Origin of the sequence: Acidimangrovimonas sediminis (genome assembly GCF_002871005.1) — a bacterium.
Classification (GTDB): Bacteria; Pseudomonadota; Alphaproteobacteria; order Rhodobacterales; family Rhodobacteraceae; genus Acidimangrovimonas; species Acidimangrovimonas sediminis.
In genome coordinates this window covers 1-113,090 of the sequence record NZ_PHSN01000012.1, presented here as the reverse complement: position 1 = coordinate 113,090, position 113,090 = coordinate 1, and the positions used below count along the sequence as shown (strand labels likewise).

The following is a 113,090-nucleotide window of genomic DNA, read 5'->3' as shown; positions in this document are numbered from 1 at the left end:
TGGCGAAGAAGGCGAGATAGCAGATCTGCACTGTGTCGGTTCCTGGTCGGTTGAAAAGGTCGGGGCCGGTCACGGAATGGCCGTCAGTTGAAGAGGTTGGGCAGGAACAGCGCGATCTGGGGGAAGGCCACGATCAGCACGATCAAGAGCAGGGTGCAGGCGATGAAGGGCAGCGCCGAGAAGGCCACCGTCTTCAGCGTCGTCCCCTGCGGCGCAACCCCCAGCATGACGAAGAGGAGCAGGCCGAAGGGTGGCGTGGTGAACCCCACCTCGTAGGACAGGAGCAGGATCAGCCCGAACCAGACCGGATCGAAATGCATCGTGTGCGCGATCGGGATGAAGAGCGGCAGGGTGATCAGCATCATCGACACCTGGTCCATGAAGGCGCCGAGGATCAGCACCGTGACCACCATCAGGAACAGGAACAGGTACGGCCCGGGGTTCATCGACAAGAGGTAATTGATGAAGCCGTTCGACGCGCCCGAGAAGGCGAAGACCTGGCTGAAGGTGGTCGAGGCCGAGATGATCAGGAAGGTCATTCCAGTCACCTTCATCGCGTCGTCGAGCGAGTCCCAGACCAGGCGGAAGCTGAAGCGGCGGTAGGCAAACAGCAGAAGCACCACCCCGAGGCACCCCAGCGCCGCCGATTCCGTGGGCGTCGCGATCCCGAGGATGATGGTGCCGACGACGAGGAAGATGATCACCCCCATCGGCACGACGTTGACCGAGACGGCCCTGATCTTGGCCAGAAGCGGCACCGGCGCCATGTCGTATTGCGGCGCGGCCTCGGGGTCGATCAGCGTCTGGACGAAGATCAGCCCGGCGAACATGCACGCCAGCAGAAGGCCCGGCAGCGCCCCCGCGATCAGCAGCGCACCCACGTCGATCTGCGCGAGGGAGCCCAGAAGCACCCCCAGCGACGAGGGCGGGATGATGACGGCAAGGCTGCCCGCGCCGAGGATCGGCCCGAAGGCCATCTTCGGCTTGTAGCCGCGGTTCAGCATCTCGGGCACCATGAGCGAGCCCATCATCCCGGTGTTGGCAAGGCTCGATCCCGACAGCGCGGAGAACACCGCCCCCGCCGCCAGCACGACGTAGGACAGCCGCGCGCGCAGGCTGCCGATGCAGAGGTCGAGCGCGTGCATCACCCCGTCGCCCAGCCCCGAGCGGAAGAACAGGCTGCCCATGATCAGGAACAGCGGCAGTGGCGCCAGGGCGAAGGTGCCCACCGCCGCGCTGAAGTTGGAAATCATCTGCGACACGCCGACCGAGCCGCCGAAGAACAGGAAAAGCGCGATGATGTTGGTGACGAAGAAGGCGAAGGCCACCGGCAGGCCGACCCCCATGAAGAAGAGGATCAGCCCGACCATCAGCGAGAAGGGATAGAGCCAGTCCATCACAGCCCCTCCCGTTCCAGCACGCCAAGGTCGTAGAGGCTGGCCTGCCCCACGAGGAAGCGCAGCCATTCCAGCGTCGACAGCAGGAACCCCAGGCACACCGGCGCGTAGATCGCCCAGTTCGGCATGTCGAAGGTCTTGGTCTCGTAGGATCCGGTCTGCCAGGCCTCCCACGTCATCCCGGCCGAGACCCAGGTGACGTAGACGCACAGGCCCACGCAGACGAGGTAGACGACGCGTTCCAGCACCCGGCGGCCGCCCTCGGGCAGGGCCTTGCGCAGGAATTCCACGAAGACGTGGCCCTTGATGTGCACGAGCCAGGGCATGGGCAGGAAGGCGGCGTAAAGGAGGCCGTATTCGATCGCCGAGATGCCCCAGCCGATCGGGCGCAGGTTGAGGTTGCGCAGGGCCACGTCGGCGACCACCTCGATCACGATTGCGGCGAGGATCAGCTTGGTGATCGCGGCAAGGCACCAGCTGGCCCAGCCGACGGCGCCGAAGAACTTTTCCATTGGGGTCTTCTCTCAAGCGGGGGAAGGGCCGGCGCGGGTGGGCGCCGGCCCCGGGGGTGTTACTGCGTGAAGAACTTCTTGAGCTGCGGGATGTAGGTCGGGTCGCGCTTCTCCATCCGCTCCCAGCTGGCGGCGGCGGCCTTGTCGAGGAATTCGGCCTTGCCCTTGCCGGTCAGCGTCACGACCGTCTGGCCCGCGGCGATCATCGCGTCGCCTTCCTTCTTGGTCTCGGCGATGGTGTCGGCCCGGCTTTCCTTCTCGAACCCGATCGACACGTCGGTGAGGATCTTCTGCGCCTCGGGGCTCAGGCTGTTCCACTTCTTGAGGTTCATCGAGATCAGCACGTCGGTCTGGAAGAACGACGGGTCGACCCGGTACTTGACGAACTTGTCCCAGCCGTAGTTGTGAAAGCCCTGGATCGGGTAGGCGGTGGCATTGACCACGCCGCGCTCCAGCGAGGTGTAGACCTCGCTCTGCGACTGCACGATCACCGTGGTGCCGAGGTTGGTGAAGAAGGTGCGGTAGAGCGGCGAGGCGCGGATCTTCAGCTTGGTCCAGTCGATGCCGCCGTCGGCGGTCATCACCGGCTTGTCGACGGTGAAGATGTTGAACCCGGCACCCGAGTCGATATGCGCCAGAAGATGCGCGTTGCCCTTCTTGGCATAGATCTTCTGCATCAGGTCCCAGCCGCCGTTGGCGCGCACCGCTTCGGGCGACTTGGTCGAGGCGGCGAAGGCCTCGCCCTCGGGCACGAGGTTGAGGTAGAGGCCGGCAGGCGTCTCGATCATGTCGATCAGGCCGCTTTTCTGCGCATCGCCCTGCTGGCCGCTGGGGATCACCTCGGGCCCGCCGCGCACGTTGATGTGGACGATCCCCTTGCCCTTCTCGTTCACCTCCTTGACGAACTTCATGAAGCTGACGGCGAAGGAGTTCTGCGCAGGGACGAAGGTGACGGCGTTGATCGTCTGCTCGGCGGCCAGCGCCGGCCCGCCGAGGGCGACGAGGCCGCTCAGCGCGGCGGCGAGAAGGGGAAGGGTCTTCATGTCGGATGGTCTCCTTTGGAAAGACGGGGTGTGCGTGGCGATCGGGGGTGTCAGATCGGCTTGTCTGCGCTGGTGGCCCATGCGGCCATCAGCGTGTTCGAGGGGCGGGTGACATCCATGAACTTCTCGGCCTGTTCGTGGCCCGAGACGGGCAGGCCCGCGGGATCGAGCAGGCCGACCTGCACCAGCACCGAGGCCTGATCCCAGTAGATGTGTTCGCTCAGCAGCTTGTTGCCGCGGAAGGCGACGATGCCGACCAGCGGGATCTCGACGTAGCGGCCGGTGGGGGCGACGCCGGGCAGCATCCAGTCGATCTCGCAGGTGTGGGTGAAGCAGAACAGCATCTCGTCCACCACACGGTCGGCGCCGATGGTGCGCGACATCGGGATCAGGCGGGTGTCCTCCGGGTTGCTGTTGACGAAATGGTAGCCGTAGAAGCGGCGCATCTCGGCATTGCCGGTGCCGCCGGTCATGGTGGGGACGTGGTTCACATGCGGCTCGGGCACCATCGTGTCCATCGTGGCGCCGACGTCGCGGGTGGCGAACTCGTGGTAGGTGTGCAGGTCCCACAGCTCCTCGATGTCGAAGACCGGACCCATGACACCCTTCAGCGTGGCCAGCGTGCGTGTCCAGGCCATGGTGTCGGCCGGCAGGTCATAGGCCGCATCCCCCGGGATCGCGAAACCCGCGGCCTGCCCCTCGTAGCCATAGGCGCGCAGCATCGGCGCGGTCTTCGCCGCGGCAAGCACTGTCTCCGCGCCATCGCCGGCAAGATGCAGAAGGACGGGCGCCTTCAGCCCCGCCGCCTCGGCCAGGTAGTCCTCCACCCCCGCGGGGGCGTAGCCGACCGCGACATCCGCCCCGGTCCGGGCCGCGGCGAGATAGGCCAGCAGTCCGCCCTCGGCATGGCCCACGACGCCCACCTTGCCGGCCACGCCGTCGAGCCCCCGCAGATGCCCGATCGCCACCGCCACCTCGGTCAGCACCAGCGCCGGGTCGCCCTGGGTCAGCGTGGGCAGCAGCGTGACATAACCCTCCTCGGCCAGCAGGTCGGCGATCTGCCGCATCGCCGCGTCGGGCGTGGTGCCGCCCAGCAGCACGACCCCGGGGGCCGACCCCTGCGCGGGCCGGGCAAGGTAGGCCCCGATCGTGCCGCCGGCGGCGGGAATGGTGATGGTCTCGCTCATTTTCCTCTCCTCTCAGCGTGCGGGTCAGCGTGCGGGCGCGCCCCGCTCCAGCCAGCCCGGGTCGGGCACCGGCAGCGGGATCGCGTCCAGCAGGATGCGGGTGTAATCGGTCTGCGGCGCCTCGAAGAGCGCGGCGCAGGGTCCCTGTTCGACGATCCGCCCGGCGCGCATGACACAGACCCGGTCGCAGAGCGCGCGGATCACCGAGAGGTCGTGGCTGATGAAGGCGAGCGCGAGGCCCATCTCCGCCGCCAGCCGTTTCAGAAGCGCCAGAACCTGCGCCTGGGTCGAGACGTCGAGGCCCGAGACCACCTCGTCCGCCAGCACGAAATCGGGGCGGGTGACGATGGCACGGGCGATGCCCACGCGCTGGCGCTGGCCGCCCGAAAGCTCGTGCGGGAACCGGTCGATCAGCGCGGGGTCAAGGCCGACGGCCCGCGCCGCCTCCTCCAGCGCCGCGCGGCGGGCGGGGCCGCGCAGCCCCGGCGCGCCGAGGTCGAGCGCGGCAGACAGGCTGGCCGCCACCCGCCTGCGCGGATTGAGCGAGGATTGCGGATCCTGAAAGATCATCTGCATCCGCGGGCGCAGGATGCGCAGGTCCGCCTGGGACCGGTGGGTGATGTCGTTGCCGTCGAACAGAACCGCCCCGCCGGTCGGTTCATGCAGGCGCAGAAGCGTGCGCCCGAGCGATGTCTTGCCCGAACCGCTCTCGCCCACGATGCCCAGGATCTCCCCCCGGCGGAGGGTGAGGGAGACCGGGTGCAGGATGCGCACCCTCGGCCGGGGCCCGAACCCGCGCGGCGCGTTCATGTCGGGCAGCTCCAGCTCCAGCGCGCGGGCCTCGACGAGGGGGGTGGTCTCAGCCATCGCCCGTCCTCCTGCCGGCACCGAAGCGGGCAACCTCGGCCCGAAGCGCGTCGATCACCTCCGGCGGCACAGGGGCGAGGCCGGCGTCGGGCCGGTCGTGGCGTGGGCTCGCGGCCAGAAGGGCGCGGGTATAGGCATGGGCGGGGTTCGCCAGCACCTCGGCCGCCGCCCCCTGTTCCACCACCATGCCGGAATAGAGAACGGTCATCCGGTCGCAGATCTGCGCCACCACGCCCAGGTCGTGGGTCACGAAGATCACCCCCGTGCCGTGGCGCCGCTGCATCTGGCGGATCAGCCGCAGCACCTCCTTCTGCACGGTCACGTCGAGGGCGGTCGTCGGCTCGTCCGCGATGATCAGGCGCGGACCCATGGCGAAGGCGGCCGCGATCAGGACCCGCTGGCGCATCCCGCCCGAAAGCTCATGCGGATAGCGGCGCAGCACCGCCTCCGGGTCGGGGATCTGCACGTCCTCCAGCGCCAGCACGGCGCGGGCCCGAAGCTCCCCCCCTCTGAGCCCGCGGCGCAGGCGCAGGCCGTCGGTCAGCTGCGCCCCGATCCGCCGCGCGGGGTTCAGCGCGGTCATCGGATCCTGCGGGATCAACGCGATCTCGCTGCCCATCAGCCGGTCGAGCCGGGCGCGCGGCAGGGTCAGCAGGTCCTGCCCGTCGAAGCGGATCGCACCCCCGGTTACCGCGATCGCCTGCGGCAGGATGCCCAGGATCGCCTTGCCGATGGTGGATTTTCCCGCGCCGCTTTCGCCGACCAGCCCGTGCACCTCTCCCGGCGCGACGCCCAACGACACCCCGCGCAGGAGCGGCGCGCGCGGCGGTGCCTTCAGGGCGGCGCTCAGCCCGTCGATTTCCAGAAGCGCGCTCATCGTCCGGCCCTCATCGCCGCGCCATCGGGTCGAGGACGCGCCGCAGGCCGTCGCCGAACTGGTTGAACGACAGCACGGTCAGGACCAGCGCGATCAGCGGAAAGACCATGACCCACCAGGCCTCGTAGATGATCTGGCGGCCATCGGCGATCATCCCGCCCCATGTGGGCAGGCCCGAGGCGACCGAGAGGCCGACGAAGGACAGGACCGCCTCGACGATCACGGCAATGCCCATCTCCAGGCTCATCAGCACCAGCACCACGGGCAGGACATTGGGCAGCACCTCGCGCCACAGGATGCGCCCGCGCGCCATGCCGAGGGTGACGGCGGCGTCGACATATTCCATCCGGCGCTGCTGCATCGCCTCGGCCCGGACGACCCGGGCGAAGCGGGTCCAGTCGATAACGACGATGGCGAGGATGACCGAGGTCAGGCCGCTGCCGATCACCGCGACCAGCAGGATCGAGAGGAGGACAGGCGGAAACGCCATCCAGATGTCGACGAGGCGCGAGACGATCGTGTCGGCCCAGCCGCCAAAGAACCCCGCGACCAGCCCCAGCACGGTGCCGATCACCCCGGCGCAGACAGCGGAGACCACCGCCACGAACAGCGCCACGCGTGCGCCCCAGATCAGCCGCGACAGCACGTCCCGGCCAAGGCTGTCGGTGCCCAGCCAATAACCCGGTTCGGCATCCGGGCTCCACCCCGGGGGGATCTCGTTCAGCATGAGGTCCTGCGCGGTCGGGTCGTGCGGGGCAAGCCAGGGCGCGGCCAGCGCGGCGATCAGCAGGAGCAGGAGGAAACCGCCCGCCAGAAGGACCCGCGGCTCGGCCAGCAGGCGCCGGGCGCGGCCCGCGCGGCGCGGCGGGGGGGAGGCGTGGTCAAGGGTCGCGCTTCTGTCAGCCATGGCGCAGCCTCGGGTTCAACAGGACGAAACAGGCCTCGACGCAGAGGTTGATCACGATGAACAGCGCGCCGAAGGTCAGGATCAGCCCCTGGATCAGCGGCAGGTCGCGGTTGATGATGGCGTCGATGGCAAGGTTGCCGATGCCGGGATAGCCGAAGATGCGTTCCACGATCACCGTGCCGCCGAACATGAAGGTGAACTGCACCCCGGTCAGCGCCAGCGTCGGCACCATGGCGTTGCGCAGCACCTCGCCCGTCACCACCTGCAGGCGCGAGCGTCCGCGGATCCGGGCGAGCAGCGCGTAATCCTGCCGGGCCTCCGTCTCCAATGCGCCGCGCAGGCTGCGCAGGATGACCGACGCCAGCGGCAGCGCCAGCGCCATCGCCGGCATGATCATGTGCGCCAGCACGTCGCCGAGGATGTCGAACCTCAGCCGAAGCACGCTTTCCACCAGCACGAAGCCGGTGGCGAAGTGGATGGGCAGCGACGGGTCCACCCGGCCCGAGATCGGCAGGACCGGGAAGGCCACGCCGAACAGCAGAACGAACGCCAGCCCCCAGACGAAATCGGGGATCGCCAGCAGTAGGCCGTTGCCGGTTTCCAGCGCCGTGCCCGGCCAGCGCCGGCGCGGCAGGACCGAGGCGACCGCACCGCCGATGCCGAGGATCAGCGCCAGCACGAGGGCCAGCGCCGTCAGCTCGATCGTCGCTGGCAGGCGGGTGGCGATCAGGTGGGTCACGTCCTGCCGCATCGAGATGGAGGTGCCGAAATCGCCCACCGCCGCGTGCCGCAGCCAGATCGCGAACTGCACCGGAATGGACCGGTCCAGTCCGTAATTCGCCCTGAGTTGCGCGATATCGGCCTTGGTCGCGCCCGGCCCGATCATCATCGCGATCGGGTCGCCCGGCACCACGCGCAGCAGCGCAAACGTCACCACCGCGACGCCGAACAGCGTCAGCGCCGCGGCGAGAAGCCTTGTGAGAAGGTTGACGGCTGTCATCCTGTCATCCGTTCGCCGGTGCCCCCCACGGCCTCCGATCAGGCCTTGGCGATCAGCGTGGGCTCAAGCGCCTCGGACTTGTTCGGCGTCACCTTGAGGCCTTTGCGGAACACGATCGGCTGGGCGTATTGCAGGAGCGGCAGGACATAGCCCTCTTCGGCGATGTATTTGTCGACGGCCTTCCAGCCCGCGATCCGCTTGGCCTCGTCCTTTTCGCCCCAGAGCGGGGCGATCTTGGCGTCGAGGTCCTTGGTCTTCCAGGCCGAGTTCGACGAGGGCCCGAACATCGCGAAGCCGGTCGAGGTGGCCGGATCGCCGATGGCGTTGCCCCAGTTGTAGAAGGCGAACGGCGCCAGCTTGTGCGCCGCGCGCAGCTGGAAATGCTGGGCGATCTCGTAGACCTCGATCTCGGCCTCGATGCCCACCTTCTTCCACATCCCGGCGATGGCCTGGATCATCTCGTAATCCTTGGGCATGTAGCCGCGGGTGGTCTGGATCTTCACCTTCACCGGCTTCTCGGGCGAGAACCCGCTCTTCGCCAGAAGCTTCTTCGCCATCTCGGGATCGTAGGGCACCTTGATCGACGGATCATAGGCGGCGTAGCCCGGCGCCTCGAGCGTGTCGATCGGAACGCCATAGCCGCGCAGAAGGCGCTTGATGATCGCCTTCTTGTCCACCGCGTGGGTCGCGGCAAGGCGGACGTTCTTGTCCAGCAGCGGCTCGACATTGGTGATGAAGATCATGCCGATGTCCGATACCGGCTCGCAGGTGCCCGAGAACTTGCCGCCCTTGGTCAGGCGGTCGTAATCCTCATACGGGATCTGCAACGTCACGTCCGACCCGCCACTCTGCACCTCGGCCACGCGGCTGGTGGCGTCGAGGACGAACTTGAACACCACCGTCTGGAAGGCCGGCTTCGGCCCCCAGTAATGCGGGTTCGCCTTCAGCCGGAGGAAGCCGTTCGACTGGAATTCGTCCACCATGTAGGGGCCGGTGCCGATCGGCTTCGCCTCGAACCCCTTGGGGCCCACCTTCTCGTAATAGGCCTTGGGCAGGACATAGCCGGTGAGGAAGGCCATCCATTCGAAAAGGGTGGGGTCGTAGCTTTTCAGATCGGCGTGGATCGTCTGGCCGTCGGTGGTGAAATTCTCCATCGTCGCCCAGACCGACTGGATCGGATTGCCGGTCTTGGGATCGGCGGCGCGTTGCAGCGACCAGACCACGTCTTCCGGGGTCAGGTCGGATCCGTCGTGCCACTTCACGCCTTCGCGCACCGTCATGTGGATCTTGGTCTTGTCCGCGTTCCAGCCCCAGTCGGTCAGCAGGCCCGGCTCGAACGACAGGTCGGGTTTCTGGCCGATGTACTGGTCGAAGACCGCACGGTAGATCGCCTGGATCGTCGGGTTCACCGCCGAGGGGCCGACGGTCGGATCCCAGGCGGGAAGGTTGACGTTGTAGGCGATGGTCACGATGTCGCTGTCGGCCGCGTGGGCGACCTGTCCGCGCAGCAGGCCCGCCAGCACGAGGCCCGCGCCGGTGAGTTGCAGAAAGTCCCGTCTCGTCGTGTTCGGCATGGTCGTTTCTCCGCTGTTGCGGCGGTCCGACCGGTCGCGTCACCGGTGCGGAGAACGCCTTTTCTGACCGGTGTCCTCTGCGTGACATCCGGTGGAACGGCGTCCAGATTCTGCGCCGTATTGGTTTAAGGTTAAAATAACTTCCGAGCGCATGGCAAAACATTTCTGTGCCCGGCGCAAAAGAACTGCCGGATTTCGGGGCTGCCGTAAAAGCAGGCACGGGGACCGGGCGAGTGCCTTGGAAAGCACCGCCCATGGGTCAGGGGAGCAGGTTGCTCAGGCCCCGCGCAAGGGCGGCCCGCCGGGAACACGCCGGGCATACGCGGGGCACAGGTCGGGCACAGGGGGGCCCGGCGCGGCAACGCATCTTGGAGGCGGGGAGGGACGAGGCGACCGATGGTCGGCCGCGTCAGCCCGGCACTGCAGCCAGGCAGGCGGGTGGCCGATCAGGCGGGGGCGCCGGTCAGTTGCACCAGCGCATCAGCGCGAAGGCGATCGCCTTGGCGCAGGCGACGAGGTCGGCCACCGGCACCTGTTCGTTCGGCTGGTGCGCGAAGCCGGGGTCGCCCGGCCCGAAGTTGACCGTCGGCGTCCCCCCGAGGGTCGTCGGCAGGCCGATGTCGCTATGCGCGCCGAACCCGTCCAGCGCCGGGTTCAGCGCGGCGTCCGACACGGCGCCCTGGAACGCCGTGACGAAGGGATGATCCTGCGGCACCTCGGCGCAATCGGCATCGAGGATCCACTCCACCCGTGCGGGCACCTTGCGCAGGTAGGGGTCGGCCTCGCAGATCCTGGCGATGTGCTCCTCGATCTCGCGCTTGACCCGGCCGCCGAGGTTCACCTCGTCATGCTCCGATGGCAGGTACTGGGCGTCGAAGGTGATGACCCCGCGCCCGGCGATGGAGGCAGGATGCTCGCCCACGTTGATCTGCGTCACCATCACCTGGTTGGGCAGGGGCATCAGCGGGTGGTTCTTGCGCGGATCCCACTGCCAGCGGCGATTCAGGATGTCGATGCCGTCGAGCATCTGGCGCACCAGCTGTACCGCGTCGACCGGGCCGGTCGCATCCCAGGATTTCGGCACCAGCTCGGCATGGCCGCCGATCCCGTCAAGGATGATCCGCCCCCACAGGATGCCGTGGCAGAGCGGGGCGATGCGGTTGTCGGTGGGTTCGGTCATGATGCCGGCATCGGCGCGGAAGCCGCGGTCGACCATGGCCAGCGATCCCATACCGCCGATCTCTTCGTCGACCACGGTGGTGAAGACGATGTCGCCCTTCAGGCGGATGTCGAGCGCATGCAGCGCCTCGACCGCCAGCAGCATCGCGGCCACCCCGCCCTTCATGTCGACCGCGCCGCGGCCATGCACCCGGCCGTCGATCACCTCGGCCTTGAAGGGGTCGGTCTTCCAGTGCTCGGCGGGGCCGGGCGGCACGACGTCGATGTGACCGGTCAGCATCAGCGACTTGCCCCCGCCGGTGCCGCGCAGCACGCCGCCCAGGTTGGGCCGGCCGTCGAAGGTGCGGCCCTTGTGGGCGCCGGCGCGCCCCTCGTACTTGGCGTAGAGCGCGGGGCCGTCGGGCTCCCACAGGTCGGTTTCCATGCCCATCGCCTCCAGCCGGGCCTTGAGGTAGTGCTGGCAGTCGCGCTCACCCGGGCCGGCCTCGGTCGGGTCGGCCTTCACGATCGAGGGGAAGTCGATCATCTCGCACAGGGTTCGGGCCAGCGTGTCCGCGTGGTCGTCGAGCCATCCTGAAATGCGGTCGAAGTCGGTCATAGGTGTCATCCCTTGTGCAAGGCGTAGCGGTCGACGAAGAGGGCGGCGATCAGCAACAGGCCGATGGTGCCGACCTGCCAGACGGTATCGAGGCCGGCCTGCAGCATCACCGTCTTGAGCGTGACGATCAGCAGGGCGGCGGCCAGAACGCCGGGCATCGCGCCGCGCCCGCCGGCGATCGCAAGACCGCCCAGCATGGCGGCGGTCAGCGCCTCCAGCTCCAGGTTCAGGCCGATGTTGGGCCGTGCGCTGCCAAGCCAGGCGAGCGAGACGAAGGCGGCAAGGCCGCAGAGCGCGCCGGTCACGGAAAAGATCGCCATCCGCAGCCGGTCGACGGGAATGCCGGAGAGGTGCGCGGCGCGTTCGCTGGCGCCCATGGCATAGATCCAACGGCCCCAGGACGTCTGCCACAGCACCAGGATGCCCAGGGCGAAGGCGGGCACCACCAGTACCAGGAACGGCGCCGGGATCACGCCCCAGGTGCCGCGGCCCCAGCCGGTCAGCCAGGCGGGCACCCCCGGGATCGTGCCGCCGTTGGTCAGCGCCAGCGCCAGTCCGGAAAACAGGTAGAACGACCCCAGCGTCAGGATCAGCGGGGTGATCCGCAGCCGCGTCACCAGAAGCCCGTTGAAGGCCCCGAGCAGAAGGCCGCTTGCGGTGCAGACCAGCGGCAGCGTCCAGGCGGGCCATCCCGCCTGCAGCGCAAGCCCGCCGAGGATCGCCGAGAGCGAGACGTTGCCGCCCACTGACAGGTCGACGCCCGAGCCGCCGATCACCACCAGCCCCTGACCCAGCGAGACGAGGGCGAGGAGGGTCGTGAACTGAAGGACGGAGGTGACGGTATAGCCCGACAGGATCCACGGCTGGGTCAGCGCGACCCCTGCCAGCAACAGCACCCACAGGGCCGCCAGCATCAGGATGACAAGGTGACTGCGCAGGCCGTGCAGGCGCTCTGTGGAAAGGCCGACGCTCATGCCGCCCCCCTTTCTCGGACCAGGCCGCGCAGGCTTCCGCTGCCGACCTCGGCCGCCAGCACGCCCAGCAGCAGCGCCCCGGTGACGACGGTCTGCCAGAGCGAGGGCACCCCGATCAGCAGCAGGCCGTTCTGCAGGATGCGCAGCAGGGCGACGCCCAGGGCGGTGCCGATGATGCTGCACTTGCCGCCGGTGATCGCGCTGCCGCCCAGGATCACGGCCGCGATCGCCTCAAGGCCGATGTCGCTGCCCACGGCCATGGTGACGTTGCGGTAGGTGGCGACGTAGTAGACCGCGGCGATTCCGGTCAGCACGCCGCTGACGACATGGGTGATGAAGCGAAGCCGCAGCACCGGAAGGCCCTGAAGCCGCGCCTTGGCCTCGGAATTGCCGATGGCGAGGATATGCAGGCCGAAGCCGGTACGCCTCAGGGCGACCCAGACCGCGAGATAGACGATCGCGATCACCCAGACCGCGACGGGCAGGCCCCCCGGCGCCGCCGCCAGCATCCGGGTCAGCCCGTCGGGAATGCCCGACATCCACTGCCCCCCGAGCAGCAGGTAGATCGCCATCCGGATCACCCCCATCAGGCCCAGCGTGCCGACGATCGAGGGGATGCCGGCGCCGACCACCACCAGCGCGACGACCAGCCCCGCCGCTGCGCCCGAAAGGCAGCCTACGAGGATGGCCACGATCAGCGGCAGACCGGCGAGCAGCGCATAGCCCACGAAGAGGGCGCAGAACCCCATCGCCGCGCCGATCGAGATGTCGACCGCGCCCATCGCGATCAGCAAGGTCATCGCCAGCCCCACCAGCAGCAGCTCGTAGCTGTTGCGCAGGATCGTCATCAGGTTCGATGCGGTCAGGAAGAACGGGCTGGCCATGCTGAACACCGCGATGGCCACGATGCAGGCCAGCACCAGCGCCAGTTCGCGTCCGCTGTCGTCGAGCCAGGGCGGCAGCTGCCAGCCCGCGCGGCGTGTCGGGGTCTCGGTCATCTCGGGGTTCCCGGAATGGGGTGCGGCAGGGGACGCCCGGCCGCGAAGGGCCGTGGCCGGGCGCCGCGGGTCAGAAGTCGAACTTGTCGACGTTCTCCTTGGTGAAGACCGCGGGCTTGCCGAGCAGCAGGATCCCGGTCTTGGCATCATAGGCGACGGGGTTCGGGAAGGTCGGCACCTTGTTCTCGGCCTTGAAGGTCTTGCCCTCGGCCAGTTCTTTGCCGGCCCAGACCGTCAGGTAGCCAAGCTTGTAGGGATCCCAGAGCACGGTGAACCCGAAGGCGCCGCTCTTGATGTAGGACCGCGCGGTGTTGGGGCTGCAATAGCCGGTGCCGATGATCTGGCCGGTCTTGCCCGCCGTCTCGATTGCCTGGCCGACGCCCGGGCAGGTCGAGGAGGCGACCGAGATCACGGCCTTCAGGTCGGGATGGGCCGAGATCAGGTCGGAGGTCAGCTGCGCCGCGCGTTCCGACGTACCGCCGGCGTATTGCGGCTTGAGCAGGGTGACCTTGGGGTATTTCTCCTTCACCCGCTTCTGCATGAAGCCGATCCAGGCGTTCAGGTTGGCCGAGGTCGGATCGCCCGAGACGATGCCGATGGTGGCGCTGTCGCCCACCCGCTTCACCAGTTCGTCGATCAGCGTGTAGCCCAGCCCCTGGTCGGTCGCCTGGGCGACATAGACCGCGCGGCCGCTGTCGGCGGCGTCGCTGTCGGCGGTGAACAGGGTCGAGCCCGCGGCCTTGGCCGCCTTGACCAGCGGCGCGATCTGCGAGGCGTCGATCACGCTGACCGCGATCGCGTCGACCTTGCGCGCGATCAGGCTTTGTACGATCTGGATCTGGTCGACCGGGTTGGCGCTGACCGGCCCGGTGTAGGTGAACTTGACGCCAAGGTCCTTGCCCGCGGCCTTGCCGCCGGCCTCCATCGCGTTGAAATAGGGGATGCCGATCAGCTGCGGCACGAAGGCGACCGACGGTTCCTTCTGCGCCATCGCGGGCAGCGCGCCGAGGGCAAGCGCCGCCCCGGCCAGCATCGACACGAAAGTTCGTTTCTGCATGGGTCTTCCTCTGTTGGTCTAGCCGCGCCTGTTGTTGTGCTGTTCATCGATCGCCCGCGCAGCGGGGTGGGCGCCGGTGATGAGGGAAACGATCTCGTCCGGGTCGGTCTCGGCCCGGGTGCGCTCGGCGATCTTGTGGCCGCGACGGAACACGCACATCCGGTCGGCCACCTCGAACACGTCCGAGATGTTGTGGCTGATCAGGACTACGGCGCAGCCCTGCTCGGCCAGCCGCCGGGCCAGCGACAGGACCTTGCGGGTCTCGGCCACGGCCAGCGCGGCGGTGGGTTCGTCCATGATCACGACCCGCGCCTTGAGGTGCAGCGCCCGGGCGATGGCGACCGCCTGCCGCTGCCCGCCCGACAATCCGCCGACCAGCGCCCGGGTATCGTGGATATGCGCGTCGAGCGTGCGCAGAAGTCCGGCGACCCGGCTGCGCATCTCGGCCCGCCTGAGGAACGGCACGCCAAGGATCCGGCGGGTCAGCTCCTGCCCGAGAAAGACGTTCTCGGCCACGGTCAGGTTTTCCGACAGCGCCAGCTCCTGGTAGATCGTGGCGATCCCGGCGCGCGCGGCGTCCTTGGGCGAGGCGAACTGTACCGCCTCGCCGCCGATCCTGAGCGTGCCGGAGCTGGCCGGATGCGCCCCGGCCAGCACCTTGACGAAGGTGGTCTTGCCCGCCCCGTTGTCGCCGAGAAGGGCCAGAACCTCGCCCGCGCGGATATCCAGATCGACCCCGGCAAGCGCGGTCAGCGCGCCGAAGCGCCGGGTGATGCCGCGGGCCTCGACCAGCGGCGTGCCCGGGGGCGGAACGGCCGCCGACACCGCATCCTCGGGCAGAACCTGGGGGGCGGGCGGGGGCGTCATTTCGCGCTCAGCCAGCGCAGGCAGTTGAGCCAGAGCTGCTGGTAGCCCGGCCAGTCGATGAAGGTCTGCGGCACCCAGTGCGGCCCGACATCCGAGGCCCAGGCGATCGACCGCCCCTCGCCATAGGTTCCGCAGGCCAGCAGCGGGTGGCCGCCCTCCTCCTCGGGCAGGCGGGCGATCACCTCGGCGCCGGGCTTCGGCACGATCTCGTTGGCGCCCAGCAGAAGCGGCCATTCGCCGGAGAGACCTTCGCCCAGCGGGTGGCCCTCGGGGCCGGTCAGCTCCGCCGAGAAGCCGTTTGGCACCTCGATCCGGTCGTCATGGGGCAGGCAGGTCACCGGCAGCACCTGCTCGACCGGGGTGCGGGCCCAGCGGCCCTTGCCGTCGATGCCCTGGAAGGTGAGGTAGCCGCCGATCATCATCAGCCCGCCGCCCCCCAGCGTCCAGTCGCGGAGCAGCTTGAGGCGGTTGGGCCGCGGCTGGCTGCGCAGGAAGACATCGGGCGGCAGCAGAAGGGTGTTCGCCCCGATGTCCGAGATCACGATGATGTCCCAGGCCGTCAGCCCGTCGAGGGTATAGGGCAGCCTGGTCACCGCCTCGTGCGAGGGCATGTAGTCGACATGGAATTCCTCGCCCTCGACCGCGGTGACGAAGGGCTCGCCCCCAAGGTGATAGGCGGCGCTGTTGAACTGGTCGAAACCCTTGTAGTGGGTCTCGGCCGTCAGCCAGCTTTCCCCTAGGAGCAATACGTTCTTAACCATTTCGGACCTTCTTCCTGTGATGTCTGGCGTCTGGCCTGCCCGGCGGGCAGGTCAGCGTGGCGGGCTGCCGGCGCGCGGCGGTGGGCCGACCGAGGCGCGGGGAATGCAGGCCACCGGGATGCGCAGTGTGCGCGGCGCAATCGCGCCGTCGGATCCCGTCGTGGTGATTGCCTCCTCCAGCAGGGCGAAGGCCTCGGCGGCGATCCGGTCGATCGAATGGCGGATCGCGGTGACCGGCGGGTCGAGGAACCCGAGCGGCGCCGCGTCGTCGAAGGTCACCGCCGAGATTTCGCGCCCCAGCCGCAGCCCCGCGTCGCGCAGCACCTCGAGCGCGCCCATGAAGATCGTGTCGCTGCCGAAGAACACGCCTGTCACCTCGGGCATCGTGTCGAGCACTCGGCGCATGGCGCGGCGGCCGTGTTCGTGGGTGTAGTCGCCGGTCAGCTCTGCCGCCACGCGGGCGTCGGGCCCGGCGGCGCGGATGGCCTGCGCCAGCCCCGCGCCGCGTTCGATCGTGCTCATCAGACGGTCGGGGCCGCCGATATAGGCGATCGTCCGGTGGCCGGCATCGGTCAGCGCCTCGCCCGCGAGGCGCCCGCCCTGCACGTTGTCCGAAAAGACCTTGGGCACCCGGCTGTCGGGGATATCCTCGTCGACCAGCACCACCCGGCCGGCATTGGCATTGACGAGACGGGCCAGCGTGCCGTCCTCGTCGATGTGGTTGGTGGCAAACAGCAGCCCGTCGAACAGCCCCTGACCAAGGCGGTCGAAGGTGCGGATCTCGCCCTCGAGCGTGTTCATCGTCGACGACAGGACGACGGTGCGCGCCCCGGCCCGCGCCGCGACCTCCGCAGCGGCGGCAAGGTGGCTGAAGAACGGGTTGGCGATGTCCGGCAGGGCAAGGCCGATGGTGTCCGACCGGCCGCGCGACAGCGACCGTGCGATCGGGTTCGGGCGGTAGTTCAGCTCGGCGATGGCCGCGCGGATCCGCTGGGCGGTCTCGTCGGGCAGCGTGATCGACTGGTTGAGGAACCGCGACACCGTCGCAGGCGCCAGCCCCGCGCGCAGCGCGACGTCCTTGAGCCTTGCGGTTTTGCCGGGTGCTTTCGTCATACCCTATCCTCGAATTGGTAAAGCGGTTTAGTAAACCGGTTTCATAAAGCGATTACCGAAATTCGGCCAGAGATTCCCGGGTGCTGAAATTTCTGGCGGTGGAAACGGCGGCGGGGACATTGCGCATGCGCCCCGGGGCCGGGGAGGGGTCAGCCAAGCTCCTCCCGGCGGGGAATCGCACCGAAGATTCCGTCGCGCGTGACCGAGAGCGAGGCGGCCGCGAGCGCCAGGCGGACGGCGGGGATAAGTTCCTCGCCCCGGGCCAGCGCCGCGGCGAGGTAGCCCACTGCCGTGTCGCCCGCGCCGGAGGTGTCGCGAGCGGTGACCCTGGGCGCCGGCAGGCGGGTCTCGCCCCGCGCATCGGCGAGGATCGCGCCCTCGGCCCCAAGGGTGACGATTGCGGCGCGCCGGGCGATCGCGGCCAGCGCGCGGGCCGCGGGCAGGCCGCCCCTGCCGGTGATCGCCTCGGCCTCGGGGAGGTTGCTGACGACGATATCCGCCAGCGCCGCGGTGCGTTCCGCGGGCCAGTCGATCGGCGCGGTGTTGAACAGCACGAGCGTGCCCGCCGCGCGGGCATAGATGCAGGCGGCGCGGGTCGTTTCCTCGCCGAGATTGCCTTGGACCACAAGGATGTCGTCAGGCAGCAGGTCGCCTAGCAGTTCCGGCACCTCGTCCGGCCCGATCGCCCGAGCGCAATGCGCGGTCGAGGCGATCATGTTCTCGCCATCCTCGGCGACCCAGATGCAGGACAGGTCGGTGGGGTGGTCGGCGCGGCGCCAGCGGGTCTCGAGGCCCGGTTCGGCCTTCAGCGCAAGGGTGAGAATGCGCGCCTCGGCATCCGTTCCCACCGGCGCGATCAGCCGCACCTGCGCCCCGGCACGCGCGGCCGCGACGGCCTGGTTCAGGCCCTTGCCCCCGGGTCCGCGGGCGAGGGTGCGGGCAAGCACCGTCTCGCCCGCGAGGGGCAGGGTGGAAAGGTTCAGCGTCAGGTCGACGGTGGCATTTCCCAGCACGTGGATCATGGGGGTCTCGTCGCGCATGGTCGTGCCCTATCCCCGCATGCGCGCCACCACCTCCATGAAAGCCCGAACGCGCCCGGGGTCCACCAGATGCCACCATTGCCCGTTCTCCTTCAGGGAACTGGCGACGATCACCGCGTCGGCATGCTGGAGAATACCGGTCACGTTCTCGCCGGTGACGCCGCTGCCCACCAGGAGCGGCAGGGCGGAGTGGTCGGCGAAGTGTTTGAGTTCTGCCGGGTCTGCGGCATCGCCGGTGCGCTGGCCGGTGACGATCAGCGCGTCGGCATCGAAGAATTCGGCATCGCGGGCCATCTCGTGCAGGGGGCGGTCGGCGACAATGGCATGGGCGCCGTGCTTGACGTGCACGTCGGCAAAGACCTTGACGTCGCGCGCCCCGATCCAGGCGCGATAGCGCGTCGCGGCGCCGGCGCGGCCCTCCATGAACCCTTCGTTCGCGACATAGGCGTTGGCCCACTGGTTCACGCGGATGAAATCGGCACCGGAGGCCTTGGCCGCGGCAAGCGCGGTGATCGGGGCGTTGGCCAGCACGTTGATCCCTACCGGCCCGCCGACGGCGGCGCGCACCCGGTCAGTCATCACGGCCATCGCCGCGGCGGTCTCGTGACCGATCTCCTCGGGCTTGGCGAAGGGGATGTCGCCGTGGTTCTCGACGATGACGCCGTCGATGCCGTTGTCGCGGTAGCGCTGCGCCTCGGCGGTGGCGTGGTCGTAGATTTCACGCATCGGCGCACCATCGTAGCGGGCCGATCCGGGCAGAGCCATGGCGTGGATCACCCCGATCGCCACCTTGCGGCGGCCGAATAGCGCCTCGATCACGTTGGGCTTGGGGATGAAGACGGGTTGCGGGGTGGTGGCGGGGGCGTTCACGTGGGTATCCTCCTGAAACATCACGCGGGGGGCGGGGGCATCGGTGCGGGATCGGGCAGGGTGTCGGCCGGGACGAGCAGGTCGTCGACGCCCAGCTCGGCCGCCGTGGGGCGCAGTTCCTGAGAGCCGAGGCGGGTGGCGACGCGGTCGGCGCTGGCCACGGCGAAGGGCAGGGCCTCCTCGATCGCGGCGCCATGCAGCCACAGGCCCAGCAACGTGCCGACGATTGCGTCATTGGCGCCGGTCTCGTCGATCGCGCTGTCGCGGCGGGCGGGGCATCGCGCGGTTTCGCCCGACGGGCCAAGGCAGGCGGCGCCGTCCCGCCCGAGCGAGACGACGACCCGGGCCGCCGGTGCCTCCTGGCGGGAGAGGGCCTCGGAAAGCCAGCTCATGGCTGCATCGGGGCGCGCACCGTCCAGCGTTTCGCGCTGTACCACGACAAGGTCGAAAAGTGTCAGAAGCTCATCGACATGGGCGCGGAACCAGGCCGAATCCATCCCGGTGGTGTGAGTCGAGGTCAGGAACCCAGCGCGCCGCGCGGCGTGGACCTGCGCCAGCCGGGCAGCGACCTGGAAGCCCTCGAAATGCAGGCACCAGCGGCGCGGCCCGGGGGCATGGCTGGCGATGAATTCGCCCAGGTCGATCTCGGCCACCTGCACCGGTTCGGCCACGATTGTGCGCTGGCCGCCCGGTTCCACCATCACCATGGCGCGGGCAAGCCGCCCGTCGGCCGCGCCGGACGAGGCGATGACCTCGACCCGGCGCGCGGCAAGCTCGGCCCGGGCCCAGTCGCTGTCGACATCGTTGCCGATCGCGGTGAGGAGCGAGGTCGCGACGGGCCACCCGCCCCCAAGCCCGGCGGCAAGGGCCGCGACGTTCGCGGCCGGCCCGCCGATCGCCTTGGAAATCTCCTGCGCGACCTGGCGCCCCTGCGGGTCTGGCAGCCGGTCGAGCCGCACCATGAAATCGACGCTGACATGCCCCACCACGGTCAGCAGCGGCATCCCTGGAGCGATTTTCGAGACGTCAAAGGCGCCGCGGCGCCGCGAGGTCAGCGACCGGCCGATATCGGCGGGGCGGTAATCGAGCGCGCTGATCGCCTCGGCGATGCGACGGCGCAGGTCGTCGGACAGCCGGACCTGCCCGTTCAGGTAGTTCGACACCGACCCCTTCGCGACGCCGGCCAGCCGGGCGACGTCGGCGATGGTGGCGCGCCGGGCGACGGGGCGGCCGAGGGCGGGGCGGAGCGCCGGGCCCGGTGTCGGACGCCGGGTCATGCCAGCGCCTCCCGCCGGGCGGTGTGCAACAGGTCGAGGCGGCGCCGGAAGGCCGGGCTCATCCGTGCGGTGCTCTCCTCCGCTGCCTGGGGCGGCAGCTCCGCCGAGCGCCAGCAGGCGGCGCGACGGCCGGCGTCGCGATAGCTGTCGGGCCCCGGCGCCTCGGTGCGGCAGCGCGCTTCGGCGAAGGGGCAGCGCGAGGCGAAGGCGCAGCCCGGGGGCAGGTCGAACGGGCTTGGCGGCGCGCCGGCGATCTCGGTCCGGGGGGCGGCGCCCGGACCCGCGAAGAGGCGTGGCGCCGCGGCCAGAAGCATCCGGGTGTAGGGGTGGCGCGGGTCGGCGAAGATCGTCTCCGCCGGGCCTTCCTCGACCAGCCGACCAGCATAAAGCACGCCGATCCGCGCCGCCATGTGCCGCACAACGCCAAGGTCGTGCGAGATGAAGAGGTAGGAGACGCCCAGGTCGCGCTGCAGATCCTCCAGCAGGTTCAGGATCTGTGCCTGGATCGAGACATCAAGGGCCGAGACCGCCTCGTCACAAACGATCAGCTCAGGCTCGACCGCCAGCGCGCGGGCGATGGCGATGCGCTGGCGCGGCCCGCCCGAGAATTCGTGCGGGTAGCGGTGCCGGTGCGCGGGTGACAGGCCCACCGTCGCCAGCAGTTCCTCGACCCGCTGGTCGACTTCTGCACCCCGGCGCAGGCGGTGCAGGCGGATGGGTTCGGCCAGCGCCGTGCCGATCCGCACCCGCGGGTCGAGCGAGCTGAAAGGGTCCTGAAAGATGATCTGCATGCGTCGGCGCAAGCGCTTCAGTTCGCGGCCGGAGAGGGCGCGCAGATCGATGCCGCCGAAGCGGATGGTTCCCGCATCGGCCTCGACCAGCCGCAGCGAGAGGCGGCCAATGGTGGATTTGCCCGACCCGCTTTCCCCCACAAGGCCATAGGTCTCCCCCCGTCCGACCTTAAGCGAGACACCGCCTACCACGTGGGCCACGGCGGCCCCGCCAGCGGTGTAGGACTTGGTCAGGCCGGATAGTTCCAGGATCGGTGGGGTCATCCGAGGGTCTCCTCCAGCGGGGCGCGCCAGCAGGCGACGCGGTGGCCGTCGCCCGCGGATCCGGCAGGCGCGGCGAGCGGTGGAACCTCTGCCATGCAGCGCGTCACGGCAAAGGGGCAGCGCGGGGCGAAGCGGCAGCCGGCGGGCATGTTCCCAGGCGCCGGGACTTGCCCGCCGATCGGGGCCAGCCGCCCACCACCGCTCACGTCCTCGGCCACGAGTCGTGGCATCGAAGCAAAGAGCGACAGTGTATAGGGGTGTTGCGGATCCTCGAAGATCTGCGCGCGGCGGCCTTCCTCGACGATCCGCCCGGCGTAGATCACCGCGACCCGGTCGGCGATTTCCGAGACCACCGCCAGGTCATGGGTGATGAACATCACGGCCGTATCCAGCTCGGCCCGCAATTCGTCGATCAGCCGCAGGATCTGGCTTTGAATCGTGACGTCGAGCGCGGTCGTGGGTTCGTCGGCGATCAGAAGGGCGGGCCGGCAGACCAGCGCCATCGCGATCATCACCCGCTGCCGCAGTCCGCCGGACAGCTGGTGCGGATATTGCGCATAGCGTTGTTCGGGCGCCGGCACGTGCACCTGTCGAAGCATCTCCAGCGCACGGGTCCGGGCTTCACCGGCGTCAAGCCCGTGGTGACGGATGAGCGGCTCGGCGATCTGACGGCCGATCGTCATCACCGGGTTGAGCGAGGTCATCGGCTCCTGGAACACCATCGCCATGCGGTTGCCGCGCAGACGCTCCAGCTGTCGTTCGCCCAGACCGGCAAGGTCGACATCGCCCGCCTTGTCGCCAAGCATCATCCGCGTGGCTGAGATCTGCGCTGCGGGGGGCAGCAGCCCCATCGCGGCCAGCGCCGTCACGCTCTTGCCCGAGCCGGATTCGCCGACGACGCACAGCAGCTCTCCCCGTCCGATGTCCAGGTCGATCCCGTCGAGCACGGGCGCCGCCTGCCCGAACCGCACCGTCAGGTCGCGGATCGAGAGTACCGGGGCCGATGTGTCGGCGTCTTGGGCGGGTGGGGTCTCGGACAACCGGGGTTCCTGTGCGGCGACGGGTGTGGAGGCTTGACGAATCGACTCTTATATTTGCTATTGAACCGGTTCAATCAAATGTTGAACCGGTTCAATATTAAATTTGCCGTCAGAAAGACCCCGACGACGGCCCGACGGAGGGCGCGTGAAAAGGTATCTCCTCTACCGGATTGCCAGTCTCGTCCCGATCCTCTTCGGGGTGTCGGTCGTGGTCTTCCTGCTCGTGCGGCTGATCCCCGGCGATCCTGTGGTGGCGCTCTTGGGGATGGAAGGCAGCCAGAGCGCGATCGACGCGCTGCGCGCGCATTTCGCGCTCAACGCCCCCTTGCCGATGCAATATCTTGTCTGGCTGCGTCACCTGCTCACCGGCGACTTCGGTCAGTCGATCCAGAGTGGCCAGGCGGTACTTCCGATGCTGCTGGGGGCGCTGGTGCCGACGCTGTGGCTCTCGCTGGCGGCGACCGCGGTGTCGCTGATCATCGCGATCCCGGCGGGCGTGGTGGCCGCGACGCGACGCGATGGGCCGGCGGACTTCGGGGCTTCACTACTGGCCCTGTTCGGGCTGTCGATGCCCAGCTTCTGGATCGGCGTCCTGCTGATCCTGGGCTTCACGATCTACCTGCCGCTGCTGCCGGCCTCGGGATACGTCGCGCCCTCGACGGATTTCAGCGGCTTCCTTGCCCACATCATCCTGCCGGCGATCACGCTGGGTACGGCGCTGGCGGCCTCGGTGATGCGGATGACGCGATCTGCGATGCTGGACGTGCTCGGTGCTGATTTCGTCCGGACCGCGCGGGCCAAGGGCCTGCCCCGGCGGCAGGTGATCTGGCGCCACGCCTTCGGCAACGCGCAGATCCCGATCATCACCCTGCTGGGAATTCAGTTCGGCCAGCTTCTGGGCGGAGTGGTGATCACCGAGACGGTGTTTTCCTGGCCCGGAATCGGCAAGCTGACGGTCGATGCGATCTTTGCCCGCGACTACCCGGTGGTGCAGGGCGCGGTGCTGCTGACGGCGGCGCTCTTCGTGCTGGTGAACCTCCTGACCGACATGGTCTATGCGCTGGTCGATCCGCGCCTGAGGCGGTCATGAGCACCGTGGCGGTCAACCCGCCGGGCAGGCTTCGCCGCCTTGGACGCAGGCCCCGCGCGCTGGTCGGGTTCGTACTGGTCGCGATCGCCGTGTTCGCGGCAATCTTTGCGCCCTGGCTCACCCCCTACACGCCGGTACAGCCGGACTTCGGCGCGATGCTCTCGGGGCCCACGCTGGCGCATCCGTTCGGCACCGACGACCTTGGCCGCGACGTTCTGACCCGGGTGCTTTACGGCGCGCGGGTGTCGCTGCTGATCGGGACGGTCAGCGTTGCCGTCTCGTTGATCGGGGGCGCGCTTCTGGGCAGCGTGGCAGGTTATGCCGGCGGCTGGGTGGACGGGGCGATCATGCGGGCGATGGACATCGTCTTCGCCTTCCCGAGCATCCTTCTGGCACTTGGGATCACGGCGGTCCTCGGGCCAAGCCTCGGCAACGCGATCCTGGCGATCGCGGTGGTCAACCTGCCGGTCTTCGCGCGGATCGCCCGGGCACAGACGCTCGTCGTCATCAGCCTCGACTTTGTCGAGGCGAAGCGCGCTCTCGGCTTCGGGGCGGTGCATATCCTGACCCGCACCGTGCTGCCCAACATCGCGACGCCGCTGGTGGTGCAGGGCTCGCTCTTGTTCGCCGCGGCGATCATCACCGAATCCTACCTGTCGTTCCTGGGCCTAGGGGCGCAGCCGCCGACTGCGACCTGGGGCACGATGCTGCACGACGCGATCGGCTTCCTTTCGCTCGCGCCCAGCCTCGCCTGGTTCCCGGGAATGGCGATCTTCCTCACGGTCATGGGTTTCAACCTGCTTGGCGATGCCATGCGCGATGCCCTCGACCCAAGAAGCGACTGAAACACAAACAACAGGGTAGACAATGAAAAGACGTTCATTCCTTGCCGCGGGTGCGGCACTCGGGGGGCTTTCCGGCCTCGGGCTGCGGGCCAGCTATGCCGCCGCGACCGACACGCTCGACATCGCGGTGATCTCGGACCCGGTGACGCTGGATCCGGCGCTGATGGCCTCGTTCTTCGAGGTTGCCGTGCAATACAACATCTTCGAGCCGCTGGTGCATGTCACCCCCAAGCTCGAGGCCCAGCCCGGCCTTGCGCAGTTCAAGAGCGTGGACGAGACGACCTATGTCATGACACTGCGCGACGGGCTGACCTTCCATGACGGGACGCCGGTCGATGCCAAGGCGGTGAAGGCCAACTTCACCCGCTACATGGACCCCAAGACCGGATCTCCGCGCGCAAGCGAGCTGGGCCCGGTCAAGAGCGTCGACATCACCGGTGAGAAGGAGGTGACGATCAAGCTCTCGGCCCCTTATGCGCCGTTCCTTCAGGTCCTGTCGAACCGGGCGGGCATGATGGTGTCGCCGGCGGCGGTGGAGAAGCTGGGCGCGGATTTCGCTACCCAGGCGGTCGGTGCGGGGCCCTACAAAGTGGTCAGCTGGACCAAGAACTCGGAGCTGGTCCTCGAGGCGTTCGACGGATACTGGCGCGGGGCGCCGGCGTTCAAGCGCGTCGTCTTCCACCCGATCCCGGACGAGACGGTGCGCCTCAACAACCTGCGGTCGGGCACGGTGCAGCTGATCGACGGTGTCGCGCCGCAGCTGGCCAAGCAGGTGCAGGGCGACAGCAAGTTGACGCTGAAGAAGATGGCGGGCCTCGGCTTCAACGCGTTTTCCTTCAACACCACCGCTGCACCCTTCGACAAGCCCGAGGTGCGACGCGCCTTCTCGATGGCGATCGACCCCGAGACCATCGTGAAAGCGGCCTATTTCGGAAGCGCCTCGCCTGCCTTCGGGCCGATCCCGCCGTCGATCGGTTGGGCTTTCGACGCCGCACTGAAGGCGCCGCGCAACGACCCCGCGGGGGCCAAGGCGGCGCTGAAAAAGGCGGGCATCACCACGCCGGTGCCGGTCGAGATCACGGTGACCAACTCCCCCATATACGTCCGTATCGCGCAGATCCTGCAGGCGCAGGCGAATGCGGCGGGGTTCCAGGTGAAGATCAACCAGATCGACGCGACCAGCCTGATCACCGTGCTGCGCAAGCGCACGTTCGATCTGTGCATGTCGCCGTGGTCGGGCCGCTCCGACCCGGATGGCAACATGTACAACTACTTCACCACGGACGGGCCGAACAACTTTGCCGGCTGGAAGAACGACACCGTCGACGGCCTGCTGAAGAAGGCCCGGACCGAGACCGACCAATCTGCGCGTGCCAAGCTATACGACCAGGCGCAGAAGGAGATCGTCGACGGGGCGCCGATGCTCTTCGTGGCCTTCCCGGAGACGCTTCAGGCCTCCGAGGCTTCGGTCGACTGGATGCAATATCCGGACGGCGCGCTGCGGCTGCAATTCGCGAAACCTGCCTGATCACGGGCGCCGACGGGCCGCGCATCGCGCCTCGCCGGCGCCCTCTCCATTCCGCGTGAAGCGAGAATACGGCGTGGAGGCGCCACCTCGATGCCTTCGCCATCGCTGGCGGCAGGCTGAGGCGGCGCCTTGTTTCCGGGATGCGACCCCATCGCCCTGGGGATGAGCTGCACGAATGGATGTTCGCGACCCCGGTGGACCCCCTTGATGCCACAGGCGCGGCGCCGGCGAATTGACGGCGCGCAACGGGTCGGCCGGAGCCTGTTGCCCTTGCAGCCGATGCCACCCGCGCAAGCCATGTTGACAGCGGTCAATGCCGGGGGGCCGCGGGCCGCGCGACCCTTGCGCGATGGCTGGGTGGGCGCGGTCGTCCCGGCCCTGTACCTTGCCTGGCGAAGGAGACTGGCGAAGGAGACAGGAATGGACCCGCCGTCCTGCCTTTACAGGGGGGCCGAGCAGCCCGAGTACCGGGGGTTCCGGCTTGCGCCCGGAGTCGGCCGTACCGAGCTGGACGGGACGCCCTTCTACCGGCTGCGGCTGTTTCGCCCCGCCGGCGGTGCGCGGGGGGCGCCGGTGCTGATCGTGCCGCCGCTGTCGGGGCATTTCCCGGTGCTTCTGCGCGACATGGTGCTGGGGTTCCTGGAGGAGGCGCCGGTCGCCGTGATCGACTGGGCCAACGTCCGGCACGTTCCGCTCGCGGCGGGAACCTTCGGCCTTGGCGACAACATCGCCGCGATCCGGCGCGCGATCGTGGCGCTTGGTCCGGGGGTCTCGGTCGTGGCGCTGTGCCAGGCCGGTGTGCCGGCGCTTGCGGCGGTGGCCGATCTTGCCGCCGCCGGGGGTCGAGACGAAGCCGCCCCCGCCGCGCTGAGCCTGGTCGCCGCCCCGATCGACCCGCTGGCGAACCCGACGGCGGTGGTCGACCTGATCCGGGCACACAGCCGCTACTGGTACGATATCGTGCCGACCGCGACGGTCCCGCCCGGCCCGGCGGGACAGGGCCGCTGGGTCTATCCCGCCACCACCCAGCTTGCGGCGCTGCACGCCTACCTCGGCCGTCAGCTCGAGGCGGATACGGAACTCGCGCGCAAGCTTGCGCGCGACGACGGGGCCGACCCGGCGCGTTTTCCCTTCCTCGACCTCTACACCTCGATCATGGATGTCGACGCCCGCCATTTCGCCGAGAACATCGACGCCGTCTTCCTGCGCCGCCTGTTGCCGCGCGGGGCACTGACGTTCGAGGGCCGGACGATCGACCCCGGCGTGATCCGCCGCACGGTCCTGACGACGGTAGAGGGCGGCGCCGACGACATCGCGGCGCCGGGCCAGACCGTGGCGGCGCAGGCGCTCTGCCCTGCCTTGCCCGCGGGTGCGCGGCACGGCCTGGTGGTGCCGGAGGCCGGGCACTTCTCGCTCTTCCATGGCGAGGTCTGGCGGCGCGAGGTACTGCCGTTTCTGCGGTCGACCGGCATCGGTGCGCCGGGGCCGGCCCCCGCCCCCTGAACCGGCCCCCGCCCCGCTTGCAGATCCGTCCACGGGCCATCCGGGCGCGCGCATTCCTAGGCCGGGCCAGGATCGGGGGTGGCGAGGGCCAGGTGATGCTCGATCCGCCAGAGGTGATAGGTGACGCGGTGAAGCCAGCGCACGGCATCGAGCCGCTGGCCAAGCTCATCCGCCGGGATCCGGCCCTCGGTGGCGTCGGTCACGATGCGGCTGCGATAGCTTTCGCGGTATTTCCTCAGCAGCCGCCTGACCCGGTTGAAGCGGCGCTCCTGCATTGCCGGGTCGTGCGCGGCCCCGGCCTCCGCCGACAGCGCGGCCAGCAGCCCGGCGAACCGGCGCAGATGCCTGTCGGCGGACAGGGTGGCGATGCGGTCTTGCTGCAGCAGGCGGAAGTGCAGCCGCCGGCTGTGGTCGATCCCGTGCAGGACGGAGGCGAGGCGGGCGCTTTCGGCCGCCCCGGCGCCGGGGCGGGGGATCTCCTCGACGAAACTGTCGAGCTCCGAGAGGGCGGCGCGGATGGTGCGCAGGGCGTCCCGGTCCTCGCGCGGGGCGTCGGGGCGGTGCAGGCGCCGGGACAACAGGCCGGACTGCGCCTCGGCGATCGCCGCGAGGGTGGCGATCGCGGCATCTGTGGCCGCGCGGGGATCGCCCAGCATCTCGCGGCCCAGCCGGCGGGTCAGCGTCAGCCCGCGTTCCGGCACGATCAGCATCACGAGATGGGCAAAGGCGCCGGCGAACGGCAGGATTAGCACGACCCCGAGAAGGTTGAACCCCGAGTGGAACGCGACAAGGGCGATCTGGCTGTCGAGATGCAGGCCCCCCGGCCCGGCGAGGCTGCCCGCCGGACCGAGCAGCAGGAAGGCCATCACGCCTGTCAGGCAGTTGTAGATCACGTGCGACAACCCGGTGCGCCGCGCCGCGGTCGATCCACCCAGCGTCGCCAGCGCGGCCGTTCCGGTGGTGCCCACGTCCATGCCGATCACCAGCGCCATCGCCTGTGGCAGGTTGATCACCCCGGCGCCGACCAGGGCCAGCGCGGTTGTCACCCCGGCGCTGGAGGATTGGGTGATCAGTGTGATGCAGGTCCCGGCGAGGATCAGCCCCAGCCGTCCCGTCAGGGTGTCATGCGGAAAACTGGCGGGGGTCAGCACCCCTTCGAGGCCCGAAAGCCCCGATTTCAGCACGTCGATGCCAAGGAAGATAAGCGCGAACCCGGCCAGGGCGGTGCCGGCCATCTGCAACCGCGCGCCGCCGAAGAGGCGGGCAAGCGCGCCGACGAAGACGAGCGGCAGGGTGATCTGCCCGAGGTCGAGCTTGAAGCCCAGGATCGCGGCAAGCCAGCCGGTGATCGTGGTGCCTACGTTGGCGCCGAAGATGATGCCGAGGGCTTGTGGAAAGCTCAGCAGCCCCGCGCTGACGAAGCCCACGGCGGTGACGGTGCTCGCGCTCGACGATTGCACCAGCGCCGTCGCGGCCGCGCCGGTGATCGCCCCGCTCAGCGGCGTGCCGGTGAAACGCGCAAGCGCCCGGCGAAGCGTGCGCCCCGCCAGGGCCTGAAGCCCCTCGGTCAGCCAGATCATCCCCAGAAGGAACAACCCGACCCCACCGAGGGCGTGAATCGCGCCCATGATCATGGGGCGAGTATTCGCCGACCCGGCCGCGCGCGCCCTTGACCCATGTCAACGACCTGCGCGCGGTTTCGGGCCATGGTGGCCGGGCGAAAGGACATCCCATGACCCAGCCCAAGCCCCCCGCCCCGGGATCCGACGATCAGCCGCCGTTCTGGACCAGCCCCTTCAACCTGCTCTGGCTGGTCATGATCGGGGTCCTGGCCGCGCTTCTCATGGTGCCCTCCGGATCGGGGGGGGTGCAGACGGTGCCCTACAGCCAGGTCAAGCAGATGATCCGGCAAGGCACGGTCGGCGCGGCCGAACTGTCCGACCACAGCATCACCGTGACGCCGCGCGACGCCTCCGGGGCCGCGCCCGCCCCGGCTGGCGGAAGCACGGCGGGCGAGGCCCCCACCGCCTATCGTGCCGTGACGCCCGAGCAGGGCGACCCCGAGCTGTTGCCACTGCTGGAACAGAAGAACGTGACGATCACGGCCCGGGCGCCCTCGGGCACCTCGTACCTGGCCTTTCTGCTGCCGTGGATCGTGCTGATCGGCTTCTACATCTGGTTTCAGCGCCGGATGCTTGGCCAGATGGGCGGGGGCTTGGGCCCCGGCGGGATGGGAGAGCTGTTCCGTGGCCGGTTCTCGAAGCCCACCGAACAGAAGAGCCGCATCACATTCGACGACGTTGCGGGGCAGGACCAGGCCAAGAAGGAGGTCGCCGAGCTGGTCGAGTTCCTGCGCGAGCCCGAGAGGTTCCACAAGGTGGGCGCCGAGGTTCCGCACGGCGTGCTTCTGATGGGCCCGCCCGGCACCGGCAAGACGCTTCTGGCCAAGGCGCTGGCGGGAGAGGCCGACGTGCCCTTCTTCTCGACCTCGGGGTCGGAGTTCATCGAGGTCTTCGTGGGGGTCGGCGCGGGCCGGGTGCGGCGGATGTTCGAGGCGGCGCGCAAGGCCGCCCCCTCCGTCGTCTTCATCGACGAGCTCGACAGCATCGGCCGGACCCGGGGCACCGGCCTTGGCGGCGGGCATGACGAGCGCGAGCAGACGCTCAACCAGATCCTCGCCGAACTCGACGGTTTCGACGACAAGGCCGCCGTGGTGGTGCTGGCCGCGACCAACCGCCCCGACGTGCTCGATCCCGCGCTCCTGCGTCCGGGCCGGTTCGACCGGCATGTCGAGCTGAACCTGCCCGACAAGACGGCAAGGCGGGCGATCCTGGGCATTCATGCCCGCAAGCTGCCGATCGGCGATCCCGCCGACCTCGACACGATCGCGGCCGGAACGCCGGGGTTTTCCGGCGCGGATCTGAAGAACCTGCTGAACGAAGCCGCGATCGCGGCGGCGCGGCGCGATGCCGCGACCGTCACCGCGGCAGACCTCGAGGAGGCCCGCGACAAGGTGATGATGGGCACGGTCCGCACCCTTGCGATCCAGCCCGACGAGAAGCATCGCCTTGCGGTGCACGAGGCGGGCCATACCGCCGCGGCCTTCTACACGCCGGGGGCAGATCCGCTTTACAAGGTGACGATCATCCCGCGCGGTCGGGCCCTTGGCGGTACACACATGCTGGAGACGGAGGAGCGCCACACCCTGGCCGAGGATTATCTGCACGGCCAGCTCGTCATCCTGCTGGCGGGTCGCGCGGCCGAGAAGGCGCTGACCGGTACGGTCAGTTCCGGTGCCGACGACGACATCAAGCGCGCGACGGCATTGGCGCGTTCGATGGTGGCGCGCTGGGGCATGGATGAGGGCCTTGGCCCGATCGACCTCCGTCAGAGCGAAGATCACCCCTTCCTCGGCCAATCCATCGCCCAGCCCCGCGCCCATGCCGACGGCACCGCCGCCCGGGTCGATGCGGCGGTGATCGCGCTGCTGAAGGAGGCCGACGCGACGGCCGCGCGGATCATCGCCGATCACCGCCCGCAGGTGCTGCACCTAGTGCAGGAACTGGAACGCCACGAGATCCTCGAGGCGGACCAGATCGCCGCCTGCCTCGGCTCCGGCGGCAAGGTCAGCCCGCTGAAGCTGCCGGCCGTCGACACCGTGGACCGGTCGCGCCCCTGAGGCATTGCCGGGGCAGGCCTGTCAGGTGCCGCAGGAGCGGGTGCGCGTTACCGCAACCCGCGCGCCGCGTGGGGTGTCTCAGGACGGGATCGCGCCGTGGTGGCCCAGCACCCCGGCCGAGACCCGGGTCGCCTGCGCGACCGCCCCGGACGCGGCAACGCCCGACATCCGCGCCGCGAGGTAGCCGCCGTTGAAGCCGTCGCCCGCGCCGGTCGCATCCACCACCCGGGCCAGCGGCGGCACGTCGAATATGGCGATCTCGCCCTCCTGCCAGAGGGTTACGGGCTTCGGCCCGTCCTTGACCACGATCTCGGCCGCGCCCGCTGCGGCATAGCGGCGGCAGGTGGCCTGCGGATCCGCGTCGCCGAAATGCACCGCCTCGTCGTCGAAGCTGGGCAGGACGATATCGCTCAGCGCTGCGGCGCCCTCGATCACCCGCCGCATCACCGCCGCGTCTTCCCAGAGCGCCGGGCGGATGTTCGGATCGAAGGCCAGCCGCGCCCCCTCCGCCTTCGCGGCCCCGAGCGCCGCGTGCAGCCGCGCGCGCGCGTCGGACGACAGGATCGCCAGCGTGATGCCCGAGAAATAGAGCATCGCCTGACCCGCGAAGGCGGCGCGCAGGACGTCCTCGTCCTCGGCCATCAGGCGGGCGGCGGAGCGGTCGCGCCAGTAGGTGAAATGGCGGTCGCCGTCCTTCTGCTCGATCATGTAGAGGCCGGGCCGGCGGTCGGCCACGGTCACGATGCGGTCGGTGCCGATACCCCCGGCATTCAGGAACTCCCGCATCCGGGCCGACATCGTATCGGTGCCGAGGGCGGTGAAGTAGCCCACCGGAATCCCGTCGGGCAGGTGCCGCCGCGCGTGCCACGCGGTGTTCAGCGTGTCGCCGGCAAACCCCTGCCGGTAAAGCGCATTCTCGCCGCCCGACAGCTCGATCATGCATTCGCCGATGGCGAGAAGGCCGCCGGTCACAGCACCGCCCCGATCTTCCACGGCACGAATTCGTTGTCGCCGTAGCCGAATTCCTCGGAGGCGGTGTGCCGGCCCGAAGCCACGTCGAGCAGAAGGTCGTAGATCCGCTGCCCCATCTCGGCCAGCGGTGTGCCCGCCTCGACCACGCCGCCGCAGTCGAGATCGATATCCTCGGGCATGGAACGCGCGAGGTCGCTGTTCGAGGCAAGCTTGATCGAGGGGGTGGGCTTGGCGCCGAAGCACGACCCGCGGCCGGTGGTGAAGGCGATCAGGTTGGCGCCGGACGCGACCTGCCCGGTCGCCGCGACCGGGTCGTATCCGGGGCTGTCCATGTAGACGAAGCCGGGCCGGTCGATCGCCTCGGCATAGGCATAGGCGCCCGACACCGGCGACAGCCCGCCCTTGGCCACCGCGCCCAGAGATTTCTCGAGGATAGTGGTCAGGCCGCCCTTCTTGTTGCCGGGGCTCGGGTTGTTGTCGAGCGAGGCGCCGTTGCGCGCGGCATAGTCGCGCCACCAGTCGATCATCGCGGCGATGCGCGCGCCGGTCTCGGGTTCGGCACGGGCGATCAGCAGGTGCTCGGCGCCGAAGATCTCGGGCGTTTCCGACAGGATCGAGGTGCCGCCCGCCGCGACCAGCATGTCCGAAGCCACGCCGAGCGCGGGATTTGCGGTGATCCCCGAAAAGCCATCGGAGCCGCCGCATTGCATCCCCAGGACCAGCTTCGACACCGGCTGTTCGCTGCGCGTGTCGCCATTGGCCAGCGCGGCGATCGGATCGAGCAGTTCCAGCGCCCGCTTCACCGCCGAGCGCGATCCGCCGACCTCCTGGATGTTGAACGTCTTGAACCGCTCGCGGGTCCAGTCGGTGGGCTTGTAGAGCGTGAGCTGGTTGACCTCGCATCCAAGCCCGACGATCAGCACGCCGCCGAAATTGGGATGGTCGCGGTATCCCTTGAGCGTGCGCACCAGCGCATCGAAGCCCTCGCCCTGGTTCGCCATGCCGCAGCCCTGATCGTGCACGATCGGGGCGAAGCCGTCGATGTTGGGATATTTCGGCAGCAGGGTCCGGTTCGCCTCGGCCGCGATCGCATCGCAGACGGTGGTGGAACAGTTGACCGAGGCGATCACCCCGATGAAGTTGCGGGTGCCGACCCGCCCGTCGGGGCGCGCGAAGCCCATGAAGGTGGTGCGGGTCGGGGCCGCGGGGCGATCCCCCTTGATCGCGGCCTGATCGGAATGCCCTTCCGGCAGGGCGCAGTTCTGCACGTGGACATGGGCACCCAGGGCGATGTCGGCCGAGGCGACCGCCATGATCTGTCCGTATTTCACCACCGGTTCGCCCGCCTTCATGGCACGGCGGGCGATCTTGTGCCCGCGCGGGATCGCCTCCAGCGCGGTCAGGCCGTCGCGGGTCTCGCCCGCGGCCATGTCGGACAGCGCGACCGCGACCGTATCGGACGGGTCGAGGATCATCAGGGATGGCTTGGACATGCGCTTACGCTCCTTTCGCGACGATCGCGTCGAGGACCGGGGCAGGGTGGCCGGGGGCCACGTCGCGCACCCAGGTCAGGAAGGCCGCGATCCGGCGTTCGATCTTCTGGGGGTGGTTCTGGGCGATGTCGGCGATGCGGTGATCGAGGAAGGGATTGGCGAACCGCTCAAGCGTCGTGGCCAGGTAGGCGCGGGCCATGTCCTCCATGCCGCGCGCGGCGAAACCGGGCATCACCTCGGCCTCCATCACGGCGCGCAGCCGGTCGCCCTCGGGTCCGGCAACGAGGTCGCGCACGATGGCGCCCGGGGCCGCGCCCCCCTCGCGCCAGAACGCGGCAAGCGCGGTATGGCCGAGGTTCAGGATGTGCAGTTTCAGACGTTCGATCGTTTCCAGCCGCGCGACGACCTGCACCGCGGGGTGATCCACAGGGGCCGCAAGCCCCGGCTGCGCCTCGATCGCCCAGAGCGCGTAGGGCTCGGCCACCGCGCCCACCGGGTCGATCGGCTCGGAGACGATGCGGTCCACCAGGCTGTTGACCCAGAGGCAGCGTTGCAGCCAGCCGGTCAGCGCGGGACCCGCGCCTTGCGCGGCCGCGATCTCCAGCACCCGGGTCCTCAGCACGGTGCCATTGTCGGGCACCAGCTCCATCGGGAAAATGGTGAGCGGGTCGCGCCCCGCACGCTGCCTTGCCGCCAGCAGGTGGTAAAGCTTGGCCGGATAGCTTTGCCCCTGCGAGGGCGCGGCGTCGGTGTCGGCGGGGCGCGGTTCATACCCGCTGTCGCCGGTGTTCGACAGGATCGCCTCGGCCTCGTCGGTGACGACCCGCGACAGTTCGGCCCAGTCGGAGGCGGTCGAGAGGGTGCGCGCGACGCTGGTCACGCGGCGTTCCTCGTCGACGACCCGGCCGTTCTCGATTCCGCGGATCCGCACCGGGTAGCCGCCCGGCGCCGCCAGCGCCGCCAGCCGCCCCGCCCGCGCCGGATCGCCCGAACTTTGCACGACGGTGATTGCGCGCCGGGGGCTGCCCTCTGACAGGAACAGATCGGCATGGGCCTGCAGGAAGCGCGAGGTGCCGAACTGGACGATAGGGGTGCGGGGGGCGGCCATCGCTCAGAGCCCGATCACGGCCTTGACCACGGTGCCCCGGTCGCCTGCCCAGGCTGCGAGATCCTGCACCGCGCCGTCCAGCGTGGTGCTGTGGGTGCCGAGCCGGTCGATCGGCACCAGCCCGCGGGCCATGCAGTCCATCACGTGCTCGAAGTCCACCTTGAGCGCGTTGCGGCTGGCCAGAAGCGTCGCCTCGCGCTTGTGGAATTCGGGGTCGGCAAGGGTCAGATCGCCCTTCACCACTGACAGCAGGACGTAGTTGCCGCCATGCGCCACCGCGTTCAGCCCCGTGTTCATCGCGTTGATGTTGCCGGTCGCGTCGAACACCGTGTCGTAGGCGCCGGTCCCGGCCTGCGAGACCTCTTCGATCGTGGCCTCGGGCACGATCGCCTTGGCCAGCGCCAGCCGGTCGGGCGAGGTGTCGCGCAGCGTGACGTTCGCGCCGGCGATGCGGGCGAAGAGCGCGGCGCCCACCCCGATCGGACCGGCGCCGACGATCAGCGCGTCGGACCCCTCGGTCAGCCCCGAGCGGCGCACACCATGCGCGCCGATGGCCAGAAATTCGACCATCGCCGCGGCCTTGGGCGCGAGATCGCCGGCGGGGTAGAGGTTGCCCTGCGGCACCACGATCTCCTCGCACATGCCGCCGTCGGTATGGACGCCCAGCACGGCGATGTTCTCGCAGCAGTTCGGCTTGCCGATCCGGCAGGCGTGGCAGGTGCCGCAGGTCAGGTAGGGATTCACCACGACAAGGTCGCCTTCCTTGATGCGGCCATCCTCGGACGGCTCCATCGCGGTGGCCGAAAGCTCGTGCCCCATCACGCGGGGATAGTCGAGATAGGGCTGGTTGCCCCCGAAGATGTGGTAATCGGTGCCGCAGATCCCGATCGCGCGCACCGAAAGGCGCACGTGCCCGGGTTTCGCCTCGGGGCGTGGGCGTTCGACCACGCTGAGCTTGCCGGGTTCCTCGCAGAGCAGCGCCTTCATCAGGGTCCGCGTCATCTCATCCTCCATCGACTGGGCCGAGTCGCCTCATTTGGTCTTTCAAAGATAAAAAACATTGTCCACCAAGTTCCAAGCCCCTAATTTGTGTCCATCGCGTTCCCGTGGCGTGAGGAAGGGTGATGTCGCGCAGCAATCAACGCTTCAAACGGACGGTGAACGCCGCGCTCGAGCGGTTCTCGGGGCTCGCGCCCGGCGACCTTCTGGGGACCGAGGCCCAGTTGGCCGAGGTGCTTGGGGCCAGCCGGACGACGGTGCGCAGTGTGCTGGAGCATCTGCGCGACACGGGCATGATCACATGGGAGGGGCGTGAAAAGTGCCTGCTTCGCCCGCCGCGGCCCGAGGACTTCTTCAAGGACTCGGAGGTGGTCGCGCCGCTCGAACAGGCCGAGCGTGCGTTCCTCGAATGGATCCTGCGCACCGATCTGCCGCCCGGATCGACCCTGAAGGAGAGCGAGATCGCGCGCCGCATTGGCGCCCCGCTGCCGCTGGTGCACGAGTTGATGATCCGCTTCGCCCCGCTCGGGTTGTTCAGCGGGACCAGCGGAAAGGGGTGGCTTTTCGCCGGCTTCACCCGCAGTTTCGCCGAAGAGATGTTCGAGATGCGCCTTCTGGTTGAACGGCACGCATTCGCGCGTCTGCTCAAGGTGCCGCCCGACGGGCCGGAGATGCGCCAACTGGCCGAGATGGAGCGCCGTCATATCGCGCTCTACGCTCTGGGTGATTCGCAGATGAACCGGTTCCCGGCGCTGGATGCGGCGTTTCATCGGCTGATCTGCGACGGCGCGCAGAACCGATTCGTCAACGGATTCGCGCAGCAAATCGCGCTCGTGGTGCACTACCATTACCGCTGGAACAAACGTGATGAGGCCAGCCGCAACCGGGCCGCCATCGCCGAGCATCTGGAGATCATCCGTGCCCTGCTGACCGGGGACAAGGTCAAGGCACGCAGGGCTTTCGAGGCGCATCTGGCGACCGCGCGGACCACGCTCCTTGCCTCGGCCCAGTGGGACTGACCCCGCCTTCCAGCCCTCTGCCGATCGGCCCGTGACCCCACGGAACGCCGAACTTCGGCGCCTGCCCGGAAAAATCGCATTGATTTTCCCGGGCATGATTGGTTGATTGGTCCAACCAAACTTTGCCCAGGTGGGAGGACCAGGCGTGAAGACCACGGTCGAGGAAATCCGCACGATATTGCGACGCGAGATCGCCGAGCAGCTGAAGCCGGGGGACCTGTTGCCCAACGAGCGTGAGCTGGCGGACCGTTTCGAGGTGTCGCGCAACACGGTTCGCGAGGTGATGATCCACCTCGAGGCGCTGATGCTGATCGAGAAGACCAAGCGCGGCGCGCGGGTGCGCGTGCCGGATTTCCAGGTCATGTTCAGCGAGCTGGTGCCGTTTTTCGATACCTCGCCCCGCACCTTCACCGACGTCCTCAACTTCCGCCGCCTGAGCGAGACCGGCGCCGTGCCGCTGATGGTCTGCCACGTGACCGACGATCACCTGGCCACCCTCGCCGCGGCGAACGACCGGATGATGCAGGCGCTGACCGTCTCGGACGCGGCGCGGGCCGATTACGATTTCCACCTCGGGCTGGTCGACGCCGCCGGCAACAGCGTGCTCAGCCACATGTACCGCGTCCTCGAGACGCCGCTGCGCTATTACCTCGAGGTCGGCAAGTCGCAGAACGCCAATACCGAAACCGCGCACCGCCAGCACCTGCGGATCGTTTCCGCGCTGACCGCGCGCGACCCCGACGCCCTGGCCGAGGCGATGGGCAGCCACTTCCAGCATTCGAGCGAGGTTCTCACCGCCTGGGTGAGCCTGCGCGACATGCCGGGCGGGCCGCTGTCGCTCTGGCCGGTTGGCCATCCGCAACCACAGCTCAACAAATCCGTGTAACGGGAGGAGACCCATGAATATTTCCCGCAGAACTCTGCTTGCCACCAGCGCCGCGGCCGCCGCGACCCTTGCCGCGCCGGCGATCGCCGCGGCCAAGACCACCGTGCGCGTGGCCTATGAGAACAACCCCGGCGAGCCGGTCGACACGGTCATGAAATACTGGGCCGACCTGGTTCAGAAGGCTTCTGACGGTTCGGTCGAGCTGGAGCTTTACCCGTCCTCGCAGCTTGGCGCGAAGAAGGACGTGATCGAACAGGCGACGATGGGCGTCAACGTCATCACCATCGCCGACGTCGGCTTCCTGACCGACTACGACCCGGATCTCGGCATCCTGTTCGGGCCCTACCTGACCGACAACGTCGAGGACCTGTTCAAGATCTATCAGTCCGACTGGTTCAAGAAGAAGGAGAAGGAGCTCCAGCAGAAGGGCATCCACATCGTCATTTCGAACTACCTTTACGGCACGCGCCAGCTGCTTGCGACCAAGAAGGTCTCGACCCCGGCCGACCTGAAGGGGATGAAGATCCGCACGCCGAACAACATCATGCAGATCCGCGCGATCGAGGCGATGGGCGGCACGCCCACCCCGATGCCGCTGGGCGACGTCTATGCCGCGCTGGCGCAGGGCACGATCGACGGGGTCGAGAACCCGCTGTCGGTGCTTTACGGCCAGAAGCTGCAGGAACAGGCCAAGCAGCTGTCGATGATTTCCTACCTGCAGAACACCTCGCTCTGGCTCGGCGGTCAGGCCTACTTCCAGACGCTGGACCCGGCGACCGTGAAGATGCTGCACGACACCGGCTTCAAGGCCGGCCAGTACAGCCAGAAGGTCGCCAAGGACGAGGACAAGAAGATCCTCGAGAAGATGAAGGCCGACGGGGTCGAGGTGACCTATCCCGACCTTGCGCCGTTCAAGGAAGCGGCCAAGAAGGTCTATACCGAGTTCCCCGACTGGACGCCGGGCCTCTACAAGAAGATCCAGGACCAGCTGAAGGGCTGAGGCCTGTTCGCGGGCGCGCGGCCCTTCGTGGCGCGCGCCCTTTTCCCATCTGTTTCCCCCGGGAGTGACGCGATGAAACGCCTCTTTCAGGCGCTCAACCTGTTGGGCGGTCTCATCGTCCTTGTGCTCGTGGTGATCACGGTCGCGGCCGTGATCGCCCGCTATGTTCTGGGCGCGCCGTTGCAATGGACCGAAGAGATGTCGGGCCTGCTGATGATCTGGATCGTGTTCATCGGCGCGATCGCCTGCGAGATGGAGGACGCGCACCTGCATATCGACGTGGTGACCAACGCGTTGCGCGGCCGGCTGCGCGGCGCGCTCGAGATCGTGGTCGGTTTCGCGTCGGTCGGCCTGCTGGGCTGGATGGCCTGGCTGGGCTACCAGCTGGCCGAGGTCGCCGCGTTCAAGCGCACGCAGATCCTGAAGATCTCGTGGTTCTGGCTCGACATCGCCGTGACCGTGGGGGCGGCGGGCATCGCCATCGTGATCCTGCTGCGCCTGGCAAGGCGGCTGAGCGGCCGGCCCGCAGGGATCGAGGAGTAAGAGACCGATGATGGACTGGTTCCTGATCATCCCCCTGATGTTCGCGCTGTTCGCCCTGAACATGCGGATCTACCTTGCGATGTTCGCAGCGGTGCTGTGCTACTTCGTCTTCTTCTCGCACCTGCCGTTGCAGCTTGCGGTGCAGCGGCTGATGGCGCCGACGCAGAACAGTTCGCTCCTGGCGATCCCGTTCTTCATCCTACTGGGCACGCTTCTGGGCTCCACCGGGATCGCGGCGCGGCTGCTGCGCGTGGCCGACCTGCTTGTCGGGCGTCTGACAGGGGGGCTGGGCCACACCAACGTCATGCTGTCGACGCTGATGGGCGGGCTTTCGGCCTCGAACCTCGCGGATGCGGCGATGATGTGCCGGATGCTGGTGCCCGACATGATCCGCCAGGGCTATTCGCGTGGCACCGCGGCGGCGATTACCGCGGCCTCGTCGCTGATCACCCCGATCCTGCCGCCGGGCATCGCGCTGATCATCTATGGGCTGGTGGCCGACGTCTCGATCGGCAAGATGTTCGTGGCGGGCATCCTGCCCGGGCTGCTCTGCGCGCTGTTCCTGCTGGTCGCGGTCTATCTGGTCGCGCGCAAGAAGGGCTACCGCCCGTCGCGCGTCGCCCGACCGAGCGCGGCAGAGACCGGTCGCACCGTCTGGCAGGCCTGGCCTGCGATCCTGCTGATCGTGGTGATCATCGGCGGCATCCGCTTCGGCGTCTTCACCCCGACCGAGGCGGGCGCGATCGCCACCGTGGCCACCATCGTCATCGGCATGTTCGTCTACCGCGAGATGAAGGTGGCGCAGCTGGCCGACGCCTTCAGCCAGACCGCGCGGCAGACCGCGGCGGTGCTTCTGGTCATCATGATGTCCTCGGCGCTGGCCTGGATCTTCTCGCTGGAGCGGGCGGGGCAGTCGCTGGCGGTGTTCATCACCTCGATGACCACGGATCCGTGGCTGTTCCTGCTGATCGTGAACGTGGCGCTGCTGATCCTGGGGATGTTCATCGAGGGCAACGCGCTTCTGATCATCCTTGTGCCGCTGCTCAAGCCGGTGGTGATGCAGCTGGGGATCGACCCGGTGCATTTCGGCATCGTGATGATCCTCAACCTCGCGATCGGGACGCTGACGCCACCGGTCGGAACGGTGATGCTCATGGTCTGCAACCTGACCCGCACCCCGTTCGGCGAGTTCATGCGCGAGGGCTGGCCCTTCATGGTGGCGCTGCTTGCCGCGCTTCTGGTGGTGACCTTCGTGCCGGCCCTGTCGCTGGCGCTGCTGTAGGACCGGTCGCCGAGGCGCCCGGCTGAACGACAAGGCGCATCCCCGGGGTCGGGGCCGGCCCGGGGATGCGCCCCCGGGCCGGCCTTTGCCCGTCGTCAGCTCGACAGGGTGAAGGGCGCCGAATAGTTGCCCACGTTGTCCTTGGTGATCAGCGTGCAGTCGAAGAGCTGCTTTTCCGTGTCCACCTTGGTCTTGTTGTTCTTGATGAAGTAATCGGCCTGCTCCACCGCCGCCTTCGAGAAGATCGCGACGGGTTGCAGCACGGTATAGGCCAGTTCGCCCTTCTTGATCGCGTCGACCGCGTCGGGCGAGCCGTCGAAGCCGCCGACGATCACGCCCTTCATGCGGTTCGCCTCTTTCAGCGCCGCGATCGCGCCAAGCGCCATCTCGTCGTTGCCCGAGATCACGGCGTTGATCGTCGGGTGCGCCTGGAGGATCGACTGCATCTTGTTGTAGCCCTGGGTGCGGTCCCAGTTGGCCACCTGGCTCGCCACCAGCTTGAGGTCGGGGTACTGGCTCAGCACCGTCTTGTAGCCGTTCGAACGGGTGGCCGCGTTGTTGTCGGCCGGGTTGCCGACCAGCTCGACGTACTCGGCCTTGTCGCCCACCAGCTCGACCCACTTCACCGCGCCGATGGCCGCGCCCTGGGCGTTGTTCGACACCAGCTGCGCCTTGGCGATGCCGCGGGTGTTGATCTCGGCGTTGACGCAGAACACGGGGATGCCCGCCTGCGTCGCCTTCTTGACCACGCCGACCGAGCCGTTGGCGTTCGCGGGGTCAAGGATGATCGCCTTGGCGCCGTTGGTGATGGCCGCGTCGACGAGGTTCGATTCGACGTTGGTGTCGCCCTTGTGGGCCGAGACGTTGGCGGAATAGCCGAGGCTCTCGGCGGTCTTCTTGGCGACGGCGCCCTCGGTGAACCAGTAGGGGTTGGCCGGGTCGTTGACGATGATCGAGATCAGGCCCTTGTCGCCGGCGGCCCAGGCCATGCGCGACGACAGGAGGGGCAGGGCGGCGGAGGCTGCGAGCAGGCCGCGCCGGGTGAAGTTGGTCATGAGTGTCTCCCTAGTTACTTGTATGGTTGCCGTTTTCGGCAGTGTTTTCGCGTGGGGGTCTCCTCTTCCCCCTGGCGCGAAATGGCGGTCGGCGGGTCAGGAGCGCTTGCCCTGGCCGCCGTATTGGATCGAGTTCAGCATCACGGCGAGAACGATCACCGCGCCGGTAAAGACGGTCTGCCAGTAGGAGCTGATCCCGATGATGACGAGGCCGTCGGCGAGAAAGCCGATGACGAAGGCGCCCAGAAGGGTGCCGTTCACCGTGCCGCGCCCGCCCATCAGCGACGCGCCACCGACCACGACCGCGGCGATCGCCGTCAGTTCGTAGGTGGTGCCCGCCGTCGGCCCGGCCGAGGTGAGCTGGGAGCTGAGCACGATGCCCGCGATCGCGGCGCAGATACCCGACAGCACGTAGACCGAGATCTGCACCCGCTTGACCGGCACGCCCGAAAGCTCTGCCGCGCGGGGGTTGCCGCCCGCGGCGTAAAGCCAGCGCCCGAAGGAGCTGCGCATCAGCGTCAGCCCGGTCAGCAGTGCCACGACCGCCAGCACGATCACCCCGATCGGCACACCGAAGAGGCGGTTGAACCCCAGCCAGTCGAAGCCCGTGTTCCCCAGCGCCGGGTCCCCCGCAAGGTTGTTGAACGTCAGCCCGTTGGTCATCAGGAGCGCGACACCCCGCGCGACGTAGAGCGATCCCAGCGTCGCCACGAAGGCAGGCACCTTGAACCAGGCGACCAGCGCGCCGTTGACGAACCCCACGAAGGCCCCAAGCGCCATGGTCAGCACCACCACGGCCCAGACGGGCGGGTAGAGGATCACGCCCGCTGCCGGGATCTCGATCCCCTGCATGAGGAACCCCGCGAAGACGCCGCAGAGGCCCAGCACGGACCCCACCGACAGGTCGATCCCCCCCGTCAGGATGACCAGCAGCATGCCGATCGCCAGCAGGCCGTAGATCGCCACGTGGTTCGACATGGTCAGGAAGTTCGACAGCTTGAAATAGTTCGGCGACAGGAAGGAGAAGATCACGATGATCGCGATCAGCGCGAAGAAGGCGCGCCCCTCCAGCAGCAGCTGGATCAGGCTGAAGCTGCCCTTGCCCCCGCTCTTGCGTGCTCCGGTGACGGCGCTTGTGTTGGACATGGATGTGACTCCCTGGCTCATGTCTCAGGCAACGAGGCTTTCGCCCGAGGCGGCCATGATTGCTTCCTTGGTGACGTCGTGGGTGAATTCTGCGGCGATCTTGCCGCGCCGCATCACGATGATGCGGTGCGCGATGGCAAGGCATTCGCCGACCTCCGAGGTGGAATAGACCACCGCCATCCCATCCTTCGCGTGATCGGCGAGGATGCGGAAGACCTCGGCCTTGGCGCCGATGTCGATCCCGCGTGACGGTTCGTCGAGCAGGATGACCGATGGCTTCGTGGCCAGCATCTTGCCGATCACCACCTTCTGCTGGTTGCCGCCCGACAGCGACCCGATCGCGGCACCCGGGCCGTCGGTCTTGACCGTGACCTCGCGGATCGAGCGGTCGATGATCCCGGCCTCGGCCCGCAGGTTCGTGAGGAACCCCTTGGTGAAGTTCCCGATCGAGGCCAGCGACAGGTTGCGCCCCACGGTCATCGTCTGTACCAGCCCGTCGCGCTGCCGGTCCTCGGGCACGAGGACAAGACCCGCGGCGATGCGCTCGGCGATCGACAGGTGGCTGACCTCCTGTCCGTGCAGCAGGATCTCGCCCTTCGTGGCGTTGAGCCGTCCCGCCACGCATTCCATCGTCTCGGTCCGCCCCGCGCCCATCAAGCCGTAGATGCAGACAACCTCGCCCGCGCGGACGGTCAGGTCGAGGCCGTCCACGGCATTCCCGGCGCTGGCGGTGGCGGGCACGGTCAGCCCCTTCAGCTCCAGCGCGGGGGCGCCCATCTCGTGGCCGGTCGGCGGTGAGCCCAGGTCGAAATTCTCGCCCACCATGTTGCGCACGATCCATTCCAGGTCGATCTCGTTGCGCGGGGCGTAGGCGGTCATGACGCCATCGCGCAGCACCACGGCGTGGTCGGTGATGGTCAGCGCCTCTTCGAGGTGATGCGAGATGTAGACCAGCGACACGCCCTTGGTCTTCAGGTCGTTGATCACCTTGAACAGCACCTCGACCTCCGAGGCCGACAGCGCCGAGGTGGGCTCGTCCATGATCAGGATGCGCGAATTCACCGACAGGGCGCGCGCGATCTCGACGATCTGCTGCTGGCCGAGACGCAGGTCCTCGACCTTCGTCAGCGGGTCGATGTCCTCTTCCAGCTCCTTCATCAGCGCGCGGGTCTGGCGCTCTTCCTCGGCAAAGTTCACGCCGCCGGGGCCGCGGATCTCGCGCCCCATGAAGATGTTGTCGCGCACGTTCATGTTGGGGGCGAGCGACAGTTCCTGGTGGATGATCGAGATGCCCAGATCGCGCGCCTCGACGGTGGTGTTGATCTCGACCGGGCGCCCCTCGAGGATCAGCTCTCCCGTGGTCGGGCGCTGCACGCCGGACAGGATCTTCATCAGCGTCGACTTGCCCGCGCCATTCTCACCGAAGAGCGTGGTGACCTGGCCGCGGCGGATGTCGAAATTCACGCCCTTGAGGGCCTGAACCGCGCCAAAGGATTTCGCGACGTTGCGCGCAGCAAGGACGATCTCGGGGTCGTCGGGGATGCCGTGCGGCGTCTCGTCAGTCACCTGCGTGGTCACTTGGCGACCTCCAGCTTGACGGGGGTCACCAGCCAGTTCTTCGGGTTGATCAGGGTGAAGACGCCGGTGACGTTCAGCGTCTTGCCCTGCAGATCCTTGCGATCGAGACCCTTGAGAGTGGCCGCCGACATGGCGCGGTTGATGCCCGCGCCCGCGTTCTGGTACTGGATCTGGTTCTTGAAATCGCCGAACGCGATGGTGCCGGGATAGTCGCGCAGGCTGGTGCCGTTGATCGCGGGACCGGTCTGCACCCGGATCTTCACGCCGTCGGGCATGTCCGGCACCGTGACCTCGTAGATCCCCGACGTGCCCTTGCCCACGGTGCCCGAAAGCTTCACCGGAAGGATTGGGAAGGCGCCGGCCTGCGTGCCGTATTTCTTCACCGCTGCGGCCTTGTCCGAGGCCAGCGCCTTGGCCAGCGTCGCCGCATCGGGGGCGTTCTTTTCCGCCAGCGCCTGGATCTTCGGGAATTCCTTCGTGCCGAAGCTGTCGGGATCGAAGGCCGCCTGCCGCGTGTCCTCCTTGGAGCCGACGCGCACCACCTTGGTGTCGAGCGCGATCGCCGCGACGATGACGACGACAACGGCCCCGATGACGACGCCGCGGCCCATGCGCCGCCCCGTGCGATGGCCGGTGCGATTGCCGGCACCGGCTGCGGTGCCCGGCGTGGCGCTCTGGCTCGTGCTCATGGCGATCGTGCTCCCTTCACTGTTGCGGACGCGGGGTCCGCCGATCTCCTCGTCATGCCACCCGGCGGGCCGCCCGACAGGTCAGGCGGGCCTCACGAGCGGCGGCCATGCGAGTCGGCGGCAGCTGCGTCACACGGGGAATCAGCAGGCAAGATATTGAAATCGCGCGTCCTCCTCCCTCGTGCCGGTCTGGAAACTCCTCAATTTCCTTGCGCGACCGCCACGCAGCCCGCCGTCGCAACGGCATCTGGCTTGCTCAAACCATAGATGAAATAAATTACGCTGTCTGCAAAAAATTACATACGCCCGCAGATTTCTGTGCTAATCAGCGATCGAGAGATGCAGCACCCTGGCACGGCCGGGGTGCCGTGGCACCCCGGGAGGGGGTGTGGTCTCGGCGAGGGAGGTGACCATGAAACAGGGCCGCAGGGTTCGGCCGTCGGCGGGCGTTGCAGGACGCGGGGGATCCCGTGGCTGAGGCGGGCGATCTGATCATCGGTGTCGACGCCGGCACGTCCGTGATCAAGGCGGTGGCCTTCGATCTTGGCGGGCGGCAGGTGGCGGCCAGCGCCGTGCGCAATGTCTATGCGCAGCGCGCCGACGGCGCGGCGACCCAGTCGCTGGCCCAGACCTGGGCCGATTGCGCCCAGGCGCTGCGCGGGCTGGCCGACAAGGTGCCGGGCCTGGCCGGCCGCGTCGCCGCGGTGGCGCTGACGGGGCAGGGCGACGGCACATGGCTGGTGGGCGCGGGGAACGCCCCCGTGGGCGACGCGTGGCTGTGGCTCGACGCCCGGGCGGCGCCGACGGTCGCACGGCTGGGTGCCGGCGCGGAGGAGCGGGCGCGGTTCGAGGCGACGGGAACCGGCCTCAACACCTGCCAGCAGGGCGCGCAGCTTGCACATATGGACCTGCATTGCCCCGAGATGCTGGACCGTGCCGAGGTGGCGCTGCATTGCAAGGACTGGCTCTATCTCAACCTGACCGGGGTGCGGGCGACCGATCCGTCGGAGGCAAGCTTTACCTTCGGCGATTTCCGAACCCGGCGCTACAGCGACACGGTGATCGCGGCGCTGGGGCTGACGGCACGGCGCGGACTTCTTCCCCCCATTCTTGACGGCAGCCGCGAGACGCATCCCCTGACCGCGCGCGCGGCGTCCGAGACCGGCCTGCGTGAAGGTACGCCGGTCAGCCTCGGCTACGTCGACATGGTGATGACCGCCCTTGGCGCCGGGGTGCATACCGGCGACGCCGGCGCGGCCTGTTCCACCGTGGGATCGACCGGGGTGCACATGCGCGCCGTGACCTCTGACAAGGTGCATCTGAACGCCGAGGGCACCGGTTACGTCATCTGCCTGCCGGTGCCGGACCTGGTGACCCAGGTGCAGACCAACATGGCGGCCACGCTGAACCTCGACTGGGCGCTCGACCTTGCGGGCGATCTGCTGGCCGATGCGGGCTGTGCTACCAGTCACGCAGCCCTTGTGGAAAGGATCGACGGCTGGATGGCGCGGTCGACCCCGGGGGCGCTGGTCTATCACCCCTATATCGCCGACGCGGGCGAGCGCGGGCCCTTCGTCGATGCCGCCGCGCGCGCCAGCCTGATCGGGCTGAGCGCGGGGCACCGCTTCCCCGACGTGATCCGCGCCGTGATCGAGGGGCTCGGGATGGCCGCGCGCGATTGCTACGCCGCGATGGGCGTGATGCCGGAGGAGCTGCGCCTGACCGGAGGTGCGGCGCGCTCCGCCGCGCTGCGTGGCGTGCTGGCGGCGGCGCTGGATACCCCTGTTCGGGTGTCCGCGCGCGAGGAGGCCGGCGCCGCCGGCTGCGCCATGATGGCGGCGGTGGCGATCGGCGCCTACCCGGACATGGAGGCCTGCATCGCCGACTGGACCACCCCGCTTCTGGGGCCGCCCGAGGCGCCGGAGCCGACGCTCGTGCCGGTCTACGACGGCCTCTTTACCTCTTACCGCGCCGCGCGCGAGGCGCTCGCCCCTGTCTGGGGCGGGATGTCCGCCCGGCGCGCCGCTCAGGGAGACAGATCATGACGGAACTCACCAAGGTCGACCTCTTCGTCATCGGCGGCGGCATCAACGGCGCGGGGATCGCGCGCGATGCCGCGGGTCGCGGCCTCAGCGTGGTGCTTTGCGAAAAGGACGACCTGGCCGAGGGAACATCGTCGCGGTCGGGGAAGCTGGTGCACGGGGGCCTGCGCTATCTGGAATATTACGAATTCCGGCTGGTGCGCGAGGCGCTGATCGAGCGCGAGGTGCTGATGCGCAACGCGCCGCACATCATCTGGCCGATGCGCTTTGTCCTGCCGCATTCGCCCGAGGACCGACCCGCATGGCTGGTGCGGCTGGGGCTGTTCCTTTACGACCACCTCGGCGGGCGCAAGAAGCTTCCCGGCACGCGCACGCTGGACCTGCGCCGCGATCCCGAGGGGGCGGCGATCCTCGACAAGTATCCGAAGGGGTTCGAATATTCCGACTGCTGGGTGGATGACGCACGGCTTGTCGTCCTGAACGCTGTGGACGCGGCGGAGCGCGGCGCGATCGTGCTGACGCGGTCCCCCTGTACTGGTGCCAGGCGCGAGGACGGCGTGTGGCGGGTGACCACGAAGAACACACAGACCGGCGAGGTGCGGGAGTTCGAGGCGAAGGTGCTGGTGAACGCCGCCGGGCCGTGGGTCACCGACGTGGTGACGCGGGTAGCGGGGTCGAATTCGTCGCGCAACGTGCGGCTCGTGAAGGGCAGCCACATCATCGTGCCGAAGTTCTGGAAGGGCGAGAACGCCTATCTGGTGCAGAACCACGACAAGCGGGTGATCTTCATCAACCCCTATGAGCGGGACAAGGCGCTGATCGGCACCACCGACATCGCCTATGAGGGCCGGGCCGAGGACGTGACCGCCGATGCGTCCGAGGTGCAGTACCTGATCGACGCCGTGAACCGCTATTTCAAGGAAAAGCTCACGCGCGAGGATGTGCTGACCACCTTCTCCGGGGTGCGGCCGCTGTTCGATGACGGGCAGGGCAACCCCTCTGCCGTGACCCGCGACTACGTGTTCGACGTGGACGAGACCGGGGGCGCGCCGCTTCTGAACATCTTCGGCGGCAAGATCACCACCTTCCGCGAACTGGCCGAGCGCGGGATGCACAAGCTTGACCGGTTCTTCCCCGCCATGGGCAAGGACTGGACCGGCGACGCGCCGCTGCCCGGCGGCGACATGCCCGGCGCGGATTACGAGACGTTCCGCAACACGCTGAAGCAGGAGTATCCCTGGATGCCGCGCAGCCTGCGCCGCCATTACGGGCGGCTTTACGGCACGCGGATCGGGCAGGTGGTGGCGGGGGCGACCGCGCTCGACGGGTTGGGTCGGCATTTCGGCGGCGATCTTTACGAGGCCGAGGCGCGGTATCTTATGGCGCATGAATGGGCGCAGACGGCGGCGGATGTGCTGTGGCGCCGGACCAAGCATTACCTGCACCTGACCGAGGCGGAGCGCGACGCTTTCACCCGCTGGTTCGACGAGACGCTGGCGGAGGCGGCATAGGATGGCGCTGACGCTTTCGCTCAACACCAATCCGCTGGTGAACCGCTTTGCGGAGCCCGATGACCTGATCGACGCGATCGCGCGCGATATCCGCATCCGCGACATTCAGCTGACGCACGAGTTCATCAACCCGTCCTGGCCCGCGCCGGTGATCCGCCGCCTGACGCGAGAGATGGGGGTGGCCCTGCAACGCACCGGCGCGCGGGTGACCAGCGGGATGACCGGGCCCTACGGCAGGCTCAACCACTTCGGTCACCCGGACCGCGACGTCCGGCGCTATTACGTTGACTGGTTCAAGACCTTCGCCGACATCATCGGCGATCTGGGCGGCAGCTCGGTCGGCACGCAATTCGCGATCTTCACCTATCGCGACTACGACGACCCGGCCCGGCGCGAAGACCTTCTGAGGATCGCCATCGACTGCTGGGCCGAGGTGGCGGAGCATGCGAAATCCGCGGGGCTGAACTATGTCTTCTGGGAGCCGATGAGCGTGGGGCGCGAGTTCGGCGAGACGATCGCCGAATGTAGCGCGCTCCAGGATCGGCTGACCGCGGCCGAGATGGCGGTGCCGATGTGGATGATGGCCGACATCGACCATGGCGACGTGACATCCCCCAACCCCGACGACACCGACCCCTACGCCTGGGCGCGCGCGGTGCCCAAGGTCAGCCCGATCATCCACATCAAGCAATCCATGATGGACAAGTCGGGCCATCGCCCCTTCACCGCAGACTACAACGCCAAGGGCGCGATCCAGCCCGCGCCGCTGCTTGCGGCCCTTGCCGAGGGCGGCGCGGTGGACAACGAGATCTGCCTTGAGCTGTCGTTCAAGGAACGCGAGCCGAACGACCGGCAGGTGATCCCGCATATCGCCGAAAGCGTGGCCTTCTGGGCGCCGCATATCGACAGCGGCGCACAGGATCTGAGGATATAGGCAGATGGGAACCTCGGTCTTTGCTCTTGCCTTCGTCGCCGTTTGCGGCCACCTCTTTCACGTTCTCAGGGCGGGGTGCAATTCCCCACCGGCGGTGACAGCCCGCGAGCGCCTGCCACGGCAGGGTCAGCAGACACCGGTGAAATTCCGGGGCCGACGGTGATAGTCCGGATGGAAGAGAACCGGTGCGCGGACCCGTCAGGGTGCCCGTCCGGAACGCCTTGGGGCCATTTGAAACGCTGCAAGGAATGGTTCCATGACTGACAAGACCCTCAAGATCGCCTTCATCAAGGCCCGCTGGCATGCCGAGATCGTCGACCAGGCCCTCGTGGGCTTCGAGGCGCGGCTGACCGAGGCCGGTACTCGCGCCGAAACCGATGCCTACGATGTGCCCGGCGCCTTCGAGATGCCGCTGCTGGCGCGCAAGCTGGCGCAGACCGGGCGCTACGACGGCATCGTCTGTGCCGCCCTTGTCGTCGACGGCGGCATCTATCGCCACGACTTCGTCGCCGCTGCCGTGGTCGACGGGCTGATGCGGGCGCAGATGGATACCGGCGTGCCGGTGTTTTCCGTCTCGCTGACCCCGCACCACTTCCAGCCGACGGCCGAACACGTCGGCTTCTTCCGCGAGCACTTCGTCAAGAAGGGCGCCGAGGCCGCGGATGCCGTTCTGATGGTCGCGGACACGGAGTCGCGGCTGGCCGAATCCCCGCTGCGCGAGCTGCGCTCGGTGATGAGCTGATACCAGATGGGCCGCGCCCCCGACGGGGCGCGGCCCTGTGTCTCCCGAGGAAGGAAACCGCGATGGCCAAGGAACGCATCGTCGTCGACAGCGAACGCTCTCTGGCGATCCGGGCGGCCTGGCTGCACTACGTCGGCGGGCTGCGTCAGGCCGAGGTGGCCGAACGTCTGGGCGTGCCTTCGGTCAAGGCGCACCGGCTGATCGCGCGGGCGGTGGCCGAGGGCGCGGTCAAGGTGTCGATCGAGGGCGACATCGTCGAATGCGTCGAGCTGGAGCAGGCGCTGATCGCGCGCTTCGGGCTGGACACCTGCGAGGTGGCGCCGGACCTCGAGGAAGAGGGCCTTCCCTTGCGCACCCTCGGGCTTGCCGGGGCGGCCTGGCTGCGCCGCTGGCTGGAGGGCGGGGAGGAGCTTACGATCGGTCTAGGCCACGGCCGCACGCTGGCCGAGGCGGTACGCACCATGCCGCGGCTGGCGACCAAGGGGCTGCGCTTCGTCTCGCTGCTTGGCGGGCTGACGCGGAACTTTGCCGCCAACCCGCATGACGTGATGCACCTGCTGGCGGAAAAGACCGGGGCGCAGGCCTACGTGATGCCGGTGCCGTTCTTCGCCAACTCGACCGAGGACCGCGAGGTCCTGCTGTCGCAGCGCGGGGTTGCCGACGTGTTCGCGCTGGCGCAGGCCGCGCCGCTGAAGATCGTGGGCATCGGTACGGTGAAGCCCGACACCCAGCTGGTCACCTCGGGGATGATCGAGCCGGCCGAGATCGACGCCATCGCCCGCGCCGGCGGGGTGGGCGAGATGCTGGGCCATTTCTTCGACCGCGAGGGGCGGATCCTGGAGACTCCGCTGACCTCGCGCACCCTCTCCGTGTCGCTGGAGGACGGTGGCGAGGACCGGATCGTTGCCCTCGCCGGCGGTGCCGAGAAGGTGGAGCCGCTGCGCGCGGTGCTGCTGTCGGGTCGGCTGTCGGGCCTGATCACCGACGAGAGCACCGCGCGGGCGCTTCTCGCCGGCTAGGGCGCGCGACAGGACCGCATCGCTACGGACCCGAGCGTTACGGGCCCGACCGTTATGGGCCCGAGCAGTACAGGCCCGCGCGTTAAAGGATCGACTGCCCGGTCGCCGCCCAGTCCTTCGCGAACTGGTCGAGGCCCTTGTCGGTCAGCACGTGGCTGGCCAGCCCCTTGATCACCCCCGGCGGGATCGTGGCGACATCGGCGCCGGCCAGCGCCGCCTCCTTCACGTGGTTGGCCGAGCGGATCGAGGCGGCGAGGATCTCGGTCTCGAAGTCGTAATTGTCATAGATTTCGCGGATCTCGCGGATCAGCTCCATCCCGTCGATGTTCAGGTCGTCGAGCCGGCCCACGAAGGGCGAGATGTAGCTGGCCCCCGCCTTGGCCGCCAGCAGCGCCTGGTTGGCCGAGAAGCACAGCGTCACGTTCGTCCTGATGCCCTTCGCGGCGAAGTGCCGACAGGCCTTCAGTCCATCCAGCGTCAGCGGCAGCTTGATCACCACGTTCTCCGCGATCTTCGCCAGATGCTCGCCCTCGGCGACCATCCCGTCGAACTGCATCGCGGCGACCTCGGCCGAGACGGGGCCATCGACCAGCTTGCAGATCTCGGCGATCACCTCCTTGAAGTCGCGCCCCGACTTGGCGATCAGCGAGGGGTTGGTCGTCACCCCGTCCAGCAGGCCGTAATCATTCAGCTCGGCGATGTCGGCGATGACGGCGGTGTCCACGAAGAATTTCATCTGTCTCTCTCCCAAAAGCTATGGCGGCCCGGAAGGCGGCGGCCAAGACCACGGCGGCGTGCCGTCCCGCCCGAGATAGCGCAGGGAGAGAAACGTAACAATCCATAATCACAAAAACACATGATTGACGTGATCTTTGTGATGTGGGATGTTTCGTCCACGGAGGAGACTCGATGAAGCGGGACGACAGACAACAGGCGATCATGGATCTCTTGGTGGCCGAAGGCGCGGTGGAGCTGGAGGCTCTGTCCGAGCGGTTCGGCGTGTCGCGCATGACCATCCACCGCGATCTCGACGAGCTGGAGGGCGCGGGCCTTCTGCGCAAGATCCGCGGCGGCGCGACGATCGAATCCGGCACCCAGTTCGAAAGCGATTTCCGCTTGCGCGAGCGTCAGGGCGCGGCGGCGAAGGAGGCGATGGCGGCCAAGGCGCTGGAGCTGATCGAACCGGGGATGAGCGTGGTCATCAACGACGGGTCGATGGCGGCGGTGCTGGGCCGGATGGCCGTGGCGCGCCGGCCGCTGACGGTAATCACCAACAACTGCGCCGTGCTCGATGCGCTGAAGGGCGAGGCGGGGATCAAGCTGATCGCGCTCGGCGGGGTCTTCTCGGCCAAGTTCAACGCCTATCTCGGCACGCTGTGCGAGAATGCGCTGGCGGGGTTGCGGGCAGATATCTCTTTCATCTCCTCGCCTGCGGTGCACGGGACCGGCGTCTTTCACATGGACGAGACGGTGGTGCGGGCCAAGCGCGCGATGATGGCGGCCGCCGCGCGCCGCTGCCTCGTCGTGAACCACACGCGCTTCGGTCATACCGCGCTTTACAAGCTTGCCGACCTGGAGGAGTTCGACCACATCGTCACCGATCGCACCCCCGATGCCGCGGCCTGCGCGGCGCTGGAAGCTGCGGGCCTGTCGCTGACCCTTGCCGAGCCGGAAGCGAGCGCGGCATGACCGGGGTCTGGATCGGCACAAGCTGGAAGATGAACAAGACACTGGCCGAGGCCCGGGCCTTCGCCACCGCGCTGGCGGCGGCCGATGGCGGCCGCGACCCGCGGGTCCAGAGGTTCGTGATCCCGCCCTTCACGGCGGTGCGCGAGGTCGCGGATCTTCTGAAGGACACCTCGGTCAAGGTCGGCGCGCAGAACATGCACTGGGCCGAGGCGGGCGCCTGGACCGGCGAGATCTCGGCGCCCATGCTGGTCGATTGCGGCCTCGACATCGTCGAGCTTGGCCATTCCGAACGCCGCGAACATTTCGGCGAAACGGACAAGACGGTAGGGCTGAAGACCGAGGCGGCGGTGCGCCACGGCCTGACCCCGCTGATCTGCATCGGCGAGACCCTGGCCGAGCGCGAGGCGGGCCGTGCCCGCGCGGTGCTTGAGGCGCAGGTGCGCGGCGCGCTCGGCCGTCTGGCGGCCGACCAGAAGACGGCGCCTGTGCTGCTGGCCTACGAACCGGTCTGGGCGATCGGCGAGGGCGGAATTCCTGCCACCGCGGAATATGCCGACGCCCGCCACGCCGAGATCGCCGACGTCGCGGAGGCGGTGCTTGGCCACAGGGTTCCGTGCCTCTACGGCGGGTCGGTCAACCCGGGAAATTGCGAGGAGCTGATCCAGTGCCCGCATATCGACGGACTTTTCATCGGGCGGTCTGCCTGGAACGTCGAGGGCTATCTCGACATCCTTGCCAAATGCAGTGCAATGCTCTGATATAGAAAGGAAATGCCATGAAGATCGCAGTTGCGGGAGACAGCGCCGGCGAAGGTCTGGCCAAGATCCTGGCCGATTATCTGGCCGACAAGTACGACGTGGTCGAGGCCTCGCGCAATGGCGCCACGCCGGATCCCTTCTACGCCAACCTTTCGGATCGCATCGCCTCGGCGGTGATGGCGGGAACCTATGACCGTGCGATCCTGATCTGCGGCACGGGCATCGGTGTGCAGATGGCCGCGAACAAGGTGCCGGGCATCCGTGCCGCGCAGTGCCACGATACCTATTCCGCCGCCAAGGCCTCGACCTCGAACAACGCGCAGATCATCACCATGGGCGCGCGGGTGATCGGGCCGGAACTGGCCAAGGATATCGCCGACGCCTTCCTGAGCGCCTCCTTCGATCCCGAGGGCCGTTCGGCCGGCAACGTCCAGGCGATCAACGAGGTGGACGCCAAGTACCACGCAGAGTGACCGGCCCGGCGGCGGCCGCGCCCGGAGGCCGCCCCATGGCCGTCCGGCCCCCGCCGCCACATGCCCGGGCCGGCCGGCATCGTCGCCGCCGCCTCCTCCTGAAGATGCGGGCCGGCCCGGGCATGTGATACAAAGGCCGGCAAAACGGGAGGAGCCGATGACCGACAGGCACAGGAAGCTGATCAACGATCCCGACGCGCTGATCGCGGAGCTGATCGAGGGGATGGTTTCCGCCCATCCACGCCATCTGCGGGCCGAGGGCGAGACCGGCCGCGCCATCGTCGCGGTGGACGGCCCGCGCGAGGGCAAGGTGGGCATCGTCGTCGGTGGCGGCTCGGGGCACGAACCCGCCTTCGCCGGCTACGTTGGGCGCGGGCTGGCGGATGCCGCGCCGCTTGGCAACATCTTCGCGTCTCCGTCGCCCTCGCAGATCTTCGATGCGGGCTGGGCGGCGGAGGGCGGTGCCGGGGTTCTTTTCCTGTTCGGAAACTATACTGGCGACGTGATGAATTTCGCGATGGCGGCAGAGCGGCTGGAGCGCGCGGAGGTCGCGGCCCAGTGCTTTGCGGTCACCGACGACATCGCCTCGGCCCCCGCCGCGCGGCGCGAGGAACGCCGCGGGATCGCCGGTGACTTCTTCGTCTTCAAGGTCGCCGGTGCTGCGGCCGATCTGGGCGGATCGCTGGAAGAGGTCATTGCCGCCGCCACCCGGGCCAACGATGCGACGCGCAGCATGGGGGTTGCCCTGTCGGCCTGCGTGCTGCCCCAGACCGGGCGGCCGAACTTTCAGCTTCCCGTGGGCGAGATGGAGGTGGGCATGGGCATTCACGGCGAGCCGGGTGTCGAACGCCTGCCCGCGGAAAGTGCCGATGCCGTCGCCGACCGCCTGCTTGCCCCGATCGTCGAGGAACTTGCGCTGACCCGGGGGGACCGTGTCGCCGTGCTGGTCAACGGCCTCGGCTCGACCTCGATGCTGGAGCTCTATCTGCTCCACCGTCGGACCGCGCAGGTGCTGGAGGCACAGGGCTGCACGATTCACCGGAGCTGGGTCGGTGAATATTGCACCTCGCTCGACATGGGCGGGGCCTCGGTCACGGTGATGAAGCTGGATCCGCTGCTTGAGCGTTGGCTCGACCATCCCTGCGACACCCCGGCGCTGCAGGTCGGGCAGATTGCGCCTGCGCCCGCCGGGAATGGCCGCGCGAAGCGGGCGCGCCGGGCTGACGGGCCGCGCGCGACGCATGATCTCTCCGCGCTGCGCACCGGTGGTGCGGTCGGGCCGGACGCGTTTCGCGCGATGCTGGAGGCGGGTGCGGAGGCGATCTTTGCCGAGGCCGACAGGCTGAGCGCGCTGGATGGCGAAGTCGGCGACGGCGACCACGGCCTGACGATGGAGATGGGCTGGAAGGCGGTGCTTGGCGCGCTTGAGGCGCTGCCGCCAAAGACGCCGATTTCCGACCTTTGCGACGCCGTGGCGGATGCCTTCCTCGAGGCGGTGGGCGCCTCGGCGGGGCCGCTCTATGCCTCGGGGTTCGCCGCGGCGGGATCGGCGGTGGCGGATCGCCGCGACCTCGACCCGGCGGCCCTTGCGCGCTGGATCCGCGGCATGGCCGAGGGGATCGGTGCGCGCGGCGGGGCAGGGCGGGGCGACAAGACGATGCTGGATGCCTGGCTGCCCGCCGCCGACGCGGCCGAGGCGGCGGCCAACGCCGGCGGGGACGAGGGTGCCTGCCTAGCCGCCGCGGCAGAAGCTGCCACCCGGGGAGCGGCCGACACCGCGGGGATGATCGCCGCACGCGGCCGGTCCAAGAAGCTGGGCAAGCGCGCCGTCGGGCATGTCGACCCGGGCGCGGAATCTGCTGCGGTGCTGCTGAAGGCGTGGGCGGCGGCGGGGCCGGTTGCCAGCTAGAGGCCCGGCCCCACCGCGCCAAAATGCAATTGCAAGATAAATATTACAGATGTAACATCGGGGCCGGGAAGCACCTCGACCGGCCCCTGCGCAGCGGCTCGTGCCGTGGGGAGGGCAGGGACCGGACGGGCGATGCGACAGGGCTGGGAGGAGACCGGCGCATGGCAGATTTCTACCACCGGGCGCTTGCCGATCTGGGCGCGGTGTTCGACCGGCTTGATCCCGACGCGGTCGCGGGCGCGGTGGACGAGATCGCGGCCGCCGGACGCGTCGCGCTCTACGGTGTCGGGCGCGAGGGCTTGCAGATCAAGGGCTTCGCGATGCGTCTTTTCCACCTCGGGCTGGGCGCGGCGGTGGTCGGCGACATGACGGCGCCGCCCCTTGGGCCGGGGGATCTTCTGATCGTGTCGGCGGGGCCGGGCAGCTTTTCGACCGTGCTGGCGCTGATGGGCGTCGCGCGCGAGGCCGGCGCCCGCTGCCTGGTGGTGACCGCGCAGGCCGGCGGCGCGGCTGCCCTGGCCGCGGACAGGGTGCTGATCGTGCCGGCCCAGACCATGGCCGATGACAGCGGGCCGGGCCTGTCCGTCCTGCCGATGGGATCGCTCTACGAGGGGGCGCTCTACCTGCTGTTCGAGGCGATGATCGCCCAGTTGCAGGCGCGCCTCGGGATCTCGGCCGAGGCGATGCGCGGCAATCACACGAACCTGGAATGACCGCCTCGAGGGCGAGAGAGGGGGCGCCGATGCCCGTGCAGCTGGGGGTGAACCTGTCGTTCTGCGTCAAGCGCTGGGTCACGCCCGAACTCTGGGCGCCGCTGGTCCGCGACCGGCTGAAGCTGGAACGGGTGCAGTTTTCCTTTGATCTGGTCGATCCGACTTGGCCCGAGCTGGTGCTGTCGCAGATGGCCGAGAGCCTGCGCGCGGTGCCCGAACGCCATGGCATCACCGTGCACAGCGCCTTCATCGGGTTGGCGCATTACACCTTCAACCAGCTGCTGCACCCGGTTCCCGGGGTCCGCGACCATGCCGAGGCGTGGATGCGTCACGCCTATCGTTTCGCGGCCGCTGCGGGGATCACGCGCGTCGGCGGGCCGTTGGGGGCGATCGCCTCGGCCCCCGACGGGTACGAGGCCGAAGCGCTGCCCGAGGCCGAGTATGCGGAGCTGATCAGCCGCATGAGGCGGCTGGCACAGGCTGGCGCCGAGGCCGGGCTGGAAACGCTCTATGTCGAGCCGACGCCGATGCGCCGCGAATGGCCCTGGACCATCGCCCAGGCACAGCGGATGCTGGCCGATCTCGCGGGGACGCCGATCCCCTGGCAGCTTTGCCCCGACTGGGGCCACGGCACCTTCGCGCCGCTCTACGGGCCCGACCATGCCGGAATGGCCGATTGGTTCGCGGCACTCGCTCCAGATATCGGCGCAATTCATATCCAGCAGACCGACTATCTCTATGACCGCCACTGGGATTTCACAGAACCGGGCCGCGTCGACCCGGCGGCGGCCTTCGCGCTGCTCGCGCGCAGCGGGCTTGGCGACCGGCCGGTGTTCCTTGAGGCGTTCTATCCCTTCGAGCGCGCGGACCGGTCGGTGCTTGACGCCATGGCGCGCTCGGTGGAGATACTGAAAGCTGCAGCGAGCCAGGAAACGTGCGCAGAGTGACCCGTGACATCCCGCAGTCGCCGCGCAGCAGCGCAGCAGGCGACGACGCCGATTACATCCGTGCCCGGATCGCGTGGTATTACTTCGCCGGCGGGCTGACGCAGCAGGAAATCGCAAGCCTTCTGGGCATCACCCGGCTGCGGGTCAACAAGACCGTGGGCCAGCTGCGCAGCGACGGTTCCGTCCGGATCGAGATCCGCCTGCCGCTGTCGGATTGCGTGGTGATGGAAGAGCGGCTGAAGGAACGCTATGGCCTGGCCGAGGTGCGGGTCGTGCCCTCGATGGGGGAGAACGGCGATGCCCAGCGGGTGATCGGCGAAGCGGCGGGCGAGATGCTCGAGGCGCGGATCCGCGACGGGATCGGCGTTGCCGTCGGCTGGGGGCGCACCCTGTCCTTCGCGATGACGCACCTGCGGGCGCGGGATTTCTCCGGCGCCTGGGTGGCAAGTCTGATGGGCGGGCTGACGCGCGGATCGGGCACCAACACCTTCGAGGTCGCCACCGCGCTGGCAGGCCAGCTTGGGTCCGACTGCTACTATCTGGCCGCGCCGATCTACGTGCCCACGGCGCAAAGCCGCGACCTGCTGGTGTCGCACCACGGCCTGGCCGAGACGCTTCGGCGGCTGCGCAGCGCCGACCTGGCCTTCGTCTCTTGCGGAGACATGTCGCCGCTGTCGCTGCTGATCCAGACCCAGACGGTGACCGAGAACATCCAGACCCTGCGCGACGCGGGCGCGGTGGGCGATCTGCTGGGGTATTTCCTGGATGCCGAGGGCCGGATCGTCGACCATCCGCTGAACGAACGGGTGATGGCGATCTCGCCGCGCGAGCTGGCGGCGATCCCGGATTCGATCCTTGCCTCGGGTGGCGCGTACAAGGCGCCGGTGGTGCGTGCGGTACTGCGCGCGGGCTACGTCAAGCGCCTGGTGACGGACGAGGCCTGCGCCGCCGAACTGCTGAAGTGACCGACCTCTGCCGCGCGCGTTGCGATCCGGCGCGGGAAGAGGTGAGCCGTCCTGAAGCGCCCTATTGCGGGAACTCGCGCGGGCGCAGCGGGTCAAGACTGCGGCCATCCGCGTCGAAGAGGTAGCACAGCCCGGCCACGACGCCGACCGGAACCGTCTCGTCGTGATGCGCCGCCAGCTCCCCCGACTTGCGCACGACCAGCGCCTCGCCATGCCGGGTCGTGCCGTGCAGCAGGGTCTCGCCGCCCAGCCGTTCCACCAGCGTGGCGGTCACGGAGATCTGCGCATCGGCCGCCCCGGCGCCGGGGCCCAGAAGCAGGTGTTCGGGGCGGATGCCCAGCTCTACCTTGCCGCCGGGCACGAGGTCCGGCCCCGCGACGGGCACGGTGATCTTGGGCCCGCCCGGCAGCTCCACCATCACGCCGGCGTCCGACACCGCCTGGATCGTCACGCTGAGAAAGTTCATCTTTGGCGATCCGATGAAGCCCGCGACAAACCGGTTCTGCGGATTGTGATACAGGTCGAGCGGGGCGCCGATCTGTTCGATCCGCCCGTCGCGCAGCACGACGATGCGGTTGGCCATGGTCATCGCCTCGATCTGGTCGTGCGTCACGTAGACCATGGTCGACCCCAGCCGCCGGTGCAGTGCGACCAGCTCGGCTCGCATCTGCACCCGCAACTCCGCATCGAGGTTGGAGAGCGGCTCGTCGAACAGGAACACCCCGGGCTGGCGCACGATCGAACGGCCGATCGCCACCCGCTGGCGCTGCCCGCCGCTAAGCTCCTTCGGCTTGCGGTCGAGAAGCTGGGTGATCTGCAACATCGTGGCCGCGGCCTTCAGCCGGGCCTCGATCTCGGCCGGGTCGACCTTGTTGACCTTGAGGCCGTAGGTGATGTTCTGCGCCACCGTCATGTGGGGGTAGAGCGCGTAGGACTGAAACACCATCGCCACGCCGCGTCGCGCGGGCGGCCAGTGGGTGACGTCCTTCCCGCCGATCACGATGCGCCCGAGGTTGGATTTCTCCAGCCCCGCGATGGTGCGCAGAAGCGTGGTCTTGCCGCAGCCCGAGGGGCCGACGAAGACGATGAACTCCCCGTCCTCGACATCGAAGGTGATGTCGTGCAGCACGGTATGCGCGCCGTAGGCCTTGCTGATCTGGTCGATGCGAATTTCCGCCAAGCGAATTCCTCCTTCCGCGTCCGGGGCGGGCGCCCCGGGGCCGGATCTACTTCACCGCGCCCATGGTCAGGCCGCGGGCAACATACTTGTGGATGGCGATGCCGCCGATGATCACCGGCGCGGTCACCAGGGTCGAGGTCGCCATGACCTTGGGCCAGGGGATCGTGTAGCCGCCCAGGTAGGACAGCGCGATCGTGGGGGCGGTGCGCACCTCGTCGCCCGGTGTCAGGATGAAGGCGTAGAGCAGGTCGTTCCATGCGAAGATCCCCGACAGCACCGCCGAAACCGCCAGCCCCGGCGTCACCAGCGGCAGGCTGATGCGCAGGAAGATCTGGAACCGGTTCAGCCCGTCCAACTGCGCGGCTTCCTCCAGCGCGACGGGGACCGACCGGAACTGGTCCACCATCAGCCAGACCACCAGCGGGATGATGAAGATCTGGTAGACCGCGATCAGCGTCAGCGGGTTGTTGATCATGTGCAGCCGCGCCGCGGTCAGGTAGAAGGGGATCAGCACGACAACCGGCACCAGCATCCAGTTGGTCACGTACCAGAACCAGATCTCGCGCCGCCCGCGGAAGCTGTAGCGCGCGATGCCATAGGCCGCGGGTACACCCACCACCAGCCCCAGCGCGACCGCGCTCAGCGTCACGATCAGCGAATTGCCAAGCGCCCTCAGGACACCGGAATCCGCGATCGCCTCGCGGTAGGCGTCAAGCGTCGGCGCCCAGGTCCAGTGCGGCGGGATGGCGAACAGCTCCGGCTGGGTCTTCAGCGACCCGGCCACCATCCAGTAGAGGGGGAAAAGGATCATCACCAGCACCACGACGATTCCCGCCGCGTGAAGGAAGCGCTTGATCGCGTCGGCAGTTTGCGGGCTCATCCGTCGACCTCCCGGTAGAACAGTCGGATATAGGTGCGTGCCAGCACGATCGAGAGCACCAGCATCAGGATCGACTGGGCCGAGGCGACGCCGATGTCGAAGCCGCGGAAGGCCAGCCGCTCGATATGGATGATCGCGACTTCAGTGGCCGAACCGGGCCCGCCCTTCTGGATCGCGTAGATCATGTCGAAGGCCTTCATGGTAAAGGCCGTCTGGAACACCAGCGCCGCGGTGATCCCGGGCAGCATGAAGGGCAGCCGGATCGCCGAGAAGCGCGGCCACCAGCGTTCGGTCTCCAGAAGGGCGGCCTCGTCGACCTCGGGCGGCACGGTCGACAGCGCGGCCGACAGCACCAGGGCCACGAAGGGTGTCCATTCCCAGATCTGCACGCAGACCACCGTGGCGAAGGCGCTGGTCGGACTGCCCAGCCAGTCGACGGGCGAGATCCCGATCCGGCCGAGCAGGTAGTTGATGACGCCGAGCTGTTCGTTGAACATCAGCTGGGTCAGCAGGCCGATCACCGCAGGGGTGATGGCGATCGGGATCACCAGGCAGATCTGCAGCAGCCGGCGCAGGAACGGCGAATGCTGGCTGTCCAGCGCCAGCGCGATCATCATGCCCAGCACCAGCTCGACCGGCAGGGTGATCACCAGCAGCACCAGTGTGCGCAGGACCGAGTTCTGGAAGTTCTGCGAGGTGATCGCGGTGATGTAGTTCGTGCCGCCGTTGAACACCGGCGGCCCCATCCCCATGACGAAGTTCTGCAGCGAATTGTAGACCGTGTAGATCATCGGGTAGAGGCCGATCGCCAGCAGCAGAAGCAGCGACGGCGCGATGAACAGCCACGGCGCCGCCTTCTCGAGAAAGCTTCTCCGCGCGGGCGGCAGGAGGGGCAGCTTGTCCGGATCGCTCATGTCGGGTCTCGCGGGTCACGGTGGAGGGCTGACGCGGCGTTGCGATGGCGCGCCGGGCCCGAGAGGGCAGGGGGGGCGGGGCAGGGAGGGGGCCGCGTGCACCGCGGCCCCGGGGATCACGAAAGTGCCCCTACTTGTACATCTCGATGAACTTCTGCGGCGTGTTGGCATTCGCCCAGCAGTTCGACGAGTTCATGTAGCTGGTCAGCTCGCCGGCCATCTTGTCGAGGCCTTCCTTGATCTTGACCTGGCCCAGCTCGATCTCCGAGCCCCAGTTCGAGACGATGTCCGAGAACCGCGGATAGCATTGCAGCTGCGGGCGCCAATCGGGGATCGTGGCCTTCTCCCAGGTCTCGACCATGGGCTTGAGGTTGGGGTACTTGGCCTGAAGCGCCGGGTCCTTGTCGGCGCTCATCCGTGCGACCACAGCGCCGTTCTCGATCAGCGGCTTGGCCATTTCCTTGGAGGTCAGCCACTGCACGAACAGCCAGCCCGCGTCCTGCTTCTTCTGCGAGACCTGGGAGCTGATCATGTAGGCGAAGCCGCCAAAGGCCGAGGCCCCGCGGTCCGGCCCCACCGGCTCGGGTGCGATGCCCAGGTCGTCGCCCAGCGGGCCGGTACTCAGCGTGGGGTAGAAGGCCGACCACTCGGTGATCATCGCGGCCTTCTTCTGGTTCAGAAGCTCGACCACCTGGCTGTGGTCGTCGGCGACGATGCCCGAGGGCATGTAGGGCAGCAGGCTCTGGCGGAATTCCATTCCCTTCACGGCGCCCGCGTCGTTCACCGTGACCTTCTTGTCGGCGATGTTCAGGAAGCTGCCGCCCCAGGGCCACAGGAACCGCGCGAAGGCGTCGGCGGTCTGGGTCTCGCCCCGGGCCGATTGCAGCGCGTAGCCGTAGACGCCCTTGTCCTTGTCGGTCAGCTTCTTGGCGTCTTCGCGCAGCGCGTCCCAGGTTGCCGGGGGCTTGTCGATACCGGCCGCCTTGAGCATCGACTTGTTGTAGTAGAGCAGGCCGGCGTAGGAATCGAAGGGCAGGCCGTAAAGCTTTCCGTCGACGGTGAAGCTGGCCAGCCAGACCGGGAAGAAATCCTTCATGTCGAGGGCCGGGTCGGCAAGCTTGGGATCCTTCATGAACCGGTCGAGGGGCACGGTCCACTTCGCCCCGGCGAAGTTCACCGGCCAGACCACGTCGGACAGGATCACGTCGAACTGTTCGCTGTTGGCGACGAAGTTCAGCGTCTCTTCCTTCAGCGTGTTCTCGTAGGGGAAGCTGGTCCACTTCACCTTGATGCCGGTTTCCTTCTCGAATTCCGGGGTCAGCTTCTTGGCGGCCTCATAGCTCGGGCGTTCGAGGCCGACGATGCTGATGGTGGTGCCCTTGTAAGGCGCCGCGGCCTCCTTGAGGCTCCAGGCGCCGGCCTGGCCTCCGACGGCGGCCGCCGCGACGAAGGCTGCGGCGCCGAGCATGCGCGTGATGGCGCGGCCCCCCTGCGAGGTGGCGCGTGTCGTGGCATCTGGCGGCGTGGCGTGGGGCGCCGCGCGCGTGAACTCCGGTTTCATCAATGATCCTCCCTTGGGCCGGCATGTCAGCCGGTCTTGTCCAAGGCGGTCCGGACGCTTCGCCGGGCCGCCGGTGGCAGCGTCACGAGCCGGTGCGATGCCCGGGTCCCTCCTTACCCCGCGGCCGCCGGTCGCAAAGACCTGGCAGGCCAGCGCAGCAACGTGCGGATCGCGGCCGACTGCCGGGAAAAGTTACATATGTAAAATTCGATTTGCAAGAGATCAGATCGGCGATCGAACCGCCCCCGCGGCGTCGCCGGCCCTCAGCCCGGTCTTTCGTTTCGCGACGGCGCGGTTCAGCGCCTCGGCCGTCTCCCCGGCGCACGTGGCGCCGCGGCGGGCGGCACCCCCACCTCCAGCCGCGCCAGCCGCCGGTCGAAGCCGCGCCGGATCGAGCTGGCGACGGCCTCGCCCCTGCCCGCGGGCATCTCGGCCAGCGCGGTGGCAAAGGCGGCCTCGGCCGCCGCCGCGATCTCGTCGAAGATCTCCGCGATCTGGCCGGGGGAAAACCCGGCCTCCGCCCCGGTCTCGGCGAAATGGCGGCCGTGGATCTCGTCCACACGGTAATGGCGGTTGCGGCCCACCCGCATGGCCAGCCGCATTTCCTTGGATTGCAGCTGCCCCGCCTCGAGCGTCGGCTGCACCGAGAGCACGTCGTAAAGCGGGGTGAGGGTAAAGCGCCCGCCCGGCATCAGCGCGATGCTGAAGTTCTTGGCGTGCCCGTCGGTCGCGCCGATCAGCCAGAACAGCACGTTGGCCTTGAAGAAGGCCGCCCGGTCGCGCAGCGGGGTGTCGCTGCCGCGCAGCAGGTCGCAGATCTCGGCGATCCCGGGGCCGCCCTCGTTCTGGTACTTGCGGGTCGGGGGCACCGACAGGGCCTGACAGCAATCTTCCTGCGGCAGCCGGATCAGCCGCCCGTCCCGAGCGCGCAGCCGGTCGAACCGCTCGACCACCAGCGCGCGGGTTCCGGCAAAATCGGCGATCCGGGTGTCGGCGGTGGCAAGGCCGAACCCGGCCATCAGGCGCAGGCAGAAATGTTCGTTCTCGATGCTGTCGGTCAGGTCCATCCCGTTCGGAAGCGTGCCGATCGCGGGCTTCAGGATATGGGTCGTGGGCGTCGTGCCGGTCGGGGCAAGCCACCGCCCCTCGTGCAACAGCAGTGCGGTCTTTTCCTGCGCGCCGGCGACCGAGATGCGGAAATCCCGCTCGCGCCGGATGCCCAGCGGGGCGGCGCCCAGGTCGTTCAGAAGCGCGGCGATCGCGGTATCGTCCAGCGGCTCGCCGGTCAGCGCGTCACCTGCGGCGGGCACTTCCCCTTCGGGCAGGAACTGCAGCGCCCCGGCGCAGTCGCGCCCGATCCGGGACAGAAGGCTGTAGGCATCGAGACCGTCGGCGCCCACCCGCTCGGCCACCCGCCGGCGGATATCGTCGTTGTCGGGAAGCAGGTTCTCGAACACCGCGATCACGCGCGGCCCGGCGTGCCGCCCGGGGCCCAGCGGCAGGGCGCGCGACACCGGCAGGGTGTTTTCCCAGTCGAGCCATTCCGGCGCGTAGCTGAAGGAAAACGCTCCGTCCGGCGTGCGGGTGAACTGCCCCACCTTGCGGCGATTCATGTAGACGTCGAGCGGCGCATAGCTGCGCTTGCGCCCCATCAGAAGATGTCCTCAAGATCCCCGGGTTTCATCTTGCTGCGCGGAACGACCTGGAGTTCGAGGTCGAGCGCCGCGAGCAGATCGAAGAGCGTGTCGAGCCGCGCCCCGCTGGCGCCGGTTTCGATGGTCGACACGGTGCGCTGCCAGAGGCCGGCACGGTCGGCCAGCTCGGCCTGCGTCAGGCCCCCGGCCCGGCGCGCGGCGCGCAGGATGTTGCCGATGTCGGTGGTGGTGCGGGCGATGCGGTCCATGCGTCTGGTCCTTTCGCCGTCAATATGATCCTCGGATCATATCCCGTCAATATGTGTAAAAGATCATAAAGTCGCGGTATGATGTTTTGATAATAAGTTGGATCTATGATCGAAACATCATTCCGGGTGGCCTCAGATCCCCAGCCGCCGACGCACCTGGGCGTTCAGGATCGCGGCTTGCGCGCCGATCCGCCAGAAGCGGTGGAACGGGATCCGCCGCAGATCGGAAAGTGGCAGCGGCAGGCCGGCCGGATCGCCCCCGGGTGCCAGAGCCGCGGCCAATCGGATGCCTAAAGCGTTGGACAGGGCGACACCCCGGCCGTTGTAGCCATAGGCGATCAGAAGGCCCGGCGCCGGCGCGTGCAGGTGGGGCAGGTGGTCGGAGGTGATCGCGACCCGGCCGTTCCAGGCATAGCCCCAGCCCGCCTGCGCCACCCCCGGCCACAGCCGATGCGCATGGCGCGAGACCGCCTGCATCGTCGCCGCATCGCCGCTGGGCCGCATCGCGCCCCGTCCGCCGATCACCAGACGGTTCTGCGCATCGACGCGGTAATAGACGGTGACAAGGCCCGCCTCGTACAGCACCTGCCGCCCCGGCAGGATGCGCGACGCCAGTTCCTCGGGCAGGGGCGGGGTTGCGAGGATCGAGCTGAAGACCGGCACGCTGGCCTGCTTCAGCCCGGGGATCAGGTCGTCGGCGTAACCGTTGCAGGCGACAAGGACCCGTCCGGCGATCACCTCGTGACCGTTCACCTCCAGCCGCCAGCCGTCGCTGTGCCGGGCCAGCGCGCTCACGCGGCTCTGGCCGAACACCTGGGCGCCGGCGTCGGCGGCCGCCCGCGCAAGGCCGCGGGCCAGCGCCAGCGGGTTCACGTCGCCGCCCCGCCGGTCGACGAAGGCCGCGGGGTAGTGGTCATGCCCGGTCATCGCCGCCAGCTCCGCCCCCTCGACCCAGTCGACGGGCATGCCGAGCGCGGCCATGTCGTCGAATGACTGGCGGATCGTGGCGACCTCGGCCCCGGTCGCGGCGGCCCGGATCGTGCCGCCCCGGCGCAGGTCGCAGTCGATCCCCAACCGGTCGATCAGCGCGGCGGCGGTATCGACGGTGGACCAGCCGAAGTCCACGATCTCGCGCCCCTTCGTCGGGCCGAAGGTCTTGAGGAACCAGGCCGGATCGTACTTCAGCCCGGGATTGAGCTGTCCGCCGTTGCGCCCCGACGCGCCCCAGCCCGGGGTCTCTGCCTCCAGCAGCGCGACGTCGGTCCCGCCTTCGGCAAGGTGCAGCGCGGTCGAGAGGCCGGTGAAGCCGCCGCCGATGACCGCGACATCGGTCCGCAGCGGTTCGGCGAGCGTCGGCCAGACCGGCGGCGTGCCGGTCTCGCGGACATAGAGGGAGGTCCGGGCGCTCTCGTCCATTCAGGCGCTGGCCCCGGTGAGCGTGTCGGCGCCGGCCGCGGGCAGCGTCGCCCCCGCACTGCGCAGATCGTCGAGCACCCGGTCGATGCGCGCGGCCGCCCCCGCACTCAGCGGGCGAAGCGGCAGTTGCGACAGACCCGTCGGCAGGCCGATACGGTCGAGCGCATGGCGCAGCGGGGCGGGGTTCTCCTCGGCGAAGAGGGCGTCCATCAGCGGGATCAGGCTGCGCTGAAGGCTCAGCGCGTCGTCCATCCGGCCGGTCTCCGCCAGCGTCTGCACCTGCGCCCAGATCCCCGGGACGACGACGGCCGAGGTCAGCACGCCGCCCACCGCCCCCATCGCAACCTGTTGAGCAAAGAGGGTGTCCTGCCCGCTGAGCGGTGCGAACCCGGGGCCGACCCGGCGCATCACCTGGTCGAAATGATAAAGATCGGTGTTCGAGGCTTTCATGGCGATGATCGTCGCATCCTCGGCCAGCGTGGCGATGGTGTCGGGGTCGAGCACATAATGCGACCGCGCCGGATTGTCGTAGAGCATGATCGGCAGGTCGACCGCATCGCGCACCGCGCGGAAATAGTCGATCACGCCCTCCTGGGTATTGCGGGCGTAATAGGGCACCATCAGCATCAGCCCGTCGGCGCCCGCCTCGGCGAAGTCGCGCGCCGCGGGCAGCGCGTCGCCCAGGCCCGGGGCCAGAACTCCGGCAAAGACCGGCGCGCCCGCCGCCGCCTCGACGCAGGCCGCGACGGTGGCCTTGCGGGTCGCGGGCGACAGCGCGGTGTATTCCCCCGTGCCGCCCAGCGGGACGAGGCCGCTTGCACCGCCGTCGAGCATGTAGCGCACAAGCGCCTTCATCCCTGCGGGATCGGCGGCGCCTTCCGGGGTCAGGGCGGTGGGGCAGGCGGGCATCAGGCCCCTGAGCGTCGGTGTCGTCATGCGCAGTCTCCTCGGGTCCCTGTCGGTGGGCGGATCTCTGGGTGGCGCGACGATGGGGCCGGCCCCGCACGCCTTTCGGGGGCAGCATCGGCACCGAGCACGGACTTGGCAAGGGGTGATTTTGTGATTCTGAAATTTGGTTGTTCGGCGCGGCATGGTTATGTAGACTTGAGACATCTAGTGCCCTAGGGTTGCATTCAGCCGGCGGGACCTCCTTCGCGCGATCGGATGACCATGGACGACTTGAGCTTGAAGCCACGCAAGGGCCGGCTGCCGCAAGGTGGGGATGCGCCGCATCTTGGCGGACGGTTCCGCGAATTGCGCCAGGCGAAGAAGATGACCCTGGCAGAGCTGTCGCAGCGGTCGGGGATTTCCATCGGGACGCTGTCGCAGATCGAGCGCGACCTCGTCTCGCCCACGGTACGCACGCTGTTCACCCTGTGCGAGGCGCTTGGGGTATCTGCCGCTTGGCTACTTGACCCCGATAATGATGATGAAAAATCAGACCCTTATGTTGTGACAGTCGACCAGCGCGAACCCTTTGTTCGGACCGAGGGGCTGCGCAAGGACCTGATTTCCCCGAAGGCGAGCGAGCGCCTGAAAGGGTTCTACCTGATCATCGAGCCCGGCAGTGGTTCGGGTGAGGATCCCTATAGCCACGACGGAGAGGAGATCGGCCTCGTGGTTGCGGGCGTTCTGGAGCTGACGATCGAGGGCGAATCGCGCGTTCTGCGCGAAGGGGACTGCTTTTCCTTCCCCAGTCATCTGCCGCACAAATTCTCGAATATCGGGGCGACGCAATGCGTCGTCTTCTGGGTGAACGCGGCGATCTAGGATTCATTTTTCAGAATCCTGCTTGCGAGACTCTGCCAAAGGTGCAAGGCTCCTGCTCATGATACCGGCATGCGACCCGGTCCGTTCCCGGACCGACGTTGCCGCCCGGAGGGAAAGAGCGAGGACGGATGACCGCCGAAACACCCTATCTGAACCGTCTGTCGGGCCTTGTTTTACTGGCCCCCATGACCATTCTCCTGGCCATCTTCTTCCTCTACCCGCTGGGAAAGACCCTGTGGCAGAGCGTGAATGACAGCGGCTTCACCCTGCGGGCCTACGCGGACCTGACGACAAGCACGCTTTTCTTCAAGGTTCTGAAAACCACCTTTGTCATCAGCTTCACCGCGACCCTGGTCAGCCTTCTGATCGGCTTTCCGGTGGCGTTGCACCTGTCACGCAAGACACCGCGGGCGCGGGTGCCCTACCTGATCATGGTGATGCTTCCGTTCTGGACCAGCATCCTCGTGAAAAGCTTCGCGCTGACCGTGCTGCTTGGCTACGACGGGGTGATCAACAGCTTTCTCGGATGGCTGTTCGGCACCGCGGTGCATGTGCCCATGGTCTTCAACCGCGTCGGGGCGATCATCGGTATGATCAACTACCTTCTGCCCTTCATGATCCTGTCGATCCTGAGCAGCCTTCTGGCGCAGGATGCCAATCTCGGCCGCGCGGCCGAGGTGATGGGGGCCTCGCGCTTCACGATCTTCCGCCGGATCACCCTGCCGCTTGCGATGCCGGGGGTGATCGCGGGGGTGCTGATCAACATCACCCTGTCGATCGGCATGTATATCACACCGGCCCTGCTGGGCGGTCGCAAGGACATGATGGTTGCCAACCTGATCGACTTCTACACCCGGCAGACGCTGGACTGGCCGCTCGCCTCGGCGATCGCGGTGGTGTTGCTGGTGATCTCGGGCGTGCTGGTCGCGGGGCTGGGCCGGGTCCAGGGCATGGGCCAGGCGCGGGAGGTGGCACAATGACCCGCCTGTCGCGCATTGCAGGGCCGCTTCTGGTGCCGGTTCTGGCCTGGATCTGCTACATCTTCCTGATGGCGCCGTCGCTGGTCGTGATCCCGATCTCCTTCGGCGGTGGCGGGGATCTGCACTTCCCTCCCAAGACGTGGTCGCTGGAGCTTTACCGCGAGTTCTTCACCCAGCCGGCGTGGTGGGGCACGCTGCTGCGCAGCCTCGTGATCGCGCTTTGCGTGACCGTAATGACGACCCTGCTGGTGGTGCCCGCCGCCTATGCGCTGCAGCGTGCGCGGATGCCCGGCGGGCGGATCCTGACGGCGTTGGCCATGGGGCCTCTGCTGGTGCCGGTGATCGTGCTGGCCCTCGGGCTGTATCTCGAACTGGCACCTTTCGGGATGCTGAACCATACCCTGACAGTCGTGCTTGCCCATACCATGCTGGCCACACCCTTCATGATGACATCGGTCGGCGCATCGCTGCGCCATCTCGATCGGTCGTACGAGCAGGTGTCGCTGATCATGGGGGCGTCGAAGGTGCGTATCTTCTTCCGCGTCGTGCTGCCGCAGCTGAAGTCGGGGATTGCGGCGGGGGCGCTCTTCGCCTTCCTGATCTCCCTCGACGAGGTGATCGTGGCCTATTTCATCACCGGCCCGGACACGGAGACTTTGCCGGTCAAGATGTACAGCGCGCTGCGCTGGGAAATCTCGCCCATCATCGCGGCGGTTTCGACGCTGCTGACGCTGGTCTCGCTCCTGCTTGCCGTCGCGATGATGCGGCTTGAACGCAAGGAGCGCAGCCAGTGAACGCGCCGATGACGCCGCCCCCGACCCCCACTGCAGAAGAAGGGATCAACCGGATGACAGATTCCGCGACCCAGATGATCCGCGTTACCGGCCTGACCCGGACCTACGGCACGTTCACCGCCCTCGACCAGGTAGACCTTTCGGTGCGCAAGGGAGAGTTCGTGACGCTCCTCGGGCCCTCCGGTTCGGGCAAGTCGACGCTTCTGAACCTGATTGCCGGGATGACCCAGCCCAGCGGCGGCCGGATCGAGATCGACGGCCGCGATGCCACCCACCTGCCGACCAACAAGCGCGGCCTTGGCATGGTGTTCCAGAACTACGCGCTGATGCCGCACATGACGGTGTTTCAGAACATCGCCTTCCCGCTTCAGGTGCGTCGCCTGTCGAAGGAAGAGATCGCCAGACGGGTGCAGGGCGCGCTGAAGCTGGTGCAGCTGGCACACGTGGCCGACCGCAAGCCGAAGCAGCTTTCGGGTGGGCAGCAGCAGCGGATCTCGCTCGCGCGCTGCATCGTCTACGAACCCTCGATCATCCTGATGGACGAACCCCTCGGCGCGCTGGACAAGAAACTGCGCGAGGACATGCAGCTGGAGATCAAGCGCCTGCATGCCGAGTTGGGGGTGACGATGATCTACGTCACCCACGACCAGGAAGAGGCGCTGTCGATGTCGGACCGGATCGTCCTGATGCGCAAGGGTCGGATCGAACAGCAGGGCGCGCCGGAAGACCTTTACTTCCGCCCCCGGACATTGTTCGCGGCGGATTTCCTCGGCAGTTCCAACTTGGTCGAGGGCACGATCGACGCGTCGGCCGGTCAGTTCAGGACGTCGCTTGGCGCGCTGCCCCTGCCGGCGCCGCAGCCCGGCGCCCCGGCCACGGGCGCGGGCGTGCTGATGGTCCGTCCCGAGGCGATGCGCTTCGATCCCGCCTCCGATGCCGCATCCGGCTGGCCCGGAATCGAGGCGACGGTACGCGACTCGATCGTGCTGGGGGGCGTCCTGCGGCACTACCTCGAGGCGGACAACGGCCATCGGCTGATCGTGCAGGAGGGCAGCTCGGCGCACCGGGCCCGGCCGCAGCGCGGCGCGCGGCTTCGGGTCGGCTGGGGGCCCGATGCGGCCCGGCTGCTGCCGCCCGATCCCGAGTTCGGCAAGACCTGAAACAGGCACTGAAACAAGAAGCACGACCAGCAATCACAGGGAGACTTTGACATGACCAGAAAGACCGATCTTACCCGCCGGGGCCTTCTGCGCGGCGTCGCCGCCGGGGCCACCGTGCTTGCCGCGCCGGCCGTCTTCACCGGGCGTGCCCGGGCTGCTGACAAGAAGATCACCGTCACCTCCTGGGGCGGCAATTACCACAACATGGTCAAGGCGAATTTCGTTGAACCCTTCACCGCCGAGACCGGGATCGAGGTGCAGCTTGTCGACAATGGCGACATGGCCAAGGTCAAGGCGCAGGTCCTGAGCAACTCCGTCACCTGGGACGTGGTCGACGCGCCGGCCGCCTTTGCCACCTCCGGTGCCAAGGACAAGCTGTGGGAGCCGCTCGACGACGCGCTGCTGAAGACCTCGGGCCTGGTGGAAAAGCCGAACGAATTCTACATGCCGATGTATCTCTACAGCGGCGGGATCCTGTGGGACACCAAGCGCAATCCCGACAAGCACCCGGTGGATTTCGCGGGGTTCTACGACGTCGAGAAATTCCCCGGCCGCCGCTGTATGCGTCACCTCGCGCCCGAGGCACTTGAGGCCGCGCTGGTTGCCGACGGTGTCGCGCCCAAGGATCTCTACCCGCTCGACGTGGACCGCGCGTTCAAGAAGCTCGACGAGCTGAAGCCGCACATCTCCAAATTCGCAAGCTCCACGCCCGAGCAGGTCAGCTCTGTCGTGCAGAACGAGGCCGATTTCTCCTACAGCTACTACAACCGCGTGAAAGCTGCCGTGACGAACGGCGCCAACCTCGATTTCTCGTTCGAGCAGACCAACAACTCGCTCGACTTCTTCGCCATTCCCAAGGGGTCGAAGAACAAGGAAGCGGCGATGCAGTTCGTCGAGTTCTGCCTCAAGCCGAAGCAGCAGAAGGCCTGGTCTCTGGCGGGGTATTTCGTGCCCAACGTCCAGTCCGTGCTCGACGACATCAAGGCCAGTTCCGAGGGTGGCTATCTGCCCGACCTCGGCAACGGCAAGAACGTCATCATCAACGCCGAGTGGTGGGGTGACAACTTCGATGCCGTCCAGCGCCGCTATTCGGAATGGATGATCTCCTGATCCCCACCGACCGCCCCGGGGTCTTCGGGGCGGTCCCCTCCCTACGGTACACGATGCTCGACACGACAGACTTCCTTACCGCTCTCGCCGCGATCACCGGCGAGGCCCATGTGCTGACCGCCGCCGACCGGATTGCCGGCTACATGATCGACGTCCGCCGCAGCTACGAGGGGCAGGCGCTCTGCGTTGTCGAGCCGGCCGACACGGCCGAGGTGAGCGCGATCATGGCGCTGTGCAACGCGCGCGGCGTGCCGGTCACGCCAATCGGTGGAAATACCGGCCTTGTCGGCGGGGCTGCCGTGCGCGGCAAGACCGGCCCGGACGGGGTTGAGATCCCCGGCATCGGCCTGTCGCTCCGGCGTCTGAACCGGATCCGCGACATCTCGGTCCTGGACGAGACGATGACGGTTGAGGCCGGGTGCGTCCTGCAGGCGCTGCAGGAGACGGCGGATGCGCAGGGCATGTATTTCCCGCTCAGCCTCAGTTCCGAGGGCAGTTGCCAAATCGGGGGCAACATCGCCACCAACGCGGGCGGAACGGCGGCGATCCGCTACGGTGTGACGCGGCACCTCGTGCTCGGGCTCGAGGTCGTGCTGCCGTCGGGTGAGGTGCTTGACGGGCTGACCCGTCTGCGCAAGGACAACACCGGCTATGACATCCGACAGCTGTTCATCGGCTCGGAGGGGACGCTCGGGGTGATCACCGCCGCAGTGATGAAGATCGCCCCTGCGCCCCTGAGCCGCGAAACCGCGCTTGTCGCGGTCGAAAGCGTCGACGACGCGCTGGTGATCCTGCGCCACATGAAGGCGGCTTTCGGCGAGCGCGTCACCTCGGCCGAAATCACGGAGGCCGATTACATCCGCCTGATCCTGCGCGAGATGAAAGACGCGCGGATGCCGTTCGAGACGGTACCGCGCTGGACGCTGCTGCTGGAGGTCTGTGACGGCCGGGCCGACGCCGACCTGCGCGGCGCGTTCGAGGAGGCGCTGGCCGCCGCGCTGGAGGAGGGCCACGCCCGGGACGCGGTGATCGCCCAGAACGCGGCCCAGGCCGAGGATTTCTGGTTCCTGCGCCACGCGGTCTCCGACGCGATCCGCCACGCCGGGCCGAACATGTCGCATGACAGCTCTGTCCCGCTCGAGGCGCAACAGGCCTATGTCGATTTGACCCGCGCGCGGATCGTCGCCCGCTTCCCCGAGGCCCTGCCGCTTTACGTGGGGCACATGGGAGACGGCAACATGCACCTCGTGGTGATGTTCGCGAAGGACCGTTTCGCCGACCGCGACGCCTATATGGAAGTCTCGGCCGTGTTGGACGAGATCATCGACGGGGTGGTGGCCGAACTGAAGGGTTCCATCACCGCCGAGCACGGCATCGGGCTGAGCTATCGCGGACGGCTTGCGAAATCCGCGCAGCCGGTCGAGATTGCCCTGATGAAGGGGATCAAGGCGGTGTTCGACCCGAACGGCATCATGAACCCGAGCAAGCTGTTCCTGTGACCGGCCGCCCGTCGTCCGGGGCGGCCCGCAGGAGACACCGAGATGACGCTGCACCATCCTCTCCCTGAGCCGGCCGCCAAGGTTCCCGACCGGCTCGTGACCTTCGACATCATCGTGGCGCCGGGCTTCGTGCTGACCGAATTCGCCGCCATCGCCGACGCGCTGCGCATCGCCAACCGCGTCGCTGCGCGCCAGGTGTTCGACTGGGCCGTCCGGTCGGAGCGGGGCGGCGATGTGGCCAGTTCGAGCGGCGCGATCCTGCGCACCGAGACGATCCCGGCGCGCCCCGCGGCGTCCTATCTCTTCGTCGTCGGCAACAGCAACCCCGACACGCCCGCGCTGTCGCTTGGTTCGGCGATCAACCGCTACACCAGCCGTGGCGCCACCGCCTTCCTGCTGGCCGAGGCCGCGACCCGCTTCATCGCCGAGAACCGCGCCCGGGCCGCGCGTCTCTCGACCCACTGGGAAAACGCCGCGATCCTGCGCGAACGCCCTCAACCCTTCGATGCCGAGGCCCGGCTCGCCAGCCAGCAGGGCCGGATCGTCACCTGCGCGGGGATGGGCAGCACGCTTGACGTCGTGCTGTCGCTTATCCGCGGCCATATCGGCCCGGCCGACCTGACGACGCTGACCGACATCTTCCTGCACGAGAGGATCCGCGACCTCGCCTCGCAACAACCCTACGGCGGGGCGCGCGGTCCGGTCACTGGCGACGACCTGCTCGACCGGTCGATCCGGATCATGAAGGACAATATCGAGATCCCGATGCCGATCCGCGAGATCGCCGGCATGCTGCACGTTTCCAGCCGGTCGCTGGAGCGGCGGTTCCAGGACCGGCTCGCCGCCTCGCCCAACGCCTATTACCGGCGGCTGCGGCTGGCGCGTGCGCACAACCTTCTGCTGAACACCGGCATGAGCATCCAGGAAATCGGCCTTGCCTGTGGCTTCCCCGAGCGGTTCTCCATGGTCTACCGCGAGGTTTATGGCACCACGCCCCTGCGGATGCGCAAGCAGCACCGCGCGGCGCTGCGCCACGAGGCGGCCCGCCTTTCCGCAGGACGCTGAGTACCGCGTCTTCGTGACATGAACCCAGGCCTTCCGCTCGCCACGGGCTGGAAGGGGAGAGGGGTTGCCTGGGGCCCGGGGATCGGCGGCAGAGGGTCCACAGGCTTATTGACAGCGCGAACGCAACCACTTTAAGCTTCAAATAATAACAGGGGAAAGAAGTCAGCTCTGCTTGTCGCCGCGCCGGGATCCGGGCGTCATGCCGCACCGCGGGTGGGCATGGCGACGTGGCGGGTGAGGGCAGGCGTTCGAAACCCCGGCCCGACCGATCAGGACGGCATCGCCGCCCGACATGACCACGACAGGGAGCTTCGCATGACACCTACCCACATGAACGGGTCCGTTCCCCGACGCCGGGGCCGCAACCGTTTCGCGCTGACGCTGGCGGCGACCCTTGCCGCCACCACCGGGGCCGGGATGGCCCGGGCCGACATCACGATCGGCTTCGTCACCTCGCTGAGCGGGCCGTCGGCCTCGATCGGCGTGCTCTACGACAAGGGCATGACTGCGGCCTATGCCTACAAGGACGAGATCGACGGACAGAAGATCAAGCTGATCCGACTTGACGACGGATCCGACCCCGCGACCGCAAGCCAGGAGGCCCGAAAGCTGATCCAGCAGGAGCATGTCGACGCGATCATCGGCACCTCCTCGGCCACCTCGACCAACGCGATGTTCGCGGTCGCAAACGAGCTCAAGGTGCCGTTCATCGCGATCTCGCCGGTCAACATCAAGACGCCGGCGGATGGCAACCTGTGGGGCGTGGCGATGCCGCAGCTTCCGTCGCTGATGATCAAGGTGATCGCCGAGAAGATGAAGAAGGACGGGGTCAAGACCGCGGGCTTCATCGGCTATTCCGACGCCTGGGGCGATCTTGTCTACAACGGCGCGATGGCCGCCCACAAGGATGGCGACGGCCCCGAAATCACGACGAACGAGCGGTATTCGCGCACCGACACCAGCGTGCAGGCGCAGGCGCTCAAGGTGCTGTCGACAAAGCCCGACGCGCTGCTCGACGGCGGCTCGGCCACGCAGGCGGCGCTGCCGCTGATCACGCTGCGCCAGCTGGGTTACAAGGGCCAGTTCTACGGCACGCCCGCCCTTCTGAACCGCGACTTCATCCGTGTGGGCGGCAAGGCGGTGAACGGGGTTGAGGTCTCGGCCGGGCCGGTGATCGTCACCAGCCAGCTGCCCGCCGACCATTTCTCGAAGAAGATCGGGACCGAGTTCCACGAGATCTTCAAGAAGGTCAACGGCGGCGAGGCCGATGACGGCTTCTCCGGCTACACCTTCGACGGCTGGCTGGTGTTGCTGAACGCCATGCACTACGCGCTGGACAAGGGCGTGAAGCCCGGCACCGACGCCTTCCACAAGGCGATCATGGACGGCATCTATGCCGACAAGAACCTTGCCGGGGTGCATGCGATCTACAACTTCAAGCCGGGCAAGGCCTACAACACCGACGAGCGCGGCCTTGTCGTGGTGAAGCTGGAAGACGGCAAGTGGATCTATCAGCCGTGATGCGCAAAGGGTTCCGGCAGCGGCGGGCAAAGCGATGACGGCACAGATTGCCGCCTTCCTGACCGTCGACGGCGTGACGACGGGGTCGATCTATGTGCTGATCGCGCTCGGCTTCGTGCTGATCTTCGCGGTCACGCGGGTCATCTTCGTGCCGTTCGGCGACATCGCGGCCTTTACCGCGCTGACGCTGTCGGCCCTTCAGACCAAGCACCTGCCCGGCACCGTCGGGCTGGTGGCCGCACTGGCGGCGCTTGCAACGCTACTGGAGGTGATCCGCCTTGCGCGGGCGCGCCGGCCCGGGCAGATCCCGCGGGCATTGCTGTTCTACCTCGTGCTGCCGCTCATTCCGGCGGCGGCGGTCTGGGCCACGGCGGGGATGACCCTGCCGCTGCCGGTAACGATCATCCTTGCGCTGGCGCTGATCCTTCCGATCGCGCCGCTTCTCGACCGGGTGGTGTTCCGCCCGATCGCGGATGGCACCGTCCTTCTGCTGCTGACCGTCTCGGTCGCGCTGCATTTCGCGCTGGTGGGCCTCGGCCTTCTGTTCTTCGGGCCCGAGGGCGTGCGGACGGAGCCGATGTCGGACTACATGGTCATGGTTGCGGGCGTGCCGGTGTCGGGCCAGACCCTGATGATCATGGCGGCGGCAGTGATCTTCAGCGGCCTGCTGTTCCTGTTCTTCGAATTCACCATCACCGGCAAGTCGCTGCATGCGACCGCGGTGAACCGCACCGGCGCCCGGCTGATGGGGATCCGCCCGGAACGGGCGGGCACGATCGCCTACCTGCTGGGCTCGCTTCTGGCGGGCATCTCGGGGATCCTGATCTCGCCGGTCAACACGATCTTCTACGATTCGGGCTTTCTGATCGGGCTGAAGGCCTTCGTCGGCGCCATTATCGGCGGACTGGTAAGCTTTCCGGTCACCGCCATCGGCGCGCTGTTCGTCGGCATCCTCGAAAGCTTTGCCGCCTTCCAGAACAGCGCCTTCAAGGAAGTCATCGTGTTCGGCGTCCTGATACCGGTGCTGATGTGGCGTTCCTACACCTTCGCGCATTCCGAAGAGGATATCGACGAATGACCTCCCGCAGGATGCAGGTCTCCGCGCTGGCGGTCGGGGTGCTTTTGCTGATCGCCGCGCCCTGGGTGCTGGCGCCGTTCTCGATCACCTTGATGAACTACATCGGCCTCTATGCGCTGGTCGCGCTCGGCCTCGTGCTTCTGACGGGCGTGGGGGGGATGGTGTCGTTCGGGCAGACCGCCTTCATGGGGATCGCGGCCTATTCGACGGCCTGGATGACCACGGTGATGCACGGATCGCCCTGGCTGGGCCTGGTTCTGGCGCTGGTGCTGACGGCGCTGGTGGCGGCGATCCTCGGGGCGGTGACGCTGCGGCTGAAGGGGCACTTCCTGTCGCTCGGCACGATCGCCTGGGGGCTGGCGATCTACTTCTCCTTCGGCAACCTGCCGGGGCTGGGGCAGAACACCGGCCTTCCCGACGTCCCGCCGATCACCATCGCGGGGATCAGCCTCGAGGCGTCGGGGCGCATCTACTTCCTGATCTGGTTCCTGCTGCTGGTTGCGATCTGGCTGTCGCACAACCTTCTGGGTTCGCGCATGGGGCGGGCGATGCAGGCGCTGCGTGGCGGCACCTCGATGGTTGAATCGCTGGGCATCAACGCCTTCGGGGTAAAGCTTGTCACCTTCGTCATCGCCGCCATGATGGCCGCCTTCGCCGGATGGATCTATGCCCACATGATCCGCTACGTGAACCCCACCCCGTTCGACGTGACCATGGGGATCGAGTTCCTGATGATGGCGATGGTCGGCGGCTCGGGCTACCTGTCGGGCGCGATCGTCGGCGCGGCGCTGATCACGCTGCTGCAGAATTCTTTGCAGGACTGGCTGCCGGTGGTCTTTCCCAAATCCGCGGGCCAGCTTGAGGTGGTCGTCTTCTCGGCCCTGTTCATCCTTTTCCTGCAATACGCGCGCGAAGGGATCGTGCCCTTCGTCGCGGGGCTTCTGCCCAAGCAGGCCCCGCCGCGCCCCGCCCGGGCCGAGCCGCTGGCGCGGCGCAGCCAGCCCACGCCGGGCCTGCCGCTTCTGTCGGTCGAGGCCGCGACGCGCCGCTTCGGCGGGCTGGTCGCCGTGGACGAGGTCAGCTTCGAGCTGAAGAGCGGCGAGATCCTCGGCCTGATCGGGCCGAACGGCGCGGGCAAGAGCACCATGTTCAACCTTGTCACGGGGGCGCTGCGCCCCAGCGCCGGCACGATCCGCTTCGCCGGGCAGGACATCACCCCCGCCGCGCAGCGCAAGATCGCGCAGGCGGGCATCGCCCGGACCTTCCAGCACGTCAAGCTGCGGCCGCGGATGACCCTTCTCGACAACGTCATGCTGGGCACCCACACCCGCACGAAGGCAAGCTTCCTTGCCGGCATGCTGCGCCTCGACCGGGCCGAGGAGGCGCGCGCCCGGCAGGTCGCGATGGACGACCTCGCGCGCGTGGGCCTCGACGCCGACCCGTATGAGCTTGCCGGCAACCTGCCGCTTGGCAACCAAAGGGTGCTGGAGATCGCGCGCGCACTGGCCGCCGATCCGGTGCTGCTGGTGCTGGACGAGCCTGCCGCGGGGCTTCGCCGGCAGGAGAAGCTGCGGCTGGCGGAGCTGCTGGCGAACCTGCGCAAGGAAGGCCTGACGATCCTGATCGTCGAGCACGACATGGAGTTCGTGATGAACCTCGTCGACCGCATTGTGGTGATGGAATTCGGCCGCAAGCTCTGCGAGGGGACGCCGGCCGAGATCCGCGCCGACACGCGGGTGCAGGAAGCCTATCTCGGGGGGGTCGCCTGATGGCCCTGCTCGAGATCGACAACCTTACCGTCTCCTATGGCAAGGCCGAGGCCGTGCGCGGCGTCTCGCTGAACGTCGAGACGGGGCGGATCGTCACGGTGATCGGCCCCAACGGTGCCGGCAAGACCAGCCTGCTGACCGCCGCGATGGGCCTTCTGCGGGCGGGCGGCACCCTGCGGTTCGACGGCGAGGACATCTCGCAGCTCGAGACCGAGAAGCGCATCGAGATGGGGCTTTGCCTCGTGCCCGAGAAGCGCGAGCTCTTCGCGGACATGAGTGTCTACGACAACCTTCTTCTCGGGGGGTTCATCGGGCGGCACGACCGGGCGCGGGTGCGCAGCGACATGGACGCCGTCTTCGACCGCTTCCCCCGCCTGGCCGAACGGCGGACGCAGAAGGCAGGCACCCTGTCGGGCGGGGAGCGCCAGATGCTGGCGCTGGGACGCGCGCTGATGGGGCGGCCGCGGCTTCTGATGCTGGACGAGCCGAGCCTCGGCCTTGCGCCGCTGATCATCCGCGAGATATTTCACATCATCTCGTCCCTGCGCGAGACCGGGGTGTCGATCCTGCTGGTCGAACAGAACGCCCGTGCGGCGCTGGAGACCGCCGATTTCGGCTACGTGATGGAGACCGGCGAGATCGGCCATTCCGGCCCGGCCGAGGGGCTGATCCACGATCCGCGCCTGATCGCCACCTACCTTGGCGCCGGGCATTAGCCTTCAGGGCGGAAGAACCATGAAGATCCACTGGCAGAGTTTCATCGACGAGAGCGCGAGCCGCCCCTACATGGAGCGGCTCTCGGCCTACCTCAACGCCGTCGCGGCGCCCGGGACGGAGGTGGTGGTGCGTGGCATCTCGCCCCCCGACCGCGACTTCGGCCGGCTGAGCGAGATGCGCTGCGCGGTGCTGGCCATCGACAACGCGCTTCAGGCCGAGGAGGACGGTTTCGACGCCTGCGTGATCGGCCATTTCCAGGACCCGGGGCTTTACGAGATGCGCTCGGCCTTGCAGATCCCGGTGATCGGCGCCGGCGAGGCCACGCTCTATGCCGCGCTGACGCTGGGGCGGCGGCTTGGCCTCGTCACCCTCGATCCGGTGTTCGAGACCTGGCATTACGAACAGGCGGAGCGGATGGGCATCGCCGACCGCGTGCGCCACGTCACCGGCATGGCCTGCAGGCCCGAGGATTTCAGCGCGGCCTTCGCCGGCGACACCGCCGCCAAGGAACAGATGCTGGCCGATTTCAGCGCCTGCGCCCGCCCGCTGGTCGAGGCGGGGGCAGACGTGATCGTGCCCGCGGGGGTGTTGCCGGGCCTTCTGATCGGCGGCGAGAAGGGGTTCCGCGTGGGCCATGCGCCGGTTATCAACTGCGCGTCGGTCGGGCTGAAGGCCGCCGAGATGTGGGCCTCGCTCCGCGGTATCGACGGCATCGGCCCCAGCCGCGGCCCCAGCTTCGCCCTTGCCCCCGACCGCGCCCGTGCCGATTTCCGCGCACTTGTGCGGGACGGGCGGCCGCGCTGATCTTCCGGCGCAGAACCTGACGAAAGGACACAGCATGCAGAAACCCGAAAAGATCCTGTTCTCGACCGAAATGACCGCCCATGGCGGCCGCGACGGCAAGGTGGAAAGCCCCGACGGCAGCTTCACCCTGTCCCTCTCGGTGCCGAAGGAGATCGGCGGCCCGGGCGGCGAGGGGTCGAACCCCGAACAGCTTTTCGCAGCGGGCTATGCCGCGTGCTTCCTTTCGGCGCTGAAGCTGGTGGCGCGGCAGGGCAAGGTATCGCTGCCGGCCGAGACGGCGATCACCGCCAAGGTCTCGCTCGGGCCGGTCGAGGTGGGCTATGCGCTGGTCGTGGCGCTGACCGCCTCGGTGCCCGGGGTCGATACCGCGGTGGTGGAAAAGCTGTTGGCCGAGGCGCATGCCCGCTGCCCCTATTCCAACGCCACCCGCGGCAATATCGAGGTGACGCTGAGCGCAGGCTGAGCCTCAGCGGACCGGGATGCCCGCGGCCTCCCGGTCCCAGGTCGCCTGGGTCACTCCGCGTTCGGTCAGCACGTATTTGCGCACCTTGCCGTTTTCCGTGACCGGCAGCGCCTCGACCGTCTCGATGTAGCGCGGGATTGCGAAATAGGGCAGGCGGGGGCGGCAGAAGTCGATCAGCTCGACCGGGTCCAGCACCACCCCCGGGGCGGCGATTACCGCCACCATCACCTCGTCCTCGGCCATCTCGGACCGTACCGGGAAGGCCGCGACCGAGCCGATCCCGGGATGCGAGAGCAGCACCTGCTCGACCTCGAAGGAGGAAATGTTCTCGCCCCGCCGGCGGATCGCGTCCTTCATCCGGTCGACGAAACGGAACGCGCCCGAGGGCTCCTGCACCACGCGGTCGCCGGTGTGGAACCACAGGTTACGCCAGGCCTCCACCGTCTTCTCGGCCATGCCGAAATAGCCCGAGGCGAAGGCGAAGGGTTCGTCGGCGCGCAGGATCAGCTCCCCCGCCGTGCCCGGGGGGACTTGCTCGTCGTGGTCGTCGACGACGCGGGCGGAGAACCCGGGGCGGACCCGGCCCATCGTGCCGTCGCCCGTGGTCTCCGGTGTCGCCGCGATGACGAAATTCGTCTCGGTCGAGCCGTAGCCCTCGATCAGGGCGAAACCGAACCGTTCGGCGAAGGGCTGGTGGAACCGCTGGGGCACGCCGGGGCCGAGGGCGAGGCGCACCCAATGGTCGCGGTCGGCGGGGCTTTCGGGGCGTGAAAGCAGGATCGGCACCATGGCGCCCAGAAGGTAGGTGACGGTCGCGCGGTGCCGCGCCACCGCGGGCCAGAATCCCGAGGCCGAGAACCTGCGCCCGAAGATCACCGTGGAGCGGGTGATCAGCGCCTGGTAGAAGGTGTTCAGCGCGTTGACATGAAAGAGCGGCAGCACCGTGTAAAGCCGCTCGCCCTCGGTCAGGCCAAGGATGTCGGCGGTGTTCTTCCCCCACCACCAGATCTGCGCATGAGGGCAGCAGACGCCCTTCGACGGGCCGGTGGTGCCCGAGGTGTAGACGATCGCCGCCGTGTCGCCCGCTGTCAGCTTTGCCGGCGTCGTCGCGTCGCCCGGCGGCGGGAAGGGCACCGCCAGCGGGTGCCCGGCGCCGATGTCCAGCATCCAGATCCGCTCGACCGCCAGCGCGTCCATCTCCAGTGTCGACAGGCACTCGGCGAGGCCGGCCTCGATCACCATCAGCCGGGCGCCGCAATTCGACAGGATGTGCTGCAGCTGGACCCCGCGCGAGGCCACGTTGACCGGTACGGCCACCGCGCCGAGCCACAGACAGCCGAGGATCACCTCGAGGAGTTCCGGCCGGTTGGTCAGCATCAGCGCCACCCGGTCGCCACGGCCCACCCCCGCCTCGGCCAGAGCGCCCGCCCGGGCGGCGGCACGCGCCGCGGTTTCGGCATAGCTCCAGCTTTCCGCCCCGTTGTCGCCCTCGAACACCACCAGCTCGGCTTCGCCACAGCTTTCGGCACGTTCGGCAAGCAGGTCGGGCAGCACGCGCGGGTCGGTCATCACGCCTTGTCTCCGGTCTCGGGTATCAGGAAGGGCGCCATCCGGGCCCGCATCGCGTCATCGATCGGCCGTGGGCGCGGGCGTGCACCCGAAAGGTCGCAGGCGACGATGGTGTGCCGGGCGCGCAGGACCCCGGCCCCGCCCTCGACCGCCGCGCGGATGTCGAAGGTGATCGAACTCGTGCCGATCTTCGCGACCCGCAGGTCGTAGGCCAGTACCTCGCCCAGCCGGGCCGGCCCCACGAAATCGACGCTCAGCGCGGCGGCAGGAACGCCGAAGTTCGCGCCCATGTGCATCGTCGCGAAATCCTGCCCGATGGGGCCTGCGAACCAGTCCTCCACCACCCAGTTGATCATCTCGATCAACCGCGGAAAGAAGGCGATCCCCGCGGGATCGCATTGGCCGAAGCGCAGGGTGTAGCGGGCGCGAAAGACCTCACCGCTCATTCCGCGGCCTTGCCGGGCAGGGCGGGGGCGGCGGGCTGGATCGGCCGGGTGCGCGCCTTGCGCCGCAGCTCGATCTCCTGCTCGCGCGTCTTCGTCATCTCGCGGTGCGCCTGGTCGCGGCCCGAGAGGTACTGGCGCGGCCAGTGCTGGTTGCGCGCATCGTACCAGGCCGAGGCCTGACGGGTGAAATAGGGGTTCCACATGTGCGGCCGGCCAAGCGCCACCAGATCGGCGCGGCGGGTGTGCAGGATGGTGTTGACCTGCCCCGGCTCGGTGATCGCACCGACCGCCATGACGGCCAGCTTCGGCACGTTGCGGATCGCCTCGGCAAATTGCACCTGGAACATCCGGCCGTAGGTGGGCTTCTGCGTTGCCACGGTTTGCCCGGCCGAGACATCGATCAGGTCGCAGCCCGCCGTCGCGAAGGCCTCGGAGATGGCGAAGGTATCCGCTTCGGAAATCCCCCCCTCGGCCCAGTCGGAGGCCGAGATCCGCACCGACATCGGCCGATCCTCGGGCCAGACCGCGCGCATTGCGGCGAAGACCTCCAGCGGATAGCGCAGACGGTTCTCGATGCTGCCGCCATAATCGTCGTCGCGGGTGTTGGTCAGGGGCGACAGGAAACTGGCCATCAGGTAGCCGTGGGCGCAGTGCAGCTCGCACATGTCGAAACCGGCGCGGGCGGCGCGTTCGGTGGCGGCGACGAAATCGTCGCGGATCCGGTCCATCGTCTTGCGGTCGAGGGCATGGGGCACCTGGCTCACGCCGTCGAGATAGGGCAGGGGAGAGGCCGAGACGACGGGCCAGTTGCTGCCGGTATCGGCGATCGGGCGGTCCATCTTCTCCCAGCCGAGCTGGGTGGAGCCCTTGCGGCCGGAATGGCCGATCTGCATGCAGATCTTCGTTTCCGAATTGGCATGGACGAAATCGACGATCCGCTTCCATGCGGCCTCCTGGCTGTCGGACCAGAGGCCGGGGCAGCCAAGGGTGATGCGGCCGTCGGGCGAGGGGCAGGTCATCTCGGTGAACACCAGCCCCGCGCCGCCAAGCGCGTGCGAGGTGTAATGCACGAAATGCCAGTCGGTCAGCTCGCCCTCCTCGGCGCTGTACTGCGCCATGGCCGACATCACCACGCGGTTCGGTAGCTCCATCCCGCGCAGGCGGAAGCGGGTGAACATCGGTGTCGGGCGGCTCTGGCGGTAATCGTCGCCGGTCTCGCGGAACAGGCGTTCGTAATAGGCGGTGTCGACCTTTTCCACGAAGCCCGGGTCGCGCACGATCAGGTTGTCGTAGGTGATCGACTTGGCGCGGCACATCACCACCATGGCGAATTGCGCGGGCTCCATGTCCCACGACCGGTTCATGTGCTCGAACCACGCAAGCGACACGTCGGCGTTGTGCTGGATGATCTGGCAGGGCGTGCGACGGGCATCGTCATAGGCCTGGAAGGCGGCGGGCACATCGCCTTCGTTGGCCAGGACACTGTCGGACAGCGCGATCGCGCATTCCATCGCCAGCTTCGTCCCCGACCCGATCGAGAAATGCGCCGAGGCCTTGGCGTCACCCAGGATCACGATGTTCTCGTGCCACCAGTTGCGGCAGAAGATCCGCGGGAAGCGGCGCCAGACCGAGCGGTTGGTGAGCAAGCCGTGCCCCATCAGTTCCTCGGCATACAGCGCCTCGAGTCGCTGGCGGGTGTCTTCCTCGTCGAATTCGGAAAAGCCGTGGCCCTGCCAGCAGGCCTCGTCCATCTCGAACACCCAGGTGGAGCGGCCGGCCTCGTACTGGTAGCAATGGGCGCAGACGATGCCGTGCTCGGTCTCCTTGAAGAAATAGTTGAACTCGTCCATCGGGCGGGTGGAACCCATCCAGCAGAAGCGGTTCGCCTTCATCGACACGTCGGGCTGGAAACTGTCGCGAAAGGTCTCGCGGATGCGCGAATTCACCCCGTCGGCGGCGACGATGATGTCGCTGTCCGCGAAACGTTCCTGCAGCGTGGCCGGGTCTACTGCGGCGGAGAAGTTCATCTCCACCCCCTCCTCGCGGCAGCGCTCCTGCAGCAGTTTCAGCAGGGTCATGCGCGAGATCCCGGCAAAGCCGTTGCCGGCGCAGCGCAGCTCCTCCCCGTCCTTGTGGACCGCGACATCGTCCCAATAGGCAAGCTCGCCCCGGATCCGGTCGAAGGAGGCCCGGTCGCGGGAAAGGAACTCGTGCAGCGTCTCGTCCGAGAAGACGACGCCGAAGCCGAAGGTGTCGTCGGCGCGGTTCTGTTCAAAGATCTCCACCGTCCAGTCGGGCCGCTGCTTCTTGGTCAGAAGCGCGAAGTAAAGGCCCCCCGGGCCGCCGCCGATCACCGTGATACGCATGAGGAGCCCTCCTGTCGGATGCCGAATTTATTTTATACTTAAACTATAATTATGGGGTCGCGCAAGCCCGGGAAAGACCTGCGCGGCCCCGAAGGCTAAAGCGAGATCCCGCCCAGAGAGCTGCCGCCGCAGACGAAGAGGACCTGCCCCGTGATGTAGCCCGCGGCCGGGTCGCAGAAGAACAGGACCGTGCGCGCCACGTCCTCCGGCGTGCCGATCCGTCGCACGGGCAACTGGTCGGCAAGGCGCTGCTGGCGCTCGCCGTCCTTGGGGATGATGCCCCAGAAGTTGTCGGTCAGCACCGGGCCCGGGGCGACCACGTTGACGGTGATCCCTTCGGGGCCCAGCTCCTGCGCCCAGGTGCGGGCCATGCCGTGTATCGCCGACTTGGTGGCGGAATAGGCGGTGCGCCCGGGAACCCCCATGGACGCGCGGGACGACACGAAGACCACCCGCCCGAAGCCCGCCTTGCGCATCGCGGGCAGCATCGCCTGCGTCAGGATCATGGGCGAGGTGACGTGCAGCTGGGTCAACCCCGCGACATGCTCCGGCAGCACGTCGGAAACGGGGTTCGGCCAGATCAGCCCCGCGTTGTGAACGATATGGCTGACCTCGTGCCTTGCCGCGATCTCGGCCGCCACCTTGGCCGTTGCGTCGCCGTCCAGCAGGTCGACCACGATCTGGGTGAAGTTGGGATCTTCCAGATCGCCCGTCTCGGCGGCGAGGCCGATCACCTTCCAGCCCTTCTCCAGCATTTCCTTCGCGATCTCGCGTCCGATGCCTGAACTGGAACCCGTAACGATGGCGGTATAGGGGGCGCTGGTCATGCCGCGGATCCTTTCCCGGGGACGAGGGCCAGCACGCGAAGGGGGCTGCCCGACCCGTCGCGGATCTTCAAGGGCGCGGCGAAGAGGATTGCCCCGCGCGCCGGCAGGCGGTCGAGCCCGGCGAGGCATTGCAACCCATAGCGCCCGTTGCCGTGCAGGATGGAATGCGCGGGGTAGGGCGGGCTGAGGTGGCTGCCCTGTCCCGCATCGGTTCCGATCGTCTCGGTCCCGAAGCCGAGTATGCCGCGTTCATGCACCAGGAACTCGATCGCCGAGGCGTCGGGGCCGGGGGAATGCGGGCCGTCCTCGCGCAGGTTGAGGTACTTGGGCGTCGTCACATGCTGCGCCCAGTCGGTGCGGAACAGGACCCAGCAGCCGGGGTCGATCTTTCCGTTCGCCGCCTCCCAATCTTCCAGATGGGCGCGGGTCAGGATGAAATCCTCGTCCGCCGCGGCCTCGGCCGAGAAGTCCAGTACCACCGCGGGCGCCACGAGATGGTCGAGCGGCAGGTCGTCCACCGTGCCCTGCGCCAGATGCCGCCCGGTGACCCAATGGGCGGGCGCGTCGAAATGGGTGCCAGCATGTTCGCTCAGGGTGATCGTGTTCCAGTACCAGGCCGGGCCGCGCGCATCGTAGCGCGAGACCTCCTCGATCCGCACCGGCTGGCACTGGCCGAATTCCGGCGGCAGCACCATCACCGGGATCTCGGGCGACAGGACATGGCTCAGGTCGACGATCTCGACCCCGCCGCCCGCCAGCGCTCCGGCGAGGGCGGAAAGCACACCGGCGCCGTTCAGATCCGTGCTCACTGGCTCATCTCCCGTTCCGTGACTTTCGGGTCGTCGTAGAAGCGCGCCGCGACATCTTTGGCGACATCGCCGACGAAGCTGTCCTCGATCCCCTCTGCCAGCGCGGTCACCACGGCGCGGGCGATCTGCGCGGGGGCAACCTTGGGGGGCGGCACATGTTCGCGCCAGGCGTCGTCCACCGGGCCGGTGAAGACGCTCATCACCCGGACGCCGCCGGGGCGCAGCTCGGCCCGCAGGCTTTGCAGAAGCGACAGCCGCGCGGCGGCGGTGGCGGAGTGGAGCGCGAAGGCCGGGTTCGCGGCCAGCGCCGAGACCGGCAGCACGTCGACGAAGGCGGCAGCCGAATTCACCCCGTCGGCGCCCCGCCCGCGCATCGCGGGGCCAAAGGCCTGCGCCAGCCGTTGCAGGCCGAACACGTTGACGGCAAAGGCATCCTGCGCGGCGATCATCCCGCCATCCATCGCGCCGCCCGGGCGCACATGTTCGGCGGTGTTCACCAGGATATCGGTCTTGCCGCCGATGCTCGCCGCCAGTTCCGCGACCGACCGCGTGTCGGTCAGGTCGAGCGGGACCACCTCGATCCCCGGGGTGTTGGCCAACGCCTCCTGCCCGGCGAAGGGCTTCCACGGCTCGGCCACGCCCACGAAGACATGCGCGGCCCCGGCCTTGAGCAGTGCCTGCGCCACGGCCTGCCCGACTGCCCCGCGCCCGGCGGTCACGAGGATGCGACGGTGCTTCGGGCTCGCCGTCAGCTCGCGGTACTCGGGATCGTCTTCCATATGCGCGGATCTCCCTTCCGGCAGCGCCATCAGCACCGCGTTGCCGCCCTTGTCCAGCTTGTGGATCATCCGCACCCGGCCCGGCACCGCGACGTCGCCATGCAGGTGCACCACCAGCGACGGCCCGGCGTCGAGCCGCACCATCCCCACGCGCCATGGCATGCGCTGGCGGAAATAAAGATCGGTCGAGGTGCGGATCGTCGTCTCGGCGATCACCTCGCCGCCCGGGGGCACGGGTTTCACCGTCAGCGCGGTGGACAGGCATTTCGCGCAGGCATCCCGGGCGGGGTAGCTGACCGTGCCGCAGGCATCGCAGACCTGCAACGCGAACCCGCCCCGGCTGGCCGCCGCGGTCAGCTTCAACGCCGCGCGGCTGCGCTGCACTGGGGGCAGTTCGGGGCGCAGGGTGACCGCCTGCGGATCCTTCTTCGGCGGCGGGGCGATCGGATCGGTCATGTGCCTGCCCCTTCCTGCGGTCCTGGCCCTTCCAGGATCGCCGCACTGGTGCACAGCCCCCGGTCGTAGTTGATCATCCCAAAGCCCGACACCAGCGCCCGCTTCGCCCCCGGCACCTGCCGCGAAAGCGACTGCCCGGTGACCTGCCGCAGCCCCTCGACCAGCCCGAGATAGCCGCCCGCCGCCCCGGCCTGCCCGGCCGACAGCTGCCCGCCCGAAGTATTGTGCGGAAAGTCCCCGGCGCTGGTCAGATCATGGGCGCGCACGAAGTCTTTCGCCGCCCCCTTGGGGCAGAACCCCAGATCCTCCAGCTGCATCATCACGATCACCGGGTAGTCGTCGTAGGTTTCCAGCACGTCGATCCCGTCGGGCGTGGTGCCGGCCATGCCGTAAAGCTCGTCGATATCCATCTCCCACCCGCCGCGCATCTGGATCGGGTCGTCGGGGAAGGCGTTGTGCCGCTCGATCGCGCCGGTCAGTTGCGCATGCGGCAGCCCGAGGTCGCGCGCCACGTCCAGCGAAGTTACGAGGAAGGCCTCGGCCCCCGCGCAGGGCATGACGCAATCGAAAAGGTGAATCGGGTCCGCGATGGGCCGGGCGTTCATGTAGGCCTCCATCGTCAGGGGCTTTTTCATGATCGCCTGCGGGTAGGTCAGCGCGTTATCGCGCTGGCTGACGCAGATCTTGCCGAAATCCTCGCGCGTGGTGCCGGTGGTGCGCATGTAGTGATCGGACAGAAGCGCGAAGGAGCCGTTCGGACCGCCGTAGCCGTAGGGGTAGCTTGCGTCCTGCGCAAAGCGCGAGAAGGAGGAGAGGAGCTTGCGGAAGCTGTCCACCTGGTTCGCGTCGGCGCCGATGCAGGCGACGATGGTGGCGTCGCCCGCCTCGACCGCCCTTGCCGCACGCCGCAGCGCCACCACCGCACTGGCCCCGCCCATGGGGATGTTGTCCAGCCACCGCGGGGTGAGGCCCAGATGCTGGGTCAGCCCCACCGCGCTGTCGGGAAAGAGGGTGAAGCTGGAGACCGAGAGCCCGTCGACATCGGCAGGCACGATCCCCGCACCGTCGCAGAGCGCCTTGAGCGCGCGCGCGATCCACCAATGTGCGCTGTCGATGGAATAGCGCACATAGGGAAGCGAGACAGGCACCGCCACGGCGATGTCGCGATAGGGCGCGCGGGGGCGCTTCATCAGGGCGGGGGGCATCAGGCGATCCGCTTCTTCAGGTGGCAGGTGTCGATGGCGCGGCCCTCGGCCACCGCTTCTTCCACCGCCTGGCGCAGCGCGCCGCGCTGAATCTTCTCGGTCGAGGTCAGGGGGATCGCCTCGACGAAGGCCACGAACCCCGGCGCCTTGTAATAGGCAAGCCGCGTCAGGCACCAGCGCACGATCTCCTCGGCCAGCGCGGCATCCGCCCCTGGCGCCTTCGGCACGATCAGCGCCGCGACCTCTTCGCCGCGCACCGGGTCGGGCAGGGGGGCGACGGCGATCTGGGCGATGGCCTCATGCCGGCCAAGCACGCTTTCGACCTCCACCGCCGAGATGTTCTCGCCCGAGCGACGGATGACGTTCTTCTTGCGGTCGACGAAATGCAGCTGGCCCTGCGCGTCGCGGCTGACGACATCGCCGGTGTGGAACCATCCACCCTCCCACGCCTCGGTGGTGGCCTTCTCATCCTTCAGGTATTCGCGGAAGAACCCCAGCCGCGGGTCGGCGCCCGCATGGCGCACCAGAAGCTCGCCCGGCATGTCCACCCCCGCCTCGGTCCCGCCATCGGCACGGATCGACACCTCGACATCCGCACCAGGGCTGCCGAAGCACGACGTGCCGATCTGGCGCGGTTCGCGGCTGGCGATCACCACGGCGCCGGCGCCGGTCTCGGTCATCGCCCAGGCCTCCAGCAGGGGAAAGCCGAAGCGCTCCTCGAACGGGCCGTGCAGCAGGCGGTCGACGCCCGCGCCGAAGCCGAAGCGGACGCGGTGGGCGCGGTCTGTCGCGCTCGGCGCCGCCGACATCAGCATCGCGGGCATGACGCCGAGGTAATGTATCACGGTCGCGTCGAATTCGGCCACGGTGGCCCACCAGCTGCGCGGGTGGAACCGGTCGAGGATGGCGATGCAGCCCGCCACGGTAATGCTCGCCACCAGCGAATAGGCCATGGCGTTCATGTGGAAGAGCGGCAGCGGCGTCAGCATCCGTTCCGCAGGCTCGACGTTCAGGGTGCAGAGATCGCCGACCGAAGCGTACCATTCGCCGGCCAGCAGGAAATAGGTGTTGGTGAGCACGCAGCCCTTGGGCCGCCCGGTGGTGCCGGAGGTGTAGAGGAGCGCGCATTCCGTGTCGCGGGTGATCGGGGTCTGCGTCGCTGCGAAGGGCGCGGGCGGCGGCGCGGCCTCGGCAGCGATCACCGGCATCGCCGAACCGACCGCAGCCGCGGCCCCGGCCAGATCCGCGTGCCGCGCGGGGATCGCCACGGCAAGCACCATCTCGGAATGCGCGATCAGGTATTCCAGCTCGGCCGCGCGCAGGTCGGGGTTGATCGGCACGACCGAGGCGCCGAGCGCGTTGAGCGCGAACCAATGAAAGATGAACGCAGGCCGGTTCTGCAGCAGGAGACCCACCCGGTGCCCCGGCCCGTAGCCCGCCGCGCGGTACTGCGCGACCAGCGCCCCGATCTCGGCCAGCGCCGTGCCGTAGGGGATTTCCTGCGCCGCGATGCCATAGGCCGCGGCGGTGCCGGGCAGCACCGACAGGAAGGGCCGGTCGGGATAGGCGCGCGCGATGCGGGCGAAGCGGGCGAAGACGGAGGCGTCGTCCAGCGTGCCGGGAAGGAAGGTCATCGGGATCTCACATGAAGAGCTGGATGTTGCCCATCGGGGCGTCGAAATTCACGAGGTCGACCCGCTTCAGCACGATCTTCAGCTGACCCTCCTCAAGCCGCATCTCGTGCCGTGCCCAGCCGGCGTACATGGTGAACTCATCCCCCCGCGTCTCGGCGTAATGGAACGGGGTCCAGGTGCGGAAGCGGTTCGCCGCCATGTCGATCTCGTCGACCTGGGGCGCCTGTAGCAGGTGCTGGGCCCGGCTCTTGGGTTTCTGGCTGAAGGTGCGGGCGCCCGAGAGGCGCTCCACCCGGATGCGCAGCAGCAGCATGTCCTCGTACATCAACGAGGCCTGAAGCTTCGGGTCGGTCTGCTGCCATTCGGCGGGCATCCAGTAATGCGCGTCCTCGGCATAGAGCGAAAGCCACTCCTCATAACGCAGCTCGTCCAGCAGACGCGCCTCGCGGTAGATGAAGGCGGTCAGGTCGGCCTCGGTGACATTGGCCGTGGTCTCTTCGGTCACGCTCATTCCGCGGCCTCCTGCGCCTGCCCCTCGGGCAGCATGTATTTCAGCCAGGCGTGGAACTGGTTGCGCATCTGGCGTTCGCTGGTGCCGCCGGCCACATCGGTCACGTCCTCGGCCTCGCCCTCGGCATAGAGACGCTGGATGTTGACCCATTCCATGCCATCGGCATGCAGGCCCAGCTGCGCGCGCTCGTACATCTCCAGGTCGTCATGTCCGACGATGGAGGTGGGGGCGTTGATCAGCCGGTTGTACATCAGCGTCCGTTCGAAAAGCATGTCCGGCGCACCGACGAGGCGGAAGGTGTAGCTTTCCACCAGCGTCTTGTCGGCGGCGATCGGCTTGAACACCCGCAGGGTCTGGATCGGGCCCTTCACCATGATGTTCGGGAAATAGACCGTGTTGTGGCGGTTCTCTCCCAGGATCTTCTCGGCCCGCTCCTTGCCGTAGGCTTCGACCATCTGGTCGTAATACCCCGGGATCGCGGAATAATCCGCGTGGATCGAGGTGGTCACGCCGGTATGGCCGTGGCCGTTCGGCCAGACCCTGAGGCCCATCTTCTCGAAGAAGTCGTAGGGTGCCATGAAGGGGGCGTAGACCTCGACCGCCATGGGCTTCGGCCCGCCCTTGGCCTGCTCGCGCTCCCACACAGACACCGCCGTGCCGGCAGAGCTTTCATGCGCGACCATCGGGTGGCAGGTGTCGGTCTGGTTCTCGACCAGCATCTTCCAGTTGCAGGGGTGCATGTAGCGCAGCGGCGCGCCTTCGAGCACAAGCTTCCCCTCGGGCGAGCGGTCGACCATGTTGTCGATGGAGGAAAGGCTTTCGCCGAAGAACTCCTCGAACCCCACGCCGGTAGGGGCGAGGCGGGCGAAGATGAAGTCGCGATAGACCTTCGTCGCGCCCACGGGGGCAAGGCCGCGCACAGCCTCGCTCTCTTCCAGCCCGGTGCCTTCGTAGCCCTTGCGGAACGGGATCGCCAGCAGCGAACCATCGGTCTTGAACGACCAGGCGTGATAGGGGCAGCGGAAGAACTTGCCGGTATTGCCGCAGGCCTCCGACGCGATCTTGGTGCCCTTGTGCGGGCAGCGGTTGTAAAGCACGTGGACCTGCCCGTCGGTGTGGCGCGAGGCCATCACCGGCTGATCGCCGATCTCGGTCGTCAGGTAATCCCCGGGGTTCGGGATCTGGCTGGCATGGCCGACATAGACCCAGGTGTTGGCGAAGAGGTGGCGCATCTCCAGCCGGAACACCTCGGGGTCGGTGTAGAGATCACGGTGAACCGCCTCGGGCTTCACCAGCGCACGAAGCTGGGCGGGGTCGGCATAGGTGGCAGGCATGGCGTAACCCTCCTTGGAGCGAGCCTAGAGATCGAGAACCAGCCGGGGCGAGACCGCCCGCGACACGCAGATTTGCATCACCTTGTTCGAGGCCTTCTCCTCATCGCTGAGGACGACGTCGCGATGCTCCGGCACGCCCGAGATCACGCCGGTCTGGCAGATCCCGCAATCGCCGCGCTGGCAATCGTAGACGACGTCGACGCCCGCCTCCTCCAGCGCCTCGATGATGGTCTGGGCGGGGGCGACCGTCACCACCTTGCCGGTGGAGGCAATCTCCACCTCGAAGGGCTGATCGCCTGCCGCGGGGGGCGGGGTCGCGGTGAACAGCTCGTAGTGGAGGCGCTCCGCGGGGCGGCCCTCTTCGGCCCAGGCGGTCTTCATCGCCTCGATCATGCCGCCGGGGCCGCAGACATAAAGATCCGCCCCCGCGGGCGTGGCAGCGAGGATGGCGCCGAGGTCGGGCGGGCCATCCACGCTGTCGTAGCCGGTGGTCAGGCTGTCGCCGCAGAGCGTGGCGAGGTCCGGCAGGAAGGCAAGCTCCCCCTCGGCGCGGCCAAAGTAATAAAGACGGAACGGGCGCCCTCCGGCCTTCAGCGCGCCGGCCATCGACAGGATCGGCGTGATGCCGATGCCGCCGGCCAGGAGCGTCACCGGGCCATCGCCGGGCGTCATTGCGAACTGGTTCACCGGCGCGCCGGAGGTCACGGTGTCCCCCACGGACAGCCCGTGGACATAGGCCGAGCCGCCGGTGCCCGGATCCTCGCGCAGCACGCCCAGGGCATAGCGCCCTTCACCCAAGCCCGGGAGCGCCACCAGAGAATAGGGCCGGTCGCCCCCCTGCGGCAGTGCCACGCGGATATGGGCGCCCGCCTCCCATCCCGGCAGCGCACCGCCCGTGCTTTCCAGGATGAGGCAACGCACGCGGGGGGTCTCGTCCCGGATCTCGGCCACGCGGAAGGTGAGCATGCTCATGTCGTCTCCTCTGCCGGGCTGCTGGGGTCGAGGGCGGGCGGGCGATGCAGGCCGGTGCCCACCAGCATGCGCAGGAAGCCCGCCATCCGCTCCTGCCGCCACGCCTCGGTATCCATGGTCCCATAGTCGTAGAATCCCCGCCCGTCGCGCAAGCCCCGGCGCCCCTCGGCCATGTTGTCCTGCACGATCTTCGGCGCGGAAAAGCGGTCCTCGCCGGTGGCGTCGGCCATGTAGCGGCTGGCGTGGAAAAGGATGTCGCCGCCACCCCAGTCGATGAATTCCAGAAGGCCCAGCACCGCGAACCGCAAACCGAAGCCGTATTTCACCGCGCGGTCCACATCCTCGGCCGAGGCCACGCCCTCCTCGACCAGACGGGCGGCCTCGTTCATCGCCAGTGCCTGGATGCGCGGCACGATGTAGCCGGGAGAGGGGGCACAGGTGACGGGCGCCTTGCCCACGGCCTCCAAGAGCGCGGTCAGTTCGGCCGTCACCACAGGATCCGTCTCGGGCGTCGGGCTGACCTCGACCAGCGGGACGAGGAAGGCGGGGTTCAGCCAATGGGCATTGAGGAACCGCGCGGGCCGCCCGCTCCAGTCCGACAGCTGGGTCGAGAGGTAGGTGGAGGTGGTCGAGGCGACGATCGCCTCCGCCCCGGCGGTGGCGTCGATCAGGGCGAGGCCCTCGCGCTTGGCCGCATCCGTCTCGGGCACCGCCTCGAACACCACGCGGGCGGGTCCGAGGGCGGCCTCGGCACGCTCCAGCGGGAAGACGGTGACGCGGGCGAGGATGGTGTCGATCGCGGCCGCGTCGAAGGCGCCGAGCCCCGCCATCATGGTCAGCGTCGCGCGGATCTCGGCCCGTGCCTCCTCCGCGGTGCGGACCGCGTCCTCGTCGCTGCGGGGCTTGGCGTCGAGCAGGTGCACCGGGTAGCCGGCATAGGCGAAGCAATAGGCGATCTGCCGCCCCATCCGCCCGGCGCCGACGCAGGCTATGACGGGTGCGCTCATGTCAGGCCCTCTGACAGCAGCGCCGACATCGCGCCCCGGTCGAGACCGCCGAGGCCGAGACCGCCGAGTGTCCGCCCCTCGGTGCGGAAGTCGCGACCGACCGCCGCGCCCGCGACCGCCAGCAGCCCCGCGGCGACCGGCGCGGGTACCTTGGCCCACTCCGCGACCGACACGAGGAAGGCGAGGCCAAGGCACACGTCCTCGAGCATGTAGCGGTGGGTCTCGAGGTCGAGATGCTCGTGCCAGTCGCCGGAATCCACCAGCTTGTCATGCGCGAGGTTGCCGTACATCCAGTTGGAGGTGGTGTAATGGTCGGCCAGCGGGAAATGCGGCGCGGCATACCCCAGCGCCTCGCGCAGCGCGATCCGCTCGCCGTCGAGCGCGTCATGGACGCGGCGGATGGTCGGCTGCGTGCCCTCGTTATGGATGTCCCAGCGGTCGAAATGCTGGATCGGCCCGGCGTTCATGACAATCAGCGGCGGGTGGATGATCGGCCCCGCGTTCATCAGCGCGGCCGAAAGCGCATCCTCCACCTTCTCGATCGCGCCGGGGAAGGCCTCGGAGATCACCGCCAGCGCATGGTCGGTGTTGCGGGCGGGGAAGACACCGGTCGGCAGGCGCGTGGCGCGGGTGGTGATGGCGACGGTGCCGGGCCCGTGCAGGCGGGTGAGCCAGGGCAGGGTGCCGGTCTCGGCGATGCTGACGTCGGCGGTGCAGCCCTCGGCGCGCAGCACCTGCATCATCAGGACCGACCCGAAGGTGCCCGGCGGCAGGTAGATCACCTGGCCATCGGCCAGATGCGGCGCCAGCCGCGCGGCAAGGTCGGCCTGGGCGAAGGCGGGCGTGGGCGCGACGATCAGCTCGGCCCCGTCAAGCGCCGCGCCGAGGTCATCGGTGACCAGCGCGATCTTCACCTCGCGCCGCCCCGACGAATCGACCAGCGTCAGGCTGCGACTGTCCGACACCGGGCCGAAGGCGGCCCGGTCCCGGCGCCAGAACCGCACCTCGTGCCCGGCTTCGGAAAAGTCCGCGACCGCGGCATGCGATCCGTTGCCCCCACCCAGAACAGCTATTTTCATGGTGCCGGCTTCTCCCTGTTTTGATCCGAGTAAATTCTTTAAACTTAAAATTATCAACCCCGGAGTTCGGGAATTTTCATATGCGCCCCAGCGCGCCCGGCGTCGCGGCCCCGGCCCTGTCTTTTATATTGCGTGCGAGGCGATATTTATTTAAGCCTAAACTAATTGCGCAACTGGATTCAGGGATCGTCCCCTTGCCCCAAGACAGGCAGATTCGCCACGTACTGGTCACCGGAGCGACCCGCGGCCTGGGTCATGAGATCGCCCGCCGTTTCGCCGCCGCGGGCGACCGGGTGACGGTGCTGGGGCGCTCTGCCGACTCGGCCGAGAAGACGGCGAAGGAGATCGGCGCGGCGGGCTGGGTGCAGGCCGACGTGACCGACGCCGCGGCGCTGCAGACGGCACTGGCGTCGGCCTCCGCGGCACGCGGAACCATTGACGTGCTGGTGAACAATGCGGGCGCGGCCGAGACGGCGCCGGTCGCGCGTTCCGGCCTCGACCAGCTGCACCGGATGATGGCGCTGAACGTCGACCATGTGCTGATCGCGACGCAGGCGGTGTTGCCGGCGATGGTGGCGCAGGGCTTCGGGCGGATCGTCACCGTGGCCTCGACCGCGGGGCTCAAGGGATATGGCTACGTCTCGGCCTATTGTGCGGCCAAGCATGCCGCCGTCGGCCTTACCCGCGCCATCGCGCAGGAGGTGGCGGGCAGCGGCGTCACCGTCAACGCCGTCTGCCCGGGCTACAGTGACACCGACCTGATCGCGCAATCGGTCGACAAGCTGGAGGCCCGCACCGGCAAGAGCCGGGCGGACCTCATGGAAACCTTCACCCGGACCAATCCGATGGGGCGGCTGATCGCCCCATCCGAGGTGGCGAATGCCGTGATATGGTTGGCGGAGGCCGAGGCATCTGCCATCACCGGGCAGTGCATCGCCGTAGCGGGGGGAGAGATATGAGCGACTCGAACGGGACGCCCGAGGCCGTCCACCTGGACGCCGAATACGGGCTGGCCGAGAATCCCGACGATCACCGCAGCGAACTGCGCCTGTGGCTCAGGATGCTTACATGCACCACGCTGATCGAGACCGAGATCCGCAAGCGCCTGCGCGAGCAGTTCGACACGACCCTGCCGCGCTTCGACATGATGGCGCAGCTCTACCGTACCGAGGAGGGCGTGCTGCTGGGCGAGCTATCGCAACGCATGATGGTGTCGAACGGCAACGTCACCGGGCTGGTGGAGCGTCTGGTGCAGGAGGGGCTGATCGAGCGTCAGGTCTCCGAGACCGACCGCCGCGCGACCCGCGTGAGCATGACCCCCCATGGCCGCGCCGTCTTCGCCGAGATGGCCGAGGCCCATGCCGAGTGGATCTCGGATTTCATGTCCAGCGTCAGCGAGCGCGATCAGGAACGGCTCTGGTCCCGGCTCGGGGGGCTCAAGGCCTCGGTCCGGGGGGCGCTGAGCGACCAGCCGGCGCAGGGCCGCAAGGCGTCGAGGAGGAAACGCACATGACACATCAGACCGCCATGCAGGCGCCGTTGTCCGAGGCCCGGCCCGAGCATTTCCTGCTCTCGGTCGCGGACGGGATCGCGACGATCACGCTCAACCGCCCGGACCGCAAGAACCCGCTGACCTTCGACAGCTATGCCGAGCTGCGCGATACGTTCCGCGCGCTGCGCTACGACGATGCGGTGACCGCGGTCGTGCTGACCGGGGCGGGGGGCAACTTCTCTTCGGGCGGCGACGTGTTCGAGATCATCGAACCGCTGACCACGATGTCGGTGCCCGAGCTGCACGCCTTCACCACCATGACCGGCGATCTGGTCAAGGAGATGCGCGCCTGCCCGCAGCCGATCGTCGCCGCGGTCGAGGGGATCTGCGCCGGCGCCGGCGCGATCATGGCGATGGCCTCGGACATCCGCATCGCGGGGGAGGGGGCGAAGGTCGCCTTTCTCTTCAACCGGGTGGGCCTTGCCGGCTGCGACATGGGCGCCTGTGCGATGCTGCCCCGGATCATCGGGCAGGGGCGGGCGTCGGACCTTCTTTACACCGGCCGCTTCATGGGCGCGGAAGAGGGCGAGCGCTGGGGCTTCTTCAACCGCGTGACCGGCGCGGGCGCGGCGCTGGAGGCGGCGCAGGAGACGGCGGCGGCGATCACCCGGGGCCCGACCTACGCCAACGGCATCACCAAGCGGATGCTGCAGATGGAATGGGCCATGGGCGTCGACGCCGCGATCGACGCCGAGGCGATCGCACAGGCGCTCTGCATGAAGACCGCCGATTTCCGCCGCGCGTTCGAGGCTTTCGCCGCCAAGTCCCAGCCCGTCTTCGAAGGCAATTGAGATGGCCGACCGCAGCTTTCTCGACTGGCCGTTCTTCGAGGACCGCCACCGCGAGCTTGCCGCGCGGGCCGAGGCCTGGGCGCAGGCGAACGTGCCCGGCCTCGTCGATCACCACGATGCCGACGGCTCCTGTCACCGCCTTGTCGCCGCGATGGGCGAGGCCGGGTGGTTCGTCCATTCCGCACCAGAAGACGGTCGGTTCGACGTGCGCACCCTGTGTCTTCTGCGCGAGACCTTCGGCCGGGTCGACGCGCTGGCCGATTTCGCCTTTGCCATGCAGGGGTTGGGGACCGGCGCGATCACCCTTGCCGGCACACCCGAGCAGCGCGACGCGGTGCTGCCCGGCGTGCGTGCGGGCACGACGATCGCCGCCTTCGCCCTGACCGAGCCCGAGGCCGGGTCGGACGTCGCGCAACTGGCGATGACGGCGACGCCCGCGGGCAACGACGAGATTGCGCTGAACGGCGAGAAGACCTGGATCTCGAACGGCACCATTGCCGGTCATTACGTCGTCTTCGCCCGCAGCGGCGAGGCGCCGGGCGCGCGCGGCCTTTCGGCCTATTGCGTGCCGGCAGACACCCCGGGGCTGACCGTGGCGGAAAAGCTGGAGACGGTCGCGCCGCACCCGCTGGCCCGGCTGCGCTTTGACGACGTCCGCATCCCCGCCTCGGCCCGGCTGGGCAAGGGCGGCGAGGGGTTCAAGATCGCGATGGCCACGCTCGACGTCTTCCGCACCACCGTTGGGGCGGCGGCGCTGGGGTTCGCGCGGCGCGCGCTTGACGTGACGCTGGATCGCACCCGCACCCGCCGGCTGTTCGGCGCGCCGCTTGCGGACATGCAGCTGACCCAGACCGCGCTGGCCGAGATGGCCACGGGGATCGACACATCGGCGCTGATGATCTATCGCGCCGCCTGGACCCGCGATGCCGGCGCCCCGCGCATCACGCGCGAGGCGGCGATGGCCAAGATGGTCGCGACCGAGGCGGCGCAGAAGGTGATCGACCAGGCGGTGCAGCTGCACGGCGGCGAGGGCGTGCGCGCGGGGTCGGTCCCCGAGACGCTTTACCGCGACATCCGGGCGCTCAGGATCTACGAGGGCGCGACCGAGGTGCAGAAGCTGATCATCGCCCGCCAGTTGCTGGCCGAGGCGGAGAAGGCCACCGCGTGACCACGCGGCAGGCAGACAGGAAGTGAACGTGACAGGACAGGAGACGACTGCGTGAGCGCCTTTGGATCGACGGGCACCGAAACCGGGGACAACGCCCCTGAAGACGCGGACGCAACCCTGCAGGTGCTGCAGCCCGAGGGCTGGAAGAAGCCGCGCGGCTATGCCAACGGAATGTCCGGGCGGGGCCGCATCGTGATGACCGGCGGTCTGATCGGCTGGGACGCGGAGGAGGTTCTGGCGAAGGGCTTCGTGCCGCAGGTGGAGCAGACGCTGCGCAACATCGTGGCGGTGCTGGCCGCAGGCGGCGCCGGGCCCGAACACCTGGCCCGGCTGACCTGGTACGTGCGCGACATCGGGACCTACCGCGCCGCGCTCAAGGAACTGGCCCCGGTCTACCGCGCGGTCCTGGGCCGGAACTACCCCGCGATGGCGCTGGTGCAGGTCGCGGCCCTCGTCGAACCCGAGGCACTGGTGGAGATCGAGGCGACCGCGATCGTTCCCGACTAGGAGGCCGGCGCCGCGCTGCCGCAAGCCGTCCCGGCCGGGGCGGATTTCCTTGCGGTATGCCCGCGCGGGATCCGGGTGCCGCGCCCCAGGGTCGACAGGGCGGGTATCAGCCCTCAGTCCTTAGACCGGCGTCACGGGAAGGTTGTCGATCAGCCGCACGCCGTTCAGCCAGGCGGCCAGGAACAGCCGGGCGGGCCGGTCGGCCACCTGCATCGGCGCAAGATCCGGGTCGCCGCGCAATTCGAGATAGTCGATCGTATCGAAGCCCGCCGCGCGCAGGGTGGCCTGCGCGGCCTCCAGCGTCGCGGCGACATCGCCGCCGCCGGAAATCGCACGCGCCGCATCGCCCAGCACCCGCCCGATCACCGGCGCAGCCCTGCGCGCGTCGCTCTCGAGCCGGAGATTGCGCGAGGACATGGCAAGCCCGTCCTCTTCGCGCACCGTGGGGCAACCCACGATCTCCGTCTTCAGGTCGAGATCGGCCACGAGGCGCCGCACGACCTGAAGCTGCTGATAATCCTTTTCGCCGAAAAAGCTGAAATCGGCATCGGTCTGAAGCAGCAGCTTGGTCACCACGGTCGCCATGCCGTCGAAATGCCCGGGTCGGGTGCCGCCGCACAGCCCGCTGCTCACGCCCGCGACCGAAACCGTCGTGGCGAAACCCTCGGGATAGATCTCTTGCGGGTCGGGCACGTAGAGCACGTCGATCGCCAGCGGCGCCAGCTTCGCGGCGTCGCTGTCCTCGGTGCGGGGGTACTTCGCCAGATCCTCGGGGTTGTTGAACTGGCGGGGGTTCACGAAGATCGTCACGATTACCCGGTCGGCACGTGCCCGGGCCGCCTCGACCAGGCTGAGGTGACCCGAGTGCAGCGCGCCCATTGTCAGCACGACGCCGATGGTCTGGCCCGCGGCGTGCCACTCGCGGGTCCGGGCGCGCAGATCGGCCTTGCGGCGAAGGATCTCCATCAGATCTTTCCTTCGTCGGTGAAGACATGCTCGGGCGCGGGGAAGTCACGCGCGCGCACCTCCTCCGCGTAGGCCCGGATCGCGCCGGCCGCGTCGGCCGCGAGATGGGCGTAGCGTTTCACGAATTTCGGCTTGAAGGCGTCGAACAGGCCCAGCATGTCGTCGATCACCAGGATCTGGCCGTCGCATCCGGCCGAGGCACCGATCCCGATGGTGGGAATCGCGATCTCGGCGGTGATCTGGTCGGCCAGCGCGGCAGGCACCTTTTCCAGCACGACGGAGAAGGCCCCGGCCTCTGCCACCGCGCGGGCATCGTCGCGGATGCGGTCGGCATCGGCGCCCTTGCCCTGCACCCTGTACCCGCCGAGCGCGTTGACCGATTGCGGCGTCAGCCCGATATGCGCCATCACCGGGATGCCGCGCTGCACCAGGGTGGCGATCGTCTCGGCCATGGTCCGCCCGCCCTCGAGCTTGACCGCGCCGGCCCCGGTCTCGGCCATCAGCCGCGCGGCATTGCGAAACGCCTGGGCCGGGCCTTCCTCGTAGCTGGCGAAGGGCATGTCGACGACCATCAGCGCCCGGTCCAGACCCCGCGCGACCGCCTGCCCGTGCAGGATCATCATCTCCATCGTCACCGGCAGGGTCGAGGGCAGGCCGTGCAGCACCATGCCCACGCTGTCGCCCACCAGCACCACGTCGCATTCCGCATCCGCAAGGCGGGCGACCGGGGTGGTATAGGCGGTCAGGCAGACCAGCGGGGTCGCCCCCTTGCGGGCACGGATGTCAGCGGCGGTCAGGGCCTTTTGCGGTGCGGATCGGCTCATGTCGGTCCTTTCGGTGGGTCAGAAGTCGAGGCCAAGATCAAGCGCCCGCGCGGAATGCGTCAGCGCGCCGGACGAGATGTAATCGACCCCGGTCGCGGCCACCTCGGCCACGCGGTCGAGCCGCATGTTGCCCGAAGCCTCGAGGATCAGCCGCCCGGCCGTCATCGCGACGGCCTCGACAAGGGTCGGGGTGTCCATATTGTCGAGCAGCACCACGTCGGCGCCGCCCTCGTCAAGCACTTCGGCCAGCTGGTCGAGGCGGTCGACCTCGATCTCGGTGCGGATCATGTGCGAGGCGCCGGCCTTGACCGCGCGCAGCACCGGGCGGATGCCGCCGGCAGCCGCAATGTGGTTGTCCTTGATCAGGATCGCGTCGGACAACGAGAAACGGTGGTTGAACCCACCGCCATGCAGCACCGCCTGCTTCTCGACCACGCGCAGGCCGGGGGTGGTCTTGCGGGTGCAGGTGATGCGGGTCGCAGTGCCCCGGGTCTCGGCCACGAAGGCGGCGGTCAGGGTGGCGGTGCCGCACAGCCGCCCGGCGAAGTTCAGCGCCACCCGCTCGGCCGAAAGGATGGAGGCGGCCTTGCCCGCGATCTCCATCATCAGGTCGCCGGGCGCGATCGGGTCGCCGTCGGCGACATGCGCGGTCACCTTCAGGTCGGGGTCGACCAGCCGGAAGGCGATGGCCGCGACCTGCATCCCCGAGGCGACGCCCGGCTCACGCGCATGAAGACGGGCGGTGTAGCGCTTGTCGGGGGGGATCACGGTGCGGGTCGTGATGTCGCCATAGGTGCCCAGATCCTCGATCAGTGCGGCGCGGACCATGGGTTCCAGGATCAGGTCGGGAAGCGGAGTATGTGTCATGCGTGTTCCAGTCTCACGGCATCGCGGAGGGCAAGCGCCCCGGCCAGCGTCAGGGTCGAACGCTGCCCGGCGTCACCTTTGGCCCGGGGAAAATCCGCGCGGAAATGGGCGCCGCGGCTTTCCTCTCGCAGGAGGGCCGAGGCGGCGATCAGGGTGGCGGTGGCAGTCATGTTGAGAAGCTGCGGGTTGTCGGGCTGACCTGCCTCGACCTCGGCGATCTCGCGCAGGGTGCGGCGCAGGCCGGCGGCCTCGCGGATCACCCCGGCGCCATTCGTCATTGCCTGCCGCAGACGCGCGATAAGCGCCGGGTCCGGCGCCGCCCTCGCGGGCATGTCGGGCAGCGCGACGGGTGTGGCGGTGGCCACCGACGGGCCAAGGGCGCCGCCAATGTCATGCGCGGCGCGCCGGGCGAAGACCAGCGCCTCCAGAAGCCCGTTCGAGGCAAGGCGGTTGGCCCCGTGCAGCCCGGTCGAGGCGGTCTCGCCACAGACCCACAGACCAGGGAGGGAGCTTTTCGCGTCGGCATCCGTCGCGATCCCGCCCATGTGGTAATGCGCGGCAGCGGCGACCGGGATCGTGCCCGCGACCGGGTCGAGCCCCGCGTCGCGGCAGGCCTGCGCCACGGCCGGGAAGGCCTCGAGGATCCGGGGCCCGAGTACCCCGCGGGTGTCGAGCGCGGGTCGCCGCCCGGCCTGGGTCTGGGCATAGACCGCGCGGGCGACGATGTCGCGCGGCGCCAGCTCCGCGTCGGGGTGGGCCTCCGGCATGAACCGCGCGCCGTCACGGTCGACCAGGGTCGCGCCCTCGCCCCGAAGCGCCTCGGTCGCAAGCGGCGCCGGGTCGAGGCCACAGTCGATGGCGGTGGGGTGGAACTGCACGAACTCGGCATCCGAGACCCGGGCCCCGGCACGCGCCGCCATGCCAATCGCCTCGCCCCGGATCCGCGGCGGGTTGGTGGTCAGCGCATACAGCCCGCCCGAGCCGCCCCCCGCCAGCAGGCAGGCCGGCGCCCGGATCAGGCAGGGCGCCGAGAGCCGGGGGAGGCTGCGCGCCACCTCGACCCCCGTGACCTTGCCATCTTCGACATGCAGGCCCGTGGCGATGACGCCTTCCAGCACCTGAATCGAGGGTGTCTCTCGGATGTGGCCGATCAGGGCGCGCATGATTTCCGCACCCGCCTGATCGCCACGCACCCGCACCACCCGCGCGGTCGAATGCGCCGCCTCGCGCGACAGCACGTAGCCGCCGGCATCATCACGGTCGAAGGGCGTCCCGAGGCCGGTCAGGTCAAGGATATGGTCCCGCGCCTCGGCGGTGACCAGCGCCGCGACCTCCGGGGTCACCGCGCCGGCCCCGGCCCGGATCGTGTCGCGCGCGTGGGCCTCGGCGCTGTCGTGGGGATCCATCGCCGCGGCCACGCCGCCCTGCGCCCAGGCCGAACTTGCCCCGCTGCCCAGCGGATCGGGCGACAGGATCAGCACCGGCCGGGGCGCCAGCTTCAGCGCGGCATAGAGCGCGGCAAGACCCGCGCCGATGACGACGACGCGGCCGGTTTCGATCACCTGCATGACACTCACGCCGACAGGCGGCGGGACAGGTCGATCATCCGCTCCACCGCGACGCGGGCCCGCGCCGCGATCTCGGGATCTACCTCAACCGCGCCCTGCATCGAGTGCAGCGACCAGAGGACGTTCTCCAGCGTGATCTTCTTCATGTAGGGGCACATGTTGCAGGGGCCCACGAACTCCACCCCCGGCAGGGCGTCCGAGATGTTCGACGCCATCGAGCATTCGGTGACCAGAAGCGCCTTTGGCGGTTGTTCCCGCGCGACATAGTCGATGATGCCACTGGTCGAGCCGGAGAAATCGGCCTCGGCCACGACGTCGGGCGGGCATTCCGGATGGGCGATGATCCGCGTCTCGGGGTTCCAGCCGCGAAAGTCGCGCAGGTCCTGCGCGGTGAAGCGCTCGTGCACGATGCAGGCGCCGTCCCACCAGACGATGCGTTTCTGCGGCACCTGCTTTGCCACGTTCTGGGCAAGGTACTTGTCGGGGGTCATGATGACGGTGTCGCTGTCCTGTGCGGCGACGATCTGCGCGGCATTGGCCGAGGTGCAGCAGATGTCCGAGGCGGCCTTTACCTCGGCGGTGGTGTTGACGTAGCTGACCACCGGCGCACCGGGATAGCGCGCGCGCATCTCGGCAATGCCGGCCGGCGTGATGCTTTCGGCCAGCGAGCAGCCGGCCTCGCGGTCGGGGATCAGCACGGTCTTGGCGGGGTTCAGGATCTTCGAGGTCTCGGCCATGAAATGCACGCCGCATTGCACGATCACCCCGGCCTCGACCTTGGTCGCCTCGATCGCGAGTTGCAGGCTGTCGCCGACGACATCGGCAATGCCGTGATAGATCTCGGGCGTCATGTAGTTGTGGGCAAGGATCACCGCGTTGCGCTCCGCCTTCAGGCGGTTGATCGCGGCGACATAGGGCGCGAAGATCGCCCAGTCCGGCGGCGAGACGACCCGGCTCATGCGGGCGTAGAGATGGGCATTGGCCTCGGCTGTCTCGGTTGATGGGGAAAGATCGTAGTGATCGGCGAGTTCGGCGCGCAGCGCGATCTGGTCAAGCAAAGTGGGGGAATCCTCGGTTCATTGCATGCCGTCGCAGGACGGAACCCGACGCGCCTCCGGCGCCGGCTGCCCGATGTCTAGGAAAAACCGGACCGGGGAACAAGAACCCGGTTGCCCAATATTTCAAATTCGCCGTCCGGTTCTGTCACTTTCTTGCGCATTCACGAGATGGTTTCCGGTGTGGAGCCACGGGAATTCGCCGAAGGGCAGGCCTGACTGCCGTCAGGATCTGGCAGCTTGGGCGTGAGGGGTTATCTATACATGGCAATTGATACTTGGCACACGTAAGGCAACCGATGGCCTAATCCGCAGATTACATAATCTCGGTTATGGGTTTCCGCCGTGAGTTACGGATCAACCGTTCTCGGATCAGGGATGGCCCGCAGCTCACCCCGCTGCAAGCACCAGCCAGAGGCAAAGCTCGGCGACGAGCTGCGCCGCGCCGAGGACGTCGCCGGTGAAGCCCCCTATCTGTCGCCGCGCCAGCGCCGCTATCAACGCGGCGCCCACGGCGGCCGCCAGCATGGGGCCGATCACCAGGGGCAAGGCCAGAATGGCGATCACGGCCGCGCAGGCGATGGCGGCCCAGACCTGCCCGGGCCCGATCCGGTCGGCCGCGGAATGCCCCAGCCCGCCGTTGCGCGCGGGCGGCAGTAGCGCCATGATCGCCGGAAGCGGTGCACGGCTCAACGCGCCCGCCCCGGCCATGAGCAGGATCGCGGACTGGCCGGGCAGAACCTCGGCCAGCAGGACGACGCGCAACGCCAGCACCAGCACCAGAGCGATCGCGCCGTAGCTTCCCAGCCGGCTGTCGCGCATGATCTCCAGCTTGCGCAGCCTGTCCCCGCCGCCCCCGAATCCGTCGGCGAGGTCGGCCAACCCGTCCTCGTGCATCGCGCCGGTGGACAGCACGCTCGCACCCACCGCCAGGATCGCGGCGGGCAGCGGCATCAGGCCGAGGGCCTGCGCCAACCAGAAGGCCAGCCCCGCGATCGCCCCCGCAACCGCCCCGGCCAGCGGATAGGCCCAGGCGGCGGAGGCAAGCGGCGGGGCGGGATCAAGCCGCCCGACCGGCAACCGGGTCAACAGCATAAGTGCAAGGCGCAGCTCCGCCCCGCGCCGTGCAGGCCCCCCCGCCGCGCGGCTCATGCGTCGCTGACCCCGGCCTCGGCGAAGGTGGCCATGCCGTTATGCGCCTCGAGCGCGGCCCGCAGGATCCCCAGCGCCACCGCGGCGCCCGAGCCCTCGCCCAGCCGCATCCCCAGATCGAGAAGCGGCCGCTTCTCGATCGCCGACAGCAGGCGCCTCTGCCCCGGCTCGGCGCTGGCATGGGCGACGATGCAATGATCCAGCGCCCCAAGCCCCAGCGGATGGAGCACCGCCGCCGAGGCGGTGCAGATGAAACCGTCGAGGATCACCGGCACCTTGCGGGCCCGCGCGGCCAGCAGCGCGCCGCAGATCGCCGCCTGTTCGCGCCCGCCGAAGGCCGCCAGCGTGGCCAGCGGATCGCCAAGCGCCGCGCGGTGCCGTACGATCCCGGCCTCGATCGCGGCGACCTTCCGGGCGATCCCGTCCGGGTCCGACCCGGTGCCCGGTCCGACCCAATCCCAGCCCTCGCCGCCAAAGCTCGCCTGCGCCAGCGCCGCAGCAACGGTGGAATTGCCGATCCCCATCTCGCCCAGCAGGAGGACGTCGGCGCGCGGGTCGAGCCCGGCCGCGCCGCGGGCCATCGCGTCAAGCACCTCGGCCTCGGTCATCGCCGGGCCCTGGGTGAAATCGCCAGTCGGACGGTCGAGATCGAGGGCGACCACCTCCAGCTCGGCCCCGCTGGCCCGGCAGAGCTGGTTGACCGCGGCGCCCCCGGCCCGGAAATTGGCGACCATCTGGGCCGTCACCTCCTGCGGGAACGGGTTCACCCGCTGGGCACAGACACCATGGTTGCCCGCGAAGACGACGGCCTGCGCATGGCCGATCTTCGGCCGCGCGCTGCCCTGCCAACCGGCCATGAACACCGCCAACTCCTCCAGCCTGCCCAGCGATCCCGGCGGCTTGGTCAGCGCGTCCTGCCGGCGCCGGGCGGCGGCGGCCGAGGGCTCGCTTGCCTCCGGAAGTCGGGCCAGACGGCCGCGCAGCGCGGCGAAGGACTCCACGGGGAAGATCGGATCGCTCATGTCATTTCACCTTCAGCGGAAGGCCGGAAACCACGAACTGCACTTCGTCCGCAGCCCCGGCGATGGTCTGGTTCAGCCAGCCCGCGGCGTCGCGGTAGGCCCGTGCCAGCGCGTTGTCGGGCACGATGCCCATGCCGACCTCGTTTGTCACCAGGATCACCGGGCTCCGCTGGCGCGGCAGCGCCTCGGCAAGGGCCCCGCCCTCGTGCCGCCAGTCGCGCCCGGCCTCCATCAGGTTGGCAAGCCAGAGCGTCAGGCAGTCGACCAGCCGCGGCCCGGCGCCGTCGGTCGCCTCCAGCGCGGGGACCAGATCCAGCGGCACCTCATGGTCGCGCCAGTCGCCCCCTCGCCGGGCCCGGTGCGCAGCGATACGCTCCAACATCTCGGCGTCGCGCGCCTCGGCCGTCGCGATATATTGCGGCGTCCCGGGCAGCGCGAGGGTGCGTGCCTCGGCATAGCCGCTCTTGCCCGAGCGGGCGCCGCCTGTAATGAGTAGGGCCATGCCGCCTCTCCGTTTCCGGGGGCACTAAGCATCATTCGCAATGCGTGAAAAGGGGTGAGGCCGCGCGTGCAGGGCCCGGAACCGACCGAGATGATCCTGATCCGCCACGCCCCGGTGGCCGAACCCGGCCTGCTGGCCGGACGCAGCGACCTGCCCGCGCGGCTGCCCGAGCCGCGCGCGCTAGGGGCGGCGCGGCAAATGCTCGCGGGTTGGGGGGCGGATCCCGGGCGGCTTGTCGTCAGCCCCGCCCTGCGCTGCCGCGAGACGGCCGCCGCGCTGTTCCCCGGCACGACCCCGCCTGCCGATCCGCGCCTGTGGGAGCAGGATTTCGGCGCGTGGGACGGCCGCCCGATGGCCGCGATGCCCGACCTCGGGCCGCAGGATCGGGCGGCGCTTGCCACCCTGCGCCCGCCCGGGGGCGAGAGCTTTCTCGACGCCGCCGGGCGGATCGCCCCCGCGCTCGACGCCATGACCGCGGCGCCGGGGATCGTCACGCTCGTGGTCCATGCCGGGACCATCCGGGCGGCCCTGGGCCAGGCGCTCGGCACCCCCGAGGCCGGCCTCGCCTTCGAGATCGCGCCGCTTTCGGCCACCCGGATCCGGCTGTTTCCCGACGGCAGCCGCGGCATCGCCTTCGTCAACCGGGCGCTGACGTGAGGCCCCCGCCGCCCGCCACCGTCGCCGGGCATTTCGGCGAGTTCCTGCAAGGCCGCCTCGGCCCACAGGGGCCGGTTGCGCTGGTCACCCTGCCCTGCCCCGCGCTTCGGGCCCGGGCCAGCCACCGCCCCGGCGCCTTTGCCCTGCACCAGCCGGACGCGCGGGTGATGACCCGGCAGGCGGCGGCCCGGTTCCTCGCCGGCCTCGGACTGCCGCGCCGGGGGCGGTTCGTCCTGAAACTCGACATGCCGCCGGGAGGCGGCGCTGGGGCGTCGACCGCGGCGCGGGTGGCGCTGGCCCGGGCCGCGGCCGTGCAAGACCCCGGGGCGATCGCGCGGGCCTGTCTGGCCAGCGAAGGCGCGCTTGATCCGCTGATGTTCGATCACCCCGCACGGCGGCTCTGGGCCTCCCGCCTGGGGCGCATGCTGGCCCCCCTGCCGCCGCCGCCGAGGTTCGAGGTGCTGGGCGGCTTCCTTGGCCCGATGCGGCGGACCGATCCGCGCGACATGGCCTTTCCGGACATCGCCGACCTTGCCGCCGCCTGGCCCGGGGCCTGCACCGACCCCGCCGCAGCCGCCGCGCTGGCCAGCGCATCGGCGCGCCGCACGCTCGCCCTGCGCCACCCCGGGGGCGACCCGACCGAGGGACTGGCGCGCCGCTTCGGCGCGCTTGGCTTCGCGATCGGCCACACCGGCGCCGCGCGAGCGCTGCTGTTCGCCCCCGGCACCGTTCCCGATGCGGCACCCGACGCCCTGCGCGCCGCCGGGTTCCGCCACGTCCTGCGCTTTCGCACCGGAGGGAGCTGATGCTTTACGTACTGCCCCTGCTGATCGCGCTGGCGCTTGATGCCCTCCTCGGCTGGCCCGACGCCCTCTTTCGCCGGATAAGCCATCCCGTGGTCTGGATCGGGGCGCTGATCGCCCGGCTGGACCGGCGCTGGAACCGCGAGGGCGCGCCCTTTGCCCGACGCCGCGCCGCGGGCATTGCCGCCGCGCTCCTGACCGTCGGGGTGGCGGTGGCGACGGGGGCGGCGGTGCAGGCGCTTCTGCCGGCGGGTTGGGCCGGGGTCGTGCTGACCGGGATATTCTGCTGGCCGCTCCTCGCCGCGCGGTCGCTCCACGATCACGTGGCGCGCGTGGCCCGGCCACTGGCCGCAGGCGACCTGAAGGGCGCGCGCGCCGCCGTCGCGATGATCGTCGGCCGCGATCCCGCGCAGCTGGACGCCCCCGCCGTGGCCCGCGCCGCGATCGAGAGCCTTGCCGAGAATGCCTCGGACGGGGTGGTGGCGCCGCTGTTCTGGGGGGTGATCTTCGGTCTGCCGGGGATCGCCGGCTACAAGGCGGTCAACACCCTCGATTCGATGATCGGCCACCGCACACCCCGGCACGAGGCCTTTGGCTGGGCCGCGGCACGCATCGACGACGCGGCGAACCTGATCCCGGCCCGCCTGACGGCACTGTGCTTTGCGCTGGCCGGGCCGGCGCCACGGCGGGCCCTTGCCACGGTGCGGCGCGATGCCGGGCTGCACCGCTCGCCCAACGCGGGCTGGCCGGAGGCGGCGATGGCGGGGTCCCTGGCGATCCGGCTGTCGGGGCCGCGGGTCTACGCCAACCGGCAGAGCGACGAACCCTGGGTCAATGCCGGGGGCGCCGATCCGGATTCGGCTGGCATCCGGGCCGCACTTGGGCTTTACCGGCGGGCGCTGATCGGGCTGGCCCTCGTGCTGGCCCTGCTTGCGGCGATCTGGGCGGCGATCTGAGGGATACAATGCGCGACCACGGCGGCAATCTCGACCAGGCGATCGCCCGCTTTGGCGGCGCGGCGGAGGGCTGGATCGACCTGTCGACCGGGATCAACCGCCAGCCCTACCCGGTGCCGCGACTTTCCCCCGACGCATGGGCCGCCCTGCCCCGGCGCGGCGCCGAGGCGGCGTTGATCTCCGCCGCAGCCCATGCCTACCGGACCGGCGCGGCGATCCTGCCGCTGGCCGGGGCGCAGGCCGCGATTCAGCTGGTGCCGCGCCTCGGCCCGCCCGGCCGCGCGCGGGTGCTCTCTCCCACCTACAACGAACACGCGGCGGCGCTGCGCACCGGCGGCTGGACGGTCGAGGAGGTCACGACACCCGGCGCCCTCGCCGGGGCCGACCTTGCCGTTCTGGTCAACCCAAACAACCCCGACGGGCGCTGCCTTTCCCCCGCCGAGCTGCGCGATCTTGCCCCCCGCGTGGGCCGGCTGGTGGTCGACGAGAGCTTCGCCGATGCCTGCCCGGAACTGTCGGTCGCCGGCATCCCCAATCCGGGGATCATCGTCCTGCGCTCCTTCGGCAAGTTCTACGGGCTGGCCGGTCTGCGGCTGGGCTTTGCCCTGGGCACGGAGGCCGAAATTGCCGCCCTTGCCGCGATGGCGGGGCCCTGGGCGGTGTCGGGCCCGGCGCTGGAGATCGGGGCCAAGGCGCTGCGCGACGACGCCTGGGCCGATGACACCCGTGCCCGGCTGGCGTCAGAGGCGCCCCGGATCGACGCGCTGGCCGCCCGCGCGGGCTGGCGGCTGGCCGGGGGCGCCGCGCTCTTCAGGCTGTACGACACCCCGGACGCCGGGGCAGCGCAGACGGGGCTCGCGCGTCACGGGATCTGGTCGCGGATCTTTCCCGGCAATGCGCGCTGGCTGCGCCTCGGCCTGCCGGGGTCGGAGGCGGAATGGGCCCGGCTTGCCCGGGCGATGGAGGAGGCAGATGCAATTCACCCGTGACGAGGCCGAGACGCTGGACCGGATCCTGCACTGGCGCCGCGACGTGCGCCATTTTCGCCGCGACCCGGTGCCCGAGGCGGTGCTGCGGCGCCTGCGCCGCGCCGTCGATACCGCGCCGTCGGTCGGCAATGCCCGGCCCTGGCGGCTGATCCGGGTCGAGGATCCGGGGCTGCGCGCCGGGGTGAAGGTGGAATTCGCCCGCTGCAACACCGATGCCAAGGAGATCTACGAGGGCGACAAGGCGCGCGCCTACGGGCGGCTGAAGCTGGCCGGGATCGACGCCGCGCCGGTGCAATTCGCCGTCTTCACCGCGACCGATCCCGAGGAGGGGCATCGCCTCGGCCGCCTGACCATGCCCGAGACGCTGCGCCAGTCGACCGCGATGGCGATCTTCACGCTGTGGCTGGCGGCGCGGGCCGAGAACCTCGGCCTCGGCATGGTCTCGATCCTCGACCCTGCGCGGATGGAACGGCTGTTCGAGGTGCCCGAGGGCTGGGTCTTCACCGCCTATCTCTGCCTCGGCTGGCCCGAGTTCACCGACGACACGCCGCTCCTGCACCGCGAGGATTGGCAGCACAACACCGATACCGGCTGGGAAACCCGCTGACGCCTGATCCGCTGACGCTTCAGCGCGCCAGCGCAAGCAGCCCCGCAACGTCGAGATGGGCCTCCATATGCGCCGCAAGCGCATCGAGCGTGGCCTCCACCCCGGCGCGATAGCCGGTGGCAGAGCCTGCACCGCCAAGCCCCGCAAGGAAGGCCGTGCGAAAGCCGTCGTCGGCGAACATGCCGTGAATGTAGCTGCCCATCACCCGCCTGTCCGCCGACACCGCCCCCTCGGGCCGATCGTCCAGCCGGGCGAAGGGACGCACGCAATCGGCGCCACCGGTGCGGCCGATGTGGATCTCGTACCCGTCGAACCGTGCACCTGAGAGGGCATGTTCCGCCGTCACCCGCGTCAGCGTCTTGTCACCCGACATCACGGTCGCCACATCCAGCAGCCCCAGCCCGGGGCTGTCGCCGGCGGGCCCCTCGATCCCCTCCGGATCGGCGATCGAACGGCCCAGCATCTGGTAGCCGCCGCAGATCCCCAGGATCGCGCCGCCCCGGCGGTGATGGGCGGCAAGGTCGATGTCCCAGCCCTGCGACCGCAGGAAGGCCAGATCACCGCGCGTCGACTTGCTGCCCGGCACGATCACCAGGTCCAGATCGCCGGGGATCGGCCTGCCCGGGCCGATCATCGACAGGCTGACGCCGGGTTCCGCGGCCAGCGGGTCCAGATCGTCGAAATTCGCGATTCGCGACAGGGCGAGGCAGCCGATCCTGAGGCCTCCCGACCCGCCTACCGCCTTTTCCTGCACGTCGAGCGCATCCTCGGCCGGCAGCTTCACCGCGTCGGGAAAGAACGGCAACACACCGTAGCCGCGCCAGCCGGTGCGCTCGGCGATGAAGTCGTATCCCTTGTCGAAGAGCCGCGGATCGCCGCGAAACTTGTTGATCAGGAAGCCCGCGACCATGGCCGCATCCGCAGGGTCGATCACCGCCTGCGTCCCCACGATCTGGGCGATCACCCCGCCCCGGTCGATGTCGCCCGTCAGGATCACCGGCACGTCCGCCGCCCGCGCGAACCCCATGTTGGCGATGTCGCCCGCCCGCAGGTTCACCTCGGCCGGGCTGCCCGCGCCCTCGACGATCACCAGGTCATGCGCGGCGCTGAGCCGCCCGAACGACTCCATCACCGGTCCCATCAGCGAGGGTTTCACCCCCCAATAGTCGCGCGCCTTCAGCGTGCCGACGCGGCGGCCCTGAACGATGACCTGCGA

At 68.6% G+C, this 113,090-nt stretch carries 107 protein-coding genes and 1 riboswitch (1 of these 108 running past the window's edge); of the genes, 45 read left to right on the top strand and 62 right to left on the bottom strand.

The window, feature by feature from the left end:
* From CVV76_RS11650 to CVV76_RS11545, 22 genes are all read right to left on the bottom strand, one after another.
* Positions 1-31, bottom strand: the 5' portion of a protein-coding gene (locus CVV76_RS11650) for a hypothetical protein (protein ID WP_102224819.1). Its footprint begins 668 nt before the window's first position; 31 of the gene's 699 nt are visible here — the first part of the coding sequence; its start codon is at positions 29-31; its stop codon lies beyond the left edge, outside the window.
* 52 nt (positions 32-83) lie between these two features.
* Entirely contained in the window at positions 84-1,397 is a 1,314-nt protein-coding gene (locus CVV76_RS11645) for a TRAP transporter large permease (RefSeq protein WP_102224818.1), read from the bottom strand.
* Positions 1,397-1,909 (bottom strand): TRAP transporter small permease, encoded by a 513-nt coding sequence (locus CVV76_RS11640; RefSeq protein ID WP_102224817.1) that lies wholly within the window; start codon positions 1,907-1,909, stop codon positions 1,397-1,399. The genes CVV76_RS11645 and CVV76_RS11640 overlap by 1 nt, the downstream gene beginning before the upstream one ends.
* 59 nt (positions 1,910-1,968) lie before the next feature.
* Entirely contained in the window at positions 1,969-2,952 is a 984-nt protein-coding gene (gene dctP / locus CVV76_RS11635) for a TRAP transporter substrate-binding protein DctP (protein ID WP_158243142.1), read from the bottom strand.
* A 50-nt stretch (positions 2,953-3,002) separates the two neighbouring features.
* Positions 3,003-4,139, bottom strand: coding sequence for a dienelactone hydrolase family protein (locus CVV76_RS11630; RefSeq protein WP_102224815.1), 1,137 nt, complete (start codon positions 4,137-4,139; stop codon positions 3,003-3,005).
* A gap of 24 nt (positions 4,140-4,163) precedes the next feature.
* Positions 4,164-5,006 (bottom strand): ATP-binding cassette domain-containing protein, encoded by an 843-nt coding sequence (locus CVV76_RS11625; RefSeq protein WP_102224814.1) that lies wholly within the window; start codon positions 5,004-5,006, stop codon positions 4,164-4,166.
* On the bottom strand, positions 4,999-5,883 hold the full coding sequence (locus CVV76_RS11620) for an ABC transporter ATP-binding protein (RefSeq protein WP_102224813.1): 885 nt from the start codon (positions 5,881-5,883) through the stop codon (positions 4,999-5,001). The genes CVV76_RS11625 and CVV76_RS11620 overlap by 8 nt, the downstream gene beginning before the upstream one ends.
* Positions 5,884-5,893: 10 nt before the next feature.
* Entirely contained in the window at positions 5,894-6,790 is an 897-nt protein-coding gene (locus CVV76_RS11615) for an ABC transporter permease (RefSeq protein ID WP_102224812.1), read from the bottom strand.
* On the bottom strand, positions 6,783-7,790 hold the full coding sequence (locus CVV76_RS11610) for an ABC transporter permease (RefSeq protein WP_102224811.1): 1,008 nt from the start codon (positions 7,788-7,790) through the stop codon (positions 6,783-6,785). Before CVV76_RS11610 ends, CVV76_RS11615 begins: the two co-directional genes overlap by 8 nt.
* A 38-nt stretch (positions 7,791-7,828) precedes the next feature.
* On the bottom strand, positions 7,829-9,364 hold the full coding sequence (locus CVV76_RS11605) for an ABC transporter substrate-binding protein (protein ID WP_102224810.1): 1,536 nt from the start codon (positions 9,362-9,364) through the stop codon (positions 7,829-7,831).
* Between the two features lie 463 nt (positions 9,365-9,827).
* On the bottom strand, positions 9,828-11,141 hold the full coding sequence (locus tag CVV76_RS11600) for a M20 family metallopeptidase (RefSeq protein WP_102224809.1): 1,314 nt from the start codon (positions 11,139-11,141) through the stop codon (positions 9,828-9,830).
* A gap of 5 nt (positions 11,142-11,146) precedes the next feature.
* Positions 11,147-12,115, bottom strand: coding sequence for an ABC transporter permease (locus tag CVV76_RS11595; RefSeq protein WP_102224808.1), 969 nt, complete (start codon positions 12,113-12,115; stop codon positions 11,147-11,149).
* On the bottom strand, positions 12,112-13,113 hold the full coding sequence (locus CVV76_RS11590; RefSeq protein ID WP_102224807.1) for an ABC transporter permease: 1,002 nt from the start codon (positions 13,111-13,113) through the stop codon (positions 12,112-12,114). The genes CVV76_RS11595 and CVV76_RS11590 overlap by 4 nt, the downstream gene beginning before the upstream one ends.
* A gap of 70 nt (positions 13,114-13,183) precedes the next feature.
* On the bottom strand, positions 13,184-14,170 hold the full coding sequence (locus CVV76_RS11585; protein WP_102224806.1) for an autoinducer 2 ABC transporter substrate-binding protein: 987 nt from the start codon (positions 14,168-14,170) through the stop codon (positions 13,184-13,186).
* Between the two features lie 18 nt (positions 14,171-14,188).
* A complete protein-coding gene (locus CVV76_RS11580; protein WP_102224805.1) occupies positions 14,189-15,037 on the bottom strand; it encodes an ATP-binding cassette domain-containing protein in 849 nt (282 codons plus the stop codon).
* A complete protein-coding gene (locus CVV76_RS11575) occupies positions 15,034-15,798 on the bottom strand; it encodes a glutamine amidotransferase (RefSeq protein ID WP_102224804.1) in 765 nt (254 codons plus the stop codon). Before CVV76_RS11575 ends, CVV76_RS11580 begins: the two co-directional genes overlap by 4 nt.
* Positions 15,799-15,849: 51 nt before the next feature.
* Positions 15,850-16,911, bottom strand: a complete 1,062-nt coding sequence (locus CVV76_RS11570; RefSeq protein ID WP_102224803.1) for a LacI family DNA-binding transcriptional regulator — start codon at positions 16,909-16,911, stop codon at positions 15,850-15,852.
* A 149-nt stretch (positions 16,912-17,060) separates the two neighbouring features.
* Positions 17,061-17,951, bottom strand: coding sequence for a PfkB family carbohydrate kinase (locus tag CVV76_RS11565; protein WP_102224802.1), 891 nt, complete (start codon positions 17,949-17,951; stop codon positions 17,061-17,063).
* A gap of 9 nt (positions 17,952-17,960) precedes the next feature.
* Positions 17,961-18,821 carry a BtpA/SgcQ family protein gene (locus tag CVV76_RS11560; RefSeq protein WP_233192822.1) on the bottom strand — a complete coding sequence of 287 codons (861 nt, stop codon included), beginning with the start codon at positions 18,819-18,821 and terminating at the stop codon, positions 17,961-17,963.
* A 20-nt stretch (positions 18,822-18,841) separates the two neighbouring features.
* Positions 18,842-20,098, bottom strand: coding sequence for a carbohydrate kinase family protein (locus CVV76_RS11555; RefSeq protein ID WP_102224800.1), 1,257 nt, complete (start codon positions 20,096-20,098; stop codon positions 18,842-18,844).
* Positions 20,095-21,153, bottom strand: coding sequence for an ABC transporter ATP-binding protein (locus CVV76_RS11550; protein WP_102224799.1), 1,059 nt, complete (start codon positions 21,151-21,153; stop codon positions 20,095-20,097). The genes CVV76_RS11555 and CVV76_RS11550 overlap by 4 nt, the downstream gene beginning before the upstream one ends.
* A complete protein-coding gene (locus CVV76_RS11545) occupies positions 21,150-22,193 on the bottom strand; it encodes an ABC transporter ATP-binding protein (protein WP_102224798.1) in 1,044 nt (347 codons plus the stop codon). The genes CVV76_RS11550 and CVV76_RS11545 overlap by 4 nt, the downstream gene beginning before the upstream one ends.
* A gap of 145 nt (positions 22,194-22,338) precedes the next feature.
* Here CVV76_RS11545 and CVV76_RS11540 point away from each other — a divergent pair, with 145 nt between their 5' ends.
* The 4 genes from CVV76_RS11540 to CVV76_RS11525 all read left to right on the top strand — a co-directional run bounded on the left by CVV76_RS11540 (position 22,339) and on the right by CVV76_RS11525 (position 27,159).
* Complete coding sequence (locus CVV76_RS11540) at positions 22,339-23,283, top strand: ABC transporter permease (RefSeq protein ID WP_102224797.1); 945 nt, start codon at positions 22,339-22,341, stop codon at positions 23,281-23,283.
* Positions 23,280-24,128 (top strand): ABC transporter permease, encoded by an 849-nt coding sequence (locus tag CVV76_RS11535; protein WP_102224796.1) that lies wholly within the window; start codon positions 23,280-23,282, stop codon positions 24,126-24,128. The genes CVV76_RS11540 and CVV76_RS11535 overlap by 4 nt, the downstream gene beginning before the upstream one ends.
* Positions 24,129-24,150: 22 nt before the next feature.
* Positions 24,151-25,656, top strand: coding sequence for an ABC transporter substrate-binding protein (locus tag CVV76_RS11530; protein ID WP_102224795.1), 1,506 nt, complete (start codon positions 24,151-24,153; stop codon positions 25,654-25,656).
* Between the two features lie 420 nt (positions 25,657-26,076).
* Positions 26,077-27,159, top strand: coding sequence for an alpha/beta hydrolase family protein (locus CVV76_RS11525; RefSeq protein ID WP_158243141.1), 1,083 nt, complete (start codon positions 26,077-26,079; stop codon positions 27,157-27,159).
* A gap of 56 nt (positions 27,160-27,215) precedes the next feature.
* Here the strand turns inward: CVV76_RS11525 and CVV76_RS11520 are convergent, their stop codons facing one another.
* Positions 27,216-28,793 carry a Na/Pi cotransporter family protein gene (locus CVV76_RS11520; RefSeq protein WP_102224793.1) on the bottom strand — a complete coding sequence of 526 codons (1,578 nt, stop codon included), beginning with the start codon at positions 28,791-28,793 and terminating at the stop codon, positions 27,216-27,218.
* Positions 28,794-28,891: 98 nt separating this feature from the next.
* Here CVV76_RS11520 and ftsH point away from each other — a divergent pair, with 98 nt between their 5' ends.
* Complete coding sequence (gene ftsH / locus CVV76_RS11515) at positions 28,892-30,838, top strand: ATP-dependent zinc metalloprotease FtsH (protein ID WP_233192821.1); 1,947 nt, start codon at positions 28,892-28,894, stop codon at positions 30,836-30,838.
* A 78-nt stretch (positions 30,839-30,916) separates the two neighbouring features.
* Here ftsH and CVV76_RS11510 read toward each other — a convergent pair whose 3' ends face one another.
* From CVV76_RS11510 to CVV76_RS11495, 4 genes are read right to left on the bottom strand one after another with little or no spacing between them, the layout of a single operon-like run.
* A complete protein-coding gene (locus CVV76_RS11510) occupies positions 30,917-31,810 on the bottom strand; it encodes a sugar kinase (protein ID WP_102224792.1) in 894 nt (297 codons plus the stop codon).
* The gene (locus tag CVV76_RS11505) at positions 31,807-33,303 is read right to left on the bottom strand and encodes a UxaA family hydrolase (protein ID WP_102224791.1); all 1,497 of its coding nucleotides are present in this window, start codon (positions 33,301-33,303) and stop codon (positions 31,807-31,809) included. Before CVV76_RS11505 ends, CVV76_RS11510 begins: the two co-directional genes overlap by 4 nt.
* A 4-nt stretch (positions 33,304-33,307) precedes the next feature.
* On the bottom strand, positions 33,308-34,411 hold the full coding sequence (locus CVV76_RS11500) for a mannitol dehydrogenase family protein (protein WP_102224790.1): 1,104 nt from the start codon (positions 34,409-34,411) through the stop codon (positions 33,308-33,310).
* A 3-nt stretch (positions 34,412-34,414) separates the two neighbouring features.
* Positions 34,415-35,413 (bottom strand): zinc-binding alcohol dehydrogenase family protein, encoded by a 999-nt coding sequence (locus CVV76_RS11495; protein ID WP_102224974.1) that lies wholly within the window; start codon positions 35,411-35,413, stop codon positions 34,415-34,417.
* Between the two features lie 122 nt (positions 35,414-35,535).
* Here CVV76_RS11495 and CVV76_RS11490 point away from each other — a divergent pair, with 122 nt between their 5' ends.
* The 5 genes from CVV76_RS11490 (at position 35,536) to CVV76_RS11470 (ending at position 40,140) form a co-directional block, all read left to right on the top strand.
* Entirely contained in the window at positions 35,536-36,429 is an 894-nt protein-coding gene (locus CVV76_RS11490; protein ID WP_102224789.1) for a GntR family transcriptional regulator, read from the top strand.
* Positions 36,430-36,574: 145 nt separating this feature from the next.
* Complete coding sequence (locus CVV76_RS11485) at positions 36,575-37,315, top strand: FadR/GntR family transcriptional regulator (protein WP_102224788.1); 741 nt, start codon at positions 36,575-36,577, stop codon at positions 37,313-37,315.
* A gap of 13 nt (positions 37,316-37,328) precedes the next feature.
* Positions 37,329-38,315, top strand: a complete 987-nt coding sequence (locus CVV76_RS11480) for a C4-dicarboxylate TRAP transporter substrate-binding protein (protein ID WP_102224787.1) — start codon at positions 37,329-37,331, stop codon at positions 38,313-38,315.
* A gap of 72 nt (positions 38,316-38,387) precedes the next feature.
* A complete protein-coding gene (locus CVV76_RS11475) occupies positions 38,388-38,858 on the top strand; it encodes a TRAP transporter small permease (protein ID WP_102224786.1) in 471 nt (156 codons plus the stop codon).
* Positions 38,859-38,868: 10 nt separating this feature from the next.
* Positions 38,869-40,140: a TRAP transporter large permease gene (locus tag CVV76_RS11470; protein WP_102224973.1), complete on the top strand. Its 1,272-nt coding sequence runs from the start codon at positions 38,869-38,871 to the stop codon at positions 40,138-40,140.
* Between the two features lie 95 nt (positions 40,141-40,235).
* On the opposite strand, the gene CVV76_RS11465 is transcribed toward CVV76_RS11470, so the two are convergent.
* The 4 genes from CVV76_RS11465 to CVV76_RS11450 form a co-directional block, all read right to left on the bottom strand.
* Complete coding sequence (locus tag CVV76_RS11465) at positions 40,236-41,195, bottom strand: D-ribose ABC transporter substrate-binding protein (protein ID WP_102224785.1); 960 nt, start codon at positions 41,193-41,195, stop codon at positions 40,236-40,238.
* A gap of 96 nt (positions 41,196-41,291) precedes the next feature.
* Complete coding sequence (locus tag CVV76_RS11460) at positions 41,292-42,341, bottom strand: ABC transporter permease (RefSeq protein WP_199178580.1); 1,050 nt, start codon at positions 42,339-42,341, stop codon at positions 41,292-41,294.
* A gap of 24 nt (positions 42,342-42,365) precedes the next feature.
* Positions 42,366-43,919: a sugar ABC transporter ATP-binding protein gene (locus CVV76_RS11455; RefSeq protein WP_233192820.1), complete on the bottom strand. Its 1,554-nt coding sequence runs from the start codon at positions 43,917-43,919 to the stop codon at positions 42,366-42,368.
* Positions 43,916-44,608 carry a DUF2291 family protein gene (locus CVV76_RS11450; protein ID WP_199178579.1) on the bottom strand — a complete coding sequence of 231 codons (693 nt, stop codon included), beginning with the start codon at positions 44,606-44,608 and terminating at the stop codon, positions 43,916-43,918. Before CVV76_RS11450 ends, CVV76_RS11455 begins: the two co-directional genes overlap by 4 nt.
* A gap of 470 nt (positions 44,609-45,078) precedes the next feature.
* On the opposite strand from CVV76_RS11450, the gene CVV76_RS11445 reads away from it, so the two are divergent.
* The 5 genes from CVV76_RS11445 (at position 45,079) to CVV76_RS11425 (ending at position 50,856) form a co-directional block, all read left to right on the top strand.
* Positions 45,079-46,653: an FGGY-family carbohydrate kinase gene (locus tag CVV76_RS11445; protein WP_102224783.1), complete on the top strand. Its 1,575-nt coding sequence runs from the start codon at positions 45,079-45,081 to the stop codon at positions 46,651-46,653.
* Entirely contained in the window at positions 46,650-48,161 is a 1,512-nt protein-coding gene (locus CVV76_RS11440; protein ID WP_102224782.1) for a glycerol-3-phosphate dehydrogenase, read from the top strand. The genes CVV76_RS11445 and CVV76_RS11440 overlap by 4 nt, the downstream gene beginning before the upstream one ends.
* 1 nt (position 48,162) lies before the next feature.
* Complete coding sequence (locus tag CVV76_RS11435) at positions 48,163-49,095, top strand: sugar phosphate isomerase/epimerase family protein (protein WP_102224781.1); 933 nt, start codon at positions 48,163-48,165, stop codon at positions 49,093-49,095.
* Between the two features lie 57 nt (positions 49,096-49,152).
* Positions 49,153-49,282, top strand: a riboswitch (FMN riboswitch).
* A gap of 69 nt (positions 49,283-49,351) precedes the next feature.
* Complete coding sequence (locus CVV76_RS11430) at positions 49,352-49,837, top strand: 6,7-dimethyl-8-ribityllumazine synthase (protein WP_102224780.1); 486 nt, start codon at positions 49,352-49,354, stop codon at positions 49,835-49,837.
* 62 nt (positions 49,838-49,899) lie between these two features.
* Positions 49,900-50,856 carry a sugar-binding transcriptional regulator gene (locus CVV76_RS11425; protein WP_102224779.1) on the top strand — a complete coding sequence of 319 codons (957 nt, stop codon included), beginning with the start codon at positions 49,900-49,902 and terminating at the stop codon, positions 50,854-50,856.
* An 82-nt stretch (positions 50,857-50,938) separates the two neighbouring features.
* Here CVV76_RS11425 and fsa read toward each other — a convergent pair whose 3' ends face one another.
* On the bottom strand, positions 50,939-51,592 hold the full coding sequence (fsa, locus tag CVV76_RS11420; RefSeq protein WP_102224778.1) for a fructose-6-phosphate aldolase: 654 nt from the start codon (positions 51,590-51,592) through the stop codon (positions 50,939-50,941).
* A 173-nt stretch (positions 51,593-51,765) separates the two neighbouring features.
* Between fsa and CVV76_RS11415 the strand changes: the two genes are divergently transcribed.
* From CVV76_RS11415 to CVV76_RS11385, 7 genes are all read left to right on the top strand, one after another.
* A complete protein-coding gene (locus CVV76_RS11415; protein ID WP_102224777.1) occupies positions 51,766-52,545 on the top strand; it encodes a DeoR/GlpR family DNA-binding transcription regulator in 780 nt (259 codons plus the stop codon).
* Positions 52,542-53,303, top strand: coding sequence for a triose-phosphate isomerase (locus CVV76_RS11410; protein ID WP_102224776.1), 762 nt, complete (start codon positions 52,542-52,544; stop codon positions 53,301-53,303). The genes CVV76_RS11415 and CVV76_RS11410 overlap by 4 nt, the downstream gene beginning before the upstream one ends.
* Positions 53,304-53,320: 17 nt before the next feature.
* On the top strand, positions 53,321-53,776 hold the full coding sequence (locus CVV76_RS11405) for an RpiB/LacA/LacB family sugar-phosphate isomerase (protein WP_102224775.1): 456 nt from the start codon (positions 53,321-53,323) through the stop codon (positions 53,774-53,776).
* 157 nt (positions 53,777-53,933) lie between these two features.
* On the top strand, positions 53,934-55,685 hold the full coding sequence (gene dhaL / locus CVV76_RS11400) for a dihydroxyacetone kinase subunit DhaL (protein ID WP_102224774.1): 1,752 nt from the start codon (positions 53,934-53,936) through the stop codon (positions 55,683-55,685).
* 161 nt (positions 55,686-55,846) lie between these two features.
* Positions 55,847-56,398: an SIS domain-containing protein gene (locus CVV76_RS11395; protein WP_102224773.1), complete on the top strand. Its 552-nt coding sequence runs from the start codon at positions 55,847-55,849 to the stop codon at positions 56,396-56,398.
* Positions 56,399-56,427: 29 nt separating this feature from the next.
* A complete protein-coding gene (locus CVV76_RS11390) occupies positions 56,428-57,345 on the top strand; it encodes a TIM barrel protein (protein WP_199178578.1) in 918 nt (305 codons plus the stop codon).
* Entirely contained in the window at positions 57,342-58,310 is a 969-nt protein-coding gene (locus tag CVV76_RS11385; RefSeq protein WP_199178577.1) for a sugar-binding transcriptional regulator, read from the top strand. Before CVV76_RS11390 ends, CVV76_RS11385 begins: the two co-directional genes overlap by 4 nt.
* Before the next feature lie 61 nt (positions 58,311-58,371).
* Here CVV76_RS11385 and CVV76_RS11380 read toward each other — a convergent pair whose 3' ends face one another.
* The 8 genes from CVV76_RS11380 to CVV76_RS11345 form a co-directional block, all read right to left on the bottom strand.
* The gene (locus tag CVV76_RS11380; protein ID WP_102224771.1) at positions 58,372-59,490 is read right to left on the bottom strand and encodes an ABC transporter ATP-binding protein; all 1,119 of its coding nucleotides are present in this window, start codon (positions 59,488-59,490) and stop codon (positions 58,372-58,374) included.
* 46 nt (positions 59,491-59,536) lie between these two features.
* Positions 59,537-60,370, bottom strand: coding sequence for a carbohydrate ABC transporter permease (locus tag CVV76_RS11375; RefSeq protein ID WP_102224770.1), 834 nt, complete (start codon positions 60,368-60,370; stop codon positions 59,537-59,539).
* The gene (locus CVV76_RS11370) at positions 60,367-61,284 is read right to left on the bottom strand and encodes a carbohydrate ABC transporter permease (RefSeq protein WP_102224769.1); all 918 of its coding nucleotides are present in this window, start codon (positions 61,282-61,284) and stop codon (positions 60,367-60,369) included. The genes CVV76_RS11375 and CVV76_RS11370 overlap by 4 nt, the downstream gene beginning before the upstream one ends.
* A 130-nt stretch (positions 61,285-61,414) precedes the next feature.
* Positions 61,415-62,845: an ABC transporter substrate-binding protein gene (locus CVV76_RS11365; protein WP_199178576.1), complete on the bottom strand. Its 1,431-nt coding sequence runs from the start codon at positions 62,843-62,845 to the stop codon at positions 61,415-61,417.
* A 296-nt stretch (positions 62,846-63,141) separates the two neighbouring features.
* On the bottom strand, positions 63,142-64,497 hold the full coding sequence (locus tag CVV76_RS11360; RefSeq protein ID WP_102224768.1) for a type II toxin-antitoxin system HipA family toxin: 1,356 nt from the start codon (positions 64,495-64,497) through the stop codon (positions 63,142-63,144).
* Complete coding sequence (locus CVV76_RS11355) at positions 64,497-64,748, bottom strand: helix-turn-helix domain-containing protein (protein WP_102224767.1); 252 nt, start codon at positions 64,746-64,748, stop codon at positions 64,497-64,499. Before CVV76_RS11355 ends, CVV76_RS11360 begins: the two co-directional genes overlap by 1 nt.
* 132 nt (positions 64,749-64,880) lie before the next feature.
* Entirely contained in the window at positions 64,881-66,164 is a 1,284-nt protein-coding gene (locus tag CVV76_RS11350) for an NAD(P)/FAD-dependent oxidoreductase (RefSeq protein WP_102224766.1), read from the bottom strand.
* Entirely contained in the window at positions 66,165-67,100 is a 936-nt protein-coding gene (locus tag CVV76_RS11345; protein WP_158243140.1) for a dihydrodipicolinate synthase family protein, read from the bottom strand.
* A gap of 228 nt (positions 67,101-67,328) precedes the next feature.
* Between CVV76_RS11345 and CVV76_RS11340 the strand changes: the two genes are divergently transcribed.
* The 13 genes from CVV76_RS11340 to CVV76_RS11280 all read left to right on the top strand — a co-directional run bounded on the left by CVV76_RS11340 (position 67,329) and on the right by CVV76_RS11280 (position 80,894).
* Complete coding sequence (locus CVV76_RS11340; RefSeq protein ID WP_102224764.1) at positions 67,329-67,934, top strand: cupin domain-containing protein; 606 nt, start codon at positions 67,329-67,331, stop codon at positions 67,932-67,934.
* Between the two features lie 128 nt (positions 67,935-68,062).
* Complete coding sequence (locus tag CVV76_RS11335; protein WP_102224763.1) at positions 68,063-68,914, top strand: ABC transporter permease; 852 nt, start codon at positions 68,063-68,065, stop codon at positions 68,912-68,914.
* Complete coding sequence (locus CVV76_RS11330) at positions 68,911-69,708, top strand: ABC transporter permease (protein WP_102224762.1); 798 nt, start codon at positions 68,911-68,913, stop codon at positions 69,706-69,708. Before CVV76_RS11335 ends, CVV76_RS11330 begins: the two co-directional genes overlap by 4 nt.
* Positions 69,709-69,761: 53 nt before the next feature.
* Positions 69,762-70,868 carry an ABC transporter ATP-binding protein gene (locus CVV76_RS11325; RefSeq protein WP_199178575.1) on the top strand — a complete coding sequence of 369 codons (1,107 nt, stop codon included), beginning with the start codon at positions 69,762-69,764 and terminating at the stop codon, positions 70,866-70,868.
* A gap of 51 nt (positions 70,869-70,919) precedes the next feature.
* Positions 70,920-71,978, top strand: a complete 1,059-nt coding sequence (locus tag CVV76_RS11320; RefSeq protein WP_102224761.1) for an ABC transporter substrate-binding protein — start codon at positions 70,920-70,922, stop codon at positions 71,976-71,978.
* Positions 71,979-72,031: 53 nt separating this feature from the next.
* Positions 72,032-73,477, top strand: a complete 1,446-nt coding sequence (locus CVV76_RS11315) for an FAD-binding oxidoreductase (protein WP_158243139.1) — start codon at positions 72,032-72,034, stop codon at positions 73,475-73,477.
* Positions 73,478-73,519: 42 nt separating this feature from the next.
* The gene (locus CVV76_RS11310) at positions 73,520-74,542 is read left to right on the top strand and encodes a GlxA family transcriptional regulator (RefSeq protein WP_102224759.1); all 1,023 of its coding nucleotides are present in this window, start codon (positions 73,520-73,522) and stop codon (positions 74,540-74,542) included.
* Positions 74,543-74,857: 315 nt separating this feature from the next.
* Positions 74,858-76,063 carry an ABC transporter substrate-binding protein gene (locus CVV76_RS11305; RefSeq protein WP_199178574.1) on the top strand — a complete coding sequence of 402 codons (1,206 nt, stop codon included), beginning with the start codon at positions 74,858-74,860 and terminating at the stop codon, positions 76,061-76,063.
* 34 nt (positions 76,064-76,097) lie between these two features.
* Positions 76,098-77,141: a branched-chain amino acid ABC transporter permease gene (locus tag CVV76_RS11300; protein WP_102224758.1), complete on the top strand. Its 1,044-nt coding sequence runs from the start codon at positions 76,098-76,100 to the stop codon at positions 77,139-77,141.
* On the top strand, positions 77,138-78,910 hold the full coding sequence (locus tag CVV76_RS11295) for a branched-chain amino acid ABC transporter ATP-binding protein/permease (RefSeq protein ID WP_102224757.1): 1,773 nt from the start codon (positions 77,138-77,140) through the stop codon (positions 78,908-78,910). Before CVV76_RS11300 ends, CVV76_RS11295 begins: the two co-directional genes overlap by 4 nt.
* Positions 78,911-78,915: 5 nt before the next feature.
* Positions 78,916-79,626 carry an ABC transporter ATP-binding protein gene (locus tag CVV76_RS11290; protein WP_456297913.1) on the top strand — a complete coding sequence of 237 codons (711 nt, stop codon included), beginning with the start codon at positions 78,916-78,918 and terminating at the stop codon, positions 79,624-79,626.
* Positions 79,627-79,645: 19 nt separating this feature from the next.
* Entirely contained in the window at positions 79,646-80,431 is a 786-nt protein-coding gene (locus CVV76_RS11285; protein ID WP_199178573.1) for an aspartate/glutamate racemase family protein, read from the top strand.
* Positions 80,432-80,465: 34 nt separating this feature from the next.
* Positions 80,466-80,894, top strand: a complete 429-nt coding sequence (locus CVV76_RS11280) for an organic hydroperoxide resistance protein (protein WP_102224754.1) — start codon at positions 80,466-80,468, stop codon at positions 80,892-80,894.
* Positions 80,895-80,897: 3 nt separating this feature from the next.
* Here CVV76_RS11280 and CVV76_RS11275 read toward each other — a convergent pair whose 3' ends face one another.
* From CVV76_RS11275 to CVV76_RS11215, 13 genes are all read right to left on the bottom strand, one after another.
* Complete coding sequence (locus CVV76_RS11275; protein ID WP_102224753.1) at positions 80,898-82,463, bottom strand: ATP-dependent acyl-CoA ligase; 1,566 nt, start codon at positions 82,461-82,463, stop codon at positions 80,898-80,900.
* On the bottom strand, positions 82,463-82,909 hold the full coding sequence (locus CVV76_RS11270; RefSeq protein WP_102224752.1) for an acyl-CoA thioesterase: 447 nt from the start codon (positions 82,907-82,909) through the stop codon (positions 82,463-82,465). Before CVV76_RS11270 ends, CVV76_RS11275 begins: the two co-directional genes overlap by 1 nt.
* On the bottom strand, positions 82,906-85,275 hold the full coding sequence (locus CVV76_RS11265) for an oxidoreductase (protein ID WP_102224751.1): 2,370 nt from the start codon (positions 85,273-85,275) through the stop codon (positions 82,906-82,908). Before CVV76_RS11265 ends, CVV76_RS11270 begins: the two co-directional genes overlap by 4 nt.
* 95 nt (positions 85,276-85,370) lie before the next feature.
* A complete protein-coding gene (locus CVV76_RS11260) occupies positions 85,371-86,102 on the bottom strand; it encodes an SDR family NAD(P)-dependent oxidoreductase (protein ID WP_102224750.1) in 732 nt (243 codons plus the stop codon).
* Positions 86,099-86,911, bottom strand: a complete 813-nt coding sequence (locus CVV76_RS11255) for a cyclase family protein (protein ID WP_102224749.1) — start codon at positions 86,909-86,911, stop codon at positions 86,099-86,101. The genes CVV76_RS11260 and CVV76_RS11255 overlap by 4 nt, the downstream gene beginning before the upstream one ends.
* A complete protein-coding gene (locus CVV76_RS11250; protein ID WP_102224748.1) occupies positions 86,908-88,146 on the bottom strand; it encodes an SDR family NAD(P)-dependent oxidoreductase in 1,239 nt (412 codons plus the stop codon). Before CVV76_RS11250 ends, CVV76_RS11255 begins: the two co-directional genes overlap by 4 nt.
* Positions 88,143-89,351, bottom strand: a complete 1,209-nt coding sequence (locus CVV76_RS11245; RefSeq protein ID WP_233192819.1) for a thiolase family protein — start codon at positions 89,349-89,351, stop codon at positions 88,143-88,145. The genes CVV76_RS11250 and CVV76_RS11245 overlap by 4 nt, the downstream gene beginning before the upstream one ends.
* Complete coding sequence (locus CVV76_RS11240; RefSeq protein ID WP_102224747.1) at positions 89,351-90,985, bottom strand: AMP-binding protein; 1,635 nt, start codon at positions 90,983-90,985, stop codon at positions 89,351-89,353. Before CVV76_RS11240 ends, CVV76_RS11245 begins: the two co-directional genes overlap by 1 nt.
* Before the next feature lie 7 nt (positions 90,986-90,992).
* Positions 90,993-91,496, bottom strand: coding sequence for an aromatic-ring-hydroxylating dioxygenase subunit beta (locus tag CVV76_RS11235; RefSeq protein ID WP_102224746.1), 504 nt, complete (start codon positions 91,494-91,496; stop codon positions 90,993-90,995).
* A complete protein-coding gene (locus CVV76_RS11230) occupies positions 91,493-92,830 on the bottom strand; it encodes an aromatic ring-hydroxylating dioxygenase subunit alpha (protein WP_102224745.1) in 1,338 nt (445 codons plus the stop codon). The genes CVV76_RS11235 and CVV76_RS11230 overlap by 4 nt, the downstream gene beginning before the upstream one ends.
* A gap of 24 nt (positions 92,831-92,854) precedes the next feature.
* Positions 92,855-93,802, bottom strand: coding sequence for a PDR/VanB family oxidoreductase (locus CVV76_RS11225; protein ID WP_233192818.1), 948 nt, complete (start codon positions 93,800-93,802; stop codon positions 92,855-92,857).
* Positions 93,799-94,809 (bottom strand): 3-hydroxybutyryl-CoA dehydrogenase, encoded by a 1,011-nt coding sequence (locus CVV76_RS11220; protein ID WP_102224744.1) that lies wholly within the window; start codon positions 94,807-94,809, stop codon positions 93,799-93,801. Before CVV76_RS11220 ends, CVV76_RS11225 begins: the two co-directional genes overlap by 4 nt.
* Positions 94,806-95,888 (bottom strand): NAD/NADP-dependent octopine/nopaline dehydrogenase family protein, encoded by a 1,083-nt coding sequence (locus CVV76_RS11215; RefSeq protein ID WP_102224743.1) that lies wholly within the window; start codon positions 95,886-95,888, stop codon positions 94,806-94,808. The genes CVV76_RS11220 and CVV76_RS11215 overlap by 4 nt, the downstream gene beginning before the upstream one ends.
* Positions 95,889-96,082: 194 nt before the next feature.
* Between CVV76_RS11215 and CVV76_RS11210 the strand changes: the two genes are divergently transcribed.
* The 5 genes from CVV76_RS11210 to CVV76_RS11190 are packed head-to-tail and all read left to right on the top strand — an operon-like array spanning position 96,083 to position 99,906.
* The gene (locus CVV76_RS11210; protein ID WP_233192817.1) at positions 96,083-96,847 is read left to right on the top strand and encodes an SDR family NAD(P)-dependent oxidoreductase; all 765 of its coding nucleotides are present in this window, start codon (positions 96,083-96,085) and stop codon (positions 96,845-96,847) included.
* A complete protein-coding gene (locus tag CVV76_RS11205; protein ID WP_102224741.1) occupies positions 96,844-97,401 on the top strand; it encodes a MarR family winged helix-turn-helix transcriptional regulator in 558 nt (185 codons plus the stop codon). Before CVV76_RS11210 ends, CVV76_RS11205 begins: the two co-directional genes overlap by 4 nt.
* Positions 97,402-97,415: 14 nt before the next feature.
* A complete protein-coding gene (locus CVV76_RS11200) occupies positions 97,416-98,231 on the top strand; it encodes an enoyl-CoA hydratase family protein (RefSeq protein ID WP_199178588.1) in 816 nt (271 codons plus the stop codon).
* 1 nt (position 98,232) lies between these two features.
* Entirely contained in the window at positions 98,233-99,399 is a 1,167-nt protein-coding gene (locus CVV76_RS11195) for an acyl-CoA dehydrogenase family protein (protein ID WP_102224739.1), read from the top strand.
* A 51-nt stretch (positions 99,400-99,450) separates the two neighbouring features.
* Complete coding sequence (locus CVV76_RS11190) at positions 99,451-99,906, top strand: RidA family protein (RefSeq protein WP_233192816.1); 456 nt, start codon at positions 99,451-99,453, stop codon at positions 99,904-99,906.
* 120 nt (positions 99,907-100,026) lie between these two features.
* Here CVV76_RS11190 and panC read toward each other — a convergent pair whose 3' ends face one another.
* The 8 genes from panC to cobU form a co-directional block, all read right to left on the bottom strand.
* Entirely contained in the window at positions 100,027-100,872 is an 846-nt protein-coding gene (gene panC / locus CVV76_RS11185; protein ID WP_102224738.1) for a pantoate--beta-alanine ligase, read from the bottom strand.
* Positions 100,872-101,696, bottom strand: coding sequence for a 3-methyl-2-oxobutanoate hydroxymethyltransferase (panB, locus tag CVV76_RS11180; protein WP_102224737.1), 825 nt, complete (start codon positions 101,694-101,696; stop codon positions 100,872-100,874). The genes panC and panB overlap by 1 nt, the downstream gene beginning before the upstream one ends.
* Positions 101,697-101,714: 18 nt before the next feature.
* Positions 101,715-102,563, bottom strand: a complete 849-nt coding sequence (nadC, locus tag CVV76_RS11175) for a carboxylating nicotinate-nucleotide diphosphorylase (protein WP_102224736.1) — start codon at positions 102,561-102,563, stop codon at positions 101,715-101,717.
* Positions 102,560-104,131, bottom strand: coding sequence for an L-aspartate oxidase (locus tag CVV76_RS11170; protein WP_102224735.1), 1,572 nt, complete (start codon positions 104,129-104,131; stop codon positions 102,560-102,562). The genes nadC and CVV76_RS11170 overlap by 4 nt, the downstream gene beginning before the upstream one ends.
* Positions 104,132-104,136: 5 nt before the next feature.
* Positions 104,137-105,189, bottom strand: a complete 1,053-nt coding sequence (nadA, locus tag CVV76_RS11165) for a quinolinate synthase NadA (RefSeq protein WP_102224734.1) — start codon at positions 105,187-105,189, stop codon at positions 104,137-104,139.
* Positions 105,190-105,576: 387 nt separating this feature from the next.
* Positions 105,577-106,338, bottom strand: a complete 762-nt coding sequence (gene cobS, locus CVV76_RS11160; protein WP_102224733.1) for an adenosylcobinamide-GDP ribazoletransferase — start codon at positions 106,336-106,338, stop codon at positions 105,577-105,579.
* A complete protein-coding gene (gene cobT, locus CVV76_RS11155) occupies positions 106,335-107,360 on the bottom strand; it encodes a nicotinate-nucleotide--dimethylbenzimidazole phosphoribosyltransferase (protein ID WP_102224732.1) in 1,026 nt (341 codons plus the stop codon). The genes cobS and cobT overlap by 4 nt, the downstream gene beginning before the upstream one ends.
* Position 107,361: 1 nt before the next feature.
* Positions 107,362-107,862 carry a bifunctional adenosylcobinamide kinase/adenosylcobinamide-phosphate guanylyltransferase gene (cobU, locus tag CVV76_RS11150; RefSeq protein ID WP_102224731.1) on the bottom strand — a complete coding sequence of 167 codons (501 nt, stop codon included), beginning with the start codon at positions 107,860-107,862 and terminating at the stop codon, positions 107,362-107,364.
* Positions 107,863-107,928: 66 nt separating this feature from the next.
* On the opposite strand from cobU, the gene CVV76_RS11145 reads away from it, so the two are divergent.
* Genes CVV76_RS11145 through bluB form a run of 5 tightly spaced genes read left to right on the top strand, consistent with a single transcriptional unit; the run spans position 107,929 to position 111,874 of the window.
* Complete coding sequence (locus tag CVV76_RS11145) at positions 107,929-108,519, top strand: histidine phosphatase family protein (RefSeq protein WP_102224730.1); 591 nt, start codon at positions 107,929-107,931, stop codon at positions 108,517-108,519.
* Positions 108,516-109,325 carry a propanediol utilization protein gene (locus CVV76_RS11140; RefSeq protein WP_199178572.1) on the top strand — a complete coding sequence of 270 codons (810 nt, stop codon included), beginning with the start codon at positions 108,516-108,518 and terminating at the stop codon, positions 109,323-109,325. Before CVV76_RS11145 ends, CVV76_RS11140 begins: the two co-directional genes overlap by 4 nt.
* The gene (cbiB, locus tag CVV76_RS11135; RefSeq protein ID WP_102224729.1) at positions 109,325-110,278 is read left to right on the top strand and encodes an adenosylcobinamide-phosphate synthase CbiB; all 954 of its coding nucleotides are present in this window, start codon (positions 109,325-109,327) and stop codon (positions 110,276-110,278) included. The genes CVV76_RS11140 and cbiB overlap by 1 nt, the downstream gene beginning before the upstream one ends.
* A gap of 8 nt (positions 110,279-110,286) precedes the next feature.
* Positions 110,287-111,267 (top strand): threonine-phosphate decarboxylase CobD, encoded by a 981-nt coding sequence (gene cobD, locus CVV76_RS11130; protein WP_102224728.1) that lies wholly within the window; start codon positions 110,287-110,289, stop codon positions 111,265-111,267.
* Positions 111,251-111,874 (top strand): 5,6-dimethylbenzimidazole synthase, encoded by a 624-nt coding sequence (gene bluB, locus CVV76_RS11125; protein WP_102224727.1) that lies wholly within the window; start codon positions 111,251-111,253, stop codon positions 111,872-111,874. Before cobD ends, bluB begins: the two co-directional genes overlap by 17 nt.
* A gap of 19 nt (positions 111,875-111,893) precedes the next feature.
* Here bluB and CVV76_RS11120 read toward each other — a convergent pair.
* Positions 111,894-113,090: cobyric acid synthase (locus CVV76_RS11120; RefSeq protein WP_102224726.1), on the bottom strand; the 1,197-nt coding region annotated here is incomplete at its 5' end.

Coding starts and splice junctions, on each gene's coding strand:
- CVV76_RS11340 (WP_102224764.1), top strand. CDS start 67,329: ATGACCATGGACGACTTGAGCTTGAAGCCACGCAAGGGCCGGCTGCCG.
- CVV76_RS11240 (WP_102224747.1), bottom strand. CDS start 90,985: ATGACCTTCCTTCCCGGCACGCTGGACGACGCCTCCGTCTTCGCCCGC.
- CVV76_RS11220 (WP_102224744.1), bottom strand. CDS start 94,809: ATGAGCGCACCCGTCATAGCCTGCGTCGGCGCCGGGCGGATGGGGCGG.
- CVV76_RS11325 (WP_199178575.1), top strand. CDS start 69,762: ATGACAGATTCCGCGACCCAGATGATCCGCGTTACCGGCCTGACCCGG.
- bluB (WP_102224727.1), top strand. CDS start 111,251: ATGCAATTCACCCGTGACGAGGCCGAGACGCTGGACCGGATCCTGCAC.
- CVV76_RS11370 (WP_102224769.1), bottom strand. CDS start 61,284: ATGAGCGATCCGGACAAGCTGCCCCTCCTGCCGCCCGCGCGGAGAAGC.
- dctP (WP_158243142.1), bottom strand. CDS start 2,952: ATGAAGACCCTTCCCCTTCTCGCCGCCGCGCTGAGCGGCCTCGTCGCC.
- cobU (WP_102224731.1), bottom strand. CDS start 107,862: ATGGCCCTACTCATTACAGGCGGCGCCCGCTCGGGCAAGAGCGGCTAT.
- CVV76_RS11295 (WP_102224757.1), top strand. CDS start 77,138: ATGACCTCCCGCAGGATGCAGGTCTCCGCGCTGGCGGTCGGGGTGCTT.
- panB (WP_102224737.1), bottom strand. CDS start 101,696: ATGAGCCGATCCGCACCGCAAAAGGCCCTGACCGCCGCTGACATCCGT.
- CVV76_RS11440 (WP_102224782.1), top strand. CDS start 46,650: ATGACGGAACTCACCAAGGTCGACCTCTTCGTCATCGGCGGCGGCATC.
- CVV76_RS11495 (WP_102224974.1), bottom strand. CDS start 35,413: ATGACGCGGACCCTGATGAAGGCGCTGCTCTGCGAGGAACCCGGCAAG.
- CVV76_RS11245 (WP_233192819.1), bottom strand. CDS start 89,351: ATGCCCCCCGCCCTGATGAAGCGCCCCCGCGCGCCCTATCGCGACATC.
- CVV76_RS11530 (WP_102224795.1), top strand. CDS start 24,151: ATGAAAAGACGTTCATTCCTTGCCGCGGGTGCGGCACTCGGGGGGCTT.
- CVV76_RS11550 (WP_102224799.1), bottom strand. CDS start 21,153: ATGACCCCACCGATCCTGGAACTATCCGGCCTGACCAAGTCCTACACC.
- CVV76_RS11310 (WP_102224759.1), top strand. CDS start 73,520: ATGACGCTGCACCATCCTCTCCCTGAGCCGGCCGCCAAGGTTCCCGAC.
- CVV76_RS11460 (WP_199178580.1), bottom strand. CDS start 42,341: ATGTCCAACACAAGCGCCGTCACCGGAGCACGCAAGAGCGGGGGCAAG.
- CVV76_RS11315 (WP_158243139.1), top strand. CDS start 72,032: ATGCTCGACACGACAGACTTCCTTACCGCTCTCGCCGCGATCACCGGC.
- CVV76_RS11415 (WP_102224777.1), top strand. CDS start 51,766: ATGAAGCGGGACGACAGACAACAGGCGATCATGGATCTCTTGGTGGCC.
- CVV76_RS11200 (WP_199178588.1), top strand. CDS start 97,416: ATGCAGGCGCCGTTGTCCGAGGCCCGGCCCGAGCATTTCCTGCTCTCG.
- cbiB (WP_102224729.1), top strand. CDS start 109,325: ATGCTTTACGTACTGCCCCTGCTGATCGCGCTGGCGCTTGATGCCCTC.
- CVV76_RS11430 (WP_102224780.1), top strand. CDS start 49,352: ATGACTGACAAGACCCTCAAGATCGCCTTCATCAAGGCCCGCTGGCAT.
- CVV76_RS11630 (WP_102224815.1), bottom strand. CDS start 4,139: ATGAGCGAGACCATCACCATTCCCGCCGCCGGCGGCACGATCGGGGCC.
- CVV76_RS11375 (WP_102224770.1), bottom strand. CDS start 60,370: ATGAGCCCGCAAACTGCCGACGCGATCAAGCGCTTCCTTCACGCGGCG.
- CVV76_RS11260 (WP_102224750.1), bottom strand. CDS start 86,102: ATGACCAGCGCCCCCTATACCGCCATCGTTACGGGTTCCAGTTCAGGC.
- CVV76_RS11450 (WP_199178579.1), bottom strand. CDS start 44,608: ATGAGCACGAGCCAGAGCGCCACGCCGGGCACCGCAGCCGGTGCCGGC.
- cobD (WP_102224728.1), top strand. CDS start 110,287: ATGCGCGACCACGGCGGCAATCTCGACCAGGCGATCGCCCGCTTTGGC.
- CVV76_RS11235 (WP_102224746.1), bottom strand. CDS start 91,496: ATGAGCGTGACCGAAGAGACCACGGCCAATGTCACCGAGGCCGACCTG.
- CVV76_RS11395 (WP_102224773.1), top strand. CDS start 55,847: ATGGCAGATTTCTACCACCGGGCGCTTGCCGATCTGGGCGCGGTGTTC.
- CVV76_RS11170 (WP_102224735.1), bottom strand. CDS start 104,131: ATGCAGGTGATCGAAACCGGCCGCGTCGTCGTCATCGGCGCGGGTCTT.
- CVV76_RS11285 (WP_199178573.1), top strand. CDS start 79,646: ATGAAGATCCACTGGCAGAGTTTCATCGACGAGAGCGCGAGCCGCCCC.
- CVV76_RS11615 (WP_102224812.1), bottom strand. CDS start 6,790: ATGGCTGACAGAAGCGCGACCCTTGACCACGCCTCCCCCCCGCCGCGC.
- CVV76_RS11585 (WP_102224806.1), bottom strand. CDS start 14,170: ATGCAGAAACGAACTTTCGTGTCGATGCTGGCCGGGGCGGCGCTTGCC.
- CVV76_RS11475 (WP_102224786.1), top strand. CDS start 38,388: ATGAAACGCCTCTTTCAGGCGCTCAACCTGTTGGGCGGTCTCATCGTC.
- fsa (WP_102224778.1), bottom strand. CDS start 51,592: ATGAAATTCTTCGTGGACACCGCCGTCATCGCCGACATCGCCGAGCTG.
- CVV76_RS11265 (WP_102224751.1), bottom strand. CDS start 85,275: ATGCGTATCACGGTGATCGGCGGCGGCCCGGGGGGCCTTTACTTCGCG.
- CVV76_RS11365 (WP_199178576.1), bottom strand. CDS start 62,845: ATGAAACCGGAGTTCACGCGCGCGGCGCCCCACGCCACGCCGCCAGAT.
- CVV76_RS11575 (WP_102224804.1), bottom strand. CDS start 15,798: ATGGTTAAGAACGTATTGCTCCTAGGGGAAAGCTGGCTGACGGCCGAG.
- CVV76_RS11300 (WP_102224758.1), top strand. CDS start 76,098: ATGACGGCACAGATTGCCGCCTTCCTGACCGTCGACGGCGTGACGACG.
- nadC (WP_102224736.1), bottom strand. CDS start 102,563: ATGACACATACTCCGCTTCCCGACCTGATCCTGGAACCCATGGTCCGC.
- CVV76_RS11330 (WP_102224762.1), top strand. CDS start 68,911: ATGACCCGCCTGTCGCGCATTGCAGGGCCGCTTCTGGTGCCGGTTCTG.
- CVV76_RS11345 (WP_158243140.1), bottom strand. CDS start 67,100: ATGACGACACCGACGCTCAGGGGCCTGATGCCCGCCTGCCCCACCGCC.
- CVV76_RS11435 (WP_102224781.1), top strand. CDS start 48,163: ATGGCGCTGACGCTTTCGCTCAACACCAATCCGCTGGTGAACCGCTTT.
- CVV76_RS11205 (WP_102224741.1), top strand. CDS start 96,844: ATGAGCGACTCGAACGGGACGCCCGAGGCCGTCCACCTGGACGCCGAA.
- CVV76_RS11360 (WP_102224768.1), bottom strand. CDS start 64,497: ATGGGGCGCAAGCGCAGCTATGCGCCGCTCGACGTCTACATGAATCGC.
- CVV76_RS11225 (WP_233192818.1), bottom strand. CDS start 93,802: ATGAGCATGCTCACCTTCCGCGTGGCCGAGATCCGGGACGAGACCCCC.
- CVV76_RS11505 (WP_102224791.1), bottom strand. CDS start 33,303: ATGTCCAAGCCATCCCTGATGATCCTCGACCCGTCCGATACGGTCGCG.
- CVV76_RS11625 (WP_102224814.1), bottom strand. CDS start 5,006: ATGGCTGAGACCACCCCCCTCGTCGAGGCCCGCGCGCTGGAGCTGGAG.
- CVV76_RS11215 (WP_102224743.1), bottom strand. CDS start 95,888: ATGAAAATAGCTGTTCTGGGTGGGGGCAACGGATCGCATGCCGCGGTC.
- CVV76_RS11270 (WP_102224752.1), bottom strand. CDS start 82,909: ATGAGCGGTGAGGTCTTTCGCGCCCGCTACACCCTGCGCTTCGGCCAA.
- CVV76_RS11405 (WP_102224775.1), top strand. CDS start 53,321: ATGAAGATCGCAGTTGCGGGAGACAGCGCCGGCGAAGGTCTGGCCAAG.
- cobS (WP_102224733.1), bottom strand. CDS start 106,338: ATGAGCCGCGCGGCGGGGGGGCCTGCACGGCGCGGGGCGGAGCTGCGC.
- CVV76_RS11565 (WP_102224802.1), bottom strand. CDS start 17,951: ATGCGCGACGAGACCCCCATGATCCACGTGCTGGGAAATGCCACCGTC.
- CVV76_RS11555 (WP_102224800.1), bottom strand. CDS start 20,098: ATGACCCGGCGTCCGACACCGGGCCCGGCGCTCCGCCCCGCCCTCGGC.
- CVV76_RS11490 (WP_102224789.1), top strand. CDS start 35,536: ATGTCGCGCAGCAATCAACGCTTCAAACGGACGGTGAACGCCGCGCTC.
- CVV76_RS11465 (WP_102224785.1), bottom strand. CDS start 41,195: ATGACCAACTTCACCCGGCGCGGCCTGCTCGCAGCCTCCGCCGCCCTG.
- CVV76_RS11620 (WP_102224813.1), bottom strand. CDS start 5,883: ATGAGCGCGCTTCTGGAAATCGACGGGCTGAGCGCCGCCCTGAAGGCA.
- CVV76_RS11605 (WP_102224810.1), bottom strand. CDS start 9,364: ATGCCGAACACGACGAGACGGGACTTTCTGCAACTCACCGGCGCGGGC.
- CVV76_RS11320 (WP_102224761.1), top strand. CDS start 70,920: ATGACCAGAAAGACCGATCTTACCCGCCGGGGCCTTCTGCGCGGCGTC.
- ftsH (WP_233192821.1), top strand. CDS start 28,892: ATGACCCAGCCCAAGCCCCCCGCCCCGGGATCCGACGATCAGCCGCCG.
- CVV76_RS11195 (WP_102224739.1), top strand. CDS start 98,233: ATGGCCGACCGCAGCTTTCTCGACTGGCCGTTCTTCGAGGACCGCCAC.
- CVV76_RS11535 (WP_102224796.1), top strand. CDS start 23,280: ATGAGCACCGTGGCGGTCAACCCGCCGGGCAGGCTTCGCCGCCTTGGA.
- CVV76_RS11305 (WP_199178574.1), top strand. CDS start 74,858: ATGACACCTACCCACATGAACGGGTCCGTTCCCCGACGCCGGGGCCGC.
- cobT (WP_102224732.1), bottom strand. CDS start 107,360: ATGAGCGATCCGATCTTCCCCGTGGAGTCCTTCGCCGCGCTGCGCGGC.
- CVV76_RS11275 (WP_102224753.1), bottom strand. CDS start 82,463: ATGACCGACCCGCGCGTGCTGCCCGACCTGCTTGCCGAACGTGCCGAA.
- CVV76_RS11570 (WP_102224803.1), bottom strand. CDS start 16,911: ATGACGAAAGCACCCGGCAAAACCGCAAGGCTCAAGGACGTCGCGCTG.
- CVV76_RS11520 (WP_102224793.1), bottom strand. CDS start 28,793: ATGATCATGGGCGCGATTCACGCCCTCGGTGGGGTCGGGTTGTTCCTT.
- CVV76_RS11500 (WP_102224790.1), bottom strand. CDS start 34,411: ATGGCCGCCCCCCGCACCCCTATCGTCCAGTTCGGCACCTCGCGCTTC.
- CVV76_RS11600 (WP_102224809.1), bottom strand. CDS start 11,141: ATGACCGACTTCGACCGCATTTCAGGATGGCTCGACGACCACGCGGAC.
- CVV76_RS11335 (WP_102224763.1), top strand. CDS start 68,063: ATGACCGCCGAAACACCCTATCTGAACCGTCTGTCGGGCCTTGTTTTA.
- panC (WP_102224738.1), bottom strand. CDS start 100,872: ATGGAGATCCTTCGCCGCAAGGCCGATCTGCGCGCCCGGACCCGCGAG.
- CVV76_RS11250 (WP_102224748.1), bottom strand. CDS start 88,146: ATGACCGATCCGATCGCCCCGCCGCCGAAGAAGGATCCGCAGGCGGTC.
- CVV76_RS11640 (WP_102224817.1), bottom strand. CDS start 1,909: ATGGAAAAGTTCTTCGGCGCCGTCGGCTGGGCCAGCTGGTGCCTTGCC.
- CVV76_RS11470 (WP_102224973.1), top strand. CDS start 38,869: ATGGACTGGTTCCTGATCATCCCCCTGATGTTCGCGCTGTTCGCCCTG.
- CVV76_RS11280 (WP_102224754.1), top strand. CDS start 80,466: ATGCAGAAACCCGAAAAGATCCTGTTCTCGACCGAAATGACCGCCCAT.
- CVV76_RS11350 (WP_102224766.1), bottom strand. CDS start 66,164: ATGGACGAGAGCGCCCGGACCTCCCTCTATGTCCGCGAGACCGGCACG.
- CVV76_RS11610 (WP_102224811.1), bottom strand. CDS start 7,790: ATGACAGCCGTCAACCTTCTCACAAGGCTTCTCGCCGCGGCGCTGACG.
- CVV76_RS11580 (WP_102224805.1), bottom strand. CDS start 15,037: ATGACGCCCCCGCCCGCCCCCCAGGTTCTGCCCGAGGATGCGGTGTCG.
- CVV76_RS11480 (WP_102224787.1), top strand. CDS start 37,329: ATGAATATTTCCCGCAGAACTCTGCTTGCCACCAGCGCCGCGGCCGCC.
- CVV76_RS11230 (WP_102224745.1), bottom strand. CDS start 92,830: ATGCCTGCCACCTATGCCGACCCCGCCCAGCTTCGTGCGCTGGTGAAG.
- CVV76_RS11645 (WP_102224818.1), bottom strand. CDS start 1,397: ATGGACTGGCTCTATCCCTTCTCGCTGATGGTCGGGCTGATCCTCTTC.
- CVV76_RS11355 (WP_102224767.1), bottom strand. CDS start 64,748: ATGGACCGCATCGCCCGCACCACCACCGACATCGGCAACATCCTGCGC.
- CVV76_RS11425 (WP_102224779.1), top strand. CDS start 49,900: ATGGCCAAGGAACGCATCGTCGTCGACAGCGAACGCTCTCTGGCGATC.
- CVV76_RS11595 (WP_102224808.1), bottom strand. CDS start 12,115: ATGAGCGTCGGCCTTTCCACAGAGCGCCTGCACGGCCTGCGCAGTCAC.
- CVV76_RS11590 (WP_102224807.1), bottom strand. CDS start 13,113: ATGACCGAGACCCCGACACGCCGCGCGGGCTGGCAGCTGCCGCCCTGG.
- CVV76_RS11410 (WP_102224776.1), top strand. CDS start 52,542: ATGACCGGGGTCTGGATCGGCACAAGCTGGAAGATGAACAAGACACTG.
- dhaL (WP_102224774.1), top strand. CDS start 53,934: ATGACCGACAGGCACAGGAAGCTGATCAACGATCCCGACGCGCTGATC.
- CVV76_RS11390 (WP_199178578.1), top strand. CDS start 56,428: ATGCCCGTGCAGCTGGGGGTGAACCTGTCGTTCTGCGTCAAGCGCTGG.
- CVV76_RS11525 (WP_158243141.1), top strand. CDS start 26,077: ATGGACCCGCCGTCCTGCCTTTACAGGGGGGCCGAGCAGCCCGAGTAC.